Source organism: Dictyobacter sp. Z7_2 (assembly GCF_057551105.1).
Genome location: NZ_BAAJPE010000002.1, coordinates 1,614,802 through 1,730,144 on the forward strand (window position 1 = coordinate 1,614,802; position 115,343 = coordinate 1,730,144).

Annotated in this window: 106 protein-coding genes (2 of these 106 only partly in view); 65 read left to right on the forward strand and 41 right to left on the reverse strand. The window is 48.9% G+C overall.

Features of this window, described 5'->3' with window-relative positions:
* Positions 1 to 753, reverse strand: partial view of a septum site-determining protein MinC gene (gene minC / locus AC27N8_RS20190; RefSeq protein ID WP_487069202.1) — the 5' portion only. 117 nt of this gene lie to the left of the window's left edge; 753 of the gene's 870 nt are visible here — the first part of the coding sequence; its start codon is at positions 751 to 753; its stop codon lies beyond the left edge, outside the window.
* A 383-nt stretch (positions 754 to 1,136) separates the two neighbouring features.
* On the opposite strand from minC, the gene AC27N8_RS20195 reads away from it, so the two are divergent.
* The 8 genes from AC27N8_RS20195 (at position 1,137) to AC27N8_RS20230 (ending at position 10,943) form a co-directional block, all read left to right on the forward strand.
* A complete protein-coding gene (locus tag AC27N8_RS20195; RefSeq protein ID WP_487069203.1) occupies positions 1,137 to 1,955 on the forward strand; it encodes an aldose epimerase family protein in 819 nt (272 codons plus the stop codon).
* A 166-nt stretch (positions 1,956 to 2,121) separates the two neighbouring features.
* On the forward strand, positions 2,122 to 2,850 hold the full coding sequence (locus tag AC27N8_RS20200; protein WP_487069204.1) for a response regulator transcription factor: 729 nt from the start codon (positions 2,122 to 2,124) through the stop codon (positions 2,848 to 2,850).
* Positions 2,851 to 3,083: 233 nt separating this feature from the next.
* Positions 3,084 to 3,995 (forward strand): CPBP family intramembrane glutamic endopeptidase, encoded by a 912-nt coding sequence (locus tag AC27N8_RS20205; protein ID WP_487069205.1) that lies wholly within the window; start codon positions 3,084 to 3,086, stop codon positions 3,993 to 3,995.
* A gap of 171 nt (positions 3,996 to 4,166) precedes the next feature.
* Positions 4,167 to 5,663 carry an ATP-binding protein gene (locus AC27N8_RS20210; RefSeq protein ID WP_487069206.1) on the forward strand — a complete coding sequence of 499 codons (1,497 nt, stop codon included), beginning with the start codon at positions 4,167 to 4,169 and terminating at the stop codon, positions 5,661 to 5,663.
* A 174-nt stretch (positions 5,664 to 5,837) separates the two neighbouring features.
* On the forward strand, positions 5,838 to 8,237 hold the full coding sequence (locus tag AC27N8_RS20215; protein WP_487069207.1) for a protein kinase domain-containing protein: 2,400 nt from the start codon (positions 5,838 to 5,840) through the stop codon (positions 8,235 to 8,237).
* A 147-nt stretch (positions 8,238 to 8,384) separates the two neighbouring features.
* Positions 8,385 to 9,131, forward strand: coding sequence for a sugar phosphate isomerase/epimerase family protein (locus AC27N8_RS20220; protein ID WP_487069208.1), 747 nt, complete (start codon positions 8,385 to 8,387; stop codon positions 9,129 to 9,131).
* A gap of 169 nt (positions 9,132 to 9,300) precedes the next feature.
* Positions 9,301 to 9,642, forward strand: coding sequence for a hypothetical protein (locus AC27N8_RS20225; RefSeq protein ID WP_487069209.1), 342 nt, complete (start codon positions 9,301 to 9,303; stop codon positions 9,640 to 9,642).
* 134 nt (positions 9,643 to 9,776) lie between these two features.
* Complete coding sequence (locus AC27N8_RS20230) at positions 9,777 to 10,943, forward strand: M48 family metallopeptidase (RefSeq protein WP_487069210.1); 1,167 nt, start codon at positions 9,777 to 9,779, stop codon at positions 10,941 to 10,943.
* On the opposite strand, the gene AC27N8_RS20235 is transcribed toward AC27N8_RS20230, so the two are convergent.
* The 10 genes from AC27N8_RS20235 to selB form a co-directional block, all read right to left on the reverse strand.
* Positions 10,938 to 12,017, reverse strand: a complete 1,080-nt coding sequence (locus AC27N8_RS20235; protein ID WP_487069211.1) for an LLM class flavin-dependent oxidoreductase — start codon at positions 12,015 to 12,017, stop codon at positions 10,938 to 10,940. The genes AC27N8_RS20230 and AC27N8_RS20235 overlap by 6 nt on opposite strands.
* Before the next feature lie 120 nt (positions 12,018 to 12,137).
* Positions 12,138 to 12,938: a PhnD/SsuA/transferrin family substrate-binding protein gene (locus AC27N8_RS20240; RefSeq protein ID WP_487069212.1), complete on the reverse strand. Its 801-nt coding sequence runs from the start codon at positions 12,936 to 12,938 to the stop codon at positions 12,138 to 12,140.
* Positions 12,928 to 13,590, reverse strand: a complete 663-nt coding sequence (locus tag AC27N8_RS20245) for a hypothetical protein (protein WP_487069213.1) — start codon at positions 13,588 to 13,590, stop codon at positions 12,928 to 12,930. The genes AC27N8_RS20240 and AC27N8_RS20245 overlap by 11 nt, the downstream gene beginning before the upstream one ends.
* Positions 13,591 to 14,616: 1,026 nt before the next feature.
* A complete protein-coding gene (locus tag AC27N8_RS20250) occupies positions 14,617 to 15,186 on the reverse strand; it encodes a hypothetical protein (RefSeq protein WP_487069214.1) in 570 nt (189 codons plus the stop codon).
* Positions 15,187 to 15,445: 259 nt separating this feature from the next.
* On the reverse strand, positions 15,446 to 16,042 hold the full coding sequence (locus AC27N8_RS20255) for an enoyl-CoA hydratase/isomerase family protein (protein ID WP_487069215.1): 597 nt from the start codon (positions 16,040 to 16,042) through the stop codon (positions 15,446 to 15,448).
* 347 nt (positions 16,043 to 16,389) lie between these two features.
* Entirely contained in the window at positions 16,390 to 17,400 is a 1,011-nt protein-coding gene (locus AC27N8_RS20260) for a lytic transglycosylase domain-containing protein (protein WP_487069216.1), read from the reverse strand.
* Positions 17,401 to 17,638: 238 nt separating this feature from the next.
* Positions 17,639 to 19,021, reverse strand: coding sequence for a glycoside hydrolase family 57 protein (locus AC27N8_RS20265; protein WP_487069217.1), 1,383 nt, complete (start codon positions 19,019 to 19,021; stop codon positions 17,639 to 17,641).
* Between the two features lie 262 nt (positions 19,022 to 19,283).
* Complete coding sequence (locus AC27N8_RS20270) at positions 19,284 to 20,693, reverse strand: glycosyltransferase family 4 protein (RefSeq protein WP_487069218.1); 1,410 nt, start codon at positions 20,691 to 20,693, stop codon at positions 19,284 to 19,286.
* 297 nt (positions 20,694 to 20,990) lie between these two features.
* A complete protein-coding gene (locus AC27N8_RS20275; RefSeq protein WP_487069219.1) occupies positions 20,991 to 22,970 on the reverse strand; it encodes a protein kinase domain-containing protein in 1,980 nt (659 codons plus the stop codon).
* A gap of 382 nt (positions 22,971 to 23,352) precedes the next feature.
* On the reverse strand, positions 23,353 to 25,314 hold the full coding sequence (selB, locus tag AC27N8_RS20280; RefSeq protein ID WP_487069220.1) for a selenocysteine-specific translation elongation factor: 1,962 nt from the start codon (positions 25,312 to 25,314) through the stop codon (positions 23,353 to 23,355).
* Between the two features lie 198 nt (positions 25,315 to 25,512).
* On the opposite strand from selB, the gene uvrC reads away from it, so the two are divergent.
* The 3 genes from uvrC (at position 25,513) to AC27N8_RS20295 (ending at position 29,348) form a co-directional block, all read left to right on the forward strand.
* Positions 25,513 to 27,546 carry an excinuclease ABC subunit UvrC gene (uvrC, locus tag AC27N8_RS20285; protein WP_487069221.1) on the forward strand — a complete coding sequence of 678 codons (2,034 nt, stop codon included), beginning with the start codon at positions 25,513 to 25,515 and terminating at the stop codon, positions 27,544 to 27,546.
* Positions 27,547 to 27,834: 288 nt separating this feature from the next.
* On the forward strand, positions 27,835 to 28,185 hold the full coding sequence (locus AC27N8_RS20290) for an FmdB family zinc ribbon protein (protein WP_487069222.1): 351 nt from the start codon (positions 27,835 to 27,837) through the stop codon (positions 28,183 to 28,185).
* 329 nt (positions 28,186 to 28,514) lie between these two features.
* Positions 28,515 to 29,348, forward strand: coding sequence for a sensor histidine kinase (locus tag AC27N8_RS20295; protein ID WP_487069223.1), 834 nt, complete (start codon positions 28,515 to 28,517; stop codon positions 29,346 to 29,348).
* 53 nt (positions 29,349 to 29,401) lie between these two features.
* On the opposite strand, the gene AC27N8_RS20300 is transcribed toward AC27N8_RS20295, so the two are convergent.
* The 5 genes from AC27N8_RS20300 to AC27N8_RS20320 form a co-directional block, all read right to left on the reverse strand.
* Positions 29,402 to 30,361, reverse strand: a complete 960-nt coding sequence (locus AC27N8_RS20300; protein WP_487069224.1) for an HAD family hydrolase — start codon at positions 30,359 to 30,361, stop codon at positions 29,402 to 29,404.
* 42 nt (positions 30,362 to 30,403) lie between these two features.
* Positions 30,404 to 31,207, reverse strand: a complete 804-nt coding sequence (locus tag AC27N8_RS20305) for an amino acid ABC transporter ATP-binding protein (RefSeq protein WP_487069225.1) — start codon at positions 31,205 to 31,207, stop codon at positions 30,404 to 30,406.
* A gap of 19 nt (positions 31,208 to 31,226) precedes the next feature.
* Complete coding sequence (locus tag AC27N8_RS20310; RefSeq protein ID WP_487069226.1) at positions 31,227 to 31,973, reverse strand: amino acid ABC transporter permease; 747 nt, start codon at positions 31,971 to 31,973, stop codon at positions 31,227 to 31,229.
* A gap of 148 nt (positions 31,974 to 32,121) precedes the next feature.
* Positions 32,122 to 33,015: an ABC transporter substrate-binding protein gene (locus AC27N8_RS20315; RefSeq protein WP_487069227.1), complete on the reverse strand. Its 894-nt coding sequence runs from the start codon at positions 33,013 to 33,015 to the stop codon at positions 32,122 to 32,124.
* Positions 33,016 to 33,304: 289 nt separating this feature from the next.
* Positions 33,305 to 33,865 (reverse strand): AAA family ATPase, encoded by a 561-nt coding sequence (locus AC27N8_RS20320; protein ID WP_487069228.1) that lies wholly within the window; start codon positions 33,863 to 33,865, stop codon positions 33,305 to 33,307.
* 584 nt (positions 33,866 to 34,449) lie between these two features.
* On the opposite strand from AC27N8_RS20320, the gene alaS reads away from it, so the two are divergent.
* The 6 genes from alaS (at position 34,450) to AC27N8_RS20350 (ending at position 45,978) form a co-directional block, all read left to right on the forward strand.
* The gene (gene alaS, locus AC27N8_RS20325; RefSeq protein ID WP_487069229.1) at positions 34,450 to 37,098 is read left to right on the forward strand and encodes an alanine--tRNA ligase; all 2,649 of its coding nucleotides are present in this window, start codon (positions 34,450 to 34,452) and stop codon (positions 37,096 to 37,098) included.
* Between the two features lie 344 nt (positions 37,099 to 37,442).
* Positions 37,443 to 38,795, forward strand: coding sequence for a cell division FtsA domain-containing protein (locus AC27N8_RS20330; RefSeq protein ID WP_487069230.1), 1,353 nt, complete (start codon positions 37,443 to 37,445; stop codon positions 38,793 to 38,795).
* Positions 38,796 to 39,053: 258 nt separating this feature from the next.
* Complete coding sequence (locus AC27N8_RS20335) at positions 39,054 to 41,723, forward strand: baseplate J/gp47 family protein (protein ID WP_487069231.1); 2,670 nt, start codon at positions 39,054 to 39,056, stop codon at positions 41,721 to 41,723.
* A 1,727-nt stretch (positions 41,724 to 43,450) separates the two neighbouring features.
* The gene (gene ruvX, locus AC27N8_RS20340; RefSeq protein ID WP_487069232.1) at positions 43,451 to 43,918 is read left to right on the forward strand and encodes a Holliday junction resolvase RuvX; all 468 of its coding nucleotides are present in this window, start codon (positions 43,451 to 43,453) and stop codon (positions 43,916 to 43,918) included.
* A gap of 22 nt (positions 43,919 to 43,940) precedes the next feature.
* A complete protein-coding gene (mltG, locus tag AC27N8_RS20345; protein ID WP_487069233.1) occupies positions 43,941 to 45,041 on the forward strand; it encodes an endolytic transglycosylase MltG in 1,101 nt (366 codons plus the stop codon).
* 34 nt (positions 45,042 to 45,075) lie between these two features.
* A complete protein-coding gene (locus AC27N8_RS20350) occupies positions 45,076 to 45,978 on the forward strand; it encodes an undecaprenyl-diphosphate phosphatase (protein WP_487069234.1) in 903 nt (300 codons plus the stop codon).
* A gap of 157 nt (positions 45,979 to 46,135) precedes the next feature.
* Here the strand turns inward: AC27N8_RS20350 and fmt are convergent, their stop codons facing one another.
* The gene (gene fmt, locus AC27N8_RS20355) at positions 46,136 to 47,110 is read right to left on the reverse strand and encodes a methionyl-tRNA formyltransferase (protein ID WP_487069235.1); all 975 of its coding nucleotides are present in this window, start codon (positions 47,108 to 47,110) and stop codon (positions 46,136 to 46,138) included.
* A gap of 223 nt (positions 47,111 to 47,333) precedes the next feature.
* On the opposite strand from fmt, the gene AC27N8_RS20360 reads away from it, so the two are divergent.
* From AC27N8_RS20360 to AC27N8_RS20370, 3 genes are all read left to right on the forward strand, one after another.
* The gene (locus tag AC27N8_RS20360) at positions 47,334 to 49,520 is read left to right on the forward strand and encodes a tetratricopeptide repeat protein (RefSeq protein ID WP_487069236.1); all 2,187 of its coding nucleotides are present in this window, start codon (positions 47,334 to 47,336) and stop codon (positions 49,518 to 49,520) included.
* A gap of 106 nt (positions 49,521 to 49,626) precedes the next feature.
* Positions 49,627 to 50,307 (forward strand): fused MFS/spermidine synthase, encoded by a 681-nt coding sequence (locus tag AC27N8_RS20365; RefSeq protein ID WP_487069237.1) that lies wholly within the window; start codon positions 49,627 to 49,629, stop codon positions 50,305 to 50,307.
* A gap of 147 nt (positions 50,308 to 50,454) precedes the next feature.
* On the forward strand, positions 50,455 to 51,735 hold the full coding sequence (locus AC27N8_RS20370) for a M16 family metallopeptidase (protein WP_487069238.1): 1,281 nt from the start codon (positions 50,455 to 50,457) through the stop codon (positions 51,733 to 51,735).
* Between the two features lie 103 nt (positions 51,736 to 51,838).
* Here AC27N8_RS20370 and AC27N8_RS20375 read toward each other — a convergent pair whose 3' ends face one another.
* Together AC27N8_RS20375 and xylB are read right to left on the reverse strand one after the other, a co-directional pair.
* Entirely contained in the window at positions 51,839 to 52,102 is a 264-nt protein-coding gene (locus tag AC27N8_RS20375; protein WP_487069239.1) for a hypothetical protein, read from the reverse strand.
* Complete coding sequence (gene xylB, locus AC27N8_RS20380) at positions 52,103 to 53,560, reverse strand: xylulokinase (protein ID WP_487069240.1); 1,458 nt, start codon at positions 53,558 to 53,560, stop codon at positions 52,103 to 52,105.
* A gap of 342 nt (positions 53,561 to 53,902) precedes the next feature.
* On the opposite strand from xylB, the gene AC27N8_RS20385 reads away from it, so the two are divergent.
* A complete protein-coding gene (locus tag AC27N8_RS20385; RefSeq protein WP_487069241.1) occupies positions 53,903 to 55,300 on the forward strand; it encodes a glutamine synthetase family protein in 1,398 nt (465 codons plus the stop codon).
* A 150-nt stretch (positions 55,301 to 55,450) separates the two neighbouring features.
* Here AC27N8_RS20385 and AC27N8_RS20390 read toward each other — a convergent pair whose 3' ends face one another.
* Positions 55,451 to 55,909 (reverse strand): nitroreductase family deazaflavin-dependent oxidoreductase, encoded by a 459-nt coding sequence (locus AC27N8_RS20390; RefSeq protein ID WP_487069242.1) that lies wholly within the window; start codon positions 55,907 to 55,909, stop codon positions 55,451 to 55,453.
* 266 nt (positions 55,910 to 56,175) lie between these two features.
* On the opposite strand from AC27N8_RS20390, the gene AC27N8_RS20395 reads away from it, so the two are divergent.
* Both AC27N8_RS20395 and AC27N8_RS20400 read left to right on the forward strand, forming a co-directional pair.
* Positions 56,176 to 56,769 (forward strand): TetR/AcrR family transcriptional regulator, encoded by a 594-nt coding sequence (locus AC27N8_RS20395; RefSeq protein ID WP_487069243.1) that lies wholly within the window; start codon positions 56,176 to 56,178, stop codon positions 56,767 to 56,769.
* Between the two features lie 58 nt (positions 56,770 to 56,827).
* Positions 56,828 to 57,025, forward strand: a complete 198-nt coding sequence (locus tag AC27N8_RS20400) for a hypothetical protein (protein ID WP_487069244.1) — start codon at positions 56,828 to 56,830, stop codon at positions 57,023 to 57,025.
* A gap of 74 nt (positions 57,026 to 57,099) precedes the next feature.
* Here the strand turns inward: AC27N8_RS20400 and AC27N8_RS20405 are convergent, their stop codons facing one another.
* Genes AC27N8_RS20405 through AC27N8_RS20415 form a run of 3 tightly spaced genes read right to left on the reverse strand, consistent with a single transcriptional unit; the run spans position 57,100 to position 59,405 of the window.
* Entirely contained in the window at positions 57,100 to 58,203 is a 1,104-nt protein-coding gene (locus tag AC27N8_RS20405; protein WP_487069245.1) for a glycosyltransferase family 4 protein, read from the reverse strand.
* Positions 58,200 to 58,637 (reverse strand): 6-carboxytetrahydropterin synthase, encoded by a 438-nt coding sequence (locus tag AC27N8_RS20410; protein WP_487069246.1) that lies wholly within the window; start codon positions 58,635 to 58,637, stop codon positions 58,200 to 58,202. The genes AC27N8_RS20405 and AC27N8_RS20410 overlap by 4 nt, the downstream gene beginning before the upstream one ends.
* A 57-nt stretch (positions 58,638 to 58,694) precedes the next feature.
* Entirely contained in the window at positions 58,695 to 59,405 is a 711-nt protein-coding gene (locus AC27N8_RS20415; RefSeq protein ID WP_487069247.1) for an SDR family NAD(P)-dependent oxidoreductase, read from the reverse strand.
* A 299-nt stretch (positions 59,406 to 59,704) separates the two neighbouring features.
* Between AC27N8_RS20415 and AC27N8_RS20420 the strand changes: the two genes are divergently transcribed.
* On the forward strand, positions 59,705 to 60,967 hold the full coding sequence (locus AC27N8_RS20420; protein WP_487069248.1) for a DUF4388 domain-containing protein: 1,263 nt from the start codon (positions 59,705 to 59,707) through the stop codon (positions 60,965 to 60,967).
* 55 nt (positions 60,968 to 61,022) lie between these two features.
* Here AC27N8_RS20420 and AC27N8_RS20425 read toward each other — a convergent pair whose 3' ends face one another.
* The 3 genes from AC27N8_RS20425 to AC27N8_RS20435 all read right to left on the reverse strand — a co-directional run bounded on the left by AC27N8_RS20425 (position 61,023) and on the right by AC27N8_RS20435 (position 64,767).
* On the reverse strand, positions 61,023 to 62,267 hold the full coding sequence (locus AC27N8_RS20425) for an erythromycin esterase family protein (protein WP_487069249.1): 1,245 nt from the start codon (positions 62,265 to 62,267) through the stop codon (positions 61,023 to 61,025).
* Between the two features lie 512 nt (positions 62,268 to 62,779).
* A complete protein-coding gene (locus AC27N8_RS20430; RefSeq protein WP_487069250.1) occupies positions 62,780 to 64,261 on the reverse strand; it encodes an aldehyde dehydrogenase family protein in 1,482 nt (493 codons plus the stop codon).
* Positions 64,262 to 64,455: 194 nt separating this feature from the next.
* Positions 64,456 to 64,767: a hypothetical protein gene (locus AC27N8_RS20435; protein WP_487069251.1), complete on the reverse strand. Its 312-nt coding sequence runs from the start codon at positions 64,765 to 64,767 to the stop codon at positions 64,456 to 64,458.
* A gap of 671 nt (positions 64,768 to 65,438) precedes the next feature.
* Between AC27N8_RS20435 and AC27N8_RS20440 the strand changes: the two genes are divergently transcribed.
* Positions 65,439 to 65,756 carry a type II toxin-antitoxin system Phd/YefM family antitoxin gene (locus tag AC27N8_RS20440; RefSeq protein WP_487069252.1) on the forward strand — a complete coding sequence of 106 codons (318 nt, stop codon included), beginning with the start codon at positions 65,439 to 65,441 and terminating at the stop codon, positions 65,754 to 65,756.
* Between the two features lie 18 nt (positions 65,757 to 65,774).
* On the opposite strand, the gene AC27N8_RS20445 is transcribed toward AC27N8_RS20440, so the two are convergent.
* Positions 65,775 to 66,245, reverse strand: coding sequence for a MerR family transcriptional regulator (locus AC27N8_RS20445; protein WP_487069253.1), 471 nt, complete (start codon positions 66,243 to 66,245; stop codon positions 65,775 to 65,777).
* Positions 66,246 to 66,617: 372 nt separating this feature from the next.
* Between AC27N8_RS20445 and AC27N8_RS20450 the strand changes: the two genes are divergently transcribed.
* Entirely contained in the window at positions 66,618 to 67,619 is a 1,002-nt protein-coding gene (locus AC27N8_RS20450) for a sensor histidine kinase (RefSeq protein ID WP_487069254.1), read from the forward strand.
* Between the two features lie 5 nt (positions 67,620 to 67,624).
* Here AC27N8_RS20450 and AC27N8_RS20455 read toward each other — a convergent pair whose 3' ends face one another.
* Positions 67,625 to 68,260 (reverse strand): RsmD family RNA methyltransferase, encoded by a 636-nt coding sequence (locus AC27N8_RS20455; protein WP_487069255.1) that lies wholly within the window; start codon positions 68,258 to 68,260, stop codon positions 67,625 to 67,627.
* Positions 68,241 to 69,413, reverse strand: a complete 1,173-nt coding sequence (locus AC27N8_RS20460; RefSeq protein ID WP_487069256.1) for a hypothetical protein — start codon at positions 69,411 to 69,413, stop codon at positions 68,241 to 68,243. The genes AC27N8_RS20455 and AC27N8_RS20460 overlap by 20 nt, the downstream gene beginning before the upstream one ends.
* A gap of 263 nt (positions 69,414 to 69,676) precedes the next feature.
* On the opposite strand from AC27N8_RS20460, the gene AC27N8_RS20465 reads away from it, so the two are divergent.
* Positions 69,677 to 71,245, forward strand: a complete 1,569-nt coding sequence (locus AC27N8_RS20465) for an ArnT family glycosyltransferase (RefSeq protein ID WP_487069257.1) — start codon at positions 69,677 to 69,679, stop codon at positions 71,243 to 71,245.
* 241 nt (positions 71,246 to 71,486) lie between these two features.
* On the opposite strand, the gene AC27N8_RS20470 is transcribed toward AC27N8_RS20465, so the two are convergent.
* The 4 genes from AC27N8_RS20470 to AC27N8_RS20485 form a co-directional block, all read right to left on the reverse strand.
* Entirely contained in the window at positions 71,487 to 71,825 is a 339-nt protein-coding gene (locus AC27N8_RS20470; protein WP_487069258.1) for a DnaJ domain-containing protein, read from the reverse strand.
* Positions 71,826 to 71,828: 3 nt separating this feature from the next.
* Positions 71,829 to 72,278: a dUTP diphosphatase gene (gene dut, locus AC27N8_RS20475; protein ID WP_487069259.1), complete on the reverse strand. Its 450-nt coding sequence runs from the start codon at positions 72,276 to 72,278 to the stop codon at positions 71,829 to 71,831.
* A 97-nt stretch (positions 72,279 to 72,375) separates the two neighbouring features.
* Positions 72,376 to 72,687, reverse strand: a complete 312-nt coding sequence (locus tag AC27N8_RS20480) for a hypothetical protein (protein WP_487069260.1) — start codon at positions 72,685 to 72,687, stop codon at positions 72,376 to 72,378.
* Between the two features lie 66 nt (positions 72,688 to 72,753).
* The gene (locus tag AC27N8_RS20485; protein WP_487069261.1) at positions 72,754 to 73,593 is read right to left on the reverse strand and encodes a GNAT family N-acetyltransferase; all 840 of its coding nucleotides are present in this window, start codon (positions 73,591 to 73,593) and stop codon (positions 72,754 to 72,756) included.
* 390 nt (positions 73,594 to 73,983) lie between these two features.
* Here AC27N8_RS20485 and AC27N8_RS20490 point away from each other — a divergent pair, with 390 nt between their 5' ends.
* The 20 genes from AC27N8_RS20490 (at position 73,984) to AC27N8_RS20585 (ending at position 85,279) form a co-directional block, all read left to right on the forward strand.
* Complete coding sequence (locus AC27N8_RS20490; protein WP_487069262.1) at positions 73,984 to 74,211, forward strand: hypothetical protein; 228 nt, start codon at positions 73,984 to 73,986, stop codon at positions 74,209 to 74,211.
* Positions 74,212 to 74,213: 2 nt separating this feature from the next.
* The gene (locus AC27N8_RS20495; protein ID WP_487069263.1) at positions 74,214 to 74,339 is read left to right on the forward strand and encodes a hypothetical protein; all 126 of its coding nucleotides are present in this window, start codon (positions 74,214 to 74,216) and stop codon (positions 74,337 to 74,339) included.
* A complete protein-coding gene (locus AC27N8_RS20500) occupies positions 74,340 to 74,573 on the forward strand; it encodes a hypothetical protein (RefSeq protein WP_487069264.1) in 234 nt (77 codons plus the stop codon).
* A 19-nt stretch (positions 74,574 to 74,592) separates the two neighbouring features.
* A complete protein-coding gene (locus AC27N8_RS20505; RefSeq protein ID WP_487069265.1) occupies positions 74,593 to 74,814 on the forward strand; it encodes a hypothetical protein in 222 nt (73 codons plus the stop codon).
* A 132-nt stretch (positions 74,815 to 74,946) separates the two neighbouring features.
* A complete protein-coding gene (locus tag AC27N8_RS20510) occupies positions 74,947 to 75,138 on the forward strand; it encodes a hypothetical protein (RefSeq protein WP_487069266.1) in 192 nt (63 codons plus the stop codon).
* Positions 75,139 to 75,150: 12 nt separating this feature from the next.
* Entirely contained in the window at positions 75,151 to 75,480 is a 330-nt protein-coding gene (locus AC27N8_RS20515) for a hypothetical protein (protein ID WP_487069267.1), read from the forward strand.
* Positions 75,481 to 75,741 (forward strand): hypothetical protein, encoded by a 261-nt coding sequence (locus AC27N8_RS20520; RefSeq protein WP_487069268.1) that lies wholly within the window; start codon positions 75,481 to 75,483, stop codon positions 75,739 to 75,741. It abuts the gene before it with no gap.
* Between the two features lie 54 nt (positions 75,742 to 75,795).
* The gene (locus AC27N8_RS20525; protein ID WP_487069269.1) at positions 75,796 to 76,050 is read left to right on the forward strand and encodes a hypothetical protein; all 255 of its coding nucleotides are present in this window, start codon (positions 75,796 to 75,798) and stop codon (positions 76,048 to 76,050) included.
* A gap of 81 nt (positions 76,051 to 76,131) precedes the next feature.
* Entirely contained in the window at positions 76,132 to 76,470 is a 339-nt protein-coding gene (locus AC27N8_RS20530) for a hypothetical protein (RefSeq protein WP_487069270.1), read from the forward strand.
* 63 nt (positions 76,471 to 76,533) lie between these two features.
* On the forward strand, positions 76,534 to 77,481 hold the full coding sequence (locus AC27N8_RS20535) for a hypothetical protein (protein WP_487069271.1): 948 nt from the start codon (positions 76,534 to 76,536) through the stop codon (positions 77,479 to 77,481).
* 425 nt (positions 77,482 to 77,906) lie between these two features.
* On the forward strand, positions 77,907 to 78,161 hold the full coding sequence (locus AC27N8_RS20540) for a hypothetical protein (protein ID WP_487069272.1): 255 nt from the start codon (positions 77,907 to 77,909) through the stop codon (positions 78,159 to 78,161).
* Between the two features lie 9 nt (positions 78,162 to 78,170).
* Positions 78,171 to 78,641 (forward strand): hypothetical protein, encoded by a 471-nt coding sequence (locus AC27N8_RS20545; RefSeq protein ID WP_487069273.1) that lies wholly within the window; start codon positions 78,171 to 78,173, stop codon positions 78,639 to 78,641.
* A 4-nt stretch (positions 78,642 to 78,645) separates the two neighbouring features.
* Entirely contained in the window at positions 78,646 to 78,891 is a 246-nt protein-coding gene (locus tag AC27N8_RS20550) for a hypothetical protein (RefSeq protein ID WP_487069274.1), read from the forward strand.
* Positions 78,892 to 78,991: 100 nt separating this feature from the next.
* Positions 78,992 to 79,231 (forward strand): hypothetical protein, encoded by a 240-nt coding sequence (locus tag AC27N8_RS20555; RefSeq protein ID WP_487069275.1) that lies wholly within the window; start codon positions 78,992 to 78,994, stop codon positions 79,229 to 79,231.
* A 98-nt stretch (positions 79,232 to 79,329) separates the two neighbouring features.
* The gene (locus AC27N8_RS20560) at positions 79,330 to 79,650 is read left to right on the forward strand and encodes a hypothetical protein (RefSeq protein ID WP_487069276.1); all 321 of its coding nucleotides are present in this window, start codon (positions 79,330 to 79,332) and stop codon (positions 79,648 to 79,650) included.
* Entirely contained in the window at positions 79,632 to 81,134 is a 1,503-nt protein-coding gene (locus tag AC27N8_RS20565) for a hypothetical protein (protein WP_487069277.1), read from the forward strand. The genes AC27N8_RS20560 and AC27N8_RS20565 overlap by 19 nt, the downstream gene beginning before the upstream one ends.
* A 13-nt stretch (positions 81,135 to 81,147) precedes the next feature.
* Positions 81,148 to 82,143: a tyrosine-type recombinase/integrase gene (locus AC27N8_RS20570; RefSeq protein ID WP_487069278.1), complete on the forward strand. Its 996-nt coding sequence runs from the start codon at positions 81,148 to 81,150 to the stop codon at positions 82,141 to 82,143.
* A 310-nt stretch (positions 82,144 to 82,453) separates the two neighbouring features.
* A complete protein-coding gene (locus AC27N8_RS20575) occupies positions 82,454 to 82,867 on the forward strand; it encodes a hypothetical protein (protein WP_487069279.1) in 414 nt (137 codons plus the stop codon).
* Positions 82,864 to 83,631 carry a VTT domain-containing protein gene (locus AC27N8_RS20580; RefSeq protein ID WP_487069280.1) on the forward strand — a complete coding sequence of 256 codons (768 nt, stop codon included), beginning with the start codon at positions 82,864 to 82,866 and terminating at the stop codon, positions 83,629 to 83,631. The genes AC27N8_RS20575 and AC27N8_RS20580 overlap by 4 nt, the downstream gene beginning before the upstream one ends.
* Before the next feature lie 415 nt (positions 83,632 to 84,046).
* Positions 84,047 to 85,279 carry a sigma-70 family RNA polymerase sigma factor gene (locus AC27N8_RS20585; protein WP_487069281.1) on the forward strand — a complete coding sequence of 411 codons (1,233 nt, stop codon included), beginning with the start codon at positions 84,047 to 84,049 and terminating at the stop codon, positions 85,277 to 85,279.
* A gap of 97 nt (positions 85,280 to 85,376) precedes the next feature.
* Here the strand turns inward: AC27N8_RS20585 and AC27N8_RS20590 are convergent, their stop codons facing one another.
* From AC27N8_RS20590 to AC27N8_RS20605, 4 genes are all read right to left on the reverse strand, one after another.
* Positions 85,377 to 85,541, reverse strand: coding sequence for a hypothetical protein (locus AC27N8_RS20590; RefSeq protein WP_487074837.1), 165 nt, complete (start codon positions 85,539 to 85,541; stop codon positions 85,377 to 85,379).
* Complete coding sequence (locus AC27N8_RS20595; protein ID WP_487069282.1) at positions 85,513 to 87,984, reverse strand: RelA/SpoT family protein; 2,472 nt, start codon at positions 87,982 to 87,984, stop codon at positions 85,513 to 85,515. The genes AC27N8_RS20590 and AC27N8_RS20595 overlap by 29 nt, the downstream gene beginning before the upstream one ends.
* A 298-nt stretch (positions 87,985 to 88,282) precedes the next feature.
* Positions 88,283 to 90,757, reverse strand: a complete 2,475-nt coding sequence (locus AC27N8_RS20600; RefSeq protein ID WP_487069283.1) for a RelA/SpoT family protein — start codon at positions 90,755 to 90,757, stop codon at positions 88,283 to 88,285.
* Between the two features lie 347 nt (positions 90,758 to 91,104).
* Positions 91,105 to 91,410 (reverse strand): zinc-ribbon domain containing protein, encoded by a 306-nt coding sequence (locus AC27N8_RS20605; protein ID WP_487069284.1) that lies wholly within the window; start codon positions 91,408 to 91,410, stop codon positions 91,105 to 91,107.
* Between the two features lie 392 nt (positions 91,411 to 91,802).
* Here AC27N8_RS20605 and AC27N8_RS20610 point away from each other — a divergent pair, with 392 nt between their 5' ends.
* The 9 genes from AC27N8_RS20610 (at position 91,803) to AC27N8_RS20650 (ending at position 101,545) form a co-directional block, all read left to right on the forward strand.
* The gene (locus tag AC27N8_RS20610; protein ID WP_487069285.1) at positions 91,803 to 92,507 is read left to right on the forward strand and encodes a hypothetical protein; all 705 of its coding nucleotides are present in this window, start codon (positions 91,803 to 91,805) and stop codon (positions 92,505 to 92,507) included.
* Positions 92,508 to 92,714: 207 nt separating this feature from the next.
* Positions 92,715 to 93,935 (forward strand): tRNA guanosine(34) transglycosylase Tgt, encoded by a 1,221-nt coding sequence (gene tgt, locus AC27N8_RS20615; protein ID WP_487074715.1) that lies wholly within the window; start codon positions 92,715 to 92,717, stop codon positions 93,933 to 93,935.
* Positions 93,936 to 94,012: 77 nt separating this feature from the next.
* On the forward strand, positions 94,013 to 94,834 hold the full coding sequence (locus tag AC27N8_RS20620; protein ID WP_487069286.1) for a lipoate--protein ligase family protein: 822 nt from the start codon (positions 94,013 to 94,015) through the stop codon (positions 94,832 to 94,834).
* Positions 94,835 to 95,150: 316 nt separating this feature from the next.
* Positions 95,151 to 95,918, forward strand: coding sequence for a GlcG/HbpS family heme-binding protein (locus tag AC27N8_RS20625; RefSeq protein WP_487069287.1), 768 nt, complete (start codon positions 95,151 to 95,153; stop codon positions 95,916 to 95,918).
* Positions 95,915 to 96,712, forward strand: coding sequence for a hypothetical protein (locus tag AC27N8_RS20630; protein WP_487069288.1), 798 nt, complete (start codon positions 95,915 to 95,917; stop codon positions 96,710 to 96,712). Before AC27N8_RS20625 ends, AC27N8_RS20630 begins: the two co-directional genes overlap by 4 nt.
* 463 nt (positions 96,713 to 97,175) lie before the next feature.
* Positions 97,176 to 98,240, forward strand: a complete 1,065-nt coding sequence (gene aroF / locus AC27N8_RS20635) for a 3-deoxy-7-phosphoheptulonate synthase (protein ID WP_487069289.1) — start codon at positions 97,176 to 97,178, stop codon at positions 98,238 to 98,240.
* A gap of 138 nt (positions 98,241 to 98,378) precedes the next feature.
* Positions 98,379 to 98,951 carry an ANTAR domain-containing response regulator gene (locus AC27N8_RS20640; protein ID WP_487069290.1) on the forward strand — a complete coding sequence of 191 codons (573 nt, stop codon included), beginning with the start codon at positions 98,379 to 98,381 and terminating at the stop codon, positions 98,949 to 98,951.
* A gap of 66 nt (positions 98,952 to 99,017) precedes the next feature.
* Complete coding sequence (locus tag AC27N8_RS20645; protein WP_487069291.1) at positions 99,018 to 99,965, forward strand: PSP1 domain-containing protein; 948 nt, start codon at positions 99,018 to 99,020, stop codon at positions 99,963 to 99,965.
* Positions 99,966 to 100,015: 50 nt separating this feature from the next.
* Entirely contained in the window at positions 100,016 to 101,545 is a 1,530-nt protein-coding gene (locus AC27N8_RS20650; protein WP_487069292.1) for an SPFH domain-containing protein, read from the forward strand.
* An 83-nt stretch (positions 101,546 to 101,628) separates the two neighbouring features.
* Here AC27N8_RS20650 and AC27N8_RS20655 read toward each other — a convergent pair whose 3' ends face one another.
* On the reverse strand, positions 101,629 to 102,597 hold the full coding sequence (locus tag AC27N8_RS20655) for an alpha/beta fold hydrolase (RefSeq protein WP_487069293.1): 969 nt from the start codon (positions 102,595 to 102,597) through the stop codon (positions 101,629 to 101,631).
* Positions 102,598 to 102,885: 288 nt separating this feature from the next.
* Here AC27N8_RS20655 and AC27N8_RS20660 point away from each other — a divergent pair, with 288 nt between their 5' ends.
* The 6 genes from AC27N8_RS20660 (at position 102,886) to AC27N8_RS20685 (ending at position 109,153) form a co-directional block, all read left to right on the forward strand.
* A complete protein-coding gene (locus AC27N8_RS20660) occupies positions 102,886 to 103,800 on the forward strand; it encodes a pseudouridine-5'-phosphate glycosidase (RefSeq protein ID WP_487069294.1) in 915 nt (304 codons plus the stop codon).
* Positions 103,801 to 103,930: 130 nt separating this feature from the next.
* Positions 103,931 to 104,323 carry a hypothetical protein gene (locus AC27N8_RS20665; RefSeq protein ID WP_487069295.1) on the forward strand — a complete coding sequence of 131 codons (393 nt, stop codon included), beginning with the start codon at positions 103,931 to 103,933 and terminating at the stop codon, positions 104,321 to 104,323.
* The gene (locus AC27N8_RS20670) at positions 104,324 to 105,412 is read left to right on the forward strand and encodes a glycosyltransferase family 9 protein (RefSeq protein WP_487069296.1); all 1,089 of its coding nucleotides are present in this window, start codon (positions 104,324 to 104,326) and stop codon (positions 105,410 to 105,412) included.
* Between the two features lie 227 nt (positions 105,413 to 105,639).
* Complete coding sequence (locus AC27N8_RS20675; RefSeq protein ID WP_487069297.1) at positions 105,640 to 106,536, forward strand: hypothetical protein; 897 nt, start codon at positions 105,640 to 105,642, stop codon at positions 106,534 to 106,536.
* Between the two features lie 248 nt (positions 106,537 to 106,784).
* Positions 106,785 to 107,744 carry an AAA family ATPase gene (locus AC27N8_RS20680; RefSeq protein WP_487069298.1) on the forward strand — a complete coding sequence of 320 codons (960 nt, stop codon included), beginning with the start codon at positions 106,785 to 106,787 and terminating at the stop codon, positions 107,742 to 107,744.
* Positions 107,741 to 109,153: a DUF58 domain-containing protein gene (locus tag AC27N8_RS20685; protein ID WP_487069299.1), complete on the forward strand. Its 1,413-nt coding sequence runs from the start codon at positions 107,741 to 107,743 to the stop codon at positions 109,151 to 109,153. Before AC27N8_RS20680 ends, AC27N8_RS20685 begins: the two co-directional genes overlap by 4 nt.
* 41 nt (positions 109,154 to 109,194) lie before the next feature.
* Here the strand turns inward: AC27N8_RS20685 and AC27N8_RS20690 are convergent, their stop codons facing one another.
* Positions 109,195 to 109,455, reverse strand: a complete 261-nt coding sequence (locus AC27N8_RS20690) for a helix-turn-helix domain-containing protein (RefSeq protein ID WP_487069300.1) — start codon at positions 109,453 to 109,455, stop codon at positions 109,195 to 109,197.
* A gap of 284 nt (positions 109,456 to 109,739) precedes the next feature.
* Between AC27N8_RS20690 and AC27N8_RS20695 the strand changes: the two genes are divergently transcribed.
* Complete coding sequence (locus AC27N8_RS20695; protein ID WP_487069301.1) at positions 109,740 to 110,918, forward strand: citrate/2-methylcitrate synthase; 1,179 nt, start codon at positions 109,740 to 109,742, stop codon at positions 110,916 to 110,918.
* Between the two features lie 73 nt (positions 110,919 to 110,991).
* Here AC27N8_RS20695 and yabN read toward each other — a convergent pair whose 3' ends face one another.
* The gene (gene yabN, locus AC27N8_RS20700; RefSeq protein ID WP_487069302.1) at positions 110,992 to 112,509 is read right to left on the reverse strand and encodes a bifunctional methyltransferase/pyrophosphohydrolase YabN; all 1,518 of its coding nucleotides are present in this window, start codon (positions 112,507 to 112,509) and stop codon (positions 110,992 to 110,994) included.
* A 187-nt stretch (positions 112,510 to 112,696) separates the two neighbouring features.
* Here yabN and AC27N8_RS20705 point away from each other — a divergent pair, with 187 nt between their 5' ends.
* A complete protein-coding gene (locus AC27N8_RS20705; RefSeq protein ID WP_487069303.1) occupies positions 112,697 to 113,218 on the forward strand; it encodes a hypothetical protein in 522 nt (173 codons plus the stop codon).
* A 31-nt stretch (positions 113,219 to 113,249) separates the two neighbouring features.
* Here AC27N8_RS20705 and AC27N8_RS20710 read toward each other — a convergent pair whose 3' ends face one another.
* Positions 113,250 to 114,431: an alpha/beta fold hydrolase gene (locus AC27N8_RS20710; protein ID WP_487069304.1), complete on the reverse strand. Its 1,182-nt coding sequence runs from the start codon at positions 114,429 to 114,431 to the stop codon at positions 113,250 to 113,252.
* A 345-nt stretch (positions 114,432 to 114,776) separates the two neighbouring features.
* Here AC27N8_RS20710 and AC27N8_RS20715 point away from each other — a divergent pair, with 345 nt between their 5' ends.
* Positions 114,777 to 115,343, forward strand: the beginning of a protein-coding gene (locus tag AC27N8_RS20715) for an MGDG synthase family glycosyltransferase (RefSeq protein WP_487069305.1). It continues 579 nt past the right edge of the window; 567 of the gene's 1,146 nt are visible here — the first part of the coding sequence; the start codon lies at positions 114,777 to 114,779; the stop codon falls past the right edge of the window.

A 115,343-nucleotide genomic window follows, 5' to 3' on the forward strand; every position in this document is an offset into this window, starting at 1 on the left:
ATGCGCAATGCGCAATTGTACCGGTGCCAGTTGTAAGGAACACACCATCGCATTGTCATTATCGGGATAGCCCGCATGTACCATACCGCGTAAGACTCCCCACACAATAATATCCCCACCGGCGACAATCTCCGCGCCCGGATTGACATCACCCAACACCACCACACTACTGCTATGATGAATTGCCTGACCGGAACGTACCGTCCTTCTCAAGAAGAGCGTATCAGATGAATCTCTCATATCTCTCTGCTGGACACTCTGAGTATTCTGGGTATTTTGAGTACTGGGAACACTCTGAGCGCTTTGTATATTTTGCACACTCTGAGTACCTGCTATATTCTGGACGCTCTCCTGTATCAACGTTCCCTCAAGAGCGGTATCAGGCAGAGCCAGCGCAATTGTTTTCGCGGCACGGCGCTTCTCCACAACCGTTTCCACGGATGTGACAGACATGTGATAATGAGCCAGAAGCTCTTCAAGTTGTACGCGCTCATTTACACGCAATGACCGACGTGTTGTATCTACAGTCAGAGAAGCTCCACGAAAAAAAGAAGGCGACTCTGCCAGTCGATCTGCCAGGGCTGTCATCAACTCACCAAAGGGGGTCTCTGGCTCCAGCGTCAACAACAGGCCATTCCGTGTCCCCTTGATTGCAATATGTCCTACCAAAGGCTGACTCTCCTCTTTATGCAGCCGATCTGTCTCTACAAATGAACGGGTAGTTGATGTCTCTTTACCCGAATGATTACCCATACCTTTTTAATCCCCAAATTTTCTCGGAGTTGGACAATATAACAATACAGTATTCAGGATGAATGGCGTACATATGTGTGGATACATAAGTACCTTAATATCATACAGTATAAACACATGACCTTCAAAACACAATAGGTCCTACTTAACAATAACACTGATAAAATAACAGAAAATTTTCTGAATAATTACAAGAATTAATTATCAAGTAATGCTAAAGATATGAAAGATACAGGAAGAAACTTGCAGTTATCATCAGGTCTGCGTACAATGCTTGCGTAGTCCTCGTAACAGAGCGAGACATCTCACCCTTGCATAAGGGATAAACGCTAACTTAAACTAACTGAGCATCTTTTGAGTGCAGTTATTCTGGAGTTTGAAATATGACATTGACACAATTTCCCATGGAACACGAACTGGTACTTAGCAGCGGCAACACGAAAATTGGTATCATGCCAGACATTTGCCTCGTTTCACATTTCCAGGTCGACAACTGGCCGGTACTCTATCGAGCAGCCGAAACAGGAAACGTCCGACGTTGGGGCCTACCCTTAATGATCCCAAACTTTGCCCGCCTCAAACAAGGCATCTTCCAGGAAAAAGGAACGACTCTTCCCATCCACGGATTTGGACGTATCCTCCCCTGGACCGTCACCCAACAGGATCAATCCAGCGTCACGCTCCAATTGAGCAGCGATGAGCATACACGCTCACAATATCCTTACGATTTCACTTTCAGCACCCACATAGTAGCCAGCGCAGGAACGCTCACCTACACATTAACGATGGAAAATCGCGGCGCTGAAATCATGCCCATCGCACCAGGTTTTCATCCCTACTTCAGCGTCGCGCAAGCGGATAAAGCAGAGATCAGCACCGAAGGATTAACAGGATTGGACCCAAAAAGTATCCGATGGGCAACGCATCCCCCTGATGATACACTCATTTTTCCACAGAGCGCAACCTTTCACATCCCTCATCATGGCACCTTAACGATCGCCGAACTGCCATGGCAGGAACACTACTCGCTCAAAAACATGCAGGTATGGTCCGAGCCTGAGACAGCCCCGGATCATAATTTTGTCTGCTTTGAGCCCATCGTCACCCGCGAAGACGGACTCAACCGCCCGGCCGATCGCCTGAATATACCAGCCCACAGCGCTTACCAGATCATTCTCCAACTCAAAGCACAACCCCTGTAGCACCTTGACCCGCTTGATCGCGGGGTGCGCTAAGCGCACCCCTTTGTCTTTCATTTGCTGCTTTTTGGTCTGGTAAAGAGCTATAATTATATTTGGTAGCAATTATCGATTACCATGCAGGCATGATAGAAAGATGCAATTATATCAATAATGGAGAAAGACTCGTATGGCAAATATCCTTGTGGTCGAGGACGAAGTCGACATCTGCAATTTACTTCAAGCTGAACTGGAGGCAGAAGGCCATACTGTTTATCAGGCTTTCGATGGTCAGGCCGCGTTGGCCTTTGTTGAAGCGCACTCTCTCCATCTGGTAGTACTGGATTGGATGTTGCCGGGTCTAGATGGCCTGACTGTTTGTCGGCGTATTCGACAACGGCATCTTGTACCCATCATCATGCTCACAGCCCGCAATGAAGAAGTTGATCGCATTCTGGGCCTGGAAGTAGGTGCCGACGACTATCTTAGCAAGCCATTTAGTGTACGTGAGTTGCTGGCTCGCGTGCGCGCCATCTTGCGCCGTGTGGATCTTGAGCGTCGTGCAGCGCGAGCAGATGCCCCTGGTGCCAGTAATATTTCAGCTTTCACTATCTCTACCGTAACACATGATCCAATCTTACGCGGTCCAATCTCCATTTATGAAGACTCACACATAGTTTTGCTCAATGGCGAAGAAGTTAATCTGACACCAAAAGAATATGAATTACTGGTGTTGCTGATCACCCATCCAGGCCGGGCTTTTAGCCGTGACTATCTCTTGCAGCAGCTCTGGGGCTATGAATACGATGGATTTGATCGCACTGTTGATGCACATATCACTCGCCTCCGCAAAAAAATCGGTTCACAGGCAGAAAAGATTGTTACCGTATGGGGCATCGGATATCGTTTCGTATTATAGCAATCTCCCCTCATCTGCTAAAAGCCCTTTTTATTTGCAGTGCTCTCATGCCTGTATTATGTACAAAAGCGTCCAAACAGTTAACGGTCAGGTGCCTACAAGCGTCACAAAATCGTTACACTTTTGGCAAAAAATCGTCACAGCGCTACTCTATCCTTACTCACAGAGGGCATTGAGCTATTTGCGGATAAGTTTCTGCATGCTTCTCCCTATGCGTTAGAAGGAGTCTTCCGATGGCACAACAAAACATAACCAATCCGATAGAGGTTTCATCCACGAGCGTCTCCCCGTGGTTAGCAATCATGCGACGCCACCCATTGTGGTTCTACTTTCTTATTGCTTATGCTATCACCTGGAGTATTGGTTTTGTATTCATTGTCTTCTTAGGGCAAACAGATCTTACACTCTGGCTGTCACTTGGTTTGCTAGCTGGCCCAACACTTTCTTCGTTTATTATGACGGCAGTAACTGAAGGTCGAGTTGGAATAGGTCGTTTGCTACGCAGGTATGTATTATGGCGGGTCAATATACTCTGGTATCTGCTGGCGTTGCTGGGTATAGCGGCACTGTTCATGTTGAGTGGCGTGATCATGACAGACAATTGGGCAATCTTTCCACACGTGCTACTCACCTACCCGGAATTCTATATCCTGACGCTCTTCTTTGGTGGACCATTCTTCGAGGAACCAGGCTGGCGCGGCTTTGCATTACCTCACTTACAGCAGCGTTTTGGCCCCTTGAAAGGAAGCCTTCTACTCGGAGTCCTGTGGGGATTATGGCACCTACCATTATTCTTTATACCAGGCTATAATGGAGCCGAATCGGGCTTTATCGGCATCAGCATAGCTCTACTGGCATTTATGGTAGCAACGACCGTGATGGAGATAGTCTTTACCTGGCTCTTCAATAACACCCGTGGCAGTTTGCTCATGACCATGTTGCTACACGCATCCATCAATACATCAGCCGGCCTGGGTTTTCGTTCTACACCAACGCTACCGGAATTATCACTCATGTATACAGTGCTGTTGGTACCAGCTCTGATTATTATCGTTGCGACACATGGTCGTCTCTCATATGATCGTTATAAACTTCAAGTAGAACAACCCATGCTTGAAATAGAGGTAACCGCCAGCTCAGTTTGAAAGCTTTTTCTTCTGGGCCGGCAAAATTTAATCATCGAGCCGGGTTCAGTATAAAAAAGAAGAGAACGAGAAAATAAGCAGAGGAACAGCTCCAGGGGAAATGTGAGTAGCACACGACTCCCCCTGGATGCCGCGAGCCAAATTCGATAATCTTAATCACAAGGATGTACTATGTTGAATAACAAAGTGATCGTCAACTTTTTTCGTCCTCTCATGGAAGCCCAGAGTTATCTCAATCTATGCTACCTGCTCATAACCTTCTTGCTTGGATGCATTTACCCTCTCTTTCTCATAGGTGGATTCACACTCAGCTTTATAACAATGCTTATTTGGATTGGATTTCCGCTGGCTTTGGGTATGTTACTTTCCCTGCGCGGACTGGCAGTGTTTGAGCGTGCAATGCTACGTACATGGCTTAAGTACGATATTCCAGCCCCTATTCCATTGCAAGAGGAAAAAATAGGGCTATGGAAAAGGCTATATGTTTTTCTCTACAGTCCTGTCACGTGGAAAACGCTGGGATATTTATGTCTAAAATCGTTCTTTGGTATCGTAATTTCAACCTCTGCGCTATCAATCACGCTGGCAGCGTTTCTATTCTTCTTTAGTGATATCATTTACATTATTACGATCTTTACTAATAGGTTATTGCATATGCACTTCTTGTCTGAAGCCATGTTAATGCAATTTACGTTCACAGTCTTCATCAAATTTACCCCTTTCACTGGAATTGCCAGCATGTCTGTTCCTCTTGCTCTTGCACACTTAGGTGGCATGGCACTACTGGGAGCACTACTTGCGCTTGGCTCTCTCCATCTTAATAATGGCTTACTTTTTACATGGGAACTTTTTGCGCGCTATACACTTGGTATCAGCCGGAGCGATCTTCAATTGTTAGAGGCAAGGCAGCAGGCTGAACAAGAACGATCCAAGGCAGAGCTGGCTGAACGGAAACGTCGTGAGCTGATCACGAACATGTCGCATGAATTGCGTACACCGGTTGCCAGCATCCAGGGTCACGTCGAATCGCTGTTACATGCCTGGGCTGATACCGAAAGTGTACTCTCGTCGGCTGATGTCTTGCTTCATTATTTAACGATTGTGCACCGCGAGTCGCTGCGACTTGGCACACTGGTTGATGATCTCCTGGCACTGGCTCGGGCAGAGAAGGATGAGATTCATTTGAAGCGAGAGGTGGTTGCATGTGGAGATGTCATTGAAGAGGTCTATCAAACACTGATGCCACTGGCACAGCGCGAGCGACAAATATCTCTCATACGTCAGATAGAACCGGATTTACCTGATTTGCTTGCTGATCGTCAGCGTCTCACGCAGATACTGCTCAATCTAGTACGCAATGCAATTACTCACACACCAGATGGAGGTATTGTTGCGATCTCGCTTCAGCGAGCCGATGATACATTTCTGGCGCTCATGGTTTCTGATACGGGCGTCGGTATTGCTCCCGAAGAGCTGGAATATATCTTCGAGCGCTTTTATCGAGTGGATGCTTCACGTTCACGCCTGTCAGGAGGAGCTGGCCTGGGTCTTACCATTGTCCGTGATTTTGTACATGCAATGAATGGATCAATCTCCGTGGAAAGTACGGTCGGTGAAGGTAGTAGCTTCCGCGTCCTGCTACCCATTAGCCGGTATGCTAAAGCCTGAGGACAAACGAAATGGAATATCGATACACGTTTTTATATGTAACGAGCTATGATAATCTTATAGTGTAGATGTACCGTTATTTAATCTTTACTTGACGGCAGAGGCATCCTTAGATACTATAAAACACACATATTGCTAACGTCCATGGGTATGAGAGGAGGAGGTGGAAAGCGCATGATACCATCTAAAGATCAAGCGACAGCAGAGAACGATCATTTGATTGAACGCACACTCCATGACGGAGAATATCGTATCAAATGCTTATTAGAACCATATGAGATCAATCCGACGTACAAAGCCTATCTAGCCATCCACACAGCTCTATCTATCCCCCTGCTACTCAAACAGATACCCGCCGATCAACCGCTACCAGAAAATGTCATCGCTGAACTCAACTATATTCTGCATGGCGGTGATATGACACGCCGTTTCGCCAATCGCAACGCGCATCAAGCCGCCTTTCCGAGCAGTGGAGGCAGTCAAACCGACCATTTCTTACATGAAGCGCTCCTATTGGCTCGCCTCCAACATCCCGCGCTGCCCACACTCTTCGACTACTTTGCGGAAGAGGGCTACTGGTATCTCGTCAGCAATTATATTCCTGGTACTACATTGCGCAATCATCTCCTCCGCAATGGATCATTATCAATTTTCGAGGCCCTGGGCTATGTGCTACAGATCTGCAACGTGCTCGATTATCTGCATAGACAGCATCCAGCCATCATCTTTTGTGCCCTGAGACCCGAGACAATTATGCTCTTACCAGATCATTCGGTCATGCTGATTGATTTTGAACATGCATGCTATGACAGTGACCTGGTCACGACCAAAAGAGATCCAGAGTACATGACAAGCTACGAGTCACCAGAGCAGCGTGATCCAGAGGGCAAAGCCGATATACGTTCCGATCTCTACAGCCTGGGCCTGATCCTCCACGAAATGCTAGGTGGCTTCATTCTGCCGGATACCCTGAATAAGCAGGATCTTCCGCCACTTCCCAGCCTATCAAAAATACTGAATGGAATCATCAAGCTTGCCACGCAGACCGATATCCATGAACGTTTTCAGTCCGCGCACGTGTTCTTACTGGCAGTAGAGCGAGCTTATCGCATCGAAGAGCGCAGAGCTTATCAGCATTCTCTCTACGAGGATGAAGAGATCGAGACAGAGGCCGAGCAACCATACCCGATACACCACTCCAACCTGCTCGCAGAAGATCTGACAGAAGTCATGCCCGTTGTCCTGGATTTAGAGCAGCGCAAATTAGCCCGTGAGTCGTTGCAACAGATACGTCTCGAACGCCTTGAGCAGGAACAATTTGAACAACAGTTGGTTTCGGTAGATGAAAGCCTGCAAAGACGTTCCAGCGTATCATTATCCAAACTTTCGCTACACTCATTCGAGGAACATCATGCCCAGGATACCAGGAAAGTCCTCATAGCATCGCCTCATCGGCTTGTGCGTACCAGTTTCGCGCTGGCTCTACTTCTTTTTGTGGCAATGGCCTCACTACTCATCTATAGCCGCTTCCAGCAGCCGGCGGAAGAACAGATACAGATTGTCCTTACGCCATCACCGACTCCTCTGAGCGCCACAGCAACAAACGAGTATACGAGCAACTGGCAGCCACTGCCCGCGCTTTTGAGTCCGGGAGCCGACAACGCGGCCGTTTATGTCAAGCTCCACGATCGAGGATATATCTACATGAACGGTGGCTATCGAGGTTCGACCCATCCCTTTTACGACTATAACCTGTATCGCTATGACATCGCCGCTCATCATTGGGAGATCGTCATCCGCGATCACTTTCCCAGCATGGTAAATAATACTGTCGCCGTAGATGAGCATCACAGGCTCTTTTTTACAGCCGGTTATGCATCACAGAGTTATCAAGTGAGCTCGCTCCTCTACAGCTATCAGCCGGAAAAAAATCAGTTAACCAGCATCGTGCCACCCACGCAGATACGTTTTGGCTTTGCGGGCTCCCTACTCGCCGATCATAAAGGACATCTCTACCTCATGCAGGGCTTTATGAAAGCAGGTGATCCACATATACACGCGGGCAACGGCTGGTATCGTTATGATATTGCGACGGATCAATGGCAACATTTAGCCAATATACCACGCGGTCTGGGCTATGGGGCGCTGGCTGCTGACGGACAGGATCATATTTTATTGTTCGGTGGTGCCGAGGATGCAGGGCAAACTCATTCCACAGCCACCATTTATCGCTATGACATCGTCAATGATAGCTGGTCACAAGAACCAATCAGCATGCCACAAGCTATCAGCGGAGCATCCAGCTGTGCCATATCATCGGGTAAACTGGCGTTGATCGGTGGCTACGACAAGACAAACAATAAAGGATTAAATACAGCATGGCTTTTTGATCTGGATACACTGAAATCACAGGCACTCACTTCTCTGGCTAAGGGAGGCTCAGTCTTAGGTACCAGCGCGTGCGACTCCCAGGGCAACGCCTATGTCGTGCGTGGAGCAGATAATCCTCTTGTCCCGACACGTGATTTCTGGAAATTGTCAATCATGCCAGAGGGTGGAAAGCCAACTAGATAAAGCAAGATGACATCATAAAAGCGTAAAAAAAAGGCCCAGACTGTAAAATGAGAATCGTCCCTTTCATCAAAGGTGATATACTTATGACATGTCTGGGCAATGGACTAGCCACAATGTACCTATCATGCCTGGTAGTAGGGAGTTTTCATGACGAATATTATTGCGCTACAGTTGTATACTGTACGAGATGAAACAGCGAAAGATTTCAAAGGGACTTTACGCGCCGTTGCGGATATAGGCTATCACGGGGTCGAATTCGCGGGTTATGGTGGTCTCGAGGCCAAAGAATTAGCCAGTGTGCTCTCTGAATATGGCTTGAAGACAGTTGGGAGCCATGTGGGAATAGCCTTACTGGAGAAGGATATTGAGCACGAGATCTCCTATTGTGTGGAGATTGGTAGCCCTTATCTGATTGTTCCCTGGATTGATAAGAACTTACTCGCTCAAGCAGACACATTTAAAAAATTCGCCGATCAATTGAATGATTATGGCCGTCGCTGTCAGGCACGTGGCCTGACGCTCGCCTATCACAATCATCAGTTTGAGTTTGAAACGACGGATGGAAAAACCTCGCTGGAGCGTTTGATTGAGGCCACTGATCCCGCTCTGGTGAAATTTGAGATTGATACCTATTGGGCTGCCTTTGCAGGCGTCAATCCCATCACCTTGATCAGGGAACATAGTGGTCGTATCGCCACCTTACATCTTAAAGATATGACGCCTGAACGTACCTTTGCTGAGGTTGGTACGGGAACCCTTGATATCGCCGGTTATATCGAGGCTGGTCAAGCTGCTGGTGTCACGGCCTACATCGTCGAAAACGATCAGCCAACCATTCCATCACTGGAGAGCGCCAGACGCTCCTTCGCCAACTTGCATCGTAGCTTGACCTGATTTTGCAGCAGAAGAGAGCGAGTATGAGCATAAAATCACGCGCCGATTTTCATACTCGCCTAGCAGCACCTACGAAATAAATGCTGTCTGCTCATATGGATCATCGGTACGATAGGGACGTCACTCCGATGTGAATGTATCATGATATCCATCAAGAGGAGAATTTAGCATGACCAATCTTACATCCATACCCGATTTTGATGAAGTAACCGCTTTTATCAAAGAACGTGTCGATGCAATGCGTACTCCAGCCGGTCAATGGGCCGATCTTGCCAGGCTGGCCATCCAGGGCTTGCCTCACGATTCCTATCGTCTGGCCGAGCTTGAGACCCGCATTAATGCCATACGCGTTGAATTGCGCCGCGTTGTGCTTGCTGCCTCTGAACACTTCACAGAAGAGCAACTCAACGACCTGCGTAAACAGGTAGGGATGAGCAAAACCGCCTGGCGAGCCGCGAAAACCAAACGCGCCGTCACCATCAAACACGGCTTCTCACTCGTCATTTATTAATATATATCGATACATTGCAGCATTGAGACAAGATAGCTGCTCTCACACGATCTCGCATAAGCTTCGTTGGCGCTGAGCAGACCAGACTCTATCAATCTGTCATGATTTTCCAGCAGAGTTAAGAGGAAAATGGCATGGAAATTGATGTCGAACGACAACAAAAGGCTCGTGAATATGCTCGCACGAGCCGCCGCATCTCTTATAGTAGTTTAGGCATCGGCGTAGTACTGATTTTGATTGTCCTTGGCTCTCGCCTGGATGTATGGTTACGCGATGTCATTCATGGAGCGGTCAGCGGACTCCCACTACTGAACTGGCAGCCACGCGCAGACTGGTTTCCCTGGCAGATCGTGATCTACTGCCTGCTAGTATTTCTGATCTACGAGATTATCACATTTCCGCTCTCTTACTATTCAGGTTACACGCTACCTCATCGCTACGGCATCTCAATCATGAGCAAAGCAGCCTGGTTTCGCGAAGTAGGCATCAGCCTGCTCCTAAACCTCGTTCTGGAAATCATCTTTGTCTCTCTTTTATATACGCTCCTGGCGTTACAACCACAATTATGGTGGCTCTGGCTGGCCATCATCATCCTCTTTTTCTCCGTCTTAATGGCCAACCTTGCCCCCATTCTCCTCTATCCCATCTTCTACAAATTCACGCCGTTGCCTGAGGGAGAGCTTACACAACGTCTTCTGGCCCTGGTCGCCAAAGCAAATACAAGGGTTCGCGGTGTCTACTCCATGAGAATGAGTAACAAGACAACTGCAACTAATGCAGCATTAATGGGGTTGGGAAACACGCGCCGCATTGTCCTGGGCGATACAATGACAGACAAATTTACCGTGGATGAAATTGAAGTTGTACTGGCCCACGAATTGGGACATCATGTGCATCGAGACATCTGGAAATTGATTATCACGCAAACGGTGCTCATGTTAGTGGGACTTTTCATCGGCAGTCTGGTACTGAACTGGGTGGTTGATCAGCAGCATTTTTATCTCTCACTCACTGATCCCGCCACGTTGCCCTTCTTTTTAGTCATGATCGGCGTCTTCAGCCTGATCATTATGCCACTGAGCAACGGCATTACACGCATCATCGAATATCAGGCCGATGAATACGCGCTCCAATCCACAGGAAAAATCGAGGACTTTAAAAGTGCCATGAGGCGACTGGCAAACCAGAATCTTGCCGAGGTTGAGCCAGCCCCCATCATCGAATTCCTCTTTTACTCGCATCCATCGATTAATAAACGGCTACAACATGCTGACACTTTTGCCAGCCAGAAAAATCTATAGAGCGAGAGCATCTTTGAGGGCTGAAAATTGAGCAGCGGTCTCATCCAACGATCCTTCGGGCATGGTGATCAAAGGTTCATCAACGCCTGAAGCCACCCACTGCTTAATTTTCGCCGCGCACTCTTGAGCCGTCCCGATAACCGTCGTTGCCTCCAACAGGCGCGGACTGACCGCCCGGATGGCAGACTTCATCCCTTGCTCCCAGCCGGTCAGGACAGCCTGTACATCCTCCTCAAAACCATTGCGCCTCAGCATCTGAGCGTAGTAGACTCCCATCCTGCCGATATAGTAGGCCAGAGGAGATGCCGCTTTGATGTAAGCTGCACGACGTGCTTCGTCGGTGGCGTTATCAGGCAGGATCACGGTCGTAATATAGGGAGCAATCGCTGCGCTGTGAGGCGCTCGACCAGCTTGAAGTGATCCCTCATCCAGTTGTGTGCGCAATGCGCCCCATCTGGTTGAGGGCCAATACACGGGCAGTACGCCATCCGCAAGTTCGCCCGTCAGATGGATGTTCTTTGGCCCCATGGCCGCGATATAGATCGGAAGATCAGCACGCTGTGGCTTAAAGCGCAGCTTAAAGCCCCGCTCCAACTGAAAAAACTCCCCCTGATAGTGGAGCTTGTCGCCGCGTAAGATGATCCTGATAATATCTATATATTCGCGAGTACGTTGTAGCGGTTTAGCAAAAGGCACACCATGCCAATGCTCTACAACCTGCTGACCCGAGGGACCAAGTCCCAACATAATACGTCCAGATGAGCGTTCATCAAGAGTTGCCACCGTACTGGCAATCAAGGCAGGCGAGCGAGAATAGATATTCGCGATGCCAGCTCCAATCTTAATCCGCTTCGTCGCTCGAACCAGATCGGACATCGATGTAAATAACTCATAGCCCCAGGACTCTCCCAACCAGACCGAATCAAAGCCCAATTCATCGGCCAGACGCACCTTAGCAATCACCTGATCCCATGCCGCCGGGAAATTCGGCGAATCAGCCACCAGACCGATACGGATCGGGGGCGTGGCTGGATTTTGTTCGGCTCCATTGCCTGTTTCATTTGCAGTTGTCATGCCTCACTGTGTCCTTTCAGCAGTGATTCTGCTTATAACAGAAACATTTATTGTCTCCATTATAACCTATCAGGACCTCCAGAGATGCATCTTCCTGAACGTTACATCTGCCCTCAGAGCTCAAGCTGATTGTACACGAGCTACCATGTTTCGAATATCGTCGTAATACTCATCCTGGACAGGTACAAAACGCTCGATACCACCCAATTGCAACATCTCAGCCAGGTGGGCATCCTGATGCATGCTGACCAATACAGCCAGGATAGCACGCTTGAGTTGCACTGGTAGCCTCCTCGCCGCGACAACTGGAGGAATCGATGATGGGCCAAACATGTCGATAATGGAAACCTGTGAGGCAAGCTGTGTATCCCTTTGCAAAACCACATCCAGCACATGCGAATCGATCGCGGTTGCATCGGCCTCGCCATCCAGCACCAGGCGCAATGATTGCAGATGCGAGCCTGATTTAATCGTTTTGCCAAAATAACGTCCATGAGCCTTACGCTCAAGCAGACTATATTGAACCAGATTGTAACCGGAATGCGATGCCTCTTCGTTGTAGGCCCAGGTGCATCCACTAAGATCACGAAACGAGGCATAAGGACTTTCTCGCCGCACAATCACATCCGAATAGTAGATGGGACGCTGCTGATAACGTGCGCTATGCAACACAGGAGCCGCCAGCAATTCGACCGGGTTGTAGGCTCTTTCGCTCAACCGGACGTATTGTAATCCACATAAGAAACCAATATCCGCCTGTCCACCTTGAAATTCGGCCAGATCCAGACTCGCGCCTGAAACCACAGACAATGAAAGCTGACGACCAACGTATGTCGCAATGGCATCATACGTCTCCTGCAAGAGCGGCGAAAGAAAATTAGCAAAGTGCACAGTTGCCTGTTCATATAAGTTATCCAACATGCGACTCCTTATTCTGTGCATCGTAGACAACTTCGTGCATCTGAAAATTGTGATGGCCTGAGAGAAATGCGTAATGTTTGGTCTTGAGCAAGCGCGGTGTATTCCGTGCCAGGCCGCCTGGAAAAATGCCGCTGTGGATACGTATCCACGAGTAGGCACGCGGTGCCAGCTGATATGCAGCGTGCTGATGATGATTAATCTGCTTCAGATCAGCTTTTGTATCTAAATTGCGCATGACAACCAGGTTATACCAACGTCCAGGTTGTAACTCCAACGAAGAATAGCCCAGCAGCCCTGGAATATGGACCAGTTGAGCCAGCATATCTTGATCCGCGTACCGTAGTTCATTGCCGATAGAGACATCCTCAACGGCGTGACGCCCACTCACAAAGCCCACAAAGGACAGCTCTTCTTCTGTCATCAGCGTTGCAGGCCGATAAAAGACGATGCGATGCCTTGAGCTGCGGCGCTCCGTAAATTCATAGACAAGCGGCGAGGTTGTCTGGCTGGATTGCTCCAGCGTCAAGAGAGTCAGGCGCAACTGTTGAGCCATATGGCGTAGCACCATCAAATCAAGTTGTCCTTTGATGACATTATTAGAAGAGAGTTGCAGTAAGTCTTGCACCTGTATTGGTAAATCGTGTTGTCCCATCACACACACTCCATTCAGCGTAAAGAGAGAAGTCATTTTTCTGCTTCCATGGCATCTAAAAATCGATCAAGAATAGCGCCAGAGCCATGCTCGAAGAAACGTCAAAGCAAGCAGGCATAAATTTGAGTAACAAAAGCCAGGCAGACACATTTCAAGCATGGAACACAATTATATGTATAGCTAAACAGTAGTATAAAGAGATATTTTAATGAGTACGGCTATACAATCGTTCCGGCGTGTGGGCGTTCTGCTATCTCAGTGCACTCAAGATGTAATCTGAATAACTACTATAAGCCACGGCTTTAGCCACGGCTCAAAACGAGTTGGAACTCATCTTTTATCTAGATGCAAGGAGAAAAGAACCAGCGAAGCTTAAAGACAGTGAGGACAGCACATGGACATGTGGGACATGGAGGAGCAAGCAACAGAGGAAAAAAAACAGATACGGCCAAAAGAAAAAAGACTCACACTCAGCGAGGCGGGCTGAGAGGAACTACGATGCTCTATTGTCATTGTTTTATCACTCCCAAATCAATGTGCGCTATAGTTGGTTTCCGCAATCAGAGTAACAGCGGTTACAAACAATTGTATGCGAGAAGTAATCACGCTGTCAATAGTCGACTCGACTACAATTCTATGCTTACTTACATCACAAATGAAAGAGGAAAGGAACACACAAACAAAGAGCATAAAATAGCCATATACTGAACATTTCCAACTCATAATTATCCCTAAAGGCAGTGCACAGCTCGTTTTGTAGCCTTGAATTGGTCATATCAGAAAACAAGCGACCAGAAACAATCCCGACAAGCCAGAGTAAGAGAGAAATCCCTTACGGTGATATTCACTATAAAATGATAGGCAATGTATACATTCCAAGACTATCTACCTGCATCAATGCAAAATGTGTCATGATTTCGGCACGAAAAATGCCCAGGGGAAAGGTTTTCATATACCGTTCGGGGGAAAACGGCAAGGAAGATATGAAGACACTTTCTCCTGAGCAAACAAAAAAGAGAGAATGTATTATTTCACGGTGATAGTAACTTCCACATTCGCAATGAACATCGGGCACATGTCACCTTTTTTACAGATCGGGCGATTGGTAAAATCGAGTTTCGTCGTACCAGCATTTTTCGCATCGAAGCGCCAGACACAGGCGCTACTTGCTTTCAATGCGTAGCCGGCTGGATTCTGCAAGGTTAAGCCGCTCAACGAATTTTGTGGGCCACTCCACTTTTTACCAAATGGTGCACGCAACTCAATTACATCACCGACATGAGCCGTAACAACTTCGCCAGCGGTGCTAGTGCTTGTTGTGCCTGTCACAACTGCTATAACGTTCGCCTTCGATATATTACTTACGACTGAATCACTTGGACATCCCTGAGTGGCTCCGTAGCCCGCAACCGTTGTCACAGTTGGTGTTGACGCAACCGGCGTTGGAGTAGCAGAGCTTGAACCTCCAGTCGCTGTAGAAGTTCCTCCTCCGTTGAAACCACAGGCCGACAGGATACAGGTAAGTATCACAAAGATGGCAACAGTTGTAAGAGATATATATCGTTCTCGTGTGGATTTTCTCTGCATAGAATCCATCTTGAACTCCTTTTCCGTCAACAACTAATTTTCTAATAAGGACAACTTACTATTATGACGGCCCCCATACGCCAAAAGTTCCCGACAAAAACATGAGCGAAATTTTCTCATGAGATGCACAAAGGCACCTTATCCAAAGCAACGCACTCATATCTATCGCGAGGCTGAAAAAATACAAGAAACGAGGAGGCTTGCACATAAGCGACGCGTCAACGTCATAGATAAAAAGTGATATTTTTTTATTTATCAGGGTAGAGGATCACACAGTTGCCACCAGCATAGTGAGCAACTCTTCTGTATCCTGCAAAAAGCGTTTGTCTGGCAAAAGTTGATCAATTATACCCAGACGCATCGCCTCCTGCACAGTGAAGCTCTCAGCGCTTTCTACAAAGCGATCAATCTCCGCTTTTTTCGGCAACGCAGACAATGTACGTAACACAGAGTGATGGAACAGACGCTCCGAAGAGGAGGGAAATTGGAACGTGGTATCATCGCGAGCAAAAATCATCTGACACAGCACAGCCACCTCGCAACCGACTCCACGCGTAGCCCCTTTGACAACTGCGACACTCGGAATATTCAGAGCATGTGCCTCCGCCATCGCTTCTTCTACTTGAGAGGCAATATGTACAAGCGCCTCGCGCCGTGCAGCGGTAGCATCCAAAGGATCAATCCCGGCACAAAAGGCCTCTTCACCCATACCAGTCAACACAATCAGGCGGGGAGGCTTTTTAATAGCTTTTAACAGAGCGGCTAAAAGTTGCTCAAGCATAGCAACAGTCAACAAATTTTGAGGAGGTCGGTCAAAGATGAGCCAGAGTATATCGTTGCGCTGACGGATATGGAGATCCGACATGGGGTGTTATATCCTTCGTGTAAACTGCTAGCTCTTCCGCGTAGCTAGCAGAGAGATAGACAATTAGTATAGGTAAAGCTTCGTTCCATCCAAAAAATCTCAGACAGCTCCTAGCTCATTCTCTACTAAGTATATCCTTATCATAGAAGAAATTCAAGCACATATCGACTCAGGCGATGTCATTTAATGTCGAGCGAAGCGAAGACACCGTAGCGTCGGACGCTTGCGTACGATGTCCCACTCGACGTACGATTAGGAGCCCCAGCGTGGTGAGCTGAGAGCTAGCTGTCTCATACGAGCTACTGGAACATAGTACGCAAGCGTCCGACGCTACGACATCGGAGAGGTTATCCCAGAATGATAGCGACATAATTCTGAGTCTCTAGAGGCATATAAGATAACCAGGCGGCACCAGCCGCAGCAACAGCCGCATTGACAGTACCAGGGCCTGCATTATACGCTCCCAGCGCCTTCGCATAATCTCCACCGTACTGAGCAGACAAATTTGCCATCAACCGAGCAGCACCGTACAATGCCGCCTGCGGATCATAAGGATCAACACCCTCGGCCGCCGCAGTCGAAGGCTCAAATTGCGCTATACCAACTGCGCCACTGGGAGAGACAGCATATGGATTGAATCCGCTTTCCTGATTGATCTGACGTACAAACAGTGTCGGGCTGATACCATACTGAGTGGCGGCCGCTTCCGCTATAGCCACGTACTGGCTCTGTGGCAAAATAGTCGTCGTAGTGGTAGCAGGAGCAGCGTTCTGTACCGTTGCTGGCTGTGGTGCGGGTGTTGGAGCAGCCTTGACAACCTGCCCAGCAATGATAGTCCAATTCAGTTGCTGAGTTTGTACCCATTTGATGGCTCCATCAAAAACCGGCATACCACTTTGCCCACTACCCAGGGGGGTCAGCGAAAACATAGTGAACATCAGGACACAGAATGTAGCAAGCGCAACCAACATATGGCGTGTATGCAGATGAATGCCAGCTTTTTCTTCAGGCAGAGTGAGTGCTTGTGTATTCCGCTGGCGTTTGCGATCGCCAGGAATCACAATAGGCTGTCGCATTCCCACAGCCGGAGAGCGCATCGTCGAGTGCAAGGCCAGCACTAATGATTGGGCCGGCTGCCCATTCTGGATTACAACAGGATGATAGCTACTATCCGTCTGTCTTATCTGTACAGCGCGTGTAGGCTCCGTTGATGGAAATACTGGAAGCGGGTTGATCTGTGCGGCCCGAACAGAATTGGTTTCTTTTGTGGAAGGTACCAGAGCAATCTCCAGCATACCATCCTCTGAAAAGTCAGCATCATCGTCATCCTCTAACCGCAAAGAGTGAAATCGTTGCATTAACCCTACCTCATCATAACAAAGCTATTTTACACTGTGGTTTTTTATTACTAAACTGAAGTTTAGCGAAGTTTGGGGAGTGCCGTCAATGCATTAAGCTCAATGTAGGTCAAAAGTCATAGAAGATCATATATGAAATCTTAACCAAAAACATAAAAATAGGGCTAGAAGGATTTAACCTTCTAGCCCTTCATCGCGGTGAGCTGTGGACATTTATCTTCAGGAAGAGGCGCATGCCTCAGGCATGGCGCGCAACATAACTTAATTCTGGTACCCGCTCAACCAACACTTCCTTAGCAGCCCGTGTTTTCTTTCGCTCCGGTTGCCTCCATAAATGTGCCGGTAGATATGGGCGCATCGCGTACAAAGCATTGATAAAGACCTGCTGCTGCTCATGAATCACCCCATCAGAGCCCAAAGCCCACCATTCACTGGGAGTAAAATAGGCCGAGACCTCGGCTTCTGAGCCACTATGTCCATACCACTGAATCAAATGTAAATTATCGGACTGCGTAAGCCAGATAGCCAGATCAATCAACTCTTTGTTCCCTGTCATTTGGGCAAAGCTATACACATCACCCATCAATTGCAGGAGGTTTTTTTGAGCAGCGTTCCCCAGGAAGAAATTCATATCTCCGCTACCGGCCCACGTGGTTGGAAATACCGGGAGTGGAAGATGATACGTCTGTGCTTTATGCCGCTCAATCAATTGGCTCGCGGTATAAGTATTCACGCCACGTAGCTTCAATTCATCCGGCAACGCACGCAAGAAATCAAAAATGCCACTATCCTGACGATGATGTTCTCCAAACGTCTCAAAATCCCAGCCAAGCAGGAGCATATCGCCTCGCGCATGCGCAATCCAATCGGCATAGGTATGGGCATATAGAGGATAACCATTCCAGCTGTGATCCGAGAAACGATAGCCGACGTCATCGCTCAACTCAAAATGGCGTGTCAGCAGGTAAGGGGATATTGAGGAACTGCCAGCTTTGCGGGCGGAGCGTGGCAGATTTTTTCTGCCTGGTGGCAGAGCATAAGGATATTCAACTCCATACTGATAGAGGTATGTGCTTTCACGCCATTGCATGACTGCGGGCCGGCCATCCATCAAAACGCCCTGGAAGCCAGCTTGATCCAAAGCATCATACAGTAAGGAAGACATACACATCTCAGTGGTATCCGTTACCACCGGACGCTTGCCAAAGATAGTTTCCAATTCCAGTGCCATCTGCTGCATCTTAGAGATAAAAGTCGGGAGATCAAGCATAAAAAGAAAGCTATGATAAGGCTCAACCCCTATTAACTCAACATTTTCGTGCGCGACCAACTCGCGGAACAGATCGAGCAACGTTTCATCCCAGACGGCCGCTTGCTGGACAAATGATAGTGAGAAACCAATTGACAATTTCATCCCTTTGCGTACCAGGTCAAGAAACATGCGTGCAGCGGGATAATAACTATAACGCGCCACTTTCCGAAAATAGTGCTCATTCATACGTTCATCAAACAAGCAATGTACAATCTCTTCGGGCGTCGCTCCATGCGGGATCGGTTGTGCAGGGAGTTTTAAGCGCCGAGGTTGATGAACCACCGTGTAGATCGCCAGGTCCGCAACCATACTCGTCATCCTCTCATCCAATTGGCATACAGATCATTGTCGACACCTTACGCATCCCTGCAACTCAGGATCTTTCCCCGCAATTGATAAACAGCAACTTATGCACAGGTGGCTCCCCAGCGCTTACTCAGAGGAGAGGAACCACCAACACCTTCTTTGCCTCGCCACGTGACATCCGACCAGACCAGTAAGATAGCGCACAAAACATCTATTTTTTGCTGGGAAATGTCAGGCAATGTCTTTCTACAACAGACAATATACGCTACTTTTTATTGGTCGCCCTGGCCGTCACCACACTCTCCTCATGCGCAAGTTGTTCACGCACAGGAGCATCCGCAATCACATCCATCATGCTGACAGTTGGCAACACAATATTCTGCTTACGAGCCAGAAACTCCAGTTTTCCCACCATATTTTCGATCACACGATCCCATAAGAATTGTCGAGCCGTATACTGACTTGCTTTACGCATCCGCTCCTGCTCTTCGGGATGACGCCGCAGATACAAGAGATAGCCAACAATCTCGTCTGGATCTTCCGTCTCAGTCACGATCGCATTTTCAAAAGAGATCGCATAATCTTCGCCAGTCGAACCAGTCACCGCAATACCTTGAGCGGCCATCACCTCGAGTGCCACCAGGCCAAAGGGTTCATGCCCACTGTTAGCCAGGGTAGCATCGGCCGCGGCATACGTCGTACGAACGAACTCCTCAGGCAAGAAGAAACGCAGATTATAAATATCGGCAGGTCCAGCCTTTTCAATGGCATCGAAACACTGCTCAAGATTGGGACGTTGCGCCACTACATCCTGAATATGGAGTCCTCGCTGATATGCATGCCCGAATACCTCGGCTCCATGAGGCTCGATACCTCCACGCACAAAGAGTGTGACCGGATAGCCCGCATCCTTCAAACGAGCAACCGCCTCCACAGCCATAATCCAGCGCTTATCGGGATCAAAACGCCCGATTTTAAAGAGGAAAATATGGTTCGGATCTCCACGCTGCACGATACTGCGTAAACGCGTTATCGCGGCTGGATCAACCGGGTCTAGATGTCGCGTGGGGATGCCATTCGGAATCACCAGGGGATTGACATTCAAGCTCCACATCTTATGCTTCATGTACTTGCTGACCGTGCATAGCGTGGTCACAAAGTTGAGACGCCCCCAATCGATACGATTTAAAGACATCAAGCTGTTTAAATTCCACAGCATCAACACTTTCTGGCGTACACCAAACCAGTTCAGCAAGTCAGAGGTACGGCACATCACTTCTGCCGTATGCCAATCCTCGCCCAGTATCACAACAGTCTTGCCCTCATCCACAGCAGTGTGCACAATTTCATTATAGATATGATAAGGGACACTCTCATTATAATCGTAGAGCTTGGGCTCCTCACCGTCATAGACACCGTTCGGATAATATTTACTCACCCACTGCGACCAGCGCTTGAGGATTAAACGCCCATCCACGCGATATTCTACGGCCGGTTTATACGGGTCTCCAATATAAATGAGATGTGTTGTATATCCTTGAGTTGCCAGCGCTTCGCTCAATTCAGAAACGCGTGTACCCAGGCCACCCGCAGTAGAGTAGACATCAGGCCCTTCAAAACAGAGCAGGACAAATAAGGTATTCTCCGGGGAGATTGCTCCGTCCAATTTTATCATCTCAGGTTGTCCTCGTTCTCTAGTTAATAGACTTAAGAAGGGAAGCATAGACACTCTTAAGGCTTCTAGTTGCAGTATAGCACCTTATCCATAACCTGTACTTTTCTACAAGATAGTATAACATAAGTGCTACGCATAAAACCTCAACCAATTTAATCTATGCACATAGAGAGTGCTCTACGTTCCTTCTGTTTATAACAAATATAGATGAAAAAGTGAAGAGCCAATCAGGGATACCTCAGTTGGCTGAAGCTCTTTTGACTGGCTCTTCATTGACAATAAATCTACATATGGCGATCAAGGCGTCGCCGTTGCACCAGGTAGCGGGATACCTATGGTTGGCGTCGGCGTCGGTCGCGGTGTCGGCGTCGGCTGTGGCGTTGCCGTCGCTGTCGGCTGTGGCGTCGGTGTCGCTGTCGGCTGTGGCGTTGGCGTCATTGTCGGCTGTGGCGTCGGATCGGTATACGTTGGAGTAGCCGCCGGAGTCGCAGATGAATTTGTCACGTACAAGGTGACGGTCTGGTTATCCGCCAGGGTTGCTCCAGCCTCCGGATCAGTACGCATGACCTTCGCATCGTCATCTGCTCCTGCTGCATCGCTCTGAGCAGAAATGACATAACTAACCCCTCGACCTCTGGCATCACCGGTCATACCGGTCGTAGCATCGGTATCTGGAACCACGAGATAATCGATCCCCAGGCCCTTCAACTCTTTCGCCGCATTCGCCAGCGATTGACCGACAAGATCGGTTGGCACTTTATGCGACTTGCCCATCTGCACATTAATTGTCGTGCCACTAGCCACAGTATCTCCCGCTTTAGGCGATTGTCCCGTCACAACACCAATTGTATTGTCGCCACTGGCAGCAATCTTAAGACCCTGGGCTTGCACTGCTTGCTGCGCTTTTTGATAGGTCATGTTGACAAGATTGGGTACGGATACTGTTTGAGCGGTCACTGTAGGGGTGGGATGTAGAGTCTTGGGTGCAAAGGATAGAAAGCCTAACTGGGTTGCCAGATAAATACTAAAAATGAGTAATAATACCGTTGCAAGTAAAATAAGCACGGTGACGATACCAGTTGTACGTGCACTTTTCTGTCCTTGAATACCACCAGCACCACTCAGAGCACCACGCTGGAAGGGACGTGTTTCTCCAGCATCCATATCACCCATGCTGCTATACGGCACCTGACGCTGATCCATAGCCGTGGTCGCACCCGCCGGATCGACCGAGAGTGGTAGATATGCTTGATCAGCATGAAATGCGGCCGCACCATTGTCAGGAGTGCTATTTGGTCCCGATCCACCAGACCCGATCTGATGGTTAGGAGAGGAGGTAAATGGTCCGGAGCGAACTCCGCCATTAGAGGGGAAACTCTGACCAGGCGCCGATACAGGCCCTGAGCCACCATTAGGGACGAAGTTTGTTGACTGTACCACAGTCTCGCTGTTTTCTTCCCCCAACAACTCAAGGGCACGCGCCAATGTACTTCCATCGCGGAAGCGCATTTCGGGGATTTTTTCCAGGCAGCGCAAAATAATTTCTTCCAGGGCTGGAGGAATATTAGGATTGAGCTGACTGGGTGGAACAGGAGCATCCTGGATGTGCTGCATGGCAACTGCAACTGGAGTATCTCCATCAAAAGGAGTACGTCCCGTTACCATTTCGTACATCACAATACCCAGCGCATAGACATCGGCAGCGGGACTGACAATCTCGCCTTGTGCCTGCTCTGGGGCATAATATTGAACGGTACCCAGTGTCATGCCTGTCGTCGTGAGACGTTCGTCATTGATGTCTTTGTAGACACTGGCGATACCGAAATCGGTTAATTTGATTGATCCATCACGACCAACCATAATATTCTGTGGCTTTACATCGCGATGCACAATACTGCGGCGATGAGCCGCCCCTAATCCCAGGGCGACATCATGGGCGATAATCACGGCCCGATCCATGGCCAGGACACCCCGCGAGCGCAAATAACGACGCAGATCCGTTCCTTCAACCAGCTCCATTACGATGAAATAGTTTCCATCGCTCTGGCCATAGTCATAAACCTGCACGATATTTGGGTGCTGCAATGCAGATGCAGCCTTTGCTTCTCGCTGAAAGCGCGTCACAAACTTTGGGTCGGTACTGTAGACTTCGCGCAACACCTTGATAGCCACAAACCGGTCCATGCGCATGTCACGTCCTCGGTAGATTGTGGCCATTCCGCCGCGCCCGATCGGGTCTTGTAATTGGTATCGCTCACCCAAAACTTCGATTTGCATAGCTCTCCGCACTGTTTGGGCGACTGTTTACAGTGCCCTTTCCTTGTCTGCTGGACAAGCATTGCTATCATACCTGCTAGCACCAGACATGATCAGTTCAATAGTCCTACTACAAATGCTCATTTAGAATTGATACTGTTACAGCATCAGATAACGTTTTCACTCTGTCTCACATTATGATGCAATGTGACTCGCCAGCTTTTGGATCTCGGACCATCTCCTTTGAATACAATGAGAGAGTCCTGAGCCATCATTGTAACTTATTCTACCTTAGAATGGAACACTCTACCGGAAAGTAGGAGTATTCAGCAAGAAGCTTGCTCTTTCTGCCCCTTTTCTCCTACCAGGACCGCACTACATGGGAGTTTCAGGCCGTCTGTTTTCAATTGAATGGTACCTTTTGAAGCAAGATCCTTTCATCTCCCCGCCGCTGCGTCACATGGAGCGCATCCATATGCTCCAGCAGAGGCAAAATGTACTTACGGGTTGTGCCCAGCACATCCCTGGCTTCCGCCACAGTGATATGCTCATGCTCTCGCATAAAGGCCACAAGCCTCTTCAGGGCATCGGTATAGGTTGCATGCAAGAACAAGACGCTATCTCCCAGCTTGACTAATTTTCCCTGCTCTATCAAAGCATTCACGACCTCAGAACTCGTCATAGCTTCAGCCTCTCCGCGCATGGGAGGCGTGTATGGACTACTACGATAGAGATCTAAGAGATAGGTAATCTGATGTTGTTGCTCGGCTGTAAAATGCGGCCGAAATCCTGGAAGCCGAATCAGCCCGCCAGTTCGTGCCGACACTGGTCCATCCCCCTGCTCCGTAGCCGTCTCCACCATCTCCACAGACCTACTTTCCTGCAATGCAGAAAAAACCTCGGTTGCCATTTTTGCGGAGAGATGCAAACGTGCCCGCCACTCCTCTTTGGAGAGCCCGCTCCGTAAAGGATACTGCCGGTGGTAGTCTTCAACCAAGCGCAGAGCCTCAGCGGTCAGGATCTCCCAGACGCTTTGAGCAAACCAATAGGGACCTATCCTATATACTCTTCCCTCTGATAACAACGACTCTAGTGTGTGTTGCGTCACATCATAAGCCAGATTAGACTGCATTCGCACGTCATCAAGGGTATAACCGATCAAGCCCTGAAGCGCATTTGAGGCTATACGCGCTCGATCACGACGATCGAGAGCAGCCAGCACCAATTCATCCGGCGTCCCATGTTCCAGACGCTCCAACGTCTCCAACACGACCATTTGACGACGTCGATGATAGCGCGGATTAACATCGATGACTTCACCACCCCCAATAGTTGTACTTGGAGATGGTATCCGCACAATAAAACGATCGCGACGTGCAACGACTGCCGCACGGCTCAAACGAAGTTGCACCCATGCGCTTTGTCCTGGCAATAACTCATCAGTATCAAGCAGACGCACACGAGCAGATATTTCCTGAGCATCTACATACAGATCCACCGACGTGTTATGTAACAATGGACGTGGCGCATCTGGCAACAACTGCAAACGCGCATCAAAGAGCAAAGTTGGACGCAATTGTCCCGGTAACGTCACAACATCGCCACGAGCCAGATCAGACCGCGCTACGTTCGCCAGATTCAAAGCGACACGGCTACCCGGCTGTGTAAGATCAACCTGTTGTTTATGCGTTTGCAAACCACGAACGCGGGTTTTGAGTCCTTGCGGAAGAATTTCCACATCCTGCCCTACTTTTAACACGCCATCGAGTAAAGTACCAGTGACAATGGTACCAAATCCTGTCAGGGAAAAGACCCGATCAATGGGTAAACGCGGGCGGGCAATATTTTTACGTCCAGATGATGTTTGCAGCAGATCATCTAAAGCACGCAGGAGTTCGGGCAAACCTCGTCCCGTATACGCAGAGACAGGGATGATGGCAGAGCCGGCTAACGTGGTAGGCTTCAAATAGGCCGCGACCTCCTCGCACACCAGTTCTAGCCATTCATCATCGACCAGATCAGCCTTTGTCAGGACCACAATCCCTTGCGACACGTGCAATAGGTCGAGGATCGCGAGATGCTCACGCGTCTGCGGCATGATCCCCTCATCCGCAGCGATCACGAGTAGAGCCGCATCGATCCCTCCCACACCAGCCAGCATATTTTTGATAAAGCTCTCATGGCCTGGAACGTCAACAATGCTCACCTCACGTCCGCCTGGCAATTGTAACCACGCAAAACCAAGATCGATTGTCATTCCGCGTGCTTTTTCTTCGGCCAGACGATCAGGATCAATGCCAGTCAGCGCTTGTACTAATGTCGACTTGCCATGATCTACATGGCCTGCGGTTCCGATACAGCTCATAATTTCCTAACGATAACCTGTACGCAACTGATGGATTCATACTATCATCTTCAGTATACCTCAGGAATGCCGTCCTTGCTATTGGGAAAAGCTGTTTCTCTGTGCATCGACATGTTTCCTACAAGGCGGTATAATAACAGCACAAAAGGACGACACCAGCAGGCAGAGACAGATTATTTCCAAGATGGATAGTGATAAATGAACGAAAAAATCCAGTCAGTGCTAAACTCATTACCGCATAAGCCCGGCATTTATCTGATGAAAGATGCTGAAGGAACCATTATTTACGTAGGCAAGGCCATCTCCCTCTACCAACGTGTACGTTCCTACTTCCAGGAATCGACCGATCATAGTCCTAAGAATCGCAGTATGGTCAGCAAGATTGATGATATTGAGTTTCTGGTGGTCCAGAATGAGGTCGAGGCGCTCGTACTGGAGAGCAATTATATCAAGCAGAACCGTCCCAAGTACAACGTGTTGCTGCGGGATGACAAAAGCTATCCTTACATCAAAGTGGCAGTGACAGAGGACTTTCCGCGTGTCTACCGTGTCCGTAGCTTCCATCATGACGGAAACCGCTATTTTGGCCCATACACGAACTCGGGCGCGGTCGACGCGACACTGGACCTGCTCAATAAACTCTTTTCATTTCGCACCTGCCGCTACGATGCGAGCGCCTGGGCTCCTCCAGAGGGCAAGGAGACGCCTCCAGGATGGAAACAAAAGCTGTTAAGCCGGCCCTGCACTCAATATTACATTCATCGTTGTACCGCTCCCTGCGTTGCCTACACCACGCGAGAAGAGTACAACGCGATTATCAATCAGGTGATCCTGTTCCTGGAAGGCAAACACGATGAGGTGCTAAAAAGCTTGCATATCCAGATGGATCAAGCCGCCGAAAATTTGCGCTTCGAAGAGGCGGCACGCTTACGTGACCGTATCCAGGCGGTTGAGCGTATCCTGGAGAAGCAGCGCGTCATCAACACGGAAGAGCAAGATGATCAGGATGTGATCGCTCTGGCGAGCGGCGATGATGAGACATGCGCTCAGGTATTCTTCTTCCGCGCTGGTAAGTTGGTCGGACGCGAATACTTTATACTCCAGGGCACACGTGATAGTAGTCCGGGTGAGATCATGGCTTCATTCTTACCACAGTTCTACGAAACATCTCCTCATGTGCCCCCGGAGATCATCGTCGAGGCTGAACCCGATGACTGTTCGATCGTCCAAAACTGGCTCAGAGAGAAGCGTAAACTATCTGTGGAGCGCGGTAGTTCTGCCACTGTGAACATCACTGCACCCAAGCGCGGAGACAAGGTACGCCTGATCCAGATGGTCAAACAAAATGCGCAGCAAGTCCTGGAGCAACAGCGTATCAAGTGGCTAACGGACACGCAAAAAACGCAATTAGCCTTGCACGAGTTACAAGATGCTCTCAATCTAGCCACACCGCCGCAACGGATCGAGTGTTACGATATTTCAAACACGCAGGGCACCAATTCGGTGGGAGCCATGATTGTGTTTGAAGCAGGTCGACCCAAAAATAGCGAATATCGCCGCTTCAAGATCAAGCAGGTTGAAGGTCCAAACGACTACGCCAGCCATCAGGAAGTACTACGTCGACGCTTTCGCAGAGCGGTCGCCAACAACGTCTCGCCCCTGTCCAGCGCTCCGGACGAAGATATCAGTGCCCCGATCGGTGAGACAATCAATGAAGTCATTCAGGATGGTGAACCAGAAAGCGAGGAGAAAGAGCTCCAGCACGACTGGGCTATGCCTGATCTCATCATCATCGATGGCGGGAAAGGACAGCTCAACGCAGCCATGCAGGTTATGCAGGAGTTGCAACTCGAGATTCCTACGATTGGTGTCGCCAAAGAAGAAGGCTCCCACACCAAACTCACGACGGCCGAAGAAATCTATATCCCGGGAGCCAGCACACCAATTATCCTGCCACGTGCATCACAAGGACTCTATCTACTGCAACGTATCCGCGACGAGGCGCATCGCTTCAGCATCAGCTATCACCGCAAGCTACGTTCTAATCGCACCTTTAAATCCGTCCTTGACGAGATACCCGGCATAGGTCCCAAGCGCAAACAGATCCTCCTAAAGCACTTTGGCTCGGTACGGGCCATCAGCAACGCCAGCCTTGACGATCTTGCTGCCTTAGAAGGCATGACACATGATTCAGCCAGTAAAGTCAAAGAATATATAGGGCGTCTGGAATAAACGCCCCTCTACGTGCTGTTTCTACTAGTAGAAGGACGCAGGGAACCGTCTTTTAGAGAGTGCTAGCACTCTCTAAAGTTGATTGACAACCTGTTTAATTCACGGTACTATTAGGAGAGGACAGTTGCTGAAGGGTTGCCTTATCTGTATAATGTCCCCAATTTTTCATAAATATACATATTGGACAGCTGATGCCAACAGTACATTTTTCGCTTGAAAGTGCACTGCTCATGACATGGGTTGTCTACGATGCATTTTCAACACAATCTATTACGAGGTGATTGGTATATGCCAACGTACGAGTATCTTTGTCAAACATGCAGCCACCGCTTCGAGACGTGGCAGAAAATGGTCGATGAGCCTTTAACTGTCTGCCCTGAATGTGGCAATCATATTCGCCGCGTCCTCTATCCAGCAGGCGTAGTTTTTAAGGGTTCAGGGTTCTATAAAACAGATTATAGCAATAGCAAGACGCTTCCAACGACCAATGGAGAGACGGCTAAAGCCGAAAGTTCCTCCAGCGAGAGCAAAGCGGCCAGCACCGATAAAGCGACAACAAGCGAAACTGCTACGACTACTCCAGCGAGCACAAAAGCGAGCACATCACCATCTTCGCCCGCATCTTCTCCAGGCAAATAAGTGCAAAACGTGCCAACAGCAAGAGTAAAGACACTTTTTATGGATGGCGTCATCGTGAAGTCATCCATAAAACGGAGCATTTCTGGTCACAAAAAAGCTTCTCATCATCTCCATTCCTTGCCACAGACGACATTTGTGCGAAGATAACGAACCATTCTACAAAAACGATGGCACATACGCATTATCTATGCCAAAAGTCATAGTGAATCCACCCAATACTCCTATCTAATAATCACTCTCCTCCATCTGCACGTCCTACGAGTGTATACTGGTATTACACAATCCCTATCAAGGGCTATAAGTATGCCAGTTGCAAGGAGACAGCGATCATGCAGCTTCAAGGCGAGAAAACGCAGGAACAGATTATAGAGGAACTTCAGCAGCAGGTAGATAATTTAACGGCCCAGAACCATCTCTTGCAGGATCAATTGATACAAAAAGAACAGTCAACAGCGATGATTGCTCATGATCTCCGAGGTCCCCTGGCGCCAATTATCAATTATGCGCAGTTGATCTCGCGCTATACACGGCTACCCAAAGATGAAACCAAAGCGACAGCGCTCCTACTCACGAAAAAGCAAGCGGCGATCCAACGTAACACCAGTATCATTGTCAGCCAGGCTCAACGTTTGAGCCGCCTGGTCGAAGATCTACTCGATTCTGCACAGCTAGCTTCTGGCAAATTCAGTATCATTCGAGAAAATTGCGACATTGTCCGTCTGGTCAAAGATATGGTGATACAGTTACGTCCCGTGGCCCCCTATCATAAACTGGTAGCTTCAGTGCCTCGGCAGGCGATTGTAGGACAATGGGATGGTGGTCGCTTACAGCAGGCACTGGGAAACTTACTTGATAACGCTATCAAGTACTCAGACGAAAATACAACGATTACGGTGAGTGTAGTCAAGGTAAAAGACAGCGTACGCGTGAGCGTCCACAACGAAGGTGCCAGTATTCCACCAGCCGAAGTGAGTCAGCTCTTTCATCCTTACGCACGCTTATCGGGAGCCAGCTCACGTCATGGTTCGGGATTAGGCTTATTTATTACCAAATCCATCATCGAAGCGCATCAAGGAAATTTGCAACTCGAGCCACACACCGAAGGACTGCATGACAATGGGCAAGGAACAACTTTTAGCTTTGAACTCCCATTATCTGCATAACACAGGGCGACCACATATGTCACGCTCAAAGGGACGCGTGGCCGCCCGCACGTCTATACCTGAACCATCTGAAAATCCAGATCGCGCAGATCTTCCACTGAAGGCATAATCACATCAGCGCCACGTTGCCGATACAGCTCAACCTCCTGACCACGCACCACCATCGCCGAGAGGATCGTAATTTCATCGGCCGTCTTCGTGATTTTATAGCGACGTACCAGATCAAAATCGTCGGCCGTATCCCCGATATAAAGGCCACCGCGCGCACCCACCTGAGCGATTGCATAACGTAGTGCCTGCGGATCAGGCTTCGCATACAGATCGGCCGGCACCACAATATCCCACCAACGCCCAGAACCATAAGCCTCCATACGCTCAATTGCGCTATCGACCTCGGGTCCGATGCGTCCAGTGATCATGCCAAAATGAACAATACCTGCCCGGCGAAGATTCTCAAAAAAATCTGGAGTATAAAGCATCCTCTCGTTATGGACATAGCCTTCGGCATCCAGAAAATAGCGTGGCTCGCGTCCAAAACGCTTACGCAGCTCTGCCACCCCCCAATAGCTTTCATTGAAAATATCCACCACCGTCTCAAAGTCTGTCAAGGCACTGGCAGGGAGAACCGACTCGGCCCAGATACGTCCGCCGCGCCCCTGCAATGCAGCCTCATGCGCGAGTGTGGCCCATTCCAGCGTACTACGTGCGGCGAGTGGCGTACCATACCATTCACGCACCCGAGCCAGAGTCAAAGCAGCCAGCAGATAACACATGTCCCAATCACCATTAAAGCCACCAGCTCGTTTGAAAGCGGCAATATCCTCCAGAGTTACCAGTGCCTGATCCTTATCCAGACCATGCAGCGTACGCACAATGTACTCAATTGTAGCGATCGTTGCAGAGCGAAACGAGGAGATAGTTTCGATCAAGACACCATCCACATCAAAAAAGATGGTATCAAAAGGATGAGGCAATAAGAGGTCCGATCGTTTCCAAATTCCCGGTGTGCTCATAGTAGAAAAAATCCCTTTCCCTTGGATCATGTGTGATGAAACCTAGCGCACGCGACTTAAAAAGTTACGCGTACGTTCATTCTGACTACTTTCAAAAATCTGCTCAGGTGGTCCCTGCTCCACAATCTGAGACTTATCCATAAAAACGAGATGATCTGCCACTTCACGTGCAAAGCCCATCTCGTGAGTCACCACCACCATCGTCATCCCCTCTTCGGCCAATTCGCGCATCACCTTCAGCACCTCCCCGACCAGCTCGGGATCAAGGGCCGAAGTCGCCTCATCGAACAGCATCAACTTCGGATTCATCGCCAACGAGCGAGCAATCGCCACGCGTTGCTGCTGACCTCCCGAGAGTCGATGAGGATACGCATCGGCTTTTTCGGCCAGACCAACTTTAGCCAGCAGCATCCTGCCGCGTTCTATCACTTGCTCACGCGGCTCGTGCAAGACATGGATAGGGGCTTCAATCACGTTTTGCAGAGCGGTCATATGCGCAAAAAGATTAAAGCGTTGAAAGACAAATCCAACCTGCGAGCGCATACGAGCAATGTTCTTCTCATTATCCTCGACGAGAACCCCTTTATGCTCACGAAATCCAACTAACTGGCCATCAATATAGATACGTCCACCATCAATCTTTTCGAGCAGATTGATACAGCGTAGCAGGGTCGTCTTGCCGGAACCACTTGGACCAATAATCACCACCGCCTGACCACGATCGACAGTAAAATCGACGCCATCCAGCACGACATTCGAGCCAAAGCGTTTCACGAGTTTCTCGATACGGACCATCGGCTGCTCCTGATCCGATGGAAGAGGATCACGTGTTGTATCCAGACTCATTATGCACCTCTCCTCAGCATTATCTAGCTAACCCAATCCCAGTCAGGCGTTGCGCAAGCCCCGGCTGCTTTGGGATATTCACAGCAACATTTAAGCGCTCAGGATCAAAGCGCCGTTCAATCCAGCGTTGTATAAACTCCCAGATCGTCGACAGCAAGAGATAATACACCGTCGCCACAATTAAGAGCTCAAAGGTGATAAATAGTTGTGAACCATAAACCTCAGCAGTAAATGTCAGTTCACCCAGGCCCACGACAGAAGCAATTGAAGTAGACTTCAACATATTATTAAATTCGTTGCCCAGTGGTGGAATGATTACCCGTATCGCTTGCGGAATGATAATCCGACGCATGGCTAAACCATAACGCATGCCAAGTGCTTTGGCGGCCTCCATTTGTCCGGTATCAACAGAACTCAGAGCGGCGCGGATAATTTCAGACATATAGGCACCTTCGTTTAACGAGAAGGCAATCAAGACGCAGGCCCAGGCTGGCAGTAATGGATGCGGCATGATCTTTGGCAAACCAGAGTAGAGCAGTAATACCTGGACAAGCAAAGGACTCCCACGAAAGAACCAGATATACACACCGGCTATCCATTTAAAGAGGAAAAATCTAGATATACGCATCAAAGCCAGTAGTAATCCCAGGATGACACCAATAGCTTGCGCGACCACTGAAATCCATAGCGTGATCCACGCAGCCTGCAAGAAATATAAATTGGGGTCTTGAAAAAGATAATACCAGACTTGCTCCCAACGGAACATAGTGAACCTCCTCAAATATGATAGACACGTATTGCCCTTGCATGCTCGTTAGCAAGGGCAATACGCAATCCATCTTAGCGCTGATTTGTGCTACAACGATATCTGTATCTCAGACATCTTAATTGAGACAATGTCACGCCAATTCAGATTAAGAAATTTTTTCTTGATCTGAGAAGCTCCATGTTTGAAAGAGTTTGTCATATGTGCCATCAGTTTTCACTGCCTGAAATGCTTTCTGCATGGCAGTCAGCATTGATGTATCACCTTTACGTATAGTGATGCCATAAGGCGCAGCATTGACAACAGAACCACCGATCTCAAACTGTCCTGGATTAATCTTGTTGTAGTAATCAGTGACCGGAGAGTCCTGATAGGTAGCATCAACTCGACCATTCGACAGCAATTGTACCACATCAGTTTGTGCCTGAAGGATTGTCTGGTTGATACCAGGCTTGCCCGCCGCTTTACAGGCTTTGCTGCCTGCATCAAGATCGTCCTTCTCCACGGTTCCAACCTGGACACCAACGTTGATACCACACAGATCGCTGACCTGAGTTAGTTTTTTAGGATTGCCTTTCGCTACCAGCAGCGATTCGCCTGCGTTGAAATAGGGCACAAAATCAAAAGTTTTCTTACGGGCATCATTAATCGTTATCGCTGAAATGACCACATCGAAGCGTTTGTTAGTCAGGTCATCAAAAATGGTATCGAAACTGGTCTTCTGGATCTGGACCTTTAAGCCCATATGCGCACCTATCGCTCTGATCAGATCCATATCAAAACCAATATACGTATTAGTTTTCGTATCAACAAATTCCATCGGCGTATATGTCGTATCGCTACCAACAACGAGTGTGCCCGCAGTTAAAAGATCGGTAGGAGCAGTGACGTTGGCCACAACGGTCGCTGTACTCGCACCAGTGCTTCCCGAACCGGTTGCATTACCACATGCAGACAGGATCAGGGAGAAAATAGCAGCAATCAGCAGAGCCGCAAAGGATAAGCGCCTGGTCTGCTTCGGAAGAGAAAAAGAGGATAACATCAAATGGGAACCTCCGTGCGTTACTTTACATGTTTGCATCAAAACGATGTGATCAGAACAGCATCTACAATTACACCTGAGCTACTCGTAGCAACATTGCGGCTGGAGGGAAAGAAAGACCACACTTTCGTTAAGCGAGAAACCTGGTAATTGAAAAAACATCTGCCTTACGTAATTTACGTCTGCTTTTTCTAACAATCTCACCATAATCCATAAGAGATCAATTTTCTTGCTCCTGCTACCTCTGGCCTCCTTCTTTATAATAATTACCTGGAAAAAGTTACTTGAGTCAATGAGTCACCTCAATTTCAGGCCATGGATGATGCTCATCTATCGTATGTATGGTGCTCCATCCTTCATGTGGAGCGTCCTGGAGCGCACGCTGAAACAGATCAAGATGATATGTAATCACATCTTTCCCGACAATACGTCCGCGCGTTTGATGCTGATCGTAGCGTAAACAGGTTTCCAGCGACATATCAAAGAGCATCAGACAGGTACAGTAATGATGCTTGAGTGCCAGATCAAGCAATTTCTGACGCGCCTCCGCATGCAATGCAGTACTATCAGCTATCGTCAGGCGCCCCTGAAGCATGCGTTTATGGATGATGTAATGGAAAAGATCAAAGGTATCTTTATTCACCTGCTGGTTCGTCTCGTCGTCACAAATGAGGGCGCGACAATGATCGGATGAAACGATAGATGTCTCTCGATATCCTCGTTGCTGATGGTGAGCAATAAAATTTCTGGCAAAGGTGCTTTTTCCGGCACCTGCTGGACCACACAACACGATCAAAGTTCGTTCAGGTAAGCCAACCTGCTGCCCCTCATATGAAGACGTAATTTCCATCTGAGACCTACTCCTTTGTTTGAGCTCTTATTCCCTCTGAGCCTCCCCGTGACATCATAAAGATATCAAGCACAGTCTACCATTTCCGGATGAGCTATATATCACCAATCTATGCTATCAATGTAGCTCTATCCCAGTATCTATCATACAATCGGATAGCTGCCCACAATGCCTATGATCACTTGATTTTAAGCGCCTGATTTTCATACGTCGTAACGTACGGCTTACAGCATAAATCACAAAGGTTGATCAGCATCTTGTCTGAATAAACGCTGTTTCACGTGAAACATCAGGCATCTTACAAGGAGTCGCAAGGAGTCGTAACGCACCTGTTTCTCATGCGCAGAACAAGTGAAACCGCTTCAATACTGTAGACATCTGAGTACATAAATTGATATACTACCGGGTGTGTAACACGTGGAGAATTATGTTTCCCCTTGCATAAAATTGCGCGACTATGTACACGTTAAAGCAGCAGGTATACAATGCTCATAAAAGATCGCCAGTTACACCATGTACAATTCATGGAATACCATCAGGTCAAGGTATTCTATTCGTCATAAACCCTTACTGAGGAGGATGCTGTGTCTGTTGATACGACTCTAACAGGAACCGAAATCCGTACGCGCTTCCTGGATTTTTATGCCAGTAAAGGTCACGTGAAGGTGCCCAGTTCATCGCTCGTGCCCCATAATGATCCGACCGTTTTGCTGACCACAGCTGGGATGCAACAGATGATCCCATACTTTCTGGGACGAGAGACTCCTCCTGCGGTACGCATGACCTCTTCGCAAAAATGTTTTCGTACCACTGATATCGACAAAGTCGGCAATCAGCGTACCCTGACGTTCTTTGAGATGCTGGGCAATTTTTCGGTCGGGGACTACTTTAAACGTGAGGCGATTACCTTTGCCTGGGAGTTTCTGACACAGGTGGTCAATCTGCCTGCCGATCGACTTCATCCGACGGTACATCCCGAAGACGACGAGGCCCCCAAACTCTGGCAAGAGATCGCTGGTTATGCCGATGAGGCGATTGTACGCCTGGATGAAAACTGGTGGGGACCTCCAGGAGCCTCTGGCCCATGTGGCCCAGACTCTGAGGTCTATTACGATCGCGGCATCGAGTACGGATGCGGATTGGCCGATTGCCAACCCGGTTGTGACTGCGAACGCTTCCTTGAGATCTGGAATCTCGTTTTTATGCAATTCTATCAGGATCTCGATGGCACACGTACTCCACTCCCCAAGCGCAATATCGATACCGGCATGGGACTGGAACGTCTGACCATGGTGATCCAGGGGAAAGAGTCCGTCTTCGAGACCGATCTGTTACGCACAATCATTGATCGCTTCGCGGATATCACGCAGACGCCGTATGGTCAGGATGACAAAAAGGATACCTCACTGCGCGTGATCGCCGATCATGGACGCTCACTGGTCTTCCTGGCTGCTGACGGCGTTCTGCCCAGCAACGAGGGCCGTGGCTATATCTTCCGACGCATCCTGCGCCGTGCCGTACGTCATGGCAAGCTTCTCGGCCTGGATAAACCTTTCCTGGCAGAGGCCGCCAACACGGTGATCGACATCATGGGCGCTTACTACACCGAGTTGCATACACAACGCGAGCGGATTATTGAGATCCTGAGCCTGGAAGAGGCAAAATTCAGCCAGACCCTAAATACAGGTTTGAGTCTGTTGAATGAGTTACTGGCCAGTTTAAAGCAGCGTGAGCAGACAGTGATCCCTGGCGAGGATGTCTTCCGCCTGTACGATACGCATGGTTTCCCCGTCGAGCTCACTCAGGAAATCGCTAGCGAACAGGGACTGAGCATCGACGTCTCTGGCTTTGAGCAATCTATGCAACAGCAGCAGGAGCGCAGTCGCGCCGGTGCCAGCAGTGCTTTTGCTCAGGTGCAGGATGATCGCGCCCTGACAGAAATCTTGAAGCGCGACGGTACAACGCAGTTCATCGGCTATGATGGCCTGGTAGGAAGCAGCAAAGTGCGTGCCCTCGTCGTCAACGGTGAAGAGGTTGAAAGTATCAGCGCACCACAACAGGCGCTCGTAATCCTGGATAAGACACCCTTCTACGCCGAGAGCGGCGGCCAGATTGGCGACCATGGCGATCTGACTGGTTCGATGGGCAATTTCCAGGTGCAGGACACACGTCGTCCGCTGAAGGGCCTGATCGTCCACTACGGACAACTCACAGAGGGTCATCTCCGCGTCGGAGATACCGTTCAAGCCGATGTGATCGAACAACGGAGAGCGGATACGATGCGCAACCATAGCGCCACCCACCTGCTGCATAAAGCCCTGCGCGACTTGCTAGGACCTCAGGTCCAACAGCGCGGCTCGCTGGTCGAGCCAGAGCGTCTACGCTTTGACTTTACCAGCCCACGAGCTTTGACTGGCTCAGATCTGGAGCATATCGATGCTCAGATCAATCAATGGATTCGTGCTGATTATCCTGTTCATACCAATATCATGCCGATCCAGGACGCGATGCAGACAGGTGCAATGGCTCTGTTCGGTGAAAAATACGATGATGTTGTACGCGTCGTTTCGATGGGAAAAAGTATTGAGCTGTGTGGAGGAACCCACTGCGCGACTACTGGTCAGATTGGAACATATGTTACAATTCAAGAGACAAGTGTTGCTGCGGGTATCCGTCGAATTGAAGCTCTGACTGGACGAGCGGCCGAGACGTATCTACGCCATCGCCGCCAGACGGTTGATCGCTTGGCCACGACACTCCAGGTTCAGACAGAACAGGTTGAGTCGCGTGTCGAGCAACTCCTTCAGGAACTGAGCGCGGCTCGACGACAGATTACCCAGTATCAGCGCAATGAGGCTCAGGCTCAGGCTCAGAACCTATCACAGCATGTTCAGGAAATTGCAGGCGTGCCGCTGGTGGCAGCGACGATCAAGGTTCCAGATGCCAAACTTTTACGCGATATGGGTGAACAGATCAGTACACATTTGAAACAGCCAGGAGTTGTAGTCCTGGCAAGCGACCTGGGAGAGCGCATTGCCATCCAGGTCACTATCGATCCGGCCTTAACCAAACGCGGATTACATGCCGGCAAACTTGCCGGAATCATTGGAGAGCGTTTAGGAGGCAAAGGCGGCGGCCGTCCGGACTCGGCGCAGGGCGGTGGTAAGGACAAAACGGCTATTAATCCGGCTCTGGATCTTGCAAAAGCCTTCGTTCGTGATAATCTCAAGTAAGCTTGCTGTCACAAGAGAGGTAATACGTTCTTACCTCTCATCTCGTTATAGACACAACAGGCTTTTTGTTTCAACGCAGAAACGTTTCTATTCTTATCTACTACAAGGACTTTGTGCGCCATCAACCTGCCAGACGTTGAGTTTTCTACTCACCTATTTGCTAAGCATTGATGATGCGTTGGATAGATACACTCACAGAAAAAGCCTGTTTGATGACAAACTGATTTTGCTAATAAAGCAATTTTTGTGCTATAAAGTATCATGTGCAGTTGATGGCTCGATACACGAGGAAGCTGTTCAAGCAGAGCTGGCAGCGAGTGGAGCACTAATTTTGGGATGGATACATGAAAAATCTCTTGCAAAGTCTGCTTGATCGTTTCAAAGGATCAAGGACAGATGCCATCTATGAACAGGATGACTATGACTATGATGGCGAATATGAAGGGGAAGAAGATCCGGGAGAGCCAGGTAGCCAGCGCCAGCTTTTCACCGCACTCGATATCGGAACCGCTTTTGCGAAAGCGATGATCGTGGAGGTGCGCGGTGATCATGCTGAGGTTTTGGGTGTCGGACGGCATCCACAGAGCTATGCACATATGTCTGATGGCATCGTCACCGATATTCCCGGAGTGATTGCCAATTGTAATGAGGCCTTACTGAAGGCTGAACAGGCGGCTGGAGGCGTTATCGCCCCATCGGCCGTCATTGGTATTGCTGGTGAGTTGGTCAAGGGCAGCTCGACCACGGTCAGTAAACAGCGCGGACAACCAACCAAGCAGATTACGGCCGAAGAACTCGAGTCGTTGATCACGGCTGCGCAGGAACGTCTCCTCAAAAATGCCAAAGAGCGGATTGCAGCGGAGACAGGATACGGGAATATCGATGTCCGCCTGACAAACGCGGCCGTCATCTCTGTACGTATCGATGGGCAGCTGGTCACCAATCCGATTGGTTTTCGGGGCCGTCATTTCGCCCTGACACTATTCAGTGCCTTCGCGCCACTCACACAATTAGGAGCTATCGAGACCGTGGCACAGGGACTCGACCTGACATTGGTCACGATTGTGGCTGAACCATATGCGCTGGCTCGTTGTTTAAGTAGTAATGCCAGTGCCGATAGTGGAGCGATCTTTATTGATGTTGGTGGCGGCACAACCGATATTGCTCTGGTACGCCAGGGAGGCATCGAAGAGACGCGTGTCTTCGCTTTAGGGGGACGCGCTTTTACGCGCCGTATCGCCACAAGTAAGGGTATTCCTATTAAAGAAGCAGAACGGCTGAAAATCAGTTATAGTAATGGTGATCTCAATGGTGCCGGTCACGATGAGATTCAAAACATCCTGGCACCGGAATGTCAGACCTGGATGGATAGCGTAGAGTTGCTCATCGAAGAGTTGTCGAAAGGTGAACTTCTTCCGCCCGCCATCTATATCGTTGGCGGTGGATCGGCTCTGATTGATCTCCATCAACACCTGGAGTCGTTTCCCTGGACGGAGCGCTTACCTTTCTCGCGCCAACCAATCATCCGTGCGGTCCAGCCGGAGATGGTCGGCAGCATTCTTGATACTGAGGGCATGCTGGTGAATGGACAGGATATTACGCCGATGGCCCTCGCCTATCAGGCAGTTGAATTAAATAATGATAACAATGTCTTAGAGAGAGCACTTGATCGCGTCATCAATGCCATGCATATCTGATGCTTTCCTCTGCTGTATGTCAAAAGAGCTATCTAAACGCTTCTTTTATGTATCTATCGTAAGCATATTATAAAAGTCTGACGAAAAGGGTATATACGTTTGTCTGCACATATGTGAAGAATCCAGAGTATATACAGACGTATATACATCAAATCTCATTTAAATCGGCGTTAACTCAGGTAACAGGCCATAATCACGCGCAACTGCCTGTCGAGTCAAACGTCCCAACGCATGATGCCATAGGGGGTGACAGGGCTTATGAGTGATGAGCAAACAATTTATATTAGCCCGGATGATGATCTGACGACCGTGCGTGAGCGTCTTGAGCACATCCAGACACGCAAGGTAACCTTAGTAGTACCAGCCCAGACGCAGTTGCGCAGTCATGTGGCTTGGAAGCTGCTCTATGCGCGAGCCCGTGAGTTAAACAAAGAAGTCCTGATAGTCAGTTCCGACCCGCAGGTACGTTCGGTTGCGCATGCCGTCAAATTCACAGTTGCCAACTCGCTTGAGTCTTCCCAGCAAGGACACTCGCGTCCCACGGGACGTCCAACGAAAAGTGCAGCGCCCAACCGTACCAAAGTCGCAGGACCAGGACCGCGCTCGGCACCTGCTCGCCCGTCAGCAGCATCGCGCAGTACCAACAACCTGCGCCCAAAACCGACTGAGGTGCGATCCTGGCGGGGTACAGAGTCAGCAGTGGACTCACGGACCAAAGGACGCGGTAGGACGAGCTATCAAGAGCCTGGGGCGTCTCAGGGGGAAGAGATTGATGATCTTGATCCGGCTACTTTTCAAGGCCCGGCCAAAAAATATGGCAAGGGCTTTGATTTTAGTGTGAATTCGGCTCCCCCGATTCAGCCACTCACGCCCGATCAGATCGAGGAGCCCGATCTCTTGCTGGAAGATTATACACAAGCTCAGGATATCCGTTCTGCGGCGAAAGATCTGCCGGACAAGCCGGGCACACTTCCTGTAACGCCACGCACAACACCTGAAGTGTCACGCCGGTCTCCGCAAACGCATGCCTCACAGGCTTCGCAGATACCTCTCAACGAGGATGATGAAGATCCTTTCTCCTATATGGAAGATAAACAGTTTTCTCAATCGGGAGAACAACATGGAAACTCTTCCATCGGGTACGATGATCACAAATATGAGCATGTTATCCACGATGTCTCGGATGAGCCAACCAGCATTATCAGCGATCACATTGATTATGACGTCAAACCAGAAGCCAGAAATACACGCAAAAAAGATCAAAAGACTTCTGATAACGCGACAAAGCAGCGCGAGAGATCTCTTCCACAATCACGACGGACAGGCAATATAGCGCCAGCGCCTCCGGCCACGCCGCTTCAATCGACACAGCGTATGCGCTCCGAAGACCTGGACGACGATGATCTGTTACCTGAAGAGCGTCCCGTTGAAGAACGTCCCACACGCATCCAGACACGTGATAGGTTAAATGAGGCACGCCCACAACGTCCCGCACGGGCACGAGAATCGGTCCCCCTGGCTCCGACAGGGTCACGTAACTCGGGACCATATAGCGGCCAACTGAACCGTCCTGGAGCGCCACAGCCGCCCCAACAACGACCCATCACCAACCGCAACCCCGATGCTATCCGGCAACAACCGGTTGGACGCACACAACCAGGGGCGCGACCAGTATCACAGACGACGGCGAATCGACAACGCAAACCTGTAACGCCTCCAGTTACGCGAAGGCAGCGCAGAAATAATAATACTCCGATATGGATTGGTACAGCTGTTGCGATCATCCTTATTCTCGTCATCTTCTTTTGCATCTATGCCATCCCGACAGCCACAGCCAGTATCACGGTCGCCACTCGCAATTATTCTCATGCCGTTAGTCTGACAGCTACTACCAGTGGACAGTCAGGGACAGTGCCAGCCCAACAGCTCACGCAAGATTTTTCGAAGCAGGGTACAGAGACAGCCACCGGGAGCAAGATGGTGGGAACAGCCAAGGCCAAAGGAGACGTTTGTTTCGGCAATGCAGGCTCAACTAGTATCACGATTCCCACAGGCACCACTGTCTCCACCGCCAACGGAGTACAATTCGTAACTACCGCCGAGGGAGTGATACAGCAACAGACAGCCTGCACAAATACGGTTAGTCCACCGATCCCTGTGCAAGCGGTTCAGTCCGGCGAAACGGGAAACATTCTAGCTAATGAAATAACGGTTATTCCCAACGCCAGTCTTGAGGCTATCGCCACCAGCAATGCAACTACCGTGGCCAACCTGAAACTCACAGTGAATAACCCTGCTGAAATCACTGGTGGAGGCATACAGCCCGTGCCAGCCGTAACCGCACAGGATCTGACTAAAGCCAAAACCGATCTGCATCAGCAGTTGCAGAGTCAGATCGACGCCTGGAAAAAGGGATTGCCTAAGAACGGTGTACTTGGTACCCTGGTCACAACCGACACGCTCGTCAACGCGCCAAAGGCGGGGGACATCATCAACTCAGGAAAAACCTTTCCAGTGGGCGTACAAGTCAGGGCAACCATTTTGTTTGCCAAAAATGCTGATATCGAAAGTGCCGCCGGTAAGCAGCTCGGAACAACAATCAAGACCGACAAGAACTTCACCGATGATGTTTTACTTCCACAAGCGGTCACTATTGCAAAGTTGACGCAGCAAGAGACCAATAATAACACTACGCTGAAACTTAACTTGACGGCCACAGCGAAAGTCACAGGCCAGTTCGACGAGAATGCCATCAGAAGTTCGATTGCCGGTAAGACACCAGATGCGGCTCAGGACTTGCTGAAAAAACAGAGTGCCAGTGTCCAAAATGTCACCATCAAAGTGAATCCAAGCTTCTTCTCGTGGATACCCTGGTATCAGCCTCATATAACTGTCAATGTACTACCGGGAACAAGCACGACGAAATAAGTCATTGTGTAGCAACTCAGTACCTTACGCTATATATCGTTGAGACTCACAACATTTGTAATATGTGATTGGTACAGTACCAACCACATATTACAAATTCCGAAAACAATACAGGCACTAAGTTGCTACCTTCGAATGATACAAAAGGCTGTGGCTCCTTCCGCATTTCGAAATATAACGCTACTTGCAGGCATCATAATCATTTCAGAACTAGCGATTATAACACTACCATGAAAGTACGACCAAATCCCAATCACTTCCAATAAGCTTTGACCTCGTTTTCGGAACCAACAGTAGAGCGACTTGAACTTAACAAGTTGAGTGCAAGTCGCTCTAGTTCTCCACTTCGTCAGTCTTCCTACATTATTTGCCATTTGAAATCTTGATATATTTTCTAGAGTTATCTCGATTCACCATCTTTCATACACTTCATTTATCATTTTTTCCTCGCCTCTTCAAGGGATACTAAGCAGTTATAACATTTAAATCCATTATTATGGCTATAATTCCACCTATGTGGTATAACTATATTGATGCTTTTGCATCAATATTTATCAAGAAAACTTGTTGAAGAAAGAAGAAGCACTTAGATGAGAAGAAAACTTATTCTTGCTCTCCTTGCTTTCACAATCGCTCTAGGGATTATTACCTTATCCCAGGCAAATGTGACTCATGCAGCAGGAGTGTATCCATCCCCAACTACGACACACGCCGCGGGTATGACACCGATGAATGCTACGACATGTTACAACGCCCCTTCCGATCCAAATTGTGACAACCAGGATCCCTATAATAACACAGGTATCTCTTCTAATGGTTGTGGGGCTGATGCTCAAGTTGTACAGTTTTCCAAATCTCACACTGGTATTGGGTATGTCGAGTTAGTATGGTCAGCTAGCTGTCAAAGTAATTGGGCAATAGTCGGCGTATATAGTGGTACTGCTTCACTAGATGCCTCTATACTTCGTTATACCAGTAGCAATGGAAGTGTACTTGTTTATAATTATAGTGCTACCGGAAACTACATATGGACCAATATGGTGTATGCTCCAACTCAGCCAGCTTGTGCTACAGGCGAGTTTAACGGAGGTGATGTGACAGGTGTTACAAACCCAGGTTGGCCTATACATTCAGCTAACCCATGCTCTTGAGGCTCTGCAAACTCAAATCTGCCTACAGAAAATGGTCATTGTTGAATAATGATGATTGCAGGTAAGAAAAAGATTAAGCAACAATCGTTCAGGATAGTCTGAGTTAATGGCCTTTCGCAGCCACAATCCTCACTATAAACATGACCAGCCAGACAAGAAGAAGGTATCCAGCATATTGGATACCTTCTTTCTCTCAATTAAAAATTATTCTATCCCAGCCCATCCCGTCAATCAATACACGGCTTTAACTCATAAATATTTCTTTCAATAGTAAAGTCACATCATTTCGTTAAAATGATTGCAGCAAAATATTTTTCTAACTCTATTCATAGTCACATTAATCCAAAAAGGCTTGCTTTTTACCAGATTCTACTACAATAAAATACGAAACTGGACAGAATAAGCCCGCTTTCGCTACAATGCTGTATGTTAGATACGAACATCCAGACAGCAAACCAAAATTAGAATGATTTTGCGGTGAAGAGCTTTGCGACGCCGCTGATTTTATTACAGCACAGAGTTTATGTCAATGTTGACCGACCTGAGACAAGATACACATATATCAAGGATATTTATATGGCTCGCTTGATGGCATTAGATGTGGGGACAGCAAGAATAGGAGTGGCTTCCTGTGATACGACTGGTTTCCTGGCTTCGCCTTACACGACGATTCACGTCACACGCGATGAAAACCAGACCTGGGAAGCCATCCAGAAGCTGATTGAGGAGATTGAGCCTGAAGGTCTCATTGTTGGTCTTCCCATCAGTCTGGACGGGCAGATCCATGGGCAGGGGCAGAGGATACAGAGCTTTGTTGAACGCCTCAAGACCCACATTTCTATTCCCGTCACCTTCTGGGATGAACGGCTATCAACTGTTGAAGCCCAACGCCTTCTCACACAACGTGGTCAGGATGGAAGAGAGAGACGCTCAAATCGAGGAGGTCGGCAACGTACTCAACCCAGGAAACGTCGGAACAGCCAGGAGATTGATGCGCTGGCAGCAGCAGTTATCCTCCAGGAGTATCTCGACAGCCTGGGGTAACAATTTATGAGGATCAAAACGCATGAGACGACCTAAATCATTAGTACCAACTCTCTCTATCCTAATCGTAGGATTAGTGATTTTTGCAGCGACATTCTATGGCTGGAATTACATCAATTCCATGTTTGCTCCAGTCAGCAGCACCGCCACAAAAGTGTCCCTCAATGTGCAACAGGGAGAGACCACCAGCGAAATCGCCAACGATCTCCAAAAAAAGGGCGTGATTCGCAACGCGCTGGCCTTCAACATCATGGCCCGCATCCGAGGACTAGATAAAAAATTAGAGGCAGGAGTCTATACAAAAATCGATCCCTCAATGTCGATCAGCCAGATTATTGACAAGCTTCAAACGGGACAGCCAGACGAACTCGTCCTGACGATCCCCGAAGGTACGCGCCTGGAGCAGATCGCCGCCATCGCTGCCACATCTAATCTCCCGAACTTCAATAAAACCCAATTTTTAAACTATACGAAGCACATCAATACATTTCCCGATGCCAGTAAGTATCCGCTTCTGCTCAAGAGTGTCCCGGCTGGCTCGAGCATGGAAGGGCTACTTTTCCCTTCTACTTATGACGTCTCTCCGACAGCTACCGCTAAAGATGTGATAGATATCATGCTTGCACAAATGACAAAAGAGATCACCGATAACAAGCTCGTCGACACCGCTAAAGCACATAACATGAACCTCTATCAGTTGCTTACACTGGCCTCACTTGTAGAACGCGAAGCTGGAAACAATCTGGATAAACCCAATATCGCCAGCGTCTATTGGGACCGGCTCTATGATGATGCTAGGATAGGTGAAACGAACGGATATTTACAGGCAGATCCAACTGTCCAGTACGCACGAGATACAGAAAATCCACCTGCGAAATATTGGACGCCTTTAGATGATGCCCCCAAAAATATCGCAATAAACAGTCTTTGGAATACATATTTAGTACTTGGTTACCCTCCCACGCCTATTTGTAGTCCTGGGCTGAAATCATTACAATCAGTGGCGAATCCACCGAACACAGGCTATTTATATTTCTACACAGCTGCAAATGGAATAACGTATTTCCAGAAAACATATACTGAAATGCAAGCAGCAATCGCTCAGAATCCTGTATCAAAATAATGGTATTAACACCTAAAGAGAGTAATTAAGCAAAATGGACATACAACAGCTTATTCAGACTATCGTCCTGTCATTAATCCAGGGTGTGACCGAGCTTTTTCCCATCAGTAGCCTTGGTCACACAGTGATTGTCCCCAGCCTGATCGGCTGGGGCAATCTCACGGAAGGAACCGCTTGCGGAGGAAAGAGTTGCTTCCTCCCACTGGTGACTTCACTTCACCTTGGCACCAGCATCGCGCTCATCCTGTATTTCTGGCGCGACTGGCTACAGGTACTCAAGACTCTGGGCAACACTGCAAGGACACGGAAAATAAATAGAGGTACTGAGGAATGGGTCACCTGGTTAATTCTAGTTGGCTGTATTCCCACTGGCCTCATCGGTATCGCATTAAAAAGCAAAGTAGAAGCATTATTTTCTAGCCCTCTCTATACTGCTGCGTTCCTGATTTTAAACGGCTCAGTACTTTTCCTTGGTGAGGCACTGCGTCGACGCGCAGAGAACAATATGAAGACATTTTCACCTCGAGAACGTGAAGCCCATTTTCGTCCGCTTACATCTCTCTCGATCAAAGAAGCGTTCCTGGTCGGATTAGCACAAGCACTCTCCCTCATTCCAGGCTTCTCACGTTCGGGAACCACGATTGTCGCAGGCTTAAGCGTAAAACTTACACACGAAGATGCTGCCCGTTTCTCTTTCTTGTTAGGAACACCCATTATTCTAGCAGCCTCACTCGTCGAAGTACCCTCGCTGCTCCACCAGAGTCAATTCCCATTCTGGCTGATTATTTTTGGCATGGTACTATCAGGAGTCTCAGCCTACCTGAGCACCGTCTTCCTCACCAAATATTTTGAAAAAGGCCGACTTGATCCCTTTGCCTATTATTGCTGGATCATGGGATTTATCTCAGTCATCATTTTTATGATACAAGGAAAATAAGTTAAAACCTCTTTTACCCCTTATAAAGTAGCGTCGTGCCCTCGGGCACGATGTCCCACTCGACGTACGATCAGACACGCCAGCGTGGCTCTCCGAGATCCTGCTGTCTCGTACGAACAACTGGGACATCGTGCCCGAGGGCACGACGCTACTTTTGTTAACTCAGGATGTCCCCTAAGATTTGAGCATAACCACGCAAAAACTCTTCCGCGCTTAGAGCCTTCTTCCCTTCTAATTGCAAGTGCTTGACAAGTAATAAGCCTGAGCCGGTGACAACCGTCAATACCTTATGACCCGCTTCTTCACGTATCCCGACGGTGCCGGGCAGGACAGAAGAAGCTACTTCCACCTCCAGAGGTGTTGCGGCGATAATCTTCAATAATTTGCCACGCCAACGCGTGTGGGCAGCCGGCCAGGGCTGATATGCTCTCACTTTTCGTGCCAGTACTGCGGCCGGCTGGGACCAATCAATTAAGCCATCCTCTTTAGCCAGCATATGCGTATGCGTCGCGCGCAAGGTATCCTGCGGCTCAGGCGTAATCTCTCCGGCAATCCAGCGAGGAAATGTCTCTATGAGTGCCTGTGCGCCCAGATCAGCCAATCGCTTTGTGAGGCTTCCTGTGGTCTCATCAGCCGCGATTGTGAGGCTATGGCGAGATAGCACGGGACCTGTATCTATCCCAGCATCCAGCAGCATGATTGAGACGCCCGTTTCGCGATCTCCCTGCACGATAGCTTCCGCAATCGGATCTGCCCCTCGATATTTCGGCAAGAGCGATGCATGTATGTTTAAAGTGCCATAGCGTGGCTGATCCAAGACCTTCTGCGGCAAGATCTGCCCAAAGGCCGCCACGATATAACAATCCGCGTGCAGGGCTGCTAAAGCATCGCTATTCTCGGCTTTTTTAAGTGAGCCCGGCTGCCAGACTGGTATCCCATGTTCAAGTGCCAGCCGCTTGACCGGGGCAAAGATCACCTCGCGACCACGTCCAGCAGGCTTATCTGGCCGCGTAATCACAGTCACAATCTCATAGCCCTCAGCCACGAGATCTCCTGGGGCAGACCTCTCGATCAAGGCTGCGAGCGCTGGTACCGCGAAATGTGGAGTCCCCATGTAAATGATTCGTAACATACATTATCCCCCTACAAAAATTACCATCACAACACACGTTCATACATATGTACACCAACTTCATCAAGAAACAAGTATCGTCAAGAGAATCTATACGCTACTTATTTAAGCCAAAGGGTGAAAGCAACAACTCATACTAGCACTTTCAGGCTATTTTATCACCTCAGCTTATAATTCGGTTATGCTATAGTTGCTTTTATCTGTTTAAATGAGGAGGAGCTTTATGCAGCTGGGGGATCAACAAGACACTTATCACTCAAAGAAATCGGCATCGTCTCCATATAATACAGTTTTTTCGTCGTCACCGGTACCAGTATCGATCACGCAGGACAGGCCAACCACGGTCGCCTTTGGCATCAACGCCACGACCCCGCCGCCCACTGATCCACAAATAACGATGCAGCGAGCTGACGAGATCAATAATATTCAGCGCATGTTTGGCGATGTACAGACCAGCGCGGTCCTCCTGATTGGATCACCGGGAAGTGGCAAGTCGATGCTGGCAGCGCTGCTCTATCGACGCTTGCAGATGGCTAAAAACAATGGTCTGGCAGCTCCCAAATACATGGTCTGGCTCACCCTTGGCACCTATACAACGCTCCCAGATATTATCGCAGCGATCCTGGAAGGTATTGGCATGCCGGATAAGGGGCTTTTCTTGTTAAAGCCTGAGCAACAGATATCGGCCTTGCTGCGTGCACTACGCCGTCCGGCGGAGAACGCCCTGGTGGTCCTGGATCAGTTTGAATTGCTCCTTCATCCTGAAACGCAGCAAGGAGTCGCGGGACGTGGCGTGCTTCCTTTATTCCTGGACATGCTCCAGACCGATCTAGGAACCAGTCGTATACTTTTAACAAGCTATAACTCACCCTATGATGAAAATAAAATTGAGCAGCCCCGTGTGCGCGCCTATCTGGTGACCAGGATCAGCTTGCCGGAAGGAGTTGCTCTGCTGCAACAACGTGGAGTACAGGGCAAGCAGGAAGAGCTCTCATTCATCTGGCAACGCTGCGCTGGACATGCTTATGCGCTGGTGCTATGCAGTGCCTTAGTCCATCTGAGCAATATTTCACTCGATATCTTACTCAATTCTCCCGACTATCGCCCGTTATGGTCCGGCGATGTCATTGCGAATTTAATCATAGCGATCCATTATTTTTTAAATCCCACGCAAAACGCCATCGTCCACGCCTTAAGCCTCTTTCACGAACCTATTCCGAAATCAGGCATCTTCGTAACGATCACGGGTGAGACTATCTCAGATCAAAAACAAAACGAGAAGGCTGATGTCGTGGGAGTGTTTGAACAGGAGCTACAACTCCTTGCGCACTTAGGAATTATCCAGACGCTCTTCAGTGCCGCCAATACTTTTTGCTATACCTTGCATCCATTGGTGCGCCAATATACGTTAGAACACTTTATGGAGGATATGACGCAGCGTGGGAAAGCAGGAAATGTTCCTCCATGGGCCGACAATGCACGTCAGATGTCAGATTTACAGAAAGAGCAGCTGAAAAGTGCTCTGATCGCCGGACATGTCCAGGTCGCGACCTACTATGAAAACACCATCCGCGAGCAATGCCCGCCACGTGAACAGCGCACCAAATTGCAAGATATTGCACCCATTATTACAACCTTGCGCCATCTCTGCCTGGGCCAACGCTGGCAACGCGCCTGCGATCTGCTCTTCCGTGAGAATCTTCACGAGACGATGGTGTTATGGGGCGCCTGGAATACGTTGATAGGTCTCTATACAGCTATGCTGCCACCATTTGGTATCCTGAGACCAATCGATGAGGGACTGGTCTCCAGTCAGGTAGGGATGCTCTATGGACGCATCGGCGAGTATCAGCAGAGTAAAGTCTACTTCGATAAAGCGATCACGCTCCAACGTGAAATTGGCAATAAGCATGGAGAGGCTGTATCTCTGACAAATCAGGGAGAACTCCTGCGCATTCACGGGGATTATCAGCAAGCGCGACAAAACTTTGAAACCGCCTTATCGCTCAGTGCTCAACCATCCGACCCACAATTGAAAAGCGTCATTTATCACAACCTGGGCCTACTCTCACAGCATGCTCGTGACTATACGCAAGCCCACACCTATTATACCAAAGCTCTGGCGCTCGCCGCTCAAATAGAGCATCAGCAATATGCAGGGATGATTTTAACCAATCTTGGGATGCTACTCTATGAGGAGCGCCACTATCAGGAAGCCCTGGCCATCCTGTTCTCAGCGCTGCAAATTCGTCAGTCCCAACAAGATCCAACGACGTCTCTACTGGAGCGCTTTCTGGTCGCGATCGAGCAAAAAATGGGATCAGAAAAATATACACAACTCTGCGTCGAAGCCTTGCAGATGCAGCCACAGGTACTCGCTCGCTTTCTCCCCTCAGATGTGAGACAATAACGCTATCATTGCGAGCACATGCTATATTTATAGATGTCAGCCTTCCATGGATCGTCTGACATCTAAGCAGATCACGTTAGACTGAAACGAAAGAGAGTTTCATCGCATGGCCTCTACGACGAATCCGCAGGAGATACTTGTAACAGACGAGACGGTAGTAACATCCGGACAACACTCCCTACAGGGTTGGTTAGTCTTACTGCTGGTATTTGTAGCGGGTGCCGCCTCCCTCTCCATCGAGATGGCTGCGTCGCGCCTGCTTGCACCCTATTTCGGAGACTCACTCTTTGTCTGGTCCAGTATCATCGGATTAATTCTGCTGTATCTCACCGTTGGCTACTACGTCGGTGGACAGCTCTCTGATCGTTATCCTCGCCCCATATTCCTCTACGCGATCACAGCCGCCACCTCACTCCTGATTGCACTGATTCCCCTGATTGCCATCCCATTGATGACCTGGGCACAAGTAGCCTTCTCAGACGACGCTTACGGGGTCCTCTATGGATCTCTCCTCTCAATGATCGCTTTCTTTGCGCTACCGACCATATTGCTCGGCTGTGTCTCTCCCTTCGCTATCCGGATACGAATGCAGCAGGTGGGAAAAGCGGGTCGTATCTCAGGTCAACTGTATGCCATCTCAACGGCTGGCAGTGTCGTTGGAACATTTCTGCCCGTCCTCGTCCTACTGCCTTATCTGGGAACGATGCAAACATTCCTGATTACCGCCCTTACCCTCTTCATCTTTTCTGTTCTTGGCTACCTCTCAACCAGAAGAGCAAGCCTCTGATTTCCACAGATGGACATCTTTTGAGGCGGTAATATCTTCTTCACAGGCAATAGAGTATTTTAAGCATACCGACATTCCCTTGTGATATACTAACCATGTTTCACATACGGCCGTCACTCCTGTCTAAGAAAGGACTGTTCCAAAGAGATGAGTGATCAACAGGGGCTACCCCCCAACTATTTCTACCACAAATTATCAAATGGTATAGAGCTTATCGGTCAGTACACGCCAAGCCTCAACTCGATCAGCTTTGGTTTCCAGTTGGATGCTGCCATCATCCACGAGCCGGAGGAGAAGCAGGGACTTGCCCATCTCTTTGAATACATGCTCTTTCAGGGCACAAAAACAAAGGATGCTCGCGCACTGAATGAAGCCTTTGAATCGCTAGGCGCACGCAAAGGAGCCAGTACGAGTCTGGAAACTGCGATGGTCTGGGGACAAATCGTCAATACCAAGTTCGATGCCACCATCGACCTCTTTCGTGATATCCTGCTGACACCGACCTTCCCACGTAACGAGGTCAGTCAGATGCGCGATCTGGTGCTGCAAGAGATTCGCCGCCGCGATGATGAGCCAATGGGACGCATCTTCGAGCTGGTACGAGCCAATTTCTATAAAGGGACGCCGCTGAGTCGCTTGATGCTCGGCACCAACGAGAGCTTGCAGAAATTGCAGCAGCAAGATCTACGGGACTTCTGGCAGACACGCTATCAACCCAATAACGTGCTCTTCGCCATTGCAGGCAAATTTGACTGGGATCATGTGGTTGAGAAGTTAGAACAGCTCTTCGGAGACTGGCAAGGAGAGGCAGCACCTTCCCCCGAACTCACGCCGCATCCTGAGCAGAGCATCTCGGTAGAGTTCCGCGAAGGACAACAAGAGCATATCGCACTCATGGTTCCATTTCCCAAGTATACCGATCCCGATTATTATGCCGCGCTGGTCATTGCCGAAGTACTCGGCGGCTCCATGGCATCTCGACTCTTTGTCGAAGTGCGTGAAAAGCGTGGTCTGGTCTATAGCGTGTCGGCTGGCCTATCGGGCAACAAGCATATTGGAGCCTTACGCGTCTACGCCGGAACCACACCCGAGCAAGCTCACGAGTGCCTTGAGGTAATCCTCAACGAACTGCGTAAGCTGGAGAAAGAAGGCATCACCGCCGACGAGCTCGAACGTACAAAAGTGCAATTGAAGAGCGAAAATGTCATGCATGGAGAAGGATCGGCAGCTCGCATGAGCCTTCTCTTACGCACCTGGTGGTACGAGCGTAACGTCAAAACGATCCAGGAGATCAAAGATGCTATCGATGCTGTCACACAGGAACAGATCCTGAGTGTCTTGCAGCGCTTCTCGCCAGTCAATCCTATGACGATCGCCGCCATCGGCCCTCTCTCACAGGAAGAACTGGTCGGCGATAGCTTATCCTAAAAGCCCGGCCCAACAACCAAGCATACACAGGAGATTGTCTGCACATAGATATATGGAGCGGACAATCTCCTTTTTGCCGGCAGGTTATATACTCCAATACTTCTCAGAGAGCAATACGCCTCCCCAAAGAGAGCAAGCCAACCGACGTAGCGGCGCGGCTCCGCCGTGCTGTCTGTGACTCGTCCGACCACGCTCCACATGGGGTTCCATTGAGACAGCCTTCCCTTGAGAGGCGCCCCCGAGCCGAATCATACGAGTCACAGACAGCACGGCGGAGCCGCGCCGCTACGTCGGTGAGCTTAAAATGCGTTGAGCGAAAGAATATTTCACTCTTCTTCGAGAAGTATTGGGCTATATACTCGACCAATCAGAATATAGACTGCAAATATTGAACATAGAGAAGATCGTAGAGAGCCGCCTGATCGGCATCGAAGGCAATGGTGCTCGATGGCTGGGGAGTAATGGCCTCAATCGCAGAGATGTCTGACCAGATGCCACTTGCCAGACCGCCCAGCAGAGCCGCTCCACGAGCTGAGGCATCTGGTGCATCAACAACGAGCAGTTCGCGATGCAAGATGTTTGCAAGCATTTGACGCCATGCAGGATGCTGTCCTCCTCCACCGACCAGTCGCAAGGGGGCAAGCGCATCTACTCCGGAGAGAGCAGCGAGCGCCTCTCTAATACCAAAAGCGACCCCTTCCAGAGCCGCATGTAACAGATGCTCGCGTCGATGATCGATGCGCATCTGTAGCCAGGCTCCCTGACTGGCGGGATTAGGATGATGAGGCCGTTCGCGTGTGAGATAGGGATAAAAAAGCAGGCCATCTGAACCAGGAGATACGTGGGTAGCACAACCATACAACTCATCCCAACTGGCATTCAGCATGCGACATACCCAATCAAGCGCCAGGCCAGCGTTCTGGACAGCCGCCATCGTATACCAGTGAGATCCATCTGCGGCGCGGTAGAGATGTGTACGAAACGTTGCATCCACAATAGGTTGCGCACAGATCTGTATCAATTGAGCGCCAGTGCCGACTGTTAATTGCACATTGCCAGCATCAAACAGGCCAGTCCCCAGAGCTGCGGCGGCAGTATCTGACGCTCCCGCCGCGATCGGTAAGCCGATAGGCAATCCAAGCTTGCGTGCCGCCCGTGCACTGAGCGTTCCAGCCTGCGTCGCCGACAACAAAATAGCAGGAAAGATTTCGGAGCGCAAACCAAGCGTTGTAATCACATCGTCCGCCCAACCATCCGCAGCGATATCATAAAGCAAGGTCGCAGAGGCATCGCTCCGTTCAGCATTGATCAGATCAGTCAAACGCAAACGTATCCAATCTTTGGGCTGGAGAACCCAACGCGTAGCTTGATAAACATCCGGCTCATGACGGGCCAGCCAGCATAACATAGGACCAGTCATGCCAGGAACCAACGGATTCGCCAGGTGTTGAAGCATCTCATCAGGTAGCTGGCGATAAAGCTCAAGCTCCGCCTCCGCACGTGTATCGGACCAGAGCATAGCGGGCCGAAGCACGCGATTGTCAGCATCAATCAGCACCATACCATGCATCTGGCCCGAAAGACCAATAGCACGGACATTCAGTGAGGAATCTCGGGTAAGCACGTTCTGTACGGCCGATAGCACAGCAGACCACCATAACTCGGGATCGCACTCGGACCAACCTCTCCGAGGCGCTTGCACCTGATAATCAGCTCTGCCTGAACCCACAATCTGTCCTGCCATATCCAGCGCCAGCACCTTCACCGAACTGGTCCCCAGATCAATGCCAAGCGTGACATCTATCATTCTTTGTGGCTCCATCATACAAGACTCCTGGCCATACGCAAAGAGAAATCTTCTGCATGGCTCAAAATAACTGCTTCTCACCAAAAAAGAGAAGCCATCCAAATCGGTTCAAAAAATCCCCTTTTATTAATATTGATGCTATACAATAGAATAGATCGTTACAGTAATATTGATCCGCTATCTCTATAAAAAAACTTCTAGCCAAAAAGGAGCTGGTATATCATCAGATCGGCGGAATAACTTCAACAGTAACTTCACTTGTATCGCATGAAATTATAAAGATACATCATACACAGAGTGACCGTCATCGTCAAAGTAGACGATAAAATAGATAGCGATGACGCAAAGGAGCAGAGTAACATGGCCGAGAGAAGAGCAGACCATACTATTAATGAACAAGTAATGGCAACCATCAAAAATGAACATGTCCGTTTCGTGAACCTGGAATTCACTGATGTGGTTGGTGTTGCAAAATGTGTCACAATCCCAGCCGAACAACTTCCCGAATGTGTACGACACGGAAAATGGTTTGATGGTTCCGCTTTAGAAAATATAGCACGCGTTGTTGAGAGCGATATGTATTTGTATCCTGATCTTGCCACCTTTGCACTTCTGCCAGGAAACGTACGTATGCAGCCAGCCGCCAACAGCCGCCAGCCGGACATCCGCAATGACGATGTCATTGCCCGTGTGATTTGCGATATCCGCGAACCTGATGGCGAACGTTTCGAAGGTGATCCGCGTGGAGCACTGTCCAGAGTGCTGGCGGAGGCACGCAAGATGGGCTTCAAATATCAAGTGGGACCTGAATTAGAATTTTTTCTCTTACAATTTGAAGATAAAAAGCCCATTCCCCTACAGGACGATCCGGGAAGTTACTTTGATCTCTCTACACAATCGACGATTGCCATACGCAACGAAATGGTCCACGCCCTACAAAGTATGGGCATCAAAATTGATGGGAGCCATCACGAAGTAGCTGCGGGACAACACGAAATCGATCTTGAGGCCAGTGACGCACTACGTACAGCCGATAGTTTGATGACAGCAAAATACGTCATCAAAGCCATCGCCGCTCAGCATAATCTCTATGCCACGTTTCTTCCCAAGCCCTTTTATCGCACCAACGGCTCGGGGCTCCATATCCATCAACAGCTGATCAATCTGGACACGGGTAAAAATGCTTTTGTGGATGAGCAAGGCGAATATGGACTCTCAGAGATCGGACGTGGCTTCATTGCCGGACAACTCTCTCATGCACGCTCGATGTGTGCCATTCTCGCTCCTCTGGTAAATTCTTATAAGCGCTTGGTACGAGGTTATGAAGCCCCGGTCTTCATCAACTGGGGACGAGTAAATCGTCAGGCATTAATCCGCGTCCCGCGTCCGGGCCGCGACATGGAAACATCTATGCGTATCGAGCTACGCTGCACCGATCCCAGTTGTAATCCTCATCTAGCACTGGCCGTCATGCTCCACGCGGGCCTGGAAGGCATCCGCAATCAGCTCACGCTCCCCCCTGCCATGGATGAGAGTATCTTCTTGCAAGACGATAGCGAACGTTTAAGGCCACGTTCACGCCTCCTGCCCGCAACTCTGGGTGAAGCATTGGATAGCATGCGCGAGGACCCTCTTATACGCGATGTCCTCGGGGATACAATCTATGAAGGCTTCATCGATGCCAAAAACATCGAATGGACCGAGTATCGTCAACAGGTCCATCAATGGGAGATCGAACGCTATCTACCCCAATTCTAAGCCAGAGGCATGAGGTACTGTCGTCTATATATCGCTTAGACAGTACCTCACCCACCCTCCAGTGTATGGGACGACCGACCTTTTTATCAGAAGCGTACAGACAGATCAGAATTAAACATGGCCCCTCGTTTAGCCTATAAAGTGGTACTTCTATGCCATCATCGGAGTTAGAATAACCACTGGTATTTCGCGAGCTGTCTTTGTTTGATAGCTGGCAAAAGCTTTATACTGACTGGTTATCATCGCCCAGAGACGCTCCCGCTCTTCCGGGTTCGCCTTGCGCGCAGCCACATCAATCACATCAGGCCCAACTTGTATCTTCGCCTGATGATTTGCTTCTATATTGCGGACCCAATCTGGATCTCGTGGGGCTCCTCCATAAGAAGCAATGATAATATAATCGTTGTTATCTCTTACATAGAGTACAGGTCTCGTACGCTCCTGACCACTTTTTCTACCAATTGTGCTGAGAAGCAGCAAAGATCCTCCTCCCATCTTCCCTCCAATCGCACCATTCGTACGTCGATAGAGGCCGACATGCACTTTCATAAAGAAACGCGTGAAGCGATTATTAAGGTTTTTCTTGACCCCTGGACTATTTGCCGACATAATTTTAACTCCTACTCAATAAATTTTATCGTTCCCGGCATGCATCTATCTCCATGTTGGATACGGTATCCATCATCTAGTGTTCAGTGCTGTATAGTTGCTTATCCAACAAACATCATTTATCATAGTAATCTGCAAGCAGAGGACAATCAATCAGCAATCGTAATTTTTTGTTGGATAGGGAACACTAATAAAAATCTGTTGGCAAACAACAAGTTTACTCGCGAGCAGATTGGTAAAAGTCGAGCAGAGAGGAGACACGTGTCATGGCCACCATCCCCAAAAATCAGGATCGACGTGCCCAAAGGACACGGCAGCTATTAAAGCAGGCGTTTATTGAAATCTTACAGGAGAAAAGATTTTCTGCGCTAAGTGTTCAAGATGTAGCTGATCGAGCCAATGTCAATCGGGGAACCTTTTATGCGCATTTTACAGATAAATATGCCCTGCTGGAAATGGTCAGTTGTGAAGAGATGGGACATACTCTGAACACTCTTCCTCCAGTCACTCAGTGGGATCGGGAGGCACTACAACTTTTCATTCGCTCTGTGCTGGATTACTTCGATAGCAGCTATAGTTATATGCATTTCACTGAGAATATAGCACTACAATTCGAGCGTGCAATCCAGGAAAGAATGGTCGAAATCCTGCTGGAGTGGCTAAAACAGCATGCAGTAAGTCGCCCAGAGGTACCATTGGAGACGATCGCTCATATTATGAGTCAGGTTATTTTAGGAGCTGGCATACAACACAGTCAGAAACTAACCACCCTCTCTTCAGATGAAATGGCACGTGCAGTCTTATTGGTCATGATGCAAGGGGTAGAGCAGATTGCAATGATAGGCCCGACATCTAACTAAATCCTTGCCCCAAGCGTAATACCTTGTCCAAGGTCATCGCGCCGATGCAGTATCGGTGATGTGCATCCAAAACAGCTCCGGAAGGCAATGGGGTGAGACGCTCCCCGACGTAGCGGCGCGGCTCCGCCGTGCTGTCTGTGACTCGCACGACCACGCTCCTCATGAGGTTCCATTGAGCGATCTTCCCACGGTGGGACGTGTTCGTGCGTCCAGTGACAGCACGGCGGAGCCACGCCGCTACGTCGGTGAGCATTGACGACTAGGGCAAGGGGTCATCCTTCTTTGCCCTATGTATCTTGACAGAGTAGTAGATGCCAGCAAGCATCTCAGCTAATGCTGACGAGCAAGTTGTTCATAGACACCTTCATAGGCATCCAACATTTGACGCATTGAGAAGCGCTCTTCAACGTAGTCACGACATTGCCGACGGTCAATCTCGACCAGATGCTCTACCGCAGCCGCAGCCTGGACACAATCACCGGGAGGAATCAGGAAGCCAGTCTTGCCATGCCAGATAACCTCCGCAGTTGCGCCGCGTTGAAAAGCGATCACGGGCGTACCGGCAGCCATCGCCTCAACAGGAGTCAGGCCAAAAGGCTCATCCCAGGCGATGGGGAAAAGCAATCCTTGAACCTCGCCCATCAATTTCCATAGAGATGCATGATCCAATTGCCCCAGATAGGTAAAACGATCCCTCTGCTCCTCCAGGCGAGGAAGAATACGCTCGGTATAATATCCCGCATCGTAGATCCCCCCGGCAAGCAATAGACGGCGTCCTGAACGCTCTGCGATCTCCAGAGCTGCCTCCACGCCTTTTTCCGGCGTGATGCGTCCAGCAAAGAGGAGGGGAGCGTCAGATGCTACATGAGCCACAAAGGGGATCTTTTCAATCTCCAGGCCGTTATGGATGACTTTATCAAATGAGGTGTATGCAGCGTAATCCTGCGCACACGCCTCGGAGACGGTGATTAATGTCACGGGATGTTGTTGACGCTCCAGGATACACAGAACTTCGTTGATCTCTGGCGAGATAGCGGGCAGATGAACGGTATGAATCACTGGAATGGCCGTAATCAATGTGCTACAAGAAAAGCTTGGCCAATCAAAGGCATGCGCATGGACTACATCAAATTCGGCCACTCTCTGCCGCAGGCGTAAAAAGAGTTCAAAGAAGACGTTTGCCTGTGCCATAAAGCCTGGATCAAGCGACTGCTCTCGGCCCGGCTCCGCGAAACTCGACGGTGTTACACTGGCAGGTACGTTAACTGGCTCGATGGTCACTCCAGGCACAAACGAGCCTTCGCGTGCAAACAGCGTGACCTGATGTCCAAGCTGTACCAGCCCCTGAGCAAGATAGGCAACCATAGCCTGTGCACCACCCGTAAATGGTTGAGAGATCGGTGTCACTAATGGCGCAATCAATGCGATCCTCATGCAATTCCTACATTTCTCCTACCATCGCGCTCCCCGCGATAAGCAGCGCTATTATTTTCAGTTTCATGGATCTTCACTTCATACAATAAACCTGCTGGAAAATCGGGCTCAAGTCGTTCCCAAAACTTTATCGCCAGCATCTCAGCGGTTGGTATCACGCCCTCAAGCCAGGGGACATCATAGTTAAGATGCTTATGATCTACCCAGTCGATAACACGCTCACTGGTAATCTTCTTCATATCCGTCAGATTAATCACCATACCCGTAGTCGGATCAGGCTCACCGCGTACTGTCACCTCAAGAATATAGTTATGTCCATGTCCATTGGCGTTCGCGCATTTAGCGTAGACACTATAGTTTTCTGCTTCAGTCAGATGATCGCTCCATAAGCGATGCGCCGCACTAAAGGTAGCGCGACGGGTCAGATAGACCATATATATTGTCCTCCATGGTCAAAAGAGAGAGCTACATAGTCTCAGGTAGTCAAAAAGCTATGCATTGGTAAAGAGTTCAAGATTGCTACCGTTATACATACGTCCTGAGTCATCAGCCAGATAGAGCAGAATCTCAGCCAGATCAGCTGGAGTCATACCCGCTTTGAGATGAGGTGCCGCTTGCCGCAGCATATCGGTATCGACAGCCCCCGGGCTAACCGCACAGACACGGATATTATAGGGTTTCCCTTCTACCGCTAATATTTCGGTAAGGCCAGCGACTCCTGATTTTGAGACGTTATAGGCACTCATTCCGGGGAACTTCTCCACGCCTTTCACACCAGAAAGTGACGAAATATTAATGATCACCCCCTGTTGCTCATGCATCATCAGCCGAAACGCTTCACGGCAACAGAGAAAGGTACCGCGCAGATTAATCCCAAGCACCTGATCCCAGGTAGCCGTATCCATCTCAAAAAACGGCTTGACCGCCACAATCGCAGCAGAATTAATCAAAACATCAACCCGACCATATGTCTCTTTGACACGCTGAAAAAGTTGCAGTACATCTTCCTCATGTGAGACGTCTCCAACGATAGCGAGAGCCTGCCCACCATTGTGTGCAATCTCGCTTGTCACCTCATCTAATTGAGACTGGGTCCGACTGAAGAGCACAACCTGAGCCCCCGCCTCGGCCAAAAGTAGTGCAGTTGAGCGTCCAACGCCTCGACCTGCACCAGTGATCACCACAATTTTATTCTTCATCATACTCAATTATAAACACTCCCGTAACATTTCAGCCTGGTCATCTTGTTGAAAGATGGTAAGCTCTGATATAATGCGAAGCACAAGTATCCTTAGATTGAGAATACCCACCATTAATTTTATCATCTAGATGCACCTTATATTTCCTGGCATTCAGCTAAAAAATATACGGTAGTACGTTTATAGTTGCAAGTGCAGCGTTTTTATATGGCTCTTAGCCCAAATAACGGTTTTGAAGGCGTTTAGAGATTCATATTGCATTATTCAACCCTATCTAAATGGAGCTAGTACACGGGGGAAGCATGAACACAGATACCGTTCTGTCTGGCAACTTGAAGGATTTTGGCCTGGTCGAAATCTTACAGATTGTCGAGCTAGGAGGCATGACGGGAGCAATTCATCTCAAACAGAGCACAGGACGCATTGGTATCCTTTACTTCAATGAAGGAAAGCTAGCCAACGCCAGTGAACTGGACCCGGGTGCATTAGCTCTAGGAGATGTCCTACAGCAAATGGGGATGACCACCTATCGTCATATCGAAGAAGCCTACGCGCAACAATTACAAGATCCTTTAGGCAAGCGGATCGGCGAGCGTCTGGTGATGATGAATGTGATCACCGAACCACAATTGCATGAAGCTCTACGCATGAAAACGCTATGGACCGCTCGTGAGCTTTCCCTCTGGAGCGATGGCAATTACGAATTTATCGCCAGCACAAACGTCCAAAAACTTCTCCCTTATGGCGAAGCCTCGCTGGATATCGAGGTCGTACGCGCTACGATGGAGATGATCCGCTACGCCGACGAATGGCAGGAGTTAAATTCAGTCCTGCCACAAGGGATGCGCACTATGCTCCAACTCGCCCCCACCATCGCATCTGCGATGCGCTTTGATATTCGCAGCCTCGAGCTGTTCACCCACGTCAATCTTTATCGTCGTGTCCGCAGGATCGCCAGCGCCTTGCGCCGCCCTGAACTCGACGTTGCCCGTGAACTGGGTCAACTGACACGCAACCGTTTTCTCCTACCCGTTTATCAAGAAACGCAGAATACCAATGGTCGTAAGGTACGCCTCCCTGATCCGGCCGAAAAGTTACGCCTCGAAAATTTTGAGCTTCTCAACCTCATCAGCCGTATGGAACAGGAATGGGAGACCAAACGTACTCCAACAGAGCAACTTCCAACCATGGTAGTCTTTATCAATTGGACCATGGATGCGCTAAAGGAGACCTGCCGCGTCAATGGAGTCGAACTGGATACCAATACGTTACAAGCTCTGATGATCAATGAAAACCTCTGGCATATGGGTAGCTACGAGTTTCGTGTCGATCACAATCATATCGACGTTGCAAACTTCACCGCATTATGCTATGAAATCCTCAACGGTGACATCAAAAAAGCTGCCGGCTTCTATGATGAGGCATCCATGGTGCTTCAAAGCCTGCTCAGTTGCATCTTTGAAATGATCAATGGGCGTGTAGCGAACCCCCGCGAGCGCATCGAAAACCAGGAGGTCTGGGAAGCGATGTTCGAACAGTTTGCGCTACAACGCAGCGAGTCATGATATTAATCGCCATGTCTGGATAAGACGGATGTTTTCATTGTCTCGTCCGCCTTGCCTACTCTTCAAGAGCTAAAAGCTGCGTCGGCGTAGAGCTTTGTAGATAGAAAATACCATCAAAGGCTTGTGGCAAACGCGCTTCCACCCAATAATTCGCAACATTCTTTGCAGCAACAATCCCTACAGACCTGTACATATGCGGCTCGGACAACCACTTATACAGCTCTTGCGACAAATCCTGGAGGTCGATAAGCATGCGAGGTAGTCCAACAGCATTGAATATATGCTCGTAGCTGGCGATTAAGGGAGAGCCTAAGGCATGGGTCATGATCTTTCTGGGCTGAGTTGGATCTTGTGCGTTGAAAGTCCCCTGCCCAACCAGCATAGCAAACGTTTTAAATTCTTTGCCGTATTTCTGATGTAAACAAGAACCAAGAGAACGGGGACTACTTTCATCGTACGGCGCCGCAGCCAGTTCATTGTGTGTCCAGATGAACATTTTCGCTTTTGCATCCGCCTGATCTAAATGCCAGGCTGCATTTTCAGCCATAAATTGCCTGCGGATTTCATACTTCTGTACAGAAAACATCTTTTCAGCTTGCAAAAGACAATCTGCACATTGCAGAATATAAGCAAATTCACGTGGTGAGGATCGCGCTTCGTATCTCTTACGCTGGGCCAGTAGAAGTTCTTGAGCATGCTTGAGCTGTGACCAACACGTATTTTTAAATTGCAATGGCTCATCTGCATAACTCGATAATCGCTCCCGAAATAGCCAGAAGTCAGCATAGAGATCACGAAACTCATCTCCTGCGGATGCATCAACTTTATCGATATAGGTCAGCACTTCCATGATCATATTGTCGCACGATTGCATATCTAAACCGAGCAATTGGATGGCTGGTCGCTTACCTCGCTGCTCATTATAAGAGCGCATCCAACGTACCAGATCAACCATCTCTTGCGTTCGCCAGATCCAGAACCGCAGACCGGCCAGCAACTGGACAAGATCACCTTTCCCTGTCAATACATATTGATTAAGATCATTGACTTCAACCAAACCATCCTCTATTGCAAAGAGCGTAAACCCTTTCTGCTCAACCAGAAACTTCCACAGGCGATGCTTCAAGCTAAAAAACTCATGTGTTCCATACGTAGCTTCTCCACAAACCACCACACGGGCATCATCTACGATCTCCCCGAAGGGAAGCAGATCGGTCATCGCGCCATCAGGTACAGAACTTGTAAACGCAATGGCCTCTTTTTTCAACCACTCAATCACATCGACACGCAGATCTTGCATATACCTCACCTTATCAGCCACTAAACAGGAGCTCTATCCAACAAATTGCCACATTACCATCCATTAACTCTTACTCTATCTATACGAATTAAAGGCAGTATTTGTTCCAAAAATGTTCTTGTGTACTTTACAACGCTATTATGCAGTCCGTGTGACAAAACCAGATCATACAATCCATGAGTTAACTTGATAAAGAAAAAAGATCGTGTAGAGGCTATCTAAGCTAAAGACGATATCTTTCTCATACATTTCTAAAAGTCAGGCAAATTGACGCAAGAGAAAAATTCCATAGATGGATAGTATGGTAATACCAAATAAGCAGATCTACTTAACTACACTTAATATACTATTCTTTCTATCTGAAAAAAAGTCGGCAAGTGCGCAGAAATGCGCACTCCAGTGCTGAATAGCCTCAACAGAGTCATCAAAAATGGCTCCGTCACATCGACGGAGCCATTAAGAAAAAAAGTATCCTGCTATTTTAGCAATCAGCTCATGAGCTGAGATGATCTCTACTTCGCTGGATAAGAGATAAAAACGCTTTTAATCTCGCTAAACTCGTCCACCCCTTCGGTGCCAAGCTCACGATGTCCATTGCCGCTACTTTTCATACCGCCAAAGGGCAAATGGATCTCAGAGCCGGTAGTTGCTGCGTTGATATAGACCAGACCGGACTCTATATCACGCATGGCACGGAAAGAGAGACGAGCGCTTTCAGTAAAGATACCCGTTGAAAGTCCATATTCTGTTGCATTGGCAACCTCTATAGCTTCCTCATACGAGTCGATAGGGATCAAAGAGAGAAAGGGACCAAAGACCTCTTCGCGTGCGATACGCATCTCTGGTTGGACGTCGCCAAAGATCGTCGGTTGATAGTATGCGCCTTCATCATATGCCTCCCCTGTCAGCGGAGTTCCTCCTGTGAGCAAGCGGGCACCCTCATCCTTCCCAACATGCGTGTATGCATGGACCGCCCCTACGCGTCCACGATTGACCAACGGTCCAACATCGACTTGAGCATTCAGGCCATCGCCAACGCGAAGCTGTTCAGCCGCTGCGACCATACGTTCGGCAAAGGATTGATAAACGGCACGATGCACAATGACGCGACTGGTCGCTGTGCAACGCTGTCCTGTCGTTCCGAAAGCACCAAGCGTGATATTATTAACAGCCAGATCCAGATCGGCATCGTCCATCACAATCACAGCATTTTTGCCACCCAATTCCAGAGCACAACGCCGCAAGTCCCTGGCGCAGATCTCGCCCACATGACGTCCTACTTCGGTCGACCCGGTCAAAGAGATCATATTGACACGCTTATGACTCGCCAGAGCGTCGCCCAATGTCCCGCCTGGACCTGTGATCACATTAAAAACACCAGCGGGTAGGCCAGCCTCATGCAGGATTTCAGCCAACTTGAGGGTCAATAACGGAGTATCGCTGGCAGGTTTCAGCACGACTGCGTTTCCTGCCAACAAGGCAGGAAACGTCTTCCAGGCAGGTATGGCAAGTGGAAAATTCCAGGGAGTGATGATACCAACAATTCCGACAGGATGCCGGATTGTCAGGCAAAATTTATTGGGAAGAGCCGAAGGAACCGTCTCGCCCTCGGCGCGACGTCCCTCGCCAGCCACAAACCTGGCGACATCGATCGCTACCTGAATATCTCCACGTGTCTCCTTGAGGATCTTGCCCATTTCACGTGTCATTAAAGTGGCCAGTTCCTCATGTCGTTGCTCCAACAACGAGGCAGTACGCAAGAGAATATCTCCACGTAACGGAGCTGGCGTAGCAGCCCATGCTCGCTGAGCTTGAGTTGCGGCAGTCACCGCATCCTCAAGGTCCTCCATAGAGGAAAGCTGATAATGCCCAATGATCTGCTGAGGATGCGCAGGATTAGTACTCATGAATGTTTCACCACTGTGCGCATCACACCATTGGCCTGCAATGAAGTTCTGATAAGTAGGAATTTCCGTTGAAGAAGTCGGTGTCATAAATATCTCCTGGTTAACAGCACACACCAATCAATGGTAATCATAGTGAATTGGATCTCTTTCGCGTGCCATAGTGACCTTCCCATCTCAAAATCATTATAGCAGAGGGAGGATGCTGTTCAATTACGAGGTGATGTTCATGCCAACAAAAAGAGGTGCGGTCTGGTTTTATCAGACCGCACCTCTTTTTTAGCTTAGACGCTCTCTACTGTGGGGCCACTACTGCCGGTGGCTGGAGAAGCTGGAGGAGTCTCTTGAGCCGCTGCTGGCGGGGTCTCCTCGACATAATCTCCTTCTTGCGCGGGACGCTTAAATACATAATATGCTGAATTCGACGTCAAAGGCTGTACACTTACCAGTTCCCAGCTATCATGACCAATACTATTAAAGTAACGTCGTACAAACGAACTGCGCCGCTCATTCCCGATCAATGTCTCGACACCTTCACAGGAGATACGTCCACGATAATCGACGTAGACTACCTTATATGCCCATTGTCCCATCATACTCTCCTTTGCAGAAAAAGCTGTTGCCTCAATATATCCTAACCACGCACCATTCGGAGGCACATCGACTCAACAAAAGATGCGTGCCGACCTATTTAAAGGCCAGTGGGATCAAAGTGTCTCTCAGAGTTCTCCATCAGCATGACACCATCCGAACCATATCCGATGATCCATCTCGTTCACAGAGTTTGTGCTTTGTGCTTCATTATCATGCCTCGCCCACAGACAAATTGCACGCACACATTCTGCTACGAACGCTTGTCGCCCGCCGGGTTCCACAATCAGCGCTTGACTTTACGTTGGTGCCATACTGGTGGGGCCTCTACACATGCATAGTATAGTCGGGACAATCCCGCACGACACCGCTATTTCCACCAGTCTTTTAAGCGGCTGAAACTACCTGTATCAGACCTGTCTATTTCTACAGGTCGCGCATACCGTGCAAGACGCATAATCACAAGGCATTGAAAAAACGCTCAGTCCTGGCAACCTTACAAACAAACGTATAACGTATACAAATACAATAGTTACATATCATGACAAATTGAAAGTTCTATTGCAACAAGCATTGATAATTAACGTATAATAAGAAAGGACTTTTGTCTCGGTACATCCATCCTCTGAACAAATTATCATACATTAAACAGTCTATTTTACGCGAAGAGGGCGACATGACTGAACGTACGCTATCTCTAGCCGAGGTACGAGAACAATTGAGCTCATTACCCCAGTTGTTACAAGACAAAGATGAGCCTATTGTCGTAACCCAGAATGATGTTCATATTATGGCAATCTTATCCATCAATAGCTACATACAAATGCGTGAAGCGATCGAATCGCTGAACCAGACACTCGAGATTCTGCATAACGAGAAATTCATGGCATCTTTTCTCCTCGCACAAAAAGGCATGAAGACACAACCATTGATCTCGCTTGAGCAGATCAAGCAAGAGTTAGGCTGGGACGACGAAGAACGCGAGTCGATGTAACCGACATCATTGCGCCCATCAAGCTTGTTCAGCCTCACGCTTCTGGGCATCTTCAATTAAACTTGTGATTAATTGGAGCTTACGAATAGTATGTTCCACATTGCGCTTATTGCGTTCAAAGCCATCGGGGGCTAGCTGCTTAAACCAGGTCTGGATATCATCATCGGAGATATCAAACCATTTTGTATCCGCCTGCAAGCGGAGATAGACTCGCATTTGCGGATCTTGCTTTTTACGAGCAGGCGTGGCTAAATTTGTATTACCGGCACTATCCTGCTCATCTTCGGCCACCACATCAGCCACATCAGAGGCTGGATGCAGCTCATTGTTCAGAGCCTCAACATCGCTGGCGCGAAAAAAGCCGCCACGAGCTTTAAGCCTTCCCTCTTTAACCCACAAATCCAATGTGACACGATCTATCCCTAAACGCTGAGCCGTAGCGCTGGCATCAATAAACGCGAAACGTCCGCCTGCCGGTTTACCTACCATAACATCACCTTTTCTTTACTATTTACTACTATCCTCATTCATCCCACAGATATTATAGCGCACGCAGGCTCATCGATTATCCTTTAACTGCTCACACAAAAACCATGCAAACGCCTCGATCATAATTAAGTACTAGTACTCAGCATGCTCCACTTTAAAAACATCACTGTATTATCATATTTCAGGCTTTTTCAACAGGTATTACTATCTTTTCTAGGAATTTTTTGCTTTATGCCAGGAAACACTTGTGGGGACTTTTGTGATTATGCTATGCTTACAAATAAATTAAAATTATTTTAACTTTGTTATATCAATGAATGAGAATGCAATGTTCTAACAAAAAAGGGAAGTGATGCTATGGATGCCAAGTGGATGATGACAAAAAAAGGAGTACTCACTTGTTATGTAAGTTCTTTTGTTGTTATTTTCAGTTGCTATCTCGTCTTAGGCGATGAGTTATGGCATCAGCGGAATATCATTGCTCTCTTATTGTCGGGAGTGCTGGTGATACTAGCAGTCGGAGCAGGAATCATCTCGTTCCAAATAACCAATAAACCAGTAAAGTATATACAACTACAATCCGAAGAGCTGACACGCCAGATCGCTCTTGCCAATGAACAAGCGCTTCAATTCGAACGCGCCAAAGAGCAATTTTTAACGAACGTCAACCATGAACTGAGAACACCTCTCACGGTTGCCTATGGCTACTTTGAGCTGTTACAGGTGATTTTTGAGCAAAACGGTTCACTGGAGTACGAAAAGCATGCAGCCTATGTGCGCAATGCTCTTAGTTGTTGCGAAGATCTCTGCTCGATTGTCAATACTATTTTACAGGAGGTCGATACTGACTTCTGCCAGATACCCATACAAAGCCAGCCATATCGCGTCAAAGAGATCATCCAGGAAATCTGCGCCTCAGCCGCCATACCCAGGCAGGAGAGGCAACGCATCTGCATTCAAGCCAAATCCGATCTCATGATGTATGCCAACAGCCAGAGCCTGCACAAAATCTTCTATCAGTTACTCAATAATGTCTTTAAATACGCGCCCGCAGCCTCACCAATTATGATCAAGGCCGAGCCTGATATCCTATCCAGACAGCATATATGTATCAGTATCCAGGATACCGGTCCAGGCATTCCGCTAGAGGATCAAACACGTATCTTTGAGCAATTTGTACGCCTACAACGCAACGTCGCCGGCAAAGTGCGTGGCACCGGTCTGGGACTGTCTATCTGCAAACAGCTCGTGGAAGGCATGCAGGGAAAGATCTGGGTCGAGAGCGCTGGCATCGACGGACAAGGAAGCACCTTCCGTTTTACCCTACCCATAGTTACCGACCCAGATAAGGAATATTCTTCCAGGCGTGAATAAGCATCTCAGGCGCTGTGATAGCGATAGAACATGAGAAGTGTGCTTCCATAGCGACGCTCATCGGTCAAAGAAAAATGCTGGCATTCGACCGCCGCCACACCAGGACGTTCCTTCGGATGGATCTGCACTATAATCAACGTCTCTTCATGCACAAGCGCTGAACTATCGAGCAACTTCAAGGCACGTGCTCCCATCTCCTCATATTGAGGAGGAGCCACATAGATAATATCGTAGACACGCGCCACTTCTGGCAAGGGAGGAGAAAACCGATTCCGCTTGTCAGGAGTGGATTTAGCTGGCGGGACTACAGGCTGGAGCTGATGAGCTAACAGAAATTTAAAGGAATCAGCTTGTAACGTCTCAGCACGTGCCGTCAGACCAGTAATCTGAAGATTCTCACGCACTAATCTCACAATCGTAGGACTCATCTCAATAAATGTGGCCCGAGCTGCGCCACGACTGAGCGCTTCAATGCCAACACCGCCTGTGCCGGCAAACAGATCTAGAAAACGAGCATCCGTCACTTCCGTTGCCAGAATATCAAATAGAGCCGTTTTTACGCGATCCATGATGGGTCGCGTACCAGCCGTCTTAGGAGACTTTAATCTCTTCCCCTTGGCCTCACCGGTTACCACGCGCATAATTTCCTCCCTCCAGCACTTCCAGGACAGCTTCGACCTGTTTCATAAAATCATCTTCCAGTATCGCCCAGGAGATCAAAGCTTCGGCCTGATCGACCTTCAACTTCTTGGGAGTTTTAATATTCCAGATACCTTCAATCAGCGCACGCAAATCATCCTCAGAGATCTGGGTCAGCACCACATTGCTTAATACCTGTAAACGCTGCGGGCTTGTGAGAGTGACTCCCTGTGACGCGCGCAATGTTTCGATTTTCTGGCTGGCACGCTCTAATTCTTGTGCACTAAACTCATCAGGCAAGGGCAGATCCTCAAGATCTTCGTCAATCCCGTTGGACATTGAGGGCTCATGAAGATCATCGGCGCTCACCTCTTCATCGAAACCCGCACTGACATGGCGATTGCGCATCTCGACCACAGGAGCATTATCCTCAGAGTGTGGAATACGGGGCAAAGGTCCAGAAGGCTGGACACGTGGCAAATCATCTCCGCGATGGGTGGGAGCTTGCAGCGAAGTAGCGGCTGGCCCGCTTTGTCCAACTTTTTCCTTAATCAACTCGAGCGCGTCGCGCAAATTAATCCCTGTCGTGAGAGAACGAACGTTTAGAATCTCCATCGCCTGTTTCGGAGTCATATCCATATTATCTTTAAGATACTGAATAAACTGCGGCAAAGGCATATTGCTGCCTGGCTCACTGGATGGAAGTGGCAGCCCTCCCGTTGGACGACCACGTCCTGTTGGCGTCTCAGCGGGCATGGCAACCTGACTATCAGCTGGCTGTGTTGAGGCATGAGGAGCCGATACGGCCGCCGGCCTGTTGCCCGGAGCAACGCGTGGGGCTGCGCTCGGTGCCACAGGCGATGTCCTGGTATTTACCGCTGGCTGCGGAGCTGACCGCGTGGTCTTGGGTCCTGTCGCTGGCTGGGAGGACGCTGCTGGCACAGATGAGACGCGTTGATCCATATGCATGGACAATTGTTGCATCCCCTCTTCAGCCTCACGGATCAGCTGTCCTCGCACCTCAGAACTCGCCCCGACAGGCACAGGAACACTCATCTCAACTGTATGAGTACGCCCATCCCTGGTATATTGGGTCGCATAGCGTAACCAGATATATGGCCCGGCCTCTTCCTGTATATTCCTATTGCCATCCATGGACGCCTTCACCTACTTTCTCTTGCAAGGGAGCTCTCTCTACCAGACAAATGTCTTTATGTAATTAATAGACAGTGTACGTACATTATATCAAAAACGCCCTATCGACACATCCCTAATCGCATGAAATTCGCGCCTGCTAACGACTAGTAAAGAAATGTCATCCGAATTTACGCAAAATTTTGGATATTAGTCTTAATTACTTGTATAATCTATCTTTTTTTGATACTGTGGAAACGTATAGGCTAATTAATAGAGGAGAAGTGGCATTTAAAATTATGAGCTCTATTTTATCTGAGACAACCGAAATCCAGGAGGATACCTCCACACATCTGTCCAGACGACAGCTTATCTTGCTGCTCACCGGCTTTGTCGTACTGTTGATTGTCGCTCTGTTGATGCGTTTATATACGTTGGGCGTGTTATTCGATCGGGATTCGTATGATGAGGGGGTCTACTGGCAAACATTGCGTGCAGCAAGTGCGGGCTTCCAATTGTATAGGCCAACATTTTATTCACAGCCTCCGATGTTTATCTTATCGGTTCTGCCAACCTATCTACTATTTGGGCAGACAATCTGGGCGGCACGGCTAGGGATCGCATTGATCTCGCTCCTGGGATTGCTCGGGATCTTTCTCCTGGGCTATGCGCTGCGCGGACGTCTGGGAGCCTTTGCAGCTCTGCTACTGCTACTCATGAATCCCATCTATCTTTCCGCATCACAAACGCTCCAGGCAGAGGGTCCGCAGATTGCCTTCTCTGTCCTGGCAGTTGGCTTTGCCTATCTCTGGTGGCAGAAGCCAACAGGATGGCGTGGAAACGTCTATGGAGCCCTGTGTGCTCTGACGTTGATGCTGAGCATCTTCAGTAAATTATTTGCGCTGGCGACGGTGGCTCCGATTGGATTGCTCGCTCTGGCACAGATATGGCGTATCACACGACAGCCAACCGGTAAGCGCTGGCAAGCCACACAATCATTACTGATTGCTTTAGCGGTACTCATCCTGACCACAGCCATCATCATACTACCCTACTCCAATGTATTCTCCTCCTTCTGGTCGGGAGTTGTGACATTTCACAATGTTGCAACAACAGTCAGTACACGTGCCGGGAATGCCAAACAGATCAAACTCTTTTTCCTCGCGTTCCCGAACTTTGCCGCACCGTTAGGCTTGACGGCACTCGTCGGATCTATCGTGGCACTACTCAAAAAAGATTGGCGTGTCATTCCTCTCATAGCCTGGGCCTTGATATCGAGCATCTTACTCTGGCAGCAAGACCCACTTTTCCAGCATCATCTTGTCATTCTCGCTCCGCCACTTGTCTCCCTGAGCATCATGGGCTTAGGAAAGCTACCCGTCACAAAAGAACAGCTCACGAAGCGTCCCATGCTCATCACAGAAATAAGCCTGCTCCTCATATTGATCACAATCGTCGTTGGTGCCATCGCAATCCGCTCAAACTATCGAGCGTTACAGGCGCAAGAAGCATCCAAAACCACACAGGCAGCGATCCAGGTCTCAAAAGATCTTCAGCAGGTAGTTAAACCCGGAGATTTCGTAATCACCGATGGGCAATTTGTCACTGGCCTGGCCGATCGCAGCACCCCACCTGAACTGGTCGATACGTCGAGTGTGCGCATTACAACTCATTATGTGACCAGCCAGCAACTGATTCAACTGGGGACACAATCCAAAGTACAGGCCATCCTCTACTACACAGGGCGCTTAATCAATCCTGATCTAGCAGCCTTCCAAAGCTGGGTCAAACAACACTTTCGCGAAATTCATCATTACGGCAATGGCAGTTCTCTATGGATTAGGGTACAATAGAGGACAGATACATATCTGTATGATCCAATGTGGTCACGTTAACAGAAAGGACAGCATATGCAACCGAAAAAGAAGCCCTTCAGCACCATGGAAATTATCTTAGTTGGTGTCTTAGTTGGCTCTCTAGTACTCTCATTTTTGCAGGCGCGTCAGGAAGAAAAACATTAAGCGCGCAGCCCAACAAAAAAGAGTGCCATAAATGAGAGGCACTCTTTTTTGTTGGCTCATCTTCAGCAGAGCATCAACGCATACCGTTTTTTAATTCGCGCACAAAACCGACGGCTCCTTCTTTCCACGTCATACGCGCATCTCTGCGCGCCTTCTCGCGCTGCTGAAGCAGAAAATTGATCATCACCTCACGCTTGAGGTATTCCAGACGCTGTACATCATACGATACCCGACGAGATAGATCGCTCAGCACAGCATACGCCTCATTAATTTGTTTAATCCGGCTATCACCCGCTTGCTTATTCACATCGGGATGATAGATACGCGCTAAACGCCGATACGCCAGTTTGATCTCGTCGACAGTAGCTGTACTATCGACCTCTAGCATTGAATAATAATCCTGAAAGGCCATAAGCTATTCACCTGTACTTCCGAAGCCTCCGCGTCCGCTACCCACATGGTCCACTTCATTCCATTCAAAACGTCCAATGGGAATAAAAATACCTTGCGCGATACGTTCACCACGCAACACAGTTACAGGCTCGGTACGAAAATTATAAACCGAGATCATTATTTCATCGCCATCGCCACAATAATCCTGATCAATGATTCCCACACCATTGGGCATCAATAAACCTTTACGCCGTGCCGTACTACTACGCATGGTCAAGAGTAGCATATATCCGGGAGGCGTCTGCACAATGATATTGCCAGGAATCAAGGCCAGAGCCTGTGGTAGCACCTCAGTATCTTCGCGACAAATCAGATCAAAGCCCACTGATCCTGCTGTCGCATAACCAGGCAACGGCAATTCTGCATCGACTTGTTTAATATTTACCTCGAGAGGTTGTACAGATACGTTCATATACGTTATTCTTTTTAGTTCCTTAGGCTTATGAATGTAGGTTTAAAGCGGTGTCAGTTTTTCCGCATCGCTTTAAACCTCTAGTATCTTTTATTGTTCATTTTTTGGAAATTTGATCAAGAATTTGGGTAAGCAGTGTTTCTATATGATTGAAACTGGCTGTATGTTGAGCAAGCGTTGCTTTAACATTAACGATATCAGTTTCAATGCTTTTAAGGCGTTCTTCGGTTTTTTCTTCAGTTTTAATGAGGTATTCAGTAAGTTGTTTGAAACTGTTTTCTATGTCTCCAGTGAGTTGTTTGAAGCCGACTGCAGTTTCTCCAGATAGTTCTTCAACGTGTGTATCTGTGTTAAGCTGTCGGCGTTCTAGTGCGCTTATCCTTGCTTCAAAACGTGGGTATGTACTCATTGCTTACTTCCTCTTTAACTTTCTGGCATGCTGTCATTATACCTTGTTGTGATTTACTTGGCTATGCTATTCGTATTCTTTTAATGCCTTTTGGTATTGTTTAGCAAAGAGCGAGTTCGATGTTTTGAGGTCCAGCATGAAGCGAGGAAAAAGGTCGTTTTCTTTTGCTGGCTGCTGGATGAATCCTAGCGACTTACTAAGTTTCTGCCCATCGTTTTCAGCACTAACAGCGTAGATGTGATGGAAAAAGATTTTTTGTTGTGCTAGTTCTTCGAGCAGTGATAAAAAGCCTGAAATGAGACGGAAGCTAAATCTTTTGTTATTCGGAACATCTTGCCTTGTTGCAATCCCTATATAAATGTCGTATGTCTTACCAGGCTCATAGGGTAAAATGTCTTGAGGTAACATATCCCAGGAGCGTCTTTTTCCACTCATCATATCCTCAAGGGCATCGGGCTTAAAAGGTACTGCATGAATATAGCCCATTACCTCACCTTGCCATAACACAACATAGTCAATTAGTGGGTTAACTTTGTACCAATTTATACGTTGCTCAGCTGATGTTGTTCTCCATCCCATTTTTGTAAGGACATTGACAATACCTTGAGCATCTTCTGGTCTAGCAGATCGTACCTCTGATGTTGCTGTTTCTTCTGTGCTGGTATGTAAGAAAAGAGCTATCTCATTCGCCAGTTTGTCAATTTCCTTTTTCTCATAGAATCCCTCTACACGTAACGGTGGTACAAACCTTTTGATTTTTCCACCCCTAACGTAATATCCAAATGTCGAAGCGTTCATTCCTAGTTTTTTCTGAGCATCTTTGGCTGTATAGTATCCCTCTGGTGCCTTCTTTACTGCTCCACCTCTAGTACCTTTGACTTGTTTGACGTGTCTATCTTCTTTCACTTGACAAACCTCTCTTTCTCATGTATATTTATAAATGAGTTTGACGTGTCTAACTTGTTTAGCAAGATTATCATGTTGTAGACAGACTTGTCAAGCTGTTCAATTGAGTTCAATCAAGTATTAGGAGGTGTGTTTTATCTTCACCACGTATACAGTGCAAGTAATAAGCACTGTTGGAAGTCAAACTGTCGTCGCTTCAGCTGGTGATCCTATGGCGGCAATTATTGATGCATTAACATCTTTGGAGTTTGAAAATTTGGATCAAGTTGTGGGTATTTTAGTATCCACGTATGCGTAAGACGTGAGGAACGACAGAGACGTTTATCCCTGTCGTTAAACCCGGATACCCTATGTTTTCGAGGCCTAAGGTATCCACGGAGATTATAGCATATGAAGCTGTTTAGAAGCCAGCCTTCAACGTCTTCTTCTGATGAGCCTAATCAGGATGCATCTGATGATGTGCACACGCCATTGAACCCGTATTGTAGTGATTTGAGTTGCTGGTGTCATACGAATGTTTCCTATCATGATGATGTTCAGCATCCAGATCGGTATCACACACCTGAGGAGGTTGAACAGGCGTTTTCTTTTTTCGGTCTGGGTCGTGGAGGATATTAATCATGCCACGATGTCAGGTCTGCGATCGGGTACGCAAGCATGTTGTTGTCATGCAAATTGCTGGCATGATGCTGGCTCTCTGTTTGAAATGTCGTGACCAGGTCAACAAAGAAAGGATGAGTTGGTAAATGAGTAATGGTCGTTGTTCCTTTTGCAATGCGTATGTTCCTGGGGAGCTCTTACTCAGAGATGATGGTCTGGTTCGTGATGGGGTCTTTGAGCCTGATATCTGCCCATCATGTGCACAGCAACACGTCACAGAGAATGCCATGGAAGAAGGGACGTATAGCATTGAACCTGATACTGATGATGATGAGGCTTTCCCGGTTCAGCAACCTCGGCGTCGTCGCTGGAGGTTCTAAAGAAAGGACGAATTGGTAGATGAGTGATAATTTGATGAATGACGATTTGATGCAAGCTGCGACGCCTGAAGGGGCTGCGTTTCGAAGGCAAGGATTACAGGAGCTGGAGGAGGAACTTTTAGCATTCGACGATTGGGAAAGACCAGGGGACCGTGAAGAGGCGTTGGGTCATTTCTATGCGTATGCTGCTCGGCAAGCTGAGCTTGATGCCGATTTGCTTAATGGATATCAGGGCAAGTAAAAAGGCCGCTCTTGTTTGCAGACAAGAAACGGCGTGGTGAGTCTAGTTTTGACCGTTAGTTGTGGTTTGTATGGCTATCCTCATAGGTACTATAGCACGCACAGGATAGCCACATCAAGAGAGGAGAATCTCATGATACCTGTGTTGTCATTGACACCATTTCAACTGCTCTTTGTTGGCGGTTTTCTCATCCTGGCGTGTGTGCTCACACTCATGTTGCGTACACGTAAGCTGCTATCCTTTGCCGTGATCCTGGTCGTGGCCGTGCTTCTGATGCACTATATGGCACCGCTCGCACAGGTTGTCACCTCGATGGCTCACTAGAGGGAGGGAATCATGCAAGAATCAATTCTGGCACGCTACTTTTCTGATGGTGATGCTTTTGTCCAGTGGATCATGCAATCAACGGCGCTTGCTGAATGTATTGAGTCCTGGCTGATGGTTCTCAGTCAAGTGCAAGATGCTCGGGCAGTGCTCGAAGCTTCAGATATTCCGGCTGACTCAAAGCTCGGAATGTTCATCGCTGGCCGTCATGCAGCGCAATCGTTACAGGCCATTGCCACTGATGGCGGCTTTACAGCAACGGCGGAAACTTTCTATGCCTATTATGTCCAATGTTGTCGTGCGTTGTGCTTTTTCGGTCCATCAGCTGAGGAGGTCGCGTAGATGCCGGCACACCTGCGCTCTCGCGCCTTTGATGTCCATGTGTGGCCGTCTGTTGAAACGGATGAAGTTGAGCCTCCGATCAGTGCACAGACACATGCGTTTACCTCGTTACATGCCGCGCAGCAGGTCATGGTTGAGCATGGGCTTGACTATGCTGATATGGTCTGCGCCACCGTTGCCGATGGCTATAGCGGGAGCGAATGGTTCGCTGAGGCTCGCTATATCAACGGGCAGTTAGTCTATCAACCCGTTAAGCGATAAGGTCCTGCTGTCCATAGGACGACAGAACATATGTTGAGTGAAAGGAACAAGCACATGGAACTTGGATCAGATGTTGTCATTACTAGTGGAATATTGGAAGGTGAACTAGCGCGCATTGTCCCGAATCCTGAAAGTGGTGAATGGTGTGAATCCTCGAATGGTGTTACCTGGGTGTGGATTCGCTTCTTTAATGATGGTGTTGTCTATGGTCGGGAAAAAGGGTATGCGATTCTGAGTCAACAGTGGTATGAGGTTGACCACCTTCGACCCATTTACTTGAAACCTCTGTCGTTGGGTGATGGCATGTGAGTGTTGCGTTGTCATCACCTGACATGATCGATATTCGAATGAAAAGAAAGATGCGGGCCTGGCCTGCAAGGAGAAAAAACTATGATGCAATTACAAGGAACCCTCAAATTTGGTGCTGCCTATAATGCCGATGGCAAAGACAAATCAAAAAAAGGCATGATTTCCTTTACCGTCGCTGATGAGATTGGCAACATTTATTCCTGCCAGATGTGGGAGGACGATCCTCAATTTGCTGATCTGGCACAGAACATTGAAAGCATGCGCTTTCAGCCGGTCCAACTGACGATCAAGTCCTATGTGTCTCGCCTGCGCACATTTAAAGATGGATCAGAGAAACCGCAAACCAACTTTATCGCGGCGAATGTACATTTTCCCTCGCTGAATGCGGCGGCTCCAGCTGGTGCCATGACTGGGGCATAAGGACGGCTGCCCTGGTCGCGTTACTATTGTTTTCTTTTCCCTCTGGGATGAAAGGATCTGTCTATGTCATTCTTAAAAACGGGTACGGTGGTTCGTGCGCATCTCTTCCGTGAGCGCTTTGACGTGATGATTGCAGTGATTGCACCGTTTATCATCATGCTTGAATCGGGCTATGGCAATGCCTGGGCCTTTGCTGGTGGTGGATCGCTCTTCAGTCCAACGGGCGTGATCGCCCTGGCGCGTGGCATCTTCCTGGAAGGTCTGATTTTTGCCATGTTCAAGCTGGTGCGTCTCTTCTTGTCGAGAAAGCTCTGGCGGTTCGCGTTCCTGGCGCTGATTCCTGCGGCGATTGGCTTTGTCGGGATGGTTGTCTCAGCTGGGTGTAACCTGGGCTTTGTCAATCATAGTGGGGAGATGGCCTGGGTTGTCTCGACCGTGTCGCAATATATGCCGCCGTTCCTGGTCGCTGTCTTTAAATTGGGACTGGGCTTGCTCTTTCCGATTGCAGTGGGTGCGTTCGCGCTCTTTGATATGACGCACCTGGTCGAGGATATGTTTACCTCGTCGAGTTTGGAAGATCGTTCGATGATCGTAGAGCGTGCCGAGACACACCGGTCAATGTTTCTCAAATCGCAAAAAAATGCGGCTAAAACCGCCCAACAACATTATGATACGGCCTGCGCTGCCGACGTGGATAACATTGTCCGAGATGTCAAAACAGGAAAGCTTGATTTCGGAATGGACGCCTTAAAGCAGGATAAAACAGCCGTATCAAAGGCCGGTGTACGGAAAATCTCACCCGTGCAACAGCCTGCGCTGCCGTCGCCTTCTGGTCTACCTGGTCTGCCTGGTGCTGCATTCTCACAGCAACCAACATTTGTGAATGGGCAAGTGTCTACACCGCCTCCGTTCTCCAGTGGCAACACACAGAATGTACGGTTTCCTGCTCCACAGCCGACACATGGATACCCACAATGGCAAGGAAACGCAAGTAACCAACCGAAGCCCTAGTGATCGAAACACTTGCACGCCTGCACGCCTGCACGCCTCACGTGGCACTGCAGGCGTCGCACGCTACGAATAAATACCTGATGCATACAATCGTCTTTTTAGACAGTTTTCTGTAGGATATCCATCTTCAAGCGAAAGAGCAAGCCGGGACACACTGAGGTTGATCCTGGCTTCCTGAGGCAAAGAACGTGCATGTGCTGTGACTGCTCACCCGTGACGGTGCGAAGCAAGCATACTACCTTGATGCCTGTGACAGAATTGAAATGACGACGGTGCTAAGAATGCAATCTGAGTCTATCACCTTGGCACCGTCGGCAAGGCCGCCACTATGCAGGCGTCAAGGTGGAGATGCTAGTCACAGACCATGATCGCCGTGGGTGGGGCGGTTCTCCTCTCCTCCCCGTACTGAAAAGGAAAAGAACACAATGGAAAATGAACTTAATCCGCTGTTTCTGCTGATCCAGCAAGCGCAAGCGGAAACACAAACGATCCAGCAATATATGGCCTGTGTCTATGATCGTGAGCATTATGATTACTGGCAACGGCAAGCGGCCTTGAAGTACCTCTTCATCCAGACACGACACTTAGAGGACTTAGTCAAGTCTCTCTATGCACAATATCATCAGATCGAAAGCCACATGAAGATTGAACTGGAAGTACGCGTAGAGTATGGGAACTAAGGAGGAAATATGCCGATGAATGCGCAAGACTTCCCAATCTATACCTGTCCTCAATGCGGCCAACAGGCTGTGTATACGGGATGTTGTTGGACTTCTGGTCATTATGTAGGTGTCTTTGAAGCGAACCTTATCTATAGGTGTACGTCTGGTCATGAATTGTATGTTGCCAGTTCTCCAGACACGGACCCTCTCTATCAGCAACGCCGGGAAGAGAATCGTACGCGTCGTGCATCATCGCCTCCTCCGTTTCCTGGCTCTGTGCCTTCTTCTGACATCTGGGTGTATGTCGAGAATGGTGTCTGGGTATGTGCGGTGATCGCTCAAGGGAAGGCGTTTGATTTTGATTTTTTAATAGTTGTCGTTGGTGATCAGGAATATGAGGCGTACTGGTCGTATGACGGGGATGAACACTGGTCTATCATTGAGACCGATATTGATCGATGCCTGGCGTGTAGTGCTGCGCATCTGGTAAGGAGATAATGCGATGACCTATGAGCAAGCGGTGATGTATTGTGCATCGTTGCAGCAACTTGTCGATGCTGGCTTGACGTTGAATATGCACATAGGGGGCGTGACGCTCCTGAGTGTGAATCAGGTGGGCGTTGTTGACGAGTGTCTGTTTGCTAGTGGCTATGGCAATGGATATAACTATCAAACGGTGCAGCTGTCGTTTCCCGTAGATTATATCAATGTGTCGTTCTTGTCTGATGCTTCCATAAACCATGTATGATCGTCTACTTGTCTCGTTGTCCTGGTAAGTAAACTGTGCAATATGATGCGGTCGTGATTGATGCCATCGTATTGCACACAATCAGGTAAAGGTGATGCATATGGCACGCTATGATGTGGCTCTCTGGCAAAAGTGGCCTTCTTACTCTTTTCCTGTGATTGCTTTGATTGAAGCGGATGACGGCGTTGAAGCGATTGAGGCGGTCATGAATCAACATCATTTTGAGTATATAGCGCATGCTGCGGTCAAACTGGAAGGTGATAGCTTTGTGGCTCGCTATCAGCATGTGATGCTGACTGAAGGTGCTCTCGAAGGTGATGCTGTGCTAGAAATGCGATAACGCTAGCCTGAGCGGTGCAGCAAGTAAATCGCACCGCTCAAAATACATTGGGTCATTAATAAAGGATATGTTCTATTGATTTTACTCAGCAGACATTGGTGAATGTTTTGAAAAGAAGTTGTGTATTCTTTCTAGGTATGCGAGCAGGTGTTGTCTCTCCTCTTCAAGTTGTTGTTGCCGCTTCTGTAAGAATTGGTGTTGTTCCTGCAAAAGTTCAGCACGTTTTTTGGGAGGAGTTTGTAAGAATTGGTTTTTATCAATCTGCACTTTTTCACCTCCTTCTTCTGGAAATGAACATAGCAACTTTTAATATACACGATATACACGAGCAAAAGGTTACAGATTTAGATGCCATGTGTTCCAAAAGTCATGAGCATACTGAAAAAAGGGGGGTTATTCTATGGGAACAAGTAACGTGAAACGTTTAAGCGTCTGCGCTGATACCTTGGTCTTGAATGTCTATCCAACGAATGGACAGTATCAGATAGAGCGTCATGATCTTCCTGCGGCTCTCAAAGCTGAATTAGAACTACTGAAAAAGCTTTCACAAGATCAAGAACAGCCGATACCGTCGCGCTTTGTCTTCGGTGGCTCCAATCTCAAGATGACACAAAAAGGCGGCGAGGGCTTTAACTGGATCTTGAAGAATAAAGAGATTACCCTGGCAGTGAACCGTAGTTCAAAAATGCTGTTGTGGGCACAGGTGCGCTGCTCCTCTGAATATCTTCAAACGGTGCGTGACCTGGGCAAGGTCATTTGTGATGTGCATATCTTCCTGACCACCATTTTAGGACAATTAATCACGCTCCAGCCGTCTGCGCTGGATCTGGCGGTGGATGTCGCGTTCCTGGATCTCGGTTCGATCCATGATGTGAAGGAGCACTTTGTCACACGGGCACAACTCACGGGCCAGATGCCGGCGGATGTTGGCGAATTGATGCTTGATGGTCCTGACGCGATCAAGCAACGGTGGGGGCGTCTGACTGGTCTGCCCTTTGGTGCTCGGACAGCTGCTGTCTCAGCCTTGATCTATGACAAGACACATGAGATTAAATATAAGTCTCCTGAGAAGTCATGGATGTGGGGTATCTGGGAACAAGAGGCTGAAAAACAGGGCTTTTGTCTGCTGCCTCACGTCAAGGTCTGGCGTATTGAGATGCGCTTTAAACGTCCAGCGTTGAGTGAGATGAAACAAGAGGAAAACTTTCACGGCATTGACGATGCCTATGATTTAGAGTCACACCTTCCTGGCCTCTGGTCCTATGCCGTTGGTCATGTTGGCGGTGGCCTGGATGGTTTGCCTGATGGGTGGCTGCGCTATGTGATTCCGGTTGAAGATACGAATCGTTCGCGCTGGCCAGTGCATCCAGATTGGGAAATAATTCAGTCTGCCTTTGTTCCTGAACCTCTGGAAGCGTCAAATTATGAGCGAGAACAGCAGGAGCGAGAAGAAATATTGCATGACTTGGACGCCTATGTGTCGGTCTATGGGCAATTGCCGTCGCTTCAATCTGACCTGGATAGGATCGATCTCTCTATGGTTCCATCACCTTCAATAGTTGAACAGCCTGTGCTGCCAGCTCCGACTGATCTTGCTCCCTATGTGCGTGGTCGCAAGCGCGAAGTGAATATGCGGCGGATGGTGGCACAAATTGCGGGATGTTTGATTACAACTGAAGCCTGGCGGAAGCAAAGTGATGATGAGACGGAACCAGACATTTCTACCACTGTTCATTTTATCTACTCAGCGGTTCAGGCATACCTGCAAGAAAAGAAACGGGACTTCTCCAAGGATGTGCATAAAAAGCGTGTGCTCTATGACCTGGAAGAGACATTAGCCCGTATGGATGAATCGATGATCTCTACTGATGATGATGGTGATAATACTGAGGCTTTGGCCTAGAAGGGGGTGTTCTATGCAATTTGATGGTAAAGATGGGGTTGTTAAACACTTCTTGATGGATGTTAGAGCAAGGAATCGTACACAAGGGACAATTGATTCTTATACACAACGTCTTGCGGTACTGGTGCGCTTACTGCTTGATCTCTTTCAGATAACTGATATCGAGCAAGTAAAAGTCGTACATCTAAGGTCTTGTGTGCAGTACTTAATGGATCATGGTGCTGGTAGTGTTAAAGGGCGGCGCTATGTTGATGGTTCTATGGATGTAGGTACTGTTCGTGGATACGTGCGTGTTTGGAAAGCGTTTTTTAATTGGTGTTATCAAGAGGAACTTATTGAGAATGATGTAGTTGCACGGTTGCGGTCTCCTCAGCCAACGAAGAAAGTGATATCTGCATTTACAGTTGAGCATATAGAAAAGATGTTAGCTGCATGTGACACTAGCACTGATCTAGGTTTTCGTGATTATATTATCCTCTTGCTTTTCCTGGATACTGGTATGCGTCTTTCTGAATTGAGCGGCTTGAACGTTGAAAGTGTGAATGATAATTTCGTAAAGGTTTTGGGCAAGGGTCGACGTGAGCGTGAAATTGGTATTCGTCCAGAAATAAGCAAGTTACTTTGGAAGTATATACATAAGTATCGTCGGTCTTCTTATCCTGGTGAAAAAGCACTCTTTTTAGGTCATGGTAAGGGCAGTGGTAAGCGATTGAGTATAGATGGCGTGAAGGGTGTTATTAGAAAAATTAGAGCTACTGTTGGTATTGATGGCGTCCGTGTTTCTGCTCATACATTCCGCCATACTTTTGCAAAAATGTATTTAAAGAAAGGTGGTGAACTTTTCAAACTTTCACGAGAATTAGGACATAGTAGCGTTAAAATAACAGAAACATATTTGCAAGACTTTGATAGCTCTGATGCACGAGAGGATCATAATAATTTTTCACCTATCTCTTTGCTTGATCTGGCAAAGAAAAAGAGGAGGAGGCATAGTAAGCAGGGTGAGTAAAAAATAGAGATACTAGGGTTTCTCTGGTTTGTTCTATTCTCTAGTATCATTCATAATTTATGGAAAATATAACCGTTAAGTGCCTGAAAACGCTTAACGGTATTGTGCTTGTGCTGGCTTGGGATCTGGCTTGACATACTTTTACTTCATTCTTTGCCTGCTTGATTTAATATATAGTATACGTTATTCTAGAGAATAGAGCGTATCTCGTCAAGAGATAAGGCTCGTGACTCCATTCTTGTTGGGATAAAAGAAATGTGGTAAGGTTTTGGGGAGTAGATTAGCATATATGGAAAAAGAAAACCCGAAAATGTCTATTAGAACAATACAAAGGCGCTTTATTCTTATCTGCGTCTTCCTGGTGCTTTCACTAGGTGCCACATTTATAGCGACCAATGCCACGATTAACGACGTAAAAACCGTCCACCAGCATCAAGAGATGGCACACGAGGGGGATGTACGGCTCATCCGCCAATGGATGACTATTCCTTATGTCTCTCATGTCTATCATGTTCCAACATCTATTCTCTATTCATCATTACAGCTGAAAGACAATCCAGCCAATCAGCATAGTACGCTCCAGACCCTGGCACTCCAACGGAAACAATCCGCCGACATCATCATTTCCAAGGTACAGGAGGCTATTTTGACCTATCGCAAATCACATCCCTTTACGTCGTATACGCTGTTAGTGACCCGCAGAGGGGGACATCAGGTCATTTGAGCACACTATTTCCAATTATTATCACCTGGTTGCAATTTTACGGCTATCCAGTGTTATGGCTCTGTGTCTTTATCGCCGCCATTGGTATTCCTCTTCCCATCAGTCTACTGCTACTCTCAACTGGAGCATTTGCAGCTTTGGGGGACTTTAATCTGCTTTTTATTTTTATCACGTCCTGGAGCGCTTCCGTCTGTGGGGATAGTGTTGGTTATTGGATTGGCTATAAGATTGGTCCCGGCATCATCCATTGGCTCAGTAGGCGCAAGCGTTTACGCATTTTTTCTCCCCGAGTAATGAGCCGTTCTCAAGAGTATTTTCAACGTAGAGGCGGTTGGGCAGTTTTTCTGAGTCGGTGCCTCTTGCCAGCCCTCGGAGGGGTAATTAATTTGTTAGCAGGCGCTGAACGCTATCCCTTTAAAAAATTCCTGGGGTTTGACATAGCGGGTGAAGCTTTAGGGATCCTACCAATCCTGATTTTGGGCTTCGTCTTTGGCACAAGCTGGGATGATCTTGGCGATCTGATCACAAACGTCTCCTTGCTCATTCTCCTGGTGCTGATTGCCATCTATTTAGTGATCTTGTTGCTACGTACCCTCCAACGTATGAAGGCCGAAAAAGCCAGGGAATTGGCAAAAATAGATGGCAATGTTAGCAATGATACTGCTGCGACGACACCTTTAGATCCATTGCAGACACAATGGCAACAAAAAAAATCTGAAAATGATTCTCTTTCTTGCCACTTTAAGAAGGGTTCAAACGTATAAACCTACAGATGGATTACACACAGATTACAGTCTTCCCAAGAAAACTACGTCAAATCCAAGCCATAGGGACTAGAATGAAAGTGTGACTTGCGTTATAATTGAGTAAAGGACATAGTTCCTTAAACTGATTGACAGTGACATTGTCTTGATGCTCTGGTTGACATATCAGTCGCAGTTTTTATGCACTGAGCCATGCAATCATAGAGTGATGTTTTTGTCAAACAAGAAAGGGAATAAATTCCAATTCGGCGATGTTTCTTTTAGTAGAGACTAGACGCGTGTCATTGATTTTCCTCCCACTCGGCTCGGACAGAAAGGTCCGGTGAAGGCTCGCTTTCCCTGAGTGTAGGACCAGACTGACGACGAACAGATATCTTGCTGCTTAGGATATACTACTTTTCATGGAGGGCGCACAATGATAGACACAAAGCGTGCCATGACGGGAACAACGCTTACCTTACATAAATCACATACTGGAGATTTGGACAAGCAGTTCGACATTGTCGAACAATTGCTTACGAAAAATCTTGACTATACATCAGAGGATGATGTGGAAGCTGGTGCGGATAAAGGCGACCACGAGTTGGATGATGATATGAATGAAGTGGATACTGGTCCTCTCGATGTAGAGACCGGTCCTTTGGAGTTAGAAGAACTTGTTGATTCTGATATCCACGAGGAGACCCCAACTTCTGAGATCGAAACCGATTCGCTGGCGGCTCTTCCCTCCGGTCATGCTGAGGAAGAACCTCCCGCACGTCGTACGGCTATGCGCCGGCGCCGTTCAGAGGATCAGGATGATAACCAGGTGAATTCCGCCGATGCTGGTGAGTCTGATGCGGTTATGACCTATCTTCGTGAAATTGGTCGGGTGCCGATGATTACTCATGATCGTGAAGTGGAGCTGGCTCAACGGATTGAGTCCGGCGATCGCGACGCGATGAAGCAGTTCATTCTCGCTAACTTACGTCTCGTCGTGAGTATCGCTAAACGCTACGTTGGACGTGGCCTGACTTTGCTTGATCTGATTCAGGAAGGCAATATTGGTCTTATCCGCGCAGTACAACGCTATGACTGGCGACGTGGTCACCGCTTTTCAACCCACGCTACCTGGTGGATTCGTCAAGCTATTAGCCGCGCTGTGGCCGATAAAGGGCGTACTATCCGCTTACCCGTCTACGTCAACACCGCACTAAACCGCATCCGTCGTGAGCGTCAACGCCTCCTCCAGGAGCTTGGTCGCGAACCTACGGAGATGGAATTGGCGGAAGCAACTGGACTCGATCCGATTCGTATGGTCGAGCTGCAATCAGCTCCTGGAGCTCCTGTTTCTCTTGAATTGCCGGTCGGCGAGGATGAAGAGCAGGAATTGGGCGATGTCCTGGCAGATACGGACTCCGCTTCTCCCGAAGAGTTGGCAACTACCCAGACGCTTAAGGATGAAGTGCAGCGGGTTCTTGAAGCTGTGCTTACCCCTCGTGAACAATTAGTATTACAACTGCGCTTCGGCCTGGGAAATGGTCAAGCTCATCCACTCGAACAGGTGGGACGTGAATTGGGTATCACCCGCGAACGTGTCCGCCAGATCGAAGCTGGTGCGCTGGCCAAGCTCCGTCAGCCTCCCGTGCTTGATCGCTTGCGCAGCTAAGTTATAAATAAAATGTGTCGGGTTTCCCGAGCGGATAGGCGTTGATAACGTATCCGCTCAGGAAACCCGACGCTTTTTTGTTGTCTCGCCTATGGAGTCAACTCTCTCCAACGTAGCGTCGTACGCTCGCGTGCGATGTCCCACTCGACGTACGATCAGGCACCCCAGCGTGGCTCGCCGAGATATTGCTGTCTCGTACGAGCCACTGGGACATCGCACGCGAGCGTGCGACGCTACTTTCGCTGGCCCATGTCGCGGGCAACGTGGACAACGCCTTTCACTTTTTCGAGCTTGAGAAAGAGGCGCTGTAGCTGTTCAAGGTCATTGATCTCCAGAGTCGCTGTGATGATGACTGTCTGATGATTGGTTGATACGGTTGAATTAATCTTCATCAGATTGGCGCCTGCATCCGAGACGACGGTTGCTACGTCGCGGATCAGACCAGTACGATCGTTGGCCGTTATCACAAGCGGTGCATTATAAAATTGCTGGCTCATGCCGGCCCAGTTGACGTGGATCAGGCGGTTGCGGTCTTTCTCGCCCAGGCGAGCAATGTTGCGACAATCTGAACGATGCACGATGACACCTTTACCACGACTGATAAAACCTACGATGTTGTCATCCGGCAGAGGATAGCAGCAATTGGCCAGCTTCGTTAATAATCCACTGACGCCTGCCACTTCAAGCTGGGCCACAGGCTGCTGCTTGCTTACAGCGTTTGGCAACGTTAAAGGAAGTTCAACCTCTTTCGTTTCTTTGACGTCTCTGTTTTCACGCTGCCAATACTCCAACAATTTTACTACGACAGCACGAGGACGTATGTCATCTGCTCCAATCGATGCCAGGATGTCTTCAAAGGAATGGACATCTAAACTATTGCAGACCCAATTTTCCGCGTCTTCAGTGATCGCATCTGAGCCTCGTGAACCGGCCGCCTTCAGCTCTCGCTCCAGGCGCTCGGCTCCGATCTGCATGTTAATTGGACGCTCATTGATTTTGAGATAACGGCGGATCTTGTTTCGCGCCGCCGTGGTGCGCGCAAAATGCAGCCAATCGCGGGTTGGATGAGCACTACGACTGGTCACGATATCCACGATCTCGCCATTTTTGAGCTCGTAATCGAGTGAGACCATCCGCGTAATCAGACGCTCGCCACTGCCGTCGCTCTCGGACGAGATGATACGCGCTCCAGAACAATGATCGCCAATCTTCGTATGCACGCGATAGGCAAAATCTAATGGGGTCGAGCCGACTGGCAGATCTTTGACCTCGCCTCTTGGAGTTAAGACAAAAATCTGTTCCTGAAAAATATCATCCTTGACGGCTTCAACAAACTCTGCATCACTGGTATTGGATGTACGTAGATCTTGCTGCCAGTCGGTCAGTTGACGTAACCAGGTTAAAAGTTCTTTGGCTGATGCCGAGGCATTATCTCCCACATCTTTGTAATGCCAGTGCATGGCGACCCCATATTCAGCCATCTCATGCATCTGATGCGTCCGAATCTGGATCTCAACCAACTGGTCATCCAGACAAAAGACCGTCGTGTGAAGAGCACTATAGCCATTCGGTTTGGGATTGGCGATGAAGTCTTTGATCCGCCCTTCCTTGGGACGCCATAAGCTATGGACGTGCCCCAGAACGACATAACAATCGGTGGTCGAATCCACCAGAATACGAAACGCGAGCAGGTCATGGATCTGGCTGATATCAGCCACGGCATTCAATTCTTCAAGGCTGGCATGATCGCCAGCAGCATGGATAATTTTTTTATAAAAGCTATAGGTATGTTTTACCCGTCCCGAGACCTCGGCCTTAACTCCAATCGAGGCCATATCCGCACGCAACATATCACAGACGCGCTCGACATACGAGCGCCACTGCTTCGTCTCCACATCCAGAGTCGTGCAGGCCCAGGCATAGCGATCGGGTTCAAGAATTTCGAAAGCCAGATCCTGCAACTCGCTCTCGATGCGTGACATTCCCAGACGACCAGCCAGCGGCGCGTAAATTTCACGCGACTCCTCCGCCATGACAATTTTTTCCTGCGCATCTCCCTGATACGAGATCTGGCTGGCGATACGCATCACATACAAGCGATAAGCCAATTTGAGTAGGACTACCCGTGGATCATCCGCCATTGCCACAAACATCTTGCGCACCGTCTCTGACTGTTGACGGCGCATAGCTTCACGTACACGAGGCTTCTTACTCTCTAAAGAAGAGATAGAATCATCATCACGTTCATTATACGTTTTTTTGGCAGAAGATAATTGAGTACTCTGAGTAGCTAACATTGCACCTGTGGCAGCATTTTGCTTCTTACGTTCCAGGATATTCAGACGTAACATACTTTCCACAATACGTGCAGTAGCCGCACCCAGGTTATACTCTACCTGTTCAGGGAGCAGCAATTCAGCATCCACAGCCTCATAAACCAGAGCTGCGGAAATCCCGATTGAATCCACATGCATCATCTGCGCCATAATTGTCGTTACAGCCAGAGCATAATCCAGAGGAGGGATAGGGCGTGTATTTGTCCCTGGCACATCTCGACACGCTGCCTGAGCGAGTCGAAAAGCACTCACGACATGCTCAATCTCGGCAGGTGTCATGTATTGACGTACCAGGGAGAGCAGTTCCTGCATCAAGGACGGGAAAGGAGGCTCAATAAATTGTTGTTCTACAGACCTATCTATCATCATTGCTTATGACCATCTGACATATCCTGAGAGGATTGTCCGGTACTAGTGAGATCTCTCGTAGCTATCAGCGACAGTATACGATCTTCGTTTACAAGTAGTTATACGTGCCAACATGCAACTTGTTGGAGCACCTATGCCTTGAGTGGAAAAGCGGCGATATCTCTCTACATCAATGTAGTTTCTTTCCATTCTCTCACATTCATTCAGCGGCTGTAAGCTGCGAAGGTAGGGGAAATCGCAGCTAAAAGCAGGCCAGAGCACGAACTAGCACCATCACACATATGCAATAGTAGGAACCCTATTTTCCTATTGCTCGCTCTACACTGACGACTGTTTTGACTTGACGTAGACGACGCAGGATACGTTCCAGTTGATCCAGAAACACTCCCTCATGCAAGGAGATCTCCAACGTGGCGGTGATCACAGCCTTCTGCGAAGAAGGATTCGTCGTTGAGGTTACTGAGACCATATTGATACCGGCATCGGTCACGACGGCCGCCATATCTCGTAACAAACCGGCGCGATCGTGGGCAACGAGTGTGATCGCGACCAGATAACTCTCTGGATGAATTTGCTGCCAGCTAACTTCCATCTGATGCGTGGCCGATTCTGGATTACGGCGCAATTGTTCGCAATCACAACGATGTACGATCACCCCCTGATCAGGCGTGACCTGGCCCACAATCGCATCACCAGGTATAGGACAACAACAACGTCCCAGTTGAAGCAGATTGGCATTCTCACTATCAGAGTGAGCATATGTCCCATTCTCCCGATCCAGCTCCCCGGAAGCCGTCAGAGGAAGTTGCGCCAGCAGAGGCTCTAAAACCTGCTCCAATTGCAGATCCTCACGTCCAACTGCTACATAGACATCCTCAGTGGTCGCATATTTCTTGAAGACTGTGCTGGCTAATGGTTCTTCGTGACAGAAAGCATACAGCAACTCTTCAACGTGCGTGTTCACGCCCGCTGCCCCATCAGCTTTCAAAGCCAGATCCAGACGCTCGCGGCCCAATTGTAGATTGATTTCACGCTCATAGGTTTTGAGATAGCGTCGAATTTTGTTCCGTGCAGCCGCCGTACGTGTAAAGGACAACCAATCCCGCGTAGGATGAACGGTACGGTTGACCATAATTTCGACGATTTCGCCGCCTTTGAGCTCGTAATCGAGCGGCACCAGGCGCGTTACCAGATGACCACTATCATCGGTATTCGTAATGATCCGTGCGCCGGCACAGTGATCTCCAATGTCAGTATGGATACGATAAGCCATATCCAATGGCGTCGAGCCAACCGGAAGATCTTTCACTTCGCCCTGAGGAGTAAAAACAAAAATCTGCTCCTGGAAAAGATCTCCTTTGACCGCCTCGACAAACTCATCGGCACTTGGCGGGAGATCGCGTTGCCATTCACGCAACTGCTCGATCCACGTCATCATCTCACGATACGAGAGACGCCAACTACCAGGCTTATTATCATCATGCTCGCCGTGATTTTTCTCGGCATGGCCCATACGCTCTTTGAGAAACCAGTAACTGGCGATACCATAATCGGCCGTCCTTTGCATATCATAGGTGCGGATCTGAATTTCGGCCAGGCGGTTCTGCAAACAAAAGACGGTCGTATGGAGCGACTGATAACCATTGAGCTTCGGCGTCGCGATAAAGTCTTTAATGCGTCCATCCTTGGGCCGCCAGAGCGCGTGGATATGTCCCAGAGCCAGATAGCATTCATAATCCGAATCCACCAGAATCCGAAAAGAGATCAGATCATGAATATGTCCCAGCTCGTTCCCTCTCATTTGCGAAGGAACATCGTCCAACTTACGATTAATACTGGCAAGATGCTTCTGCCAGGCCAGGACATCGGCCCGGATACCGGCATGCTGCATCTCTTCGCTCAAGACGCGACAGACTTCATCGATAAATGGTTGACGCCGCTTGACCTCTTCTGCGACCTGCTTGGATAGCTGCATATATTTTTCTGGCTCAAGATAGCCAAAGGCGAGATCTTCAAGATCGGCTTGCACCAGATTCATACCCAGGCGGCGAGCGAGCGGAGCATAGATCTCGCTGGTCTCTCGCGAGGTATTTTGCTGCTGCACTGAGGACATAGCACTCAGTGTGCGCATATTATGCAGACGGTCGGCCAACTTCACAACTACCACGCGTGGGTCCTCAGCCATCGCCAGGAGCATCTTACGAACGGTTTCGGTTCGGATGCGTCGTTTATCCACCAGCGAGGGGGGAGCACTTGAGATGGAGTCGTGAGGATCATCTGGATTATCTTTGGCAGGCTTCGTCCCGGCGAGTGTGTCAAACTTCGTGACGCCATCTACAATAATCGCCACCGCAGGACCAAACTGCTCGCGCAGATCTTCAAGCGAATATTCGGTATCTTCGACAACATCATGGAGCAAAGCAGAGACAATACCATCGGCATCGATGCGCATTTCAGCAAGCAGTAAGGCTACTTCCAATGGATGTTGAATATAAGGTTCCCCTGAGCGACGCAAAGCTCCCTTATGAGCACGATTTGCTAGATCGTAGGCGCGTTGAATCTTCTCCATATCTTCAGGAGTAAGATAGTGCTGGGTCTCAGCCAATAAATCTTGAATTGTCATCAGAGAAGGTGTCATTTTTGAGCCCCATGTCATTGTTGTACGAACCATGGGGATGATCCCCTGTCCTTCTCTGGTCTTCCCCGACTCATCGGCAACTTTATCGAAATTGGTAGCCATACTCTTCATACCTGCCACTACATGCTGTACCATCTGCCCATCCTCTGACTGGATAGTTGGTGAGCGTTTTTACTAATAAAGTGCCCCCAAAAGCGCTGTCTGAATATGGGAACACTTACATCTGGGCAAAACTGATGTTACTTCTCTATTATAAGGAGCAAAGTCAGACTGTCAAGCAGATACAATGGGTGGGAGGCTTAAAAAGGGACTATCGGGTAAAAAAAGGCCAAGCCAAGAACACACCTTAGCTAAGCCTTTTCATTTTTTGTGGGAAAAGCTGTAACGAACTTATGCCTATCGCTTATCAGAGAAAGTATTCCAAGGTAGAACACTTTTTCGCCGAGATAGGAATATGCATATATCACACGCCTAACGTTACATTAGTCGCGTGCTACACGAACCTTGTCGTAGCATGGGCTGCAATAGACAGGGCGATCGTTCTTAGGCAAGAAAGGCACTTGCGTCTCAGTACCGCACTCGGCACAAATAACTGTGTGCATTTCTCGCGGAGCGCGTTCACGGCTGCCAGAACCTCCGGCAGACTGACGGCGGGCCGCACGACAAGATGGGCAACGACCGGGCTGATTCATCAGTCCTTTTTGCTGGTAGAACTCTTGTTCTCCGGCGGTGAAGACGAAATCTGTTCCGCATTCACGGCACTTTAAGGTTTTATCAACGATATTCAACTAGGGACCTCCTATGTGATATGTTGGTAATCCTCCGGGTCCATATCCTAGCAGATGTCACCAGTCATTTCCCCTACCAGCGTGGGATTCTATACCCTGGACGAGCACTGTATGCGAGACCGAGATTGGATACCGTTTGAAAGCATACACTATTGTTTCGTGATTTGCAAGCGTTTTTGTGATAAATTATCTCTATGGTACATATTTTTATGTATCTTTTATATGCAAAAGGATTTGCTGATTTATCTACTATAATTATGATTGGCACCCCGCTTTGATGTAGCAGATGAAATCTCTATACTCATCTTTATCAATATTTAGCTGCACTGTATGCACAGTAAATCGATGTTTTTTGTGTTTGCGTACACTGACTAAAGAGGAGGCTGGCCAATATGAAAATCGCCATAGATATCGATGGGACCCTGTGCTGGAGCAATTTACCTGTCTTTCTAGACGAGTGTAATCAGACCTTTCATTTACACATTGATCAGGCAATACTTTCTACACTAACGAGCAAGCATGCTTTCTATAGCTTGCCAGAGGTAGCCAACAGGATTCTACAGCAGAGCGATTTCCAAGACGATCTAGATTGGATAGAATATCGAGAGCGTTGTATCATCGCCTCGCTTGTCATGGATGATGCTGTAGAAGGAGTCTCGAAACTTGCACAACTCGGCGAGATTGCCTACTACACTGCTCGCTACTGTTCAGACACAAAAATCCAGCAAGAGATAGAAACATCCACTCAACAATGGCTCAACTATCATGCCTTCATGAATCCGCATGACATTATCTTCTGTGACCAGATTCCCGGAAAAATACAAGCGCTCTTGAAATTAGCAGAGAATGATACTATTATTCTGGTAGAAGATAGTTTCAGGAGTGTAATTAAATATATTGAGCAATTACAGGAAAATAAGTATAATCTTTTGAGAGAGAAGCTCATACTCGTTGCTGCACGTGCGATGCCTGAAGATTTGCCGCCTACATCTTTCCCAGTGGTTGCACTTCATACGTGGAGCACTATTAATAACGTAATTGAGAGGATTCAAAATTATGCCGGACAAACCCAAACCACCGCAGACGCCACGACCTGAACGATCACCAGAGACACCCAAACCGCAAAAGCCTAGCGTCCCGGATACGGAAAAGCCTCTTCCAGACAAGACCAAACGCAAGTAACCAATGATAGCCAGTTTCATCTAAATGCTGATCTTGACGTTGATGAGAAAATGATAGCCAGGATGGGCACACCAATTTCTCCCATCTGTGTCTATCAATTAGCATACTGTTTTGAGAGCGACATGTCATCATTCAACTTTGCCATTGACGCCGAATGCCCTGATACATGGGCACGCGCCACGACTATTCAGACGCCCCACGGGACAATTCAAACGCCGATTTTTATGCCTGTCGGCACACAGGCAACGGTAAAAAGCGTTGCGCCAGAAGAGCTACACGCGGCAGGTGCACAGATTATCCTTGCCAATACGTATCATCTGATGCTCCGACCGGGATCAGCTTTGATCGATGATTTTGGCGGTCTGCACTCTTTTATGCATTGGGATGGCCCTATCCTTACCGATAGCGGCGGCTTTCAGGTCTGGAGTCTGGGACATCTGCGCAAGCTGAGCGAAGATGGTGTGGCATTCAAGTCTCATCTCGATGGATCTCTGCATATGCTCACGCCAGAGCGCGTCATGCAGATTGAGGCTGAAATTGGAGCTGATATCGTTCTGCCATTGGATATCTGTGCTCCCTATCCTGGCACACCCAAAGACGCACTAAAAGCTATGGAGTGGACCCATCGCTGGGAGGAGCGGGCGCTGATCGAGAAAGAGAAACTGCGACCTGAACAAACGCTCTTTGGGATTGTCCAGGGAGCCTTTGAGCCAGAATTGCGTCAGAAAAGCGCTCAGGTGATCGGGAATATGCCTTTCCAGGGACTTTCTATCGGCGGTCTGTCGGTCGGCGAGCCTAAGGAGCAGATGTGGGAGATGCTAAAACATGTTACCCCTAATTTACCACGCGAGAAGCCTCGCCACCTGTTAGGAGTCGGTTCTCCGGAAGATCTGGTGATCGGGGTCGGGATGGGGATGGATATGTTCGATTGCGTTCTACCAACCCGTGTCGCACGTCATGGTGGACTCTTTACGCTCGATGGACGCGTGAGTATTAAGGGCGCTCGCTTCCGAACCGCTCATGGTCCCGTCGAGGAAGGTTGTGATTGCTACACCTGCCAGAATTATAGTGCCGCCTACGTCAGTCACCTGGCACGTGCAGAGGAGCAACTCTACTATAGATTGGGTAGCATTCACAATATTCGTTTTATGCTACGACTCGCTGCCCAACTGCGTACAGCGATTATAGCTGGAAATTATCCAGCCTTCCGTGAAACATTTTTAGAGCGTTACGTACCAGCATCAGAAAAAGTCCGTGAAGCGCAGCGCGAGAAATGGAAAGTTGCCAGAGATCGGCGATCTTTGAACAACGCATCCAGCGGAACGGCTCACGCGCAAGGTTAACAGATGTCAATCAGAGGAGTAGCGAAGCTTGCTCCTCATAAAGTAACTATCCCTCCGTCAGACCAAGGAACAGAGTCATGCAAACACAAGCATATCGTTTTTTAAACACTGGTATTCAAGATGCAACCGTCAATATGGCTATCGATGAAGCCATATTGACGCACTATCTTCAAGGCGATGTCCCCCCCACGATACGCGTCTTTCGCTGGTCACAGCCCTCGATCTCGCTGGGACGCTTCCAAAGCGTCGAGCGTGAAATTGATACCGACGAGTGCGCGCGCCAGGGAGTAGCTCTGGTACGACGTCCCACTGGCGGCCGAGCTGTCTATCACGAGGACGAATTTACCTACAGCATCATCATCGGTAAAAGCGATGGAGTACCCTCTGGAGTCGTAGCAGCCTACGCCTATCTCTCGCAAGGACTGATGGAAGCCCTGCGCTTGTTGGGAGTGCAATCCGAGATGAGCGATGAACGGGTCAATAAGCATCCATCGGCAGCCTGCTTTGCCTCGTCCACGCAGGCCGATCTGACCAGTGGAGGCTTTAAGCTGATCGGGAGTGCTCAAGTCTGGAAAGATCATGCGTTATTACAACAGGGATCGCTTCCTCTAGAGGATCGAGCAGACACGTTCTTCAGCATGTTACGCTATCCTGGTCAACAGGCACGCGAGCAGGCAATAGCGCTCTACAAGGAAAAGACCACGCCGTTACATACGTTCGTTCCTCAGGTTGGCTGGGATGATGTCTCTGACGCTTTTCGACAAGGCTTCAGTACTTTTTTGCAGCACGAGATCATCATGGAAGATCTCAGCTCATCTGAGTGGGATCTGACACGGCAATTAGTCCAGGAAAAGTATAGCAGGCTCAATTGGCGCAAAGAGCGCATCACTCTGGTGTAACCCCGGTGCAATAACTGCGTAGATATTCATAATGCATAGAAGTTTATCTCAACGTGGGGCATCCAAAAACGATCCATTGCACGCAGACGATAGGTAGGGTACAATGAGCAAACGTATATAACGTTTCGTTCTGGCCTTTTTGGTTTTTAACTTTTTTCGTAGGTGAACATAAAAACTGTCCTCATCTAGCGATAGAGTATCAAATTGCGAGCCACAATGTGTGGCTTCTCTGGCTGCGTATGGATGCGTTCCATGGAAACATATTTTACCCTGTGCATTCCATTAAAAACAGAGATTTAGTAAGGAGTATCTGGGCGTGAGTATTTCGAGCGAGATAGCGCGGAGGGTTCTGGAAGCCAGTAAGCAAAGGGCACGCGAACTGCGAAGCCAGGTCAGTATCGCCATTGTCGATGCTGGAGGTCATCTGGTCATCTTCGAGCGCATGATGGCACCATATGGCTTTGCCACCGGCGACATGAGTATCGCCAAGGCACATACCGCAGTGATGTTTAATCAGTCGACCGATGAGGTCGCACAATGGGGCTCCACCATTCCTGGTTTTGCCGCCAGTCTTGCTACTATGACCCATGGTCAGTTCATTATGACAGCAGGAGGCTGGCCTCTACGCGTCAATGGAGTCACCATTGGGGGCATCGGGATCAGCGGTGGCAACGCACCTGGTCGCGACGATGAGATCGCTCGCGCAGGGATTGAGGCTTTACAAACCTTAACACCGACAGTTCCTCCCATGCCGCCTGCTCCCATAGCACCACCACCGACATATCCAACGGGACCCATCCCGCCCGAGTATCATTACCAATCAGGACCCCTGCCTTCCGCTCCCTACTCGCAGCCGCTCTACGCGCAGGTATCATCCTACAGCCAGGATGAAAAGACGGATAAAGGAGTCGCAACCAGGGTCGCAACCGCCAATGATGTTAAACCCTCCACCTTTCATCTATCCCAGGACAATCCTGTAAGCACCGACCAGGCATCCGCAGCGCCACAATCAGATGCCGAAGCTTCATTCCGTTCTAATTCAGCTACCCCACCTGAGGTGGATAATCCAGGAGACCAAGCATGAGTCAAGAATATAATACAATCGCTAAGAGACCCAGACGAAACCGTACTCCACGCTATCGACCAGTCCTTGTCACTGGCAATGAGACAGCAATAGAGGAGAGCGCTCCTACCACCGAAAATCTGGCCCTTGATGCGGCTCCCACCACCAGTGAGACGGAGACTGTTACAGCACCGGTAGAAACATCCAGGAATCCTCTTCGCCTCCCCAAGTTCTTCTCAAAGGTTGAGCATAAAGAGGATAGCTCAACAAGTACAGATGAGGTCGTCGAAGCTCGCATGGCCCGCGCCAAAAAGAGTCTGAATGGGAAGGCAGCAGCGACCACTACGGCAGAAGTTGCCGAGAGCGCCAAGCCAGTTGCGAAAGCAAAAGCGGCCCCCGCCACACCAGCCAAACCTCGCCTCTTCAAACCCCGCCATTTTATCGGTATGGGGCTCTACCTGGTCGGTGCTAATGTACTCTTACCTTATGAAGCCAACTTTATCATCAGCTCTCATCTTGAGAAAAATTTATACAAGATTCCGGGCGTTAATCTACAAATTACCACATCATTACTGGCAAACATCCTCACACTCGTCATCTGTCTCTACCTGCTGGTCACCTTTGACCTACTTCCCAATGGGAAACAATTAAGCGCAAATCAGGCCGCACAGAAAAGTGGTACCAAAACAGGTTCCGCGAGTAGTTCCTCGACAACAGCCGTCAGAGCACCACAGCCCACGGTACGTCAAGGAGTCAAAGGCGAGAACGATGATCTCTATCAGAGCTATCGCATTAATCAGCGCAAGAGACGCTAAATATTGCAAGCTTGACCATAAGATAAAAGCCCCCGATCGCTATAACGATCGAGGGCTTTTATCTTCCTTACACTGATCTCCGGGGTCCGATAAGCAATAAAAATGCTCTTTTCCAGTGCTTTGTATAGATATAGCTTTAGTCAACGCTCTCTCTATGTACAGAATAGACATACATACCTATTGACAGAAAATCATCAGGCCCTTATAATCCTGGCATGGACTGTCGATTCATTACTATCCAGTCCGACAAAAAAGAAAAGTGAAATAATTTGATGCTCAGCCTACACATAAAATTCGTACAATCAAGTTTTTATTATTGGTTTAGCCCTCCAGCATGATGGTGGGCCCTTTGGGCTGAGCAAAACATACACCACCAGCGTGCTGGAGAAGCAGAGGATTAAAACCTCTGCTTTTTTGTTTCTCAAATTATCTGTTCTCATACGGTGAAAGAAAGGTTCTACTCATGATTATCACGATTAGCAACGAGGCAACTAGCGAGACACGCGCCCATCTCATGACACTTCTCTGCCGCATCACCGGCAATCAACAACCGATCACCTCAACTTTGATGAATGAGCGCGAGGTAATCGCTATCGATTCTGCTCTGGTAGACGCTCAGATGCTGGCAACTCTCAATGAGCAGAGAGCGGTACACGAGATTCATACGCCCAAGACAACCTATCAGCTAGTCAGTAGAGCCTTTCAGAAAGAAGATACCAGTATCATCATTGGCGGAACCCATGACTGCCAGCCTGTTACGCTGGGTGGAGAGCTATCCGCTCCCGTCATTATGGCTGGCCCCTGTGCCGTTGAGAGCCGTGAACAATTGCTGACAACCGCTCTCGCAGTCAAAAAGGCAGGCGCACAAGTGCTCCGTGGAGGCGCCTTCAAGCCACGTACATCGCCATATCAGTTCCAGGGTTTAGGCATCGAAGGACTCCATATGTTAGCGGAAGCACGCGAATTGACTGGCTTGCCTGTGATTACCGAGGTCATGGAGCCTGGTATGGTCGAAACGATTGCAGAATATGCCGATGTACTCCAGATTGGCACGCGCAACGCACAAAATTTCCCCCTCTTACTGGCAGCGGGACGCAATAGCAAAAAGTTGCCCGTCTTGCTCAAGCGCGGCCTCTCCGCCACCCTCGATGAATGGCTGCTGGCGGCAGAATACATCATGGCAGCAGGAAATCCCAACGTCATTCTCTGCGAACGCGGAATCCGCAGCTATGATCCACAAACACGCAACGTCCTCGACCTGACCTGTGTACCCTTACTCCATCAACTCACACACCTTCCCATCGTCGTCGATCCCAGTCATTCCACCGGTCGCCGTGAACTCGTCCCCATCATGTCACGAGCCAGTATCGCCGCTGAAGCCAACGGATTGATCATCGAAGCCCATCCAGATCCAGACAAAGCTCTCTGTGATAGCAAGCAATCTATTACCCCTGACCAACTAGAAAAAATTGTCCAGGAAACTCATATGCTGGCGCGTATGATGCGCGGCGAGGTACGTGTCGCCTGAGGCCGAAATGACCTGAAATGACCCGAGCCCTGACATTCCCTATCGACTCTTGATCCACTGTTATGATATACTCATTGTACGTAGAAAGAGTATTTACATTAGATGGGTGGGAAAGACCAAAGGCTTTGAGGAGACACCATGCCAACACGAATTATTATTGCCGATGACGAAGCCATTCAGCGCATGGATCTAAAAGATGTGCTGACCAAACAAGGCTATCTCGTTATCGGAGAAGCTGGTGATGGCCAGAGCGCAGTCAATCTGGCTCGTGAACTACGACCAGATCTGGTCATTATGGACATACGTATGCCCGACGTAGACGGCATTGCTGCCGCCGAAATACTCACACAGGAAAAGATTGCACCAGTGTTGTTGCTCACTGCCTTCGGAGATCAACAGTTGGTCGAGCGTGCTAAAGAGGCCGGTGTAGTCAACTACATTGTGAAACCTCTCCGCGAAAGCGAGGTTGCACCTGCGATTGAGGTAACACTCGCACGCTACAGCGAATACCGTGCGATCGAAGAGGAGAATCGTACCCTCTCCGAGAAACTGGAGACACGGAAGGTCGTCGAACGCGCTAAGGGTCTTTTGATGGAAAAAAACGGGCTCTCTGAACAAGAAGCCTTTCGTAAAATCCAGAAGGCCAGCATGAATAACCGCAAATCGATGCGTGAAGTAGCTGAGGCTATTTTACTAACGAACGAAATGTAGGCAGAAACGGAGGATGGCGCAGCGAGGCTACATCTTCCTTTGTCTCGTAAAGAATAGAAAAAAACGATGTCACTAGCAACGAGTACAGAAAAGATCGTGATTGTAGTTGGCATTCGCTTTCGTCCGTCGGGTCGCATCTACTATTTCGATCCACTAGAACAGACCTTCTCAAATGGTCAATATGTCATCGTAGAGACAGTGCGTGGTGTTGAGGCGGGTCGTGTCGTAATTGCCTCCAAGAAAGTGGCCGAAAACGATCTCAGTGATCCTTTAAAGCCTATCCTGCATCTCGCCACCGAAGACGAACTACGAATGTTGCTTTCATATAAAAGTAAAGAAAAAGATGCTCTGGTACGCTGCCACGAACGTGTCGTTTTTCATAAGCTTCCCATGAAGCTTGTCGAGGCGGAATACACATTTGATGGAAGTCGTCTCACTTTTTACTTTACAGCAGATGAGCGCGTAGATTTTCGTGCTCTCGTGCGTGATCTGGCCGCCACTTTTCGCACGCGTATCGAGCTGCGACAGATTGGCGCACGCGATCAAGCCAAGCTACAGGGCGGCGCAGGCCCCTGCGGCAAGACACTCTGCTGTAGTTCGTGGATTACTGACTTTGGTATCGTCTCCATCAAGATGGCAAAAGAACAGGGATTACCCCTGAATCCCTCAAAAATCTCCGGTGTCTGTGGGCGCCTGATGTGTTGCCTTTCCTATGAAAATGACAACTATATCCAGGCCAAGCAGCAGATGCCTCAAATCGGGACATTCCTTGACACTCCCAGCGGTCGAGGCAAGGTGGTCTCAATTAATGTTCCTCAAAATTCAGTTGAAGTAATGCTTGAGAGTGGTGCCACCATCCACACTCCTGTGGAAAGCCAGCCAGAGCCCAAATCACAGGGATCGTGCGGTAGCGGCGGGTGCGGCACAAAAGGTGGCGGCTGTGGCAGTGGCGGCGGGTGCAGCACAAAAAGCGGTGGCGGCTGTGGATCGTGTGGCCTCAAGAAGAAGTCGTAAATCAAAACAGACTATCTGGTTGCAGAGATGAGAGGAAGGTGTGTATACACATGTCGTCGGACAGGAAGGACCCGGGGGGAAACTGGCAAGATCCACAACAAGCGGATTCTAGTTGGCAGCAACTTCCTGAACAGTTTCCAAGCACAGCAGAGGATATAAATTCCTCCCAAGTTACCCCTATCAACGATGGGGATAGCGACGCTTATGCCCCCTCACCCACAGGAATTTCAGCTGGCAATGAAGATTTTGATGAGGAAGCTCTTTCAAACGCGCCAGCCACTTCACCCTTTGAATTTATCAAACATGTCAGCCAATACATTACATTGCTTGTCATTCCACTCTTTTTTTGTGTCTTGACCAGCTTAATCGTACTACCTCAAATTGCGCTCGGCAGCGCGGCAGTTCCACCTATAGGCTTCTGGCCTATTTTGCTTGTGATTATCGCGATTACAGTCGTGCAAGCGGTCTCGGTCTATTATGCAGGCACCGAAAATGATGTATGGATACTCGGAACAATCGGAGGCTTTTGCCTCTTTGTTGTCCTATCCTGCTTCGTGCTCTATGGGCCAGTGGCAGGCATACTGATACTGATCGCCCTGGTTGCCATCAGTGTTTTTCTGCTCAGACATTCCATCCACCCGGTGCACGAAGGCCTCGTGGATATTGTCTATAGCTTCAAAAAATACAACCGCACCTGTACCCCGGGTATCAATATCCTGCTTCCCTGGGAAGAGGTTGCCATCCAGCTCAACGTGGAAGAGATCCAATGGATCTGTCCCGCTCAGATCATCCAAATGTCACGCGATGAAGATATCATGTTACGTGGAGTTATTTCCTACCAGCTTATCCCAGAGGATGCTCATCTCGCGATCATACAGGTTCAAAATTGGGAGAGTAGCTTACGAAATCTCTTTCAAACAATGCTCCAGAACATCAGCACCGTTTTCCAGCCAGATGATTTTCTGACCTGGCCTCACGGCAAATCAGCAGAGTCGGCACAGCCTGGCGACGATGATTTTACTGGTGGCTTTGAACGTCGAAATCAGATCAATAACTATCTTTTCCAACTCATGCGCGATAAGGCCGCGCTGTGGGGAGTACAGATCAATTGGGTCAGCGTACGCGACATCGAGATTGCTCCCCATGGAGCAATCAAAATCGAACCGATACAAACGCCCATCCATGTAGCAACGCTTCCCGCCGAAAAAGTTATTCAGCAGCCTATCCAACCGGTGGCCACGACCGTCAAATCAGCCACGGCGGCTGTTCCAGCCAATGCACCAGCCGCAGGAGCAACGTCCGCCTATGCTCTCTCTGAAGAGGTACTTGCACGCGCTTATGAAGAGGTCAAAAACGGCAAGATTACTGATCCAGAGACGATTCGCAGCATCGCAGTGAAATTTGAAAGAGTGGCACAACATCCTGAACTCAGTCAGACAGTCAGCTTTGACGCTGCACGTGCAGCCCTCAATCTCTACGAACAGGCCCGGCTACAAGAACAACAATTTACACCCGCCATGTATCATGACTCAACTCAGCCTGAGTTGGTCATCGGCACACAAAAAGACGAAGCCCGGTAACCATTAAATGGAATGCACCATACTGCTCGCTATGTGAGAGGTATGGTGCATTCTTATTGGCAGACACATCTGATACTTCTAAGCTAGCGGATGGCGCTCCCCGCAAATCCACGCAAGACATTATTAAATTGAGCGGCTTGCTCATCCTGAAGTTGCAAGGTAGCTTTATCCAGAATACGTACATCTATACGTGGGTTTACACGCTTGAACGCGGCGCTCACCTCGGCAGGAGCGAGCAGACCTTCACGTCCCCAGATAGCAACAACCGGCACCAGCAAACGTGATAGCGCTTCATGCACGTCTCGATGTAGATAATTGCTGAGGAAAGCCGCTGTGGCATGACGACTATTGGGCTGATGAGCCGTCGTGTAGATATACTCAACCAGTTCATCGGTGATCAGACCAGGATTGTGAAAGCCCTGATTATCATAATAGCCTCGAATAGCCGAGCGCGAGGTCAACAGATTATAGACAAACTGACCGATAATCGGAGCACGCAAGACGGTTTTCCAGATGGCGTTTAACGGTCCTGGATAAGATTCTTGTAAGATCACTGCTGGAGCCGCAACCAGGATCAAGCGCTCAAACAGTTGAGGTCGGCGATAAGCGGCGGCGATCACATATGCGCTGGTCAAGCCATGAGCAACCACGATGGCGGGCTTACCAACCACTTCACGAATAAAATCGGTGAGCAGATCGGTATAGGTCTCAGCATCATAATCAATCGCCGGCCGATCCGAGAGACCAAAGCCGAGGAGATCTAAAGCATAGACACGAAACTGTTCTGAGACCGTTTCAATATTTTTGCGCCACTCGTATGATGATGCTCCCGGGCCAAAGCCATGGATCAAGACAACAGGCTTCGCCTCCCGATCCCCCTTCACCTCATAAAACATATCGCCATACTTCCACGGATAACGGCGCTCTTCTCCTGTTAGAACAGTGTCAAGCTCGCCTGCCATTGTCTCCGTGACTTTATTATACAGAGCCAGCGCCCCCAGGGCACCGCCAACCACTAGGCCAGTATTAAACAATTTTTTTGCAATTGTCATAAGAATACACACTCCTACTTGCTGTTCTATCAATTTCTTATGTGCGAAACGCTCGGCCGAGCGTCTCCATACGCTACCAGCAGGTTTTTTTCCCTTATAGAAATATAATTTTCCCTATCCACATCAGAGCTATAGAGCATACAATGCTCAGAAGGTAATATAGCATGTTGAATTAAGAGAGTGCAAACGGTACTAGCCAGAATAGCTTCTTCATTAACCGCCATCAAAAGATGGATCAATGAACCTACTAGGCAAGCTGATGAGAGATGTGGTACTATTTTCCTCATTATGCAAGAACTCTCATCATATTTACACATTTCTGAAGAAGTGCAGACTGCACTACAAGAGAAGCGTGCCGTAGTCGCGCTTGAGTCGACGGTCATCGCTCATGGGCTTCCCTATCCAGCCAATATTGAGGTGGCGCTGGCGATGGATGCTGCTATCCGCTCCGAAGGAGCAATTCCAGCTACCATCGGGATTCATGATGGGAAGATCGTGATTGGCCTTTCCGAAGACGAGATCACACATCTGGGCACGACACCTGATATTTTGAAGGTGAGCCGACGCGATCTGGCTGTTACCCTGGCCACCGGACGCTGGGGTGCCACCACAGTAGCCGGCACGATGCTCTGCTCCCAGATGGCGGGTATCCGCTTCTTTGCCACAGGAGGCATCGGAGGTGTCCATCGGGGCGCTGAGAACAGCATGGATATTTCGGCCGATCTCCAGGAACTGAGCCAGACTCCGGTACTGGTGGCCTGCGCGGGAGCCAAATCGATCCTGGATCTCAATCTGACACTTGAGTATCTGGAAACGCATGGAGTCCCTGTACTTGGCTGGCAAACAGATGAACTTCCAGCCTTTTACGTACGTCAGAGTGGACTCCATCTGCATCATCGCGTCGACGATGTCGAGACATTGGCCCGAATCGCACGTATCCAATGGGAATGTGGTCTCCATGGTATCGTCGTCGGCTGCCCAATTCCTCCAGAGTATGCTCTGGAAGCTGCTCCTCTAGAGCAGGCCATCACGGAAGCATTAGAAAGAGCACAGATACAAAATATTCGTGGATCAGCGATCACGCCATTTGTGCTGTCACATGTCGCCCAGGTCACTACAGGCGAGAGTATCGAGGCCAATAAAGCCCTGCTCTTGAACAATGCTCATTGGGCTGCTCGCTTTGCCCGTGCTTACTACAGTTAATCTGTCTGCACTCAGACGTTGATTTATTCTGATATAACGACTACAATACGAATACTCAAAGGATTTTGTGCCTTCAAAATCATACAATCCTTTTCTCATTACATATCCTCCTCGAAAGGAGCCCTATACCGTGAATAGTCCAATAGAGATTCGTAAGGTTATCATAGGTGTAGTCCTTGCTATTATCTGGATGTGCTTGTTCATATTTATTAAGGACTCAGTCGTCATCGATTGGAATGGCGATGGTTCAAACCTTACCTCTTTCAAAATGGTCCTGGGTCTGATCGGTTTCCTGGTGATTGTTTTCTACCTTTTACTGGTAAATGCAACCGCTGAGACGAAAAAGTTAACCGGGACTGCGATATTGTCAATTATTTGGCTCTCACTGATACTTTTCTATCCCTTCAAAGATCCAAATAATACCAACTCTGGCGCGGTAGCATTCTTTGCAATGCTCGGTGGCCTGACAATTGTGGTGCTATGGGTCCGTTTTTTCTCAGACGAAATAGTAGCATCAGCCTGAATGCAACCCCAAGTAGCGTCGGACGCTTGCGTACGATGTCCCACTCGACGTACGATCAGGCAGGCCAGCGTGGCTCGCCGCGATCCTGCTGTCTCGTACGATGAACTGGGACATCGTACGCAAGCGTCCGACGCTACTTGGGGTTTTATGGGCACAGATACGCAACGTTTCCTGATCATACGTCCAGGAGCGCTTGGAGATACACTGGTGCTCTTTCCAATCCTGCAGCATCTGCGCACGTTAGCCGCTCGCACGCATATCACGGTAGTTGGCAATACCGCTGTCTTACCACTAATGCAGGCTTTTCAACTCGCCGATGAGGTTGAAAATTATGAGGACCTGCTATGGAGTCGGCTTTTCATGTCCCCCACAGGGCGTCGGCAAGAGCAGCTCTACGCCAGAATATGGCAGACCGATCGAGCCATCTGCTGGCTCACGGATAGCGATGGACTGGTCAAGCAAAACCTGCAAGCCGCAGGTATCCCACACATCTCCATCGCGCCAAGCCGTCCGACAATGCCGATGCCGATCATCTCCTATCTGGCTCAGAGCATTGGAGAAGATCCAGAGACCGTCAAGTGGAGGGTGCCGGCAGAGTATGCATGGCAAAAAAGATCAGCAGGAGAGCAAAAGACACGGGCTATCGCTATCCATCCGGGCAGTGGAGGACAGCATAAATGCTGGCCAATCGCGCACTTTGCCACGCTTATCAGCGAGCTCTGGCGACACAGCATTCCCGTGCTGCTCCTGGCGGGGCCAGCAGATCATCAACGGATTGCAGCATTACTCCAACTGCTCCCTGCTCCTGAAGCAGCCACACTTCTGCATCTGGTACAAGATGCTCCACTGCTCACAGTGGCACAAGAGCTGCGACATTGTCAGAGCTATCTGGGCAACGACACAGGTATCAGTCATCTTGCCGGCCTGCTTGGCGTACCCACGTTGGTTCTCTTTGGGCCGAGTGATCCAATCACCTGGAAGTCTCCTGGCCCAACAGTACTAGTATCTCAAGCTACCCGTTTAGATGAACTCGCTCCACAGGCCGTCTACGCCCAGCTTGCAGCACATTCAGCACGCTATAACGGATAGGCACAAAAACGCACTTTTGGCAATATCTAGATATCTCGTCTTAGCCCTTTTTGTCATTTATTTTACAGAAATGACGAGATCACATATACTGAATTATATTGGTATATTTAATTCTACATATTTGGATGCAACACAGCAGCTTGTGGCTACTCGGTCTGGTCTATTTCTGTGACCTCAAATCAATCATGAGCAGATAGCGCATCCACCTGATATTTAGGAGGACACGCATGAATGAAGATCCATCCAAAATACCGTCTCTTGAGCAGCCGGTACAACCCGATGCACCAACAGAGATGTTTTCAGCACCACCACCACATTCAGTCAGACCAATCAATCGGAACGGTGCGCAAACACCCTGGACACAACCGAGACCATCAATCCGCCCAGAGCAGTTAATACGTCCCACTGCCTTAAGGCCAGCCTTACCAGGTCCTCTGCCTGCTAAATTAAAATACTTATGGAACTCAGATCCCGCGTATAAAGTTCTTTTTGTAGCCATCGGTGTTGTCGTGATTTGCAGCATCTGTGGCCTCTTCTTGTTAGGCAACGCCTTTTCACATGGAGCAAACACAACGTCAGCACCAACGCAAACTGCAAATACGTCAAAGACGACAGGCACCACACCTACCGATAATTCCAATACTACGACGAAGCCAACGAAAGGCGCACAATCCACCCCGACCTCAAGCCCAGCCGCCACGCCTTTCCCCACGCCAACGCCTTTCCCCACACCAACGCCTACAACACCGCCAGCGCCAACACCAACAGCGACAACGGCTCCCCAACCTACACCCACCCCAATCCCACCGGCAGCGCTGACCGCACAGATCACCAGCATTCCGCAAACGGCCAACAATCACAGTACCGTTTCAATCACAATAGCGAGTATCCCTGGTGCAACCGTCTGGCTGACCATCATCACCGGAGCTAATCCGCCATACATTGTAAGTGCAACAAAGATTGTCGATAATACAGGTACAGCCACCATTACCTGGCATATTAACGAGCGAGCCTTCGGCCCGATGACGCGCTCGACGACCGCGCAGGTAACAGCTCATGCACAAGGTACAAACGGTCAGCAAGTGCAATCGCAGCCATCCCAAATGACGATAATTCTGGCATAGGCTAGAGACAAGGTGATTTTTTTCGCCGTATATGCGTATAACTTTATACTACACGATACTTATACTCTCAGAGTGCCGCTCTCTAGTGAGTTGTAAAGATATTTTATAACTTACGACAGAGAGTGGCGTCTCAGCTTCATGATCAAGGTAACGACAAAAATTTGTTCTGGGTGTTTATGGACCGAAGCTTGAGGAAAATGAGAGAATTTTCCACTGCATGCAGCGCTTCGTTATTATAGGGATATATCATGCTACAAAATGATGCTATTCGTGAAATTTATCAAACGGCACAGGTACTCAAAGAGAACATCGGTCGCGTCATCATCGGCAAAGACGAGACAATCCAGCTGCTGATCGTAGCACTACTCTGTGAAGGCCATGTTTTACTGGAAGATGTACCTGGCATTGGAAAAACGACGCTGGCCAAAACGCTGGCACGCTCATTGGGATGTGCCTTCCAACGCATCCAATTCACGCCCGACCTCATGCCATCGGACATTACAGGCATTACTTTTTACAATCAAAAGCGGGGAGAATTTGAATTTCATCCTGGCCCACTCATCACCCAGATTGTCCTGGCGGACGAGATCAATCGCGCGACACCGCGCACACAATCGGCACTGCTGGAAGCGATGGAAGAACGACAGATCAGTATCGAACGTGAAACACTGGCACTACCACGACCATTCATGGTGCTTGCCACCCAGAATCCTGTCGAGTTAGAAGGAACCTTTCCTCTCCCCGAGGCTCAGATGGATCGTTTTCTGATGCGCTTACGCTTGAACTATCCCGACAAAAGTGAGGAACGTTTGATTCTCCAGCGCTTCAAAGAAGAGCAGCCCCTGCAAGAACTGAAAGCTGTCATTGACTCCAATAAACTCGGTACACTTCAACGCGCTATCCGTACGGTTCATGTGAGCCCTGGGATTGAAAACTATATCGTCGATATGGTGCATGCCACTCGTCAACATAGCGAGATCGAATTAGGAGTGAGTCCACGTGGGACGCTGGCCCTTTACCGTGCTTCGCAGGCTCTGGCCGCCACTCAAAACAGAAATCACGTCATCCCAGACGACGTAAAGCAATTAGCACCGCATATATTGTCGCATCGTATGATTGCTACCAGCCAATCTCGACTACATGGACATGATATGTCACAGGTCATCGCTGATATTTTGAAGCAGACAATCGTACCGGTCGAACAATGAAAAACACAAACACTATCGTTACCAGACCTCAAGCAAAAAGCCCACGCCGACGATTGATTACCGCTGGTGAACATGTTAGCAAGCAGCTCTATATTTCAAGCGCAATCATACTGCTCGTCAGCCTGTTTACCCACCTACCGTTGTTGTTCATTGGCGGCACTATTCTATTATTAAGTCTGATCATCACAGATATCTGGGCCACCTATTGTTTGGACGAGGTTCATTATCATCGACGACTTAGCGAGAAACGCGCCAGCTTTGGTGAGGAGATTACGCTAGAGATTTCTATCGAGAACGCTAAGATTTTACCGCTGCCGGTGCTTCAGGTTGATGATACTATTCCACGAGCATTGCCAATTAAGGGGCAACCGATACGCAAAACACGGGTGAACAATCTTGCGACCCTCGAGGGTCTTTTCAGCCTCCGCTGGTACGAGCGCGTCACCCGTACGTACACAGTCCAATGTTTCAATCGAGGAATCTTTACATTCGGACCGGTCAAACTGCGCAGTAGTGACATCTTTGGCTTCATCACACGCGAGCTGCGAGATCCCACCGAATTACACGTCCTGGTCTATCCACTGGTGGTACCTCTCAGCAGCTTCCATCTGCCCACACAGCGCCCATTCGGGGATAATCGTGCGGCACGCAGGCTGATCGAAGATCCCTCGCGTGTCATTGGTGTGCGCGATTATAGCTATGGGGATAGTATGCGCCGCATCAACTGGAAAGCCTCGGCGCGGGCACTTGAGCTACAGAGTAAGGTCTACGAATCCACAACGACGTACACGCTGGCGCTCTTTGTTAATTCGGCCCTGCAACTCGATAGTTACTACGGCATTCATCCCGCCTTGCAGGAGCTCGGCATCTGCGTGGCAGCCTCCATCTGTAGCTGGGCAATCGATGAGGGATATGCGGTCGGACTCTACGCCAATACGCCGATGAGTATTCCAGATGACGATCCAGTTGAGGGCTTTGAGCAAGAGGATCTCAAAAGCGCCATTGCGCGCCAGATCAGGCGGCGCACCATACGTATCCCACCTGCGAGTAGTGAGGCTCAGCGCCAACGCATCATGGAGACACTGGCACGTATCCAGGCGTTTGCGGGAAGCCCATTAGAAGATGTATTACAGATAGAGAAATCTCATCTCCCCATGGGATCTACCGTGATCGCAATTACGCATCAGATCAATGAGAAGATGATAGAAACACTGGTACGTATACGCAGCAGTGGACACGCAGTAGCGCTGATCCTGACCGGCGACAATCCGCCACCCACACGAATTTCTGGCATCACCGTCTATTATGTGGGCGGCGAAAAGACCTGGGATTCATTACAGGCTACCTATGGTCACATCGACGCGGATGAGCAGGAAATTGATGCTCACAGCGAAGGTTTTCAACTCTAAGTATCTGCATACGCAGTCAAAGCACGTCAGGGTTATCAGGATTAAACGTCGGACATCCAATCTCTGGCATAGGGCAACTCTGTCGCCTGCATAGACGCGGAAGGTGCTTCGTCTGTGCTTGAGCGTAAGAGTAAGAGGGCCTCTAATTCAGTCTGTTTATAGAGCCTCTGACGTTTGATCCCTTGCTTATAACTCCTGAGAATTCCACGGCTAACGTATGCGTAGAGAGTCGATACTTTCACACCAAGAAAACTCGATGCTTCATGACCATTGAGATAACTTTCTCCATTTAATTCAATCAAGTCTGTGCCCTCCTTTCAACTTGTTCGCATTTTTAATGCTAGATTCCTGCAATAGAAAGCTTTCTACATCTTTTCAAGATTTTTTTTCAGATTGCAAGTAACTTATTTTACCCCTTTAATCATCGCATTTTTAGGCTAAAAAATCAAGCCTTCTCAATATACATCAATATAAATCAATCAGTATCAAGTTTCATTGACATTTATCGCCTTTGATGATACAACTTAAGAAAGATCACAATACTTCGATCGGATTAGTCAGAAAAAAGCAAAGGAGCAGATAAATTATGTCGAGGACGATGCCAGAAACAGGCAATACACCACAAAAAGATGATGCATCGAGTCCAGCCGCCAAGCCAAATAAGGGCGGATTGGAAGGAATCATCGCGGCAACGACTGCGATTAGTAAAGTGGATGGTACAGCGGGTCGCCTCGTCTATCGTGGATACAACATTCACGACCTGGCACGTACCTCTACCTTCGAAGAAGTTGCTCATCTGCTCTGGTTTGGACACCTGCCAAATGCACAGGAACTGTCTGACCTTCAGGCACGCTTTGTAGCCGAACGTACTATACCCGAACTCGTTTTAAATATTATTCGCGACCTCCCCAACGAAACGGAGCCGATGGATGTCCTGCGTACCGCCGTTTCAGCCTGGGGAGCCCTGAGTATCTCTGGGAAACCTGACATCAATCAAGCCATAGCGGCCACCGCCCGCTTCCCACTTTTCCTCGCGGCCTTCAATCGCTTCCGTCATGGACAGGAAGCCCTGGAATCGCGTCCAGAACTGGGCCATGCTGCGAATTACCTCTATCTACTCACAGGAGAAATCCCCAGAGAGGAACATGTCAAAGGGCTAAATTCCTATCTGGTGCTCCTGGCGGACCATGGTATGAACGCCTCCACATTTACGGCACGCATCGTTGCCAGCACCGAATCAGATATCGTCTCGGCGCTCGTTGCGGGGCTGGGAGCATTAAAAGGTCCGTTACACGGTGGCGCCCCCTCAAAAGTCCAGGAAATGATCCATGCAATCGGGACAATTGAGAACACAGAGCCCTGGCTGCGCAATACCATCACCACGGGTGGTCGCTTGATGGGCTTTGGGCATCGCGTCTATAAGACATTTGATCCTCGTGCCGAAGAGCTACGTGAGATGGCACGTGTTGCAGATCCTGATGGCTTCGGGCTGGCACATCATGTCGAGGAGACAGCGCAGGCCCTGCTCGATGAGTTAAAGCCTGGCCGACGTCTCTATACCAACGTAGAATACTACTCGGCGGCCCTGATGAATGCAGTCGGATTGAGTGGAGACCTCTTTACACCAACCTTTGCGATCAGCCGCTGCGCTGGCTGGACCGCACATATTCTGGAGCAGGTCAGCAACAACCGACTGATCCGTCCAGAAGCAGAATACACCGGACCACTCAATGAAGTTTTCGTGCCACTGGCAGAGCGCAAATAAGCATGGTCCGCGAGCAAACAAACTACGGAACGACGCTATCCCCTGGGCCAGCATCGCTCCGTAGTCTGTACAGCTATTGCTCTTTTGCGCGTCTCCACATGGAGATCCATTCGGCGTCGCTATACGTTGTCAGAGGACGCTCTTCCTCCTGAGCGATAGCCTCCATATACTGGAAGCGCCGCTGAAATTTCCGATTGGCCAGACGCAGAGCCTCTTCAGCATCTATATCAAGAAAACGAGCCAGTTTTGCTACGATAAAGAGGACATCGCCAACCTCCTCAAGCCGCTCAACAGAATTCGACGCCTGCTTAATCTCAGCGATCTCCTCCTCTAACTTGGCATAGACCTGATCGATAGAGGTAAACTCAAAGCCGGATTTCACCACACGTTTCTGATACTCTTGCGCTACCATCAAAGCCGGTGTGGCCTGAGGCACACGATCGAGAATACTTTCACGTTGCACATCGACACCAGCACTGGCCCGCTCCTGCTTTTTAATCTGATCCCAATTCTGGACCACCTGTCCCGCGTTCTCGACCTCGATGTCACCAAATATGTGGGGATGACGACGAATAAGCTTGGCATTGATGTGCTCATAGACGTCGCCCAGCGTAAACTCATCGGCCTGGCGCGCAATCTCTGCGTGTAGATAGACCTGTAAGAGCAGATCGCCCAGTTCTTCGGACAACTTCTCCATACTATGCTCTTCCAGCGCCTCCACAACCTCATACGTCTCCTCAATCACGTAGCGCTTCAGGCTATCATGGGTCTGTTTGCGGTCCCAGGGACAACCATCGGGATCACGGCGCAGACGTCTGGTAATCGTACGTAAAGTTTCGGGTGCGCGTAAGGCGGTCAGATCGTCCACAGGAGGCACATAGAGCGTGCTGAGATGATTAGCAAAGTTATTACGATCGAGTTCATAGAGAGGCATCTCAATCACCGCCTCCGCGTCTCCTACGCCAGCAGCACGTACCAGTTTGACCGGCCATTCGTCGGGATAAAACTCTCCCAACGCTAATTTGACTTCGCTTGCCAGGCGACGATTATACACCTGGACAATCAGCAGAGGAGTGGTTGGAATAATTCGGCTGGCGATCTCATCGGCCTGGAGCGCCGCCAGATTGGTGGCATCCACGATTTGAGCACCGACCTCAAAGGGATCAAGTTCCAGCAGGCTACACACAGGTTCGATGAAAGAGAGTCCCGCCACGATACGCGTTGACAACCCTCGCTCACGCGCTTGTTGCAAGACAAGCTGCACCGATGTCTCTCCGACCAGAGGATGTCCCGGCACCACGTAAATGAGCGGTTGCTGCTCGGCCAGATTACAGACTTCAGTCGCAATCTGTCCATAGAGAGAGCTCCAATCATCGGACTCATCATAGAGTCTATCAAAGGACTCAATACGTAGTGTAGGTATATCTTGCTTTAATGGCTCAACAGTAGGATGTATCGTAGTTCGAAAATAAACGGTTCGTTCGTTCTGAGCAGCTTCTACAAAGATTCTATGTGCTTCCAGGGTCACATCATTGATGCTACCCGGCCCCAATCCAACGATCGTAACCGCAGGATGAGTCAAATCAGTCATAAAAAATAATCCTCTCTTGACATTACCTTCACCAGGATAATGTAGTGGTTGAGTGCATCCATATAAAAGCAGAGGTCGTGAAAAAATCCCAGCATTGTCGAATATGGAGTAGCGTGTTATGCTATTCTTGATAAAAAAATGCAATGATTGCTCATTATTTTTGATGAGTAGTATAAGGAGGTTCTAGATGGCGTCCGCTGAAAGTCAACAGCCTACCTGCCCTGTTTGTCACCAAACAGATCAGGTCAAGACAATGCAAGCAGCTTATAGCACAGGTGTTGCTCGCTGTGCTCCACCCGATATGCCCACACGCAATATCTCCATGATGAAACCCATCGTTATAAGTGGCGTCCTGGTGGGAATTTGTATCTTCCTGATAGTCACATTCATTGGCGGCCTGGAAAATGGTGTTCCCCCAATTCTTCAGTTCGTTCTCGCTGTAGTCACACTTATTTTCATCGTCTCTGCACTTGTCAATTCTTACATGGCATTTCAACGCATCGTTCGTGGCGATGACGAATCATCACTCCTCTATCCAGCCTGGGACAAAGCCACGGCTACCTGGAAAAGCTACAAGTATTGCTCACGCGATGACATTGTCTTTGATCCTAAGACTAGCACGGAAGTCTCGAACAATCAACTGGAACAATTGCGCGCCGCTGCGATACAGCAACCTCCCCAAGAATTACAGGCTGCGACACAACATTAATGAACCAGGCCAACACGACAACAGGGGACTACTAACGAGTCCCCTGTTTTTTAATTGCGCGTTTCGAAGGCTGCGGGTTGGCCGGCTTTTGTAGCGTAAACTTATGGCGCGTCTTTGGTTTATTGGGACGACCACTTTCTGGCTTACGCTTTAAGACGCGTGGCTTCAAGATACGCTCATTCTCCTGCTTTGTAACTGGCTGAGTAAGCGTATCCTCATGTTTCTGGGCCATTGTACCTGATGGAAAGGCGTTCGCACTACCCCGCTTCCGCTCGGCAGCCGGCATCGTAGAGATATCCTTACGCTTGCTCCCAACTTCACGTTGGAGAAATAAAATTCCGCGTTTTCGTTCCGTAGCTCGCTGCGCACGCCTCAATCCGCGTATCCGCTTGGCGGAACTTTGTGCCTGTTCACGCTCGCTTAACAGCAACGAGAGCCGACGCGCTTTCGCTTCCTTGGGAGAAATAGAGACGATACGCCCTTCAAGCAAAAATGGTATCACCACCTCTGCGACGGAGGAAGCTGCCAGCATGGGAGCACTATGATTGGCGGGGATCACAACATCATGCGGTCCTAGATGGCGAGGGCGTTCAATAATTGCATCACGGCCTCCCCAGATGAAAAGTGTCGGTAGCGGCGGCACAAAAAAGGGAGCACGACCCTGTTCAGGCATTTCATACAGCGAACGCACCAGAACATCGATGGGTTGCAACTCAATTTCATTTTTCCAGATCGACGTCCAATTGTTACGTTGCCAGTTAAAACCAAGCGCCCGCACCAGACTATGCAAACGCCAGTCAGAGAAGATCCAGTTCTCAAGCATCTGAGGATGCGGCACGTCTAGCAGACGTACAATGAGCGCCCAGATTTCGAGAATGTAGGTGGGACAGAGAAAGATTGCATGGCTGACCGATTGCGGATATTTTTTTACGTAGGCTTCGGCGGCACGCGTGCCAGAAGAATAAGCCAGTACTGACCACTGCTCAATCTTGAGCGTCTGACGTACTTCCTCGATGGCATCAGCACACACTTGATAATAAGGTTCGTGAGGTGAGACATTGGGCGAGCCACCCAGACCAGGTAATTCGATCATGATAAGCTGAAAATGCGGAAGGAGCAGCGGGGCCAGACTCTGCCAGATCGCATAGGTCACGCCCCAACCGTGAATGAGGAGGAGAGGTGGTCCGCTTCCTTCAAGTCGGTAACGTAGCATAAGATTGTTCTTCGCTTCCATGAAAGTGCCAGAATGGCACGGTCCAAACGCTTTGTTGATCGAACAAAAGCGCTATATACAGTATATCGTATATATGTGCTCAAACATCGCACTCTAGCATCCGCACAGATGAGTATTTGTAAATAAGATTATATAACCATCACTGACATTCTATCATATTGAGTTTACGCATGCTAGAGGAAACTCAGCATTCATAGCGCGACAATAGCCAGCCAGCAAGAAATATGCTATAGTCCACTATAAAATGTGCTGTAGATACCAGTAGAGTATTACCAACGTGCACCTACTGATCCAACGACTCTAGCGAGAAAAGAGTATGGAATAATGCCAACAATCTTAATTTTGACCTCAAAGACAGGTGGAGGCCATATCAGCCTCGCAGAGGCGCTGCGTGATCTCCTGCAGGACAAAGCCACCATTGAAATCGTTGATCCTCAAGCACGCTTCGTTCACTGGCATTATCGCCTGGTCAGTCGCTATGCACTCTGGCTCTGGTCCAGCGAATTCCGTAGCATTAATACAAGCGCGAAAGCCCTCTTTGCGCATCGCATCTTCACACCTCTGGTCGCAAGGACGCTCGGTAAGCTCATCACACGCTTGCAGCCAGATATGATCATTACAACCTATCCTTTTTTAACCTATGAAGTGATGCAACTCCTAGAAAAACAACGTTCCTCCATCCCATTCGCCATGCTCTTTACCGATCCCAGCAACATCCACGCGACCTGGCTCAGCGAGAAACGTGCCTCTGCCACACTGGCCCCCACACGCGAAACGTATCAGCAAGCTCTGGATGCAGGCTTCGCACCTCAGCGTCTCCATCACGTCGGCTGGCCTGTACGAGCCCAGTTCAGGCGCGTGGTGGCCGCCCGTAGCCGTGAGACACTCAGC

Excerpts from the sequence above, each read along its gene's own strand:
- AC27N8_RS20195 (WP_487069203.1), top strand. The coding sequence starts at position 1,137 with ATGACATTGACACAATTTCCCATGGAACACGAACTGGTACTTAGCAGC.
- AC27N8_RS20200 (WP_487069204.1), top strand. The coding sequence starts at position 2,122 with ATGGCAAATATCCTTGTGGTCGAGGACGAAGTCGACATCTGCAATTTA.
- AC27N8_RS20205 (WP_487069205.1), top strand. The coding sequence starts at position 3,084 with ATGGCACAACAAAACATAACCAATCCGATAGAGGTTTCATCCACGAGC.
- AC27N8_RS20210 (WP_487069206.1), top strand. The coding sequence starts at position 4,167 with ATGTTGAATAACAAAGTGATCGTCAACTTTTTTCGTCCTCTCATGGAA.
- AC27N8_RS20215 (WP_487069207.1), top strand. The coding sequence starts at position 5,838 with ATGATACCATCTAAAGATCAAGCGACAGCAGAGAACGATCATTTGATT.
- AC27N8_RS20220 (WP_487069208.1), top strand. The coding sequence starts at position 8,385 with ATGACGAATATTATTGCGCTACAGTTGTATACTGTACGAGATGAAACA.
- AC27N8_RS20225 (WP_487069209.1), top strand. The coding sequence starts at position 9,301 with ATGACCAATCTTACATCCATACCCGATTTTGATGAAGTAACCGCTTTT.
- AC27N8_RS20230 (WP_487069210.1), top strand. The coding sequence starts at position 9,777 with ATGGAAATTGATGTCGAACGACAACAAAAGGCTCGTGAATATGCTCGC.
- AC27N8_RS20235 (WP_487069211.1), bottom strand. The coding sequence starts at position 12,017 with ATGACAACTGCAAATGAAACAGGCAATGGAGCCGAACAAAATCCAGCC.
- AC27N8_RS20240 (WP_487069212.1), bottom strand. The coding sequence starts at position 12,938 with ATGTTGGATAACTTATATGAACAGGCAACTGTGCACTTTGCTAATTTT.
- AC27N8_RS20245 (WP_487069213.1), bottom strand. The coding sequence starts at position 13,590 with ATGGGACAACACGATTTACCAATACAGGTGCAAGACTTACTGCAACTC.
- AC27N8_RS20250 (WP_487069214.1), bottom strand. The coding sequence starts at position 15,186 with ATGGATTCTATGCAGAGAAAATCCACACGAGAACGATATATATCTCTT.
- AC27N8_RS20255 (WP_487069215.1), bottom strand. The coding sequence starts at position 16,042 with ATGTCGGATCTCCATATCCGTCAGCGCAACGATATACTCTGGCTCATC.
- AC27N8_RS20260 (WP_487069216.1), bottom strand. The coding sequence starts at position 17,400 with ATGCAACGATTTCACTCTTTGCGGTTAGAGGATGACGATGATGCTGAC.
- AC27N8_RS20265 (WP_487069217.1), bottom strand. The coding sequence starts at position 19,021 with ATGGTTGCGGACCTGGCGATCTACACGGTGGTTCATCAACCTCGGCGC.
- AC27N8_RS20270 (WP_487069218.1), bottom strand. The coding sequence starts at position 20,693 with ATGATAAAATTGGACGGAGCAATCTCCCCGGAGAATACCTTATTTGTC.
- AC27N8_RS20275 (WP_487069219.1), bottom strand. The coding sequence starts at position 22,970 with ATGCAAATCGAAGTTTTGGGTGAGCGATACCAATTACAAGACCCGATC.
- selB (WP_487069220.1), bottom strand. The coding sequence starts at position 25,314 with ATGAGCTGTATCGGAACCGCAGGCCATGTAGATCATGGCAAGTCGACA.
- uvrC (WP_487069221.1), top strand. The coding sequence starts at position 25,513 with ATGAACGAAAAAATCCAGTCAGTGCTAAACTCATTACCGCATAAGCCC.
- AC27N8_RS20290 (WP_487069222.1), top strand. The coding sequence starts at position 27,835 with ATGCCAACGTACGAGTATCTTTGTCAAACATGCAGCCACCGCTTCGAG.
- AC27N8_RS20295 (WP_487069223.1), top strand. The coding sequence starts at position 28,515 with ATGCAGCTTCAAGGCGAGAAAACGCAGGAACAGATTATAGAGGAACTT.
- AC27N8_RS20300 (WP_487069224.1), bottom strand. The coding sequence starts at position 30,361 with ATGAGCACACCGGGAATTTGGAAACGATCGGACCTCTTATTGCCTCAT.
- AC27N8_RS20305 (WP_487069225.1), bottom strand. The coding sequence starts at position 31,207 with ATGAGTCTGGATACAACACGTGATCCTCTTCCATCGGATCAGGAGCAG.
- AC27N8_RS20310 (WP_487069226.1), bottom strand. The coding sequence starts at position 31,973 with ATGTTCCGTTGGGAGCAAGTCTGGTATTATCTTTTTCAAGACCCCAAT.
- AC27N8_RS20315 (WP_487069227.1), bottom strand. The coding sequence starts at position 33,015 with ATGTTATCCTCTTTTTCTCTTCCGAAGCAGACCAGGCGCTTATCCTTT.
- AC27N8_RS20320 (WP_487069228.1), bottom strand. The coding sequence starts at position 33,865 with ATGGAAATTACGTCTTCATATGAGGGGCAGCAGGTTGGCTTACCTGAA.
- AC27N8_RS20330 (WP_487069230.1), top strand. The coding sequence starts at position 37,443 with ATGAAAAATCTCTTGCAAAGTCTGCTTGATCGTTTCAAAGGATCAAGG.
- AC27N8_RS20335 (WP_487069231.1), top strand. The coding sequence starts at position 39,054 with ATGAGTGATGAGCAAACAATTTATATTAGCCCGGATGATGATCTGACG.
- ruvX (WP_487069232.1), top strand. The coding sequence starts at position 43,451 with ATGGCTCGCTTGATGGCATTAGATGTGGGGACAGCAAGAATAGGAGTG.
- mltG (WP_487069233.1), top strand. The coding sequence starts at position 43,941 with ATGAGACGACCTAAATCATTAGTACCAACTCTCTCTATCCTAATCGTA.
- AC27N8_RS20350 (WP_487069234.1), top strand. The coding sequence starts at position 45,076 with ATGGACATACAACAGCTTATTCAGACTATCGTCCTGTCATTAATCCAG.
- fmt (WP_487069235.1), bottom strand. The coding sequence starts at position 47,110 with ATGTTACGAATCATTTACATGGGGACTCCACATTTCGCGGTACCAGCG.
- AC27N8_RS20360 (WP_487069236.1), top strand. The coding sequence starts at position 47,334 with ATGCAGCTGGGGGATCAACAAGACACTTATCACTCAAAGAAATCGGCA.
- AC27N8_RS20365 (WP_487069237.1), top strand. The coding sequence starts at position 49,627 with ATGGCCTCTACGACGAATCCGCAGGAGATACTTGTAACAGACGAGACG.
- AC27N8_RS20370 (WP_487069238.1), top strand. The coding sequence starts at position 50,455 with ATGAGTGATCAACAGGGGCTACCCCCCAACTATTTCTACCACAAATTA.
- xylB (WP_487069240.1), bottom strand. The coding sequence starts at position 53,560 with ATGATGGAGCCACAAAGAATGATAGATGTCACGCTTGGCATTGATCTG.
- AC27N8_RS20385 (WP_487069241.1), top strand. The coding sequence starts at position 53,903 with ATGGCCGAGAGAAGAGCAGACCATACTATTAATGAACAAGTAATGGCA.
- AC27N8_RS20390 (WP_487069242.1), bottom strand. The coding sequence starts at position 55,909 with ATGTCGGCAAATAGTCCAGGGGTCAAGAAAAACCTTAATAATCGCTTC.
- AC27N8_RS20395 (WP_487069243.1), top strand. The coding sequence starts at position 56,176 with ATGGCCACCATCCCCAAAAATCAGGATCGACGTGCCCAAAGGACACGG.
- AC27N8_RS20400 (WP_487069244.1), top strand. The coding sequence starts at position 56,828 with ATGTGCATCCAAAACAGCTCCGGAAGGCAATGGGGTGAGACGCTCCCC.
- AC27N8_RS20405 (WP_487069245.1), bottom strand. The coding sequence starts at position 58,203 with ATGAGGATCGCATTGATTGCGCCATTAGTGACACCGATCTCTCAACCA.
- AC27N8_RS20410 (WP_487069246.1), bottom strand. The coding sequence starts at position 58,637 with ATGGTCTATCTGACCCGTCGCGCTACCTTTAGTGCGGCGCATCGCTTA.
- AC27N8_RS20415 (WP_487069247.1), bottom strand. The coding sequence starts at position 59,405 with ATGATGAAGAATAAAATTGTGGTGATCACTGGTGCAGGTCGAGGCGTT.
- AC27N8_RS20420 (WP_487069248.1), top strand. The coding sequence starts at position 59,705 with ATGAACACAGATACCGTTCTGTCTGGCAACTTGAAGGATTTTGGCCTG.
- AC27N8_RS20425 (WP_487069249.1), bottom strand. The coding sequence starts at position 62,267 with ATGCAAGATCTGCGTGTCGATGTGATTGAGTGGTTGAAAAAAGAGGCC.
- AC27N8_RS20430 (WP_487069250.1), bottom strand. The coding sequence starts at position 64,261 with ATGACACCGACTTCTTCAACGGAAATTCCTACTTATCAGAACTTCATT.
- AC27N8_RS20435 (WP_487069251.1), bottom strand. The coding sequence starts at position 64,767 with ATGATGGGACAATGGGCATATAAGGTAGTCTACGTCGATTATCGTGGA.
- AC27N8_RS20440 (WP_487069252.1), top strand. The coding sequence starts at position 65,439 with ATGACTGAACGTACGCTATCTCTAGCCGAGGTACGAGAACAATTGAGC.
- AC27N8_RS20445 (WP_487069253.1), bottom strand. The coding sequence starts at position 66,245 with ATGGTAGGTAAACCGGCAGGCGGACGTTTCGCGTTTATTGATGCCAGC.
- AC27N8_RS20450 (WP_487069254.1), top strand. The coding sequence starts at position 66,618 with ATGATGACAAAAAAAGGAGTACTCACTTGTTATGTAAGTTCTTTTGTT.
- AC27N8_RS20455 (WP_487069255.1), bottom strand. The coding sequence starts at position 68,260 with ATGCGCGTGGTAACCGGTGAGGCCAAGGGGAAGAGATTAAAGTCTCCT.
- AC27N8_RS20460 (WP_487069256.1), bottom strand. The coding sequence starts at position 69,413 with ATGGATGGCAATAGGAATATACAGGAAGAGGCCGGGCCATATATCTGG.
- AC27N8_RS20470 (WP_487069258.1), bottom strand. The coding sequence starts at position 71,825 with ATGGCCTTTCAGGATTATTATTCAATGCTAGAGGTCGATAGTACAGCT.
- dut (WP_487069259.1), bottom strand. The coding sequence starts at position 72,278 with ATGAACGTATCTGTACAACCTCTCGAGGTAAATATTAAACAAGTCGAT.
- AC27N8_RS20480 (WP_487069260.1), bottom strand. The coding sequence starts at position 72,687 with ATGAGTACATACCCACGTTTTGAAGCAAGGATAAGCGCACTAGAACGC.
- AC27N8_RS20490 (WP_487069262.1), top strand. The coding sequence starts at position 73,984 with ATGAAGCTGTTTAGAAGCCAGCCTTCAACGTCTTCTTCTGATGAGCCT.
- AC27N8_RS20495 (WP_487069263.1), top strand. The coding sequence starts at position 74,214 with ATGCCACGATGTCAGGTCTGCGATCGGGTACGCAAGCATGTTGTTGTC.
- AC27N8_RS20500 (WP_487069264.1), top strand. The coding sequence starts at position 74,340 with ATGAGTAATGGTCGTTGTTCCTTTTGCAATGCGTATGTTCCTGGGGAG.
- AC27N8_RS20505 (WP_487069265.1), top strand. The coding sequence starts at position 74,593 with ATGAGTGATAATTTGATGAATGACGATTTGATGCAAGCTGCGACGCCT.
- AC27N8_RS20510 (WP_487069266.1), top strand. The coding sequence starts at position 74,947 with ATGATACCTGTGTTGTCATTGACACCATTTCAACTGCTCTTTGTTGGC.
- AC27N8_RS20515 (WP_487069267.1), top strand. The coding sequence starts at position 75,151 with ATGCAAGAATCAATTCTGGCACGCTACTTTTCTGATGGTGATGCTTTT.
- AC27N8_RS20520 (WP_487069268.1), top strand. The coding sequence starts at position 75,481 with ATGCCGGCACACCTGCGCTCTCGCGCCTTTGATGTCCATGTGTGGCCG.
- AC27N8_RS20525 (WP_487069269.1), top strand. The coding sequence starts at position 75,796 with ATGGAACTTGGATCAGATGTTGTCATTACTAGTGGAATATTGGAAGGT.
- AC27N8_RS20530 (WP_487069270.1), top strand. The coding sequence starts at position 76,132 with ATGATGCAATTACAAGGAACCCTCAAATTTGGTGCTGCCTATAATGCC.
- AC27N8_RS20535 (WP_487069271.1), top strand. The coding sequence starts at position 76,534 with ATGTCATTCTTAAAAACGGGTACGGTGGTTCGTGCGCATCTCTTCCGT.
- AC27N8_RS20540 (WP_487069272.1), top strand. The coding sequence starts at position 77,907 with ATGGAAAATGAACTTAATCCGCTGTTTCTGCTGATCCAGCAAGCGCAA.
- AC27N8_RS20545 (WP_487069273.1), top strand. The coding sequence starts at position 78,171 with ATGCCGATGAATGCGCAAGACTTCCCAATCTATACCTGTCCTCAATGC.
- AC27N8_RS20550 (WP_487069274.1), top strand. The coding sequence starts at position 78,646 with ATGACCTATGAGCAAGCGGTGATGTATTGTGCATCGTTGCAGCAACTT.
- AC27N8_RS20555 (WP_487069275.1), top strand. The coding sequence starts at position 78,992 with ATGGCACGCTATGATGTGGCTCTCTGGCAAAAGTGGCCTTCTTACTCT.
- AC27N8_RS20565 (WP_487069277.1), top strand. The coding sequence starts at position 79,632 with ATGGGAACAAGTAACGTGAAACGTTTAAGCGTCTGCGCTGATACCTTG.
- AC27N8_RS20570 (WP_487069278.1), top strand. The coding sequence starts at position 81,148 with ATGCAATTTGATGGTAAAGATGGGGTTGTTAAACACTTCTTGATGGAT.
- AC27N8_RS20575 (WP_487069279.1), top strand. The coding sequence starts at position 82,454 with ATGTCTATTAGAACAATACAAAGGCGCTTTATTCTTATCTGCGTCTTC.
- AC27N8_RS20585 (WP_487069281.1), top strand. The coding sequence starts at position 84,047 with ATGATAGACACAAAGCGTGCCATGACGGGAACAACGCTTACCTTACAT.
- AC27N8_RS20595 (WP_487069282.1), bottom strand. The coding sequence starts at position 87,984 with ATGATGATAGATAGGTCTGTAGAACAACAATTTATTGAGCCTCCTTTC.
- AC27N8_RS20600 (WP_487069283.1), bottom strand. The coding sequence starts at position 90,757 with ATGGTACAGCATGTAGTGGCAGGTATGAAGAGTATGGCTACCAATTTC.
- AC27N8_RS20610 (WP_487069285.1), top strand. The coding sequence starts at position 91,803 with ATGAAAATCGCCATAGATATCGATGGGACCCTGTGCTGGAGCAATTTA.
- tgt (WP_487074715.1), top strand. The coding sequence starts at position 92,715 with ATGTCATCATTCAACTTTGCCATTGACGCCGAATGCCCTGATACATGG.
- AC27N8_RS20620 (WP_487069286.1), top strand. The coding sequence starts at position 94,013 with ATGCAAACACAAGCATATCGTTTTTTAAACACTGGTATTCAAGATGCA.
- AC27N8_RS20630 (WP_487069288.1), top strand. The coding sequence starts at position 95,915 with ATGAGTCAAGAATATAATACAATCGCTAAGAGACCCAGACGAAACCGT.
- aroF (WP_487069289.1), top strand. The coding sequence starts at position 97,176 with ATGATTATCACGATTAGCAACGAGGCAACTAGCGAGACACGCGCCCAT.
- AC27N8_RS20640 (WP_487069290.1), top strand. The coding sequence starts at position 98,379 with ATGCCAACACGAATTATTATTGCCGATGACGAAGCCATTCAGCGCATG.
- AC27N8_RS20645 (WP_487069291.1), top strand. The coding sequence starts at position 99,018 with ATGTCACTAGCAACGAGTACAGAAAAGATCGTGATTGTAGTTGGCATT.
- AC27N8_RS20650 (WP_487069292.1), top strand. The coding sequence starts at position 100,016 with ATGTCGTCGGACAGGAAGGACCCGGGGGGAAACTGGCAAGATCCACAA.
- AC27N8_RS20655 (WP_487069293.1), bottom strand. The coding sequence starts at position 102,597 with ATGACAATTGCAAAAAAATTGTTTAATACTGGCCTAGTGGTTGGCGGT.
- AC27N8_RS20660 (WP_487069294.1), top strand. The coding sequence starts at position 102,886 with ATGCAAGAACTCTCATCATATTTACACATTTCTGAAGAAGTGCAGACT.
- AC27N8_RS20670 (WP_487069296.1), top strand. The coding sequence starts at position 104,324 with ATGCAACCCCAAGTAGCGTCGGACGCTTGCGTACGATGTCCCACTCGA.
- AC27N8_RS20675 (WP_487069297.1), top strand. The coding sequence starts at position 105,640 with ATGAATGAAGATCCATCCAAAATACCGTCTCTTGAGCAGCCGGTACAA.
- AC27N8_RS20680 (WP_487069298.1), top strand. The coding sequence starts at position 106,785 with ATGCTACAAAATGATGCTATTCGTGAAATTTATCAAACGGCACAGGTA.
- AC27N8_RS20685 (WP_487069299.1), top strand. The coding sequence starts at position 107,741 with ATGAAAAACACAAACACTATCGTTACCAGACCTCAAGCAAAAAGCCCA.
- AC27N8_RS20695 (WP_487069301.1), top strand. The coding sequence starts at position 109,740 with ATGTCGAGGACGATGCCAGAAACAGGCAATACACCACAAAAAGATGAT.
- yabN (WP_487069302.1), bottom strand. The coding sequence starts at position 112,509 with ATGACTGATTTGACTCATCCTGCGGTTACGATCGTTGGATTGGGGCCG.
- AC27N8_RS20705 (WP_487069303.1), top strand. The coding sequence starts at position 112,697 with ATGGCGTCCGCTGAAAGTCAACAGCCTACCTGCCCTGTTTGTCACCAA.
- AC27N8_RS20710 (WP_487069304.1), bottom strand. The coding sequence starts at position 114,431 with ATGCTACGTTACCGACTTGAAGGAAGCGGACCACCTCTCCTCCTCATT.